Annotated in this window: 110 protein-coding genes, 1 tRNA gene and 2 pseudogenes (1 of these 113 cut by a window edge); 56 read left to right on the top strand and 57 right to left on the bottom strand. The window is 67.5% G+C overall.

Annotated elements, in window-relative coordinates; all coding sequences use genetic code 11:
* Positions 1–556, bottom strand: partial view of an RNA polymerase sigma factor RpoD gene (rpoD, locus tag HAV22_RS26110; RefSeq protein WP_166863363.1) — the start only. It extends 2,087 nt beyond the left edge of the window; only the first 556 of its 2,643 coding nucleotides appear in the window; the start codon lies at positions 554–556; its stop codon lies beyond the left edge, outside the window.
* 599 nt (positions 557–1,155) lie between these two features.
* Here rpoD and HAV22_RS26105 point away from each other — a divergent pair.
* From HAV22_RS26105 to HAV22_RS26080, 6 genes are read left to right on the top strand one after another with little or no spacing between them, the layout of a single operon-like run.
* Positions 1,156–1,689, top strand: coding sequence for a ProQ/FINO family protein (locus HAV22_RS26105; protein WP_371869743.1), 534 nt, complete (start codon positions 1,156–1,158; stop codon positions 1,687–1,689).
* 14 nt (positions 1,690–1,703) lie between these two features.
* Positions 1,704–2,393, top strand: a complete 690-nt coding sequence (locus tag HAV22_RS26100) for a 3'-5' exonuclease (RefSeq protein ID WP_166863361.1) — start codon at positions 1,704–1,706, stop codon at positions 2,391–2,393.
* Between the two features lies 1 nt (position 2,394).
* Positions 2,395–2,778: a c-type cytochrome gene (locus tag HAV22_RS26095; RefSeq protein ID WP_166863359.1), complete on the top strand. Its 384-nt coding sequence runs from the start codon at positions 2,395–2,397 to the stop codon at positions 2,776–2,778.
* A 43-nt stretch (positions 2,779–2,821) separates the two neighbouring features.
* Positions 2,822–3,544: a c-type cytochrome gene (locus HAV22_RS26090; protein ID WP_166863358.1), complete on the top strand. Its 723-nt coding sequence runs from the start codon at positions 2,822–2,824 to the stop codon at positions 3,542–3,544.
* Entirely contained in the window at positions 3,541–4,821 is a 1,281-nt protein-coding gene (locus tag HAV22_RS26085) for a cytochrome c (protein WP_166863356.1), read from the top strand. Before HAV22_RS26090 ends, HAV22_RS26085 begins: the two co-directional genes overlap by 4 nt.
* Before the next feature lie 16 nt (positions 4,822–4,837).
* Complete coding sequence (locus HAV22_RS26080; RefSeq protein ID WP_166863354.1) at positions 4,838–5,053, top strand: hypothetical protein; 216 nt, start codon at positions 4,838–4,840, stop codon at positions 5,051–5,053.
* Positions 5,054–5,057: 4 nt separating this feature from the next.
* On the opposite strand, the gene HAV22_RS26075 is transcribed toward HAV22_RS26080, so the two are convergent.
* Genes HAV22_RS26075 through HAV22_RS26065 form a run of 3 tightly spaced genes read right to left on the bottom strand, consistent with a single transcriptional unit; the run spans position 5,058 to position 6,335 of the window.
* The gene (locus HAV22_RS26075; RefSeq protein WP_166863352.1) at positions 5,058–5,606 is read right to left on the bottom strand and encodes a DUF4865 family protein; all 549 of its coding nucleotides are present in this window, start codon (positions 5,604–5,606) and stop codon (positions 5,058–5,060) included.
* A complete protein-coding gene (locus tag HAV22_RS26070; RefSeq protein ID WP_166863350.1) occupies positions 5,603–6,004 on the bottom strand; it encodes a tautomerase family protein in 402 nt (133 codons plus the stop codon). Before HAV22_RS26070 ends, HAV22_RS26075 begins: the two co-directional genes overlap by 4 nt.
* Before the next feature lie 10 nt (positions 6,005–6,014).
* On the bottom strand, positions 6,015–6,335 hold the full coding sequence (locus HAV22_RS26065) for a carboxymuconolactone decarboxylase family protein (protein WP_166863348.1): 321 nt from the start codon (positions 6,333–6,335) through the stop codon (positions 6,015–6,017).
* 102 nt (positions 6,336–6,437) lie between these two features.
* On the opposite strand from HAV22_RS26065, the gene HAV22_RS26060 reads away from it, so the two are divergent.
* The 6 genes from HAV22_RS26060 (at position 6,438) to HAV22_RS26035 (ending at position 11,782) form a co-directional block, all read left to right on the top strand.
* Complete coding sequence (locus tag HAV22_RS26060; protein ID WP_166863346.1) at positions 6,438–7,325, top strand: LysR substrate-binding domain-containing protein; 888 nt, start codon at positions 6,438–6,440, stop codon at positions 7,323–7,325.
* Between the two features lie 271 nt (positions 7,326–7,596).
* Entirely contained in the window at positions 7,597–9,759 is a 2,163-nt protein-coding gene (locus HAV22_RS26055) for a hypothetical protein (protein WP_166863344.1), read from the top strand.
* Positions 9,760–9,785: 26 nt separating this feature from the next.
* Positions 9,786–10,325, top strand: a complete 540-nt coding sequence (locus tag HAV22_RS26050; RefSeq protein WP_166863342.1) for a hypothetical protein — start codon at positions 9,786–9,788, stop codon at positions 10,323–10,325.
* A 34-nt stretch (positions 10,326–10,359) separates the two neighbouring features.
* Positions 10,360–10,701, top strand: a complete 342-nt coding sequence (locus HAV22_RS26045) for a hypothetical protein (protein WP_208296377.1) — start codon at positions 10,360–10,362, stop codon at positions 10,699–10,701.
* A gap of 77 nt (positions 10,702–10,778) precedes the next feature.
* A complete protein-coding gene (locus HAV22_RS26040; RefSeq protein WP_166863341.1) occupies positions 10,779–11,324 on the top strand; it encodes a hypothetical protein in 546 nt (181 codons plus the stop codon).
* A 53-nt stretch (positions 11,325–11,377) separates the two neighbouring features.
* Positions 11,378–11,782, top strand: a complete 405-nt coding sequence (locus HAV22_RS26035; RefSeq protein ID WP_166863339.1) for a hypothetical protein — start codon at positions 11,378–11,380, stop codon at positions 11,780–11,782.
* Between the two features lie 61 nt (positions 11,783–11,843).
* Here the strand turns inward: HAV22_RS26035 and HAV22_RS26030 are convergent, their stop codons facing one another.
* Positions 11,844–12,728, bottom strand: coding sequence for a TraB/GumN family protein (locus HAV22_RS26030; RefSeq protein WP_166863337.1), 885 nt, complete (start codon positions 12,726–12,728; stop codon positions 11,844–11,846).
* 261 nt (positions 12,729–12,989) lie between these two features.
* On the opposite strand from HAV22_RS26030, the gene HAV22_RS26025 reads away from it, so the two are divergent.
* The 3 genes from HAV22_RS26025 (at position 12,990) to HAV22_RS26015 (ending at position 15,581) form a co-directional block, all read left to right on the top strand.
* On the top strand, positions 12,990–13,970 hold the full coding sequence (locus tag HAV22_RS26025; protein ID WP_166863335.1) for a S41 family peptidase: 981 nt from the start codon (positions 12,990–12,992) through the stop codon (positions 13,968–13,970).
* Positions 13,971–13,988: 18 nt separating this feature from the next.
* Positions 13,989–14,435 (top strand): hypothetical protein, encoded by a 447-nt coding sequence (locus HAV22_RS26020; protein ID WP_166863333.1) that lies wholly within the window; start codon positions 13,989–13,991, stop codon positions 14,433–14,435.
* Positions 14,436–15,095: 660 nt separating this feature from the next.
* The gene (locus HAV22_RS26015; RefSeq protein ID WP_166863331.1) at positions 15,096–15,581 is read left to right on the top strand and encodes a hypothetical protein; all 486 of its coding nucleotides are present in this window, start codon (positions 15,096–15,098) and stop codon (positions 15,579–15,581) included.
* A gap of 36 nt (positions 15,582–15,617) precedes the next feature.
* Here HAV22_RS26015 and HAV22_RS26010 read toward each other — a convergent pair whose 3' ends face one another.
* On the bottom strand, positions 15,618–16,739 hold the full coding sequence (locus HAV22_RS26010; RefSeq protein ID WP_166863423.1) for a type IV pilus twitching motility protein PilT: 1,122 nt from the start codon (positions 16,737–16,739) through the stop codon (positions 15,618–15,620).
* A 224-nt stretch (positions 16,740–16,963) separates the two neighbouring features.
* On the opposite strand from HAV22_RS26010, the gene HAV22_RS26005 reads away from it, so the two are divergent.
* Together HAV22_RS26005 and HAV22_RS26000 are read left to right on the top strand one after the other, a co-directional pair.
* Positions 16,964–19,615: a glycoside hydrolase family 3 C-terminal domain-containing protein gene (locus tag HAV22_RS26005; RefSeq protein WP_166863329.1), complete on the top strand. Its 2,652-nt coding sequence runs from the start codon at positions 16,964–16,966 to the stop codon at positions 19,613–19,615.
* 153 nt (positions 19,616–19,768) lie between these two features.
* Positions 19,769–20,539, top strand: coding sequence for a head GIN domain-containing protein (locus HAV22_RS26000; RefSeq protein ID WP_166863327.1), 771 nt, complete (start codon positions 19,769–19,771; stop codon positions 20,537–20,539).
* A gap of 505 nt (positions 20,540–21,044) precedes the next feature.
* On the opposite strand, the gene HAV22_RS25995 is transcribed toward HAV22_RS26000, so the two are convergent.
* The 6 genes from HAV22_RS25995 to purU all read right to left on the bottom strand — a co-directional run bounded on the left by HAV22_RS25995 (position 21,045) and on the right by purU (position 26,245).
* Positions 21,045–23,342, bottom strand: coding sequence for a TonB-dependent receptor (locus HAV22_RS25995; protein WP_166863325.1), 2,298 nt, complete (start codon positions 23,340–23,342; stop codon positions 21,045–21,047).
* Between the two features lie 7 nt (positions 23,343–23,349).
* Positions 23,350–23,847 (bottom strand): YcnI family copper-binding membrane protein, encoded by a 498-nt coding sequence (locus HAV22_RS25990; RefSeq protein ID WP_166863323.1) that lies wholly within the window; start codon positions 23,845–23,847, stop codon positions 23,350–23,352.
* A gap of 11 nt (positions 23,848–23,858) precedes the next feature.
* The gene (locus HAV22_RS25985) at positions 23,859–24,305 is read right to left on the bottom strand and encodes a copper chaperone PCu(A)C (RefSeq protein ID WP_166863321.1); all 447 of its coding nucleotides are present in this window, start codon (positions 24,303–24,305) and stop codon (positions 23,859–23,861) included.
* A 50-nt stretch (positions 24,306–24,355) separates the two neighbouring features.
* A complete protein-coding gene (locus HAV22_RS25980) occupies positions 24,356–24,709 on the bottom strand; it encodes a DUF2946 domain-containing protein (RefSeq protein WP_371869746.1) in 354 nt (117 codons plus the stop codon).
* A gap of 99 nt (positions 24,710–24,808) precedes the next feature.
* Positions 24,809–25,351: a YaeQ family protein gene (locus HAV22_RS25975; RefSeq protein WP_166863318.1), complete on the bottom strand. Its 543-nt coding sequence runs from the start codon at positions 25,349–25,351 to the stop codon at positions 24,809–24,811.
* Positions 25,352–25,378: 27 nt separating this feature from the next.
* A complete protein-coding gene (gene purU, locus HAV22_RS25970) occupies positions 25,379–26,245 on the bottom strand; it encodes a formyltetrahydrofolate deformylase (protein ID WP_166863316.1) in 867 nt (288 codons plus the stop codon).
* Positions 26,246–26,342: 97 nt separating this feature from the next.
* Between purU and HAV22_RS25965 the strand changes: the two genes are divergently transcribed.
* The 7 genes from HAV22_RS25965 (at position 26,343) to HAV22_RS25935 (ending at position 34,203) form a co-directional block, all read left to right on the top strand.
* Positions 26,343–27,365 carry an NADP-dependent oxidoreductase gene (locus tag HAV22_RS25965; protein WP_166863314.1) on the top strand — a complete coding sequence of 341 codons (1,023 nt, stop codon included), beginning with the start codon at positions 26,343–26,345 and terminating at the stop codon, positions 27,363–27,365.
* A gap of 111 nt (positions 27,366–27,476) precedes the next feature.
* On the top strand, positions 27,477–27,833 hold the full coding sequence (locus HAV22_RS25960) for a KGG domain-containing protein (RefSeq protein WP_166863312.1): 357 nt from the start codon (positions 27,477–27,479) through the stop codon (positions 27,831–27,833).
* Between the two features lie 124 nt (positions 27,834–27,957).
* Positions 27,958–28,473: a M48 metallopeptidase family protein gene (locus HAV22_RS25955; protein WP_166863310.1), complete on the top strand. Its 516-nt coding sequence runs from the start codon at positions 27,958–27,960 to the stop codon at positions 28,471–28,473.
* Positions 28,474–28,660: 187 nt separating this feature from the next.
* Positions 28,661–29,923 (top strand): hypothetical protein, encoded by a 1,263-nt coding sequence (locus HAV22_RS25950; RefSeq protein WP_166863308.1) that lies wholly within the window; start codon positions 28,661–28,663, stop codon positions 29,921–29,923.
* Between the two features lies 1 nt (position 29,924).
* Positions 29,925–30,365, top strand: a complete 441-nt coding sequence (locus HAV22_RS25945; protein WP_166863306.1) for a type 2 periplasmic-binding domain-containing protein — start codon at positions 29,925–29,927, stop codon at positions 30,363–30,365.
* Entirely contained in the window at positions 30,365–33,112 is a 2,748-nt protein-coding gene (locus HAV22_RS25940) for a bifunctional diguanylate cyclase/phosphodiesterase (protein ID WP_166863304.1), read from the top strand. The genes HAV22_RS25945 and HAV22_RS25940 overlap by 1 nt, the downstream gene beginning before the upstream one ends.
* An 8-nt stretch (positions 33,113–33,120) precedes the next feature.
* Positions 33,121–34,203: a GGDEF domain-containing protein gene (locus HAV22_RS25935; RefSeq protein ID WP_166863302.1), complete on the top strand. Its 1,083-nt coding sequence runs from the start codon at positions 33,121–33,123 to the stop codon at positions 34,201–34,203.
* A gap of 4 nt (positions 34,204–34,207) precedes the next feature.
* Here the strand turns inward: HAV22_RS25935 and HAV22_RS25930 are convergent, their stop codons facing one another.
* From HAV22_RS25930 to HAV22_RS25905, 6 genes are all read right to left on the bottom strand, one after another.
* Positions 34,208–34,747, bottom strand: coding sequence for an LOG family protein (locus HAV22_RS25930; protein WP_166863300.1), 540 nt, complete (start codon positions 34,745–34,747; stop codon positions 34,208–34,210).
* Between the two features lie 27 nt (positions 34,748–34,774).
* Positions 34,775–35,455, bottom strand: a complete 681-nt coding sequence (locus HAV22_RS25925; protein WP_166863298.1) for a TetR/AcrR family transcriptional regulator — start codon at positions 35,453–35,455, stop codon at positions 34,775–34,777.
* 72 nt (positions 35,456–35,527) lie between these two features.
* Positions 35,528–36,469 (bottom strand): esterase/lipase family protein, encoded by a 942-nt coding sequence (locus HAV22_RS25920; RefSeq protein WP_166863296.1) that lies wholly within the window; start codon positions 36,467–36,469, stop codon positions 35,528–35,530.
* 4 nt (positions 36,470–36,473) lie between these two features.
* Positions 36,474–38,108: a GMC family oxidoreductase gene (locus HAV22_RS25915; RefSeq protein WP_166863294.1), complete on the bottom strand. Its 1,635-nt coding sequence runs from the start codon at positions 38,106–38,108 to the stop codon at positions 36,474–36,476.
* Positions 38,105–38,626, bottom strand: coding sequence for a twin-arginine translocation signal domain-containing protein (locus HAV22_RS25910; protein WP_166863292.1), 522 nt, complete (start codon positions 38,624–38,626; stop codon positions 38,105–38,107). Before HAV22_RS25910 ends, HAV22_RS25915 begins: the two co-directional genes overlap by 4 nt.
* A gap of 348 nt (positions 38,627–38,974) precedes the next feature.
* Positions 38,975–39,757: an RNA methyltransferase gene (locus HAV22_RS25905; protein WP_166863288.1), complete on the bottom strand. Its 783-nt coding sequence runs from the start codon at positions 39,755–39,757 to the stop codon at positions 38,975–38,977.
* Between the two features lie 167 nt (positions 39,758–39,924).
* On the opposite strand from HAV22_RS25905, the gene HAV22_RS25900 reads away from it, so the two are divergent.
* From HAV22_RS25900 to HAV22_RS25865, 8 genes are all read left to right on the top strand, one after another.
* Positions 39,925–40,704: an inositol monophosphatase family protein gene (locus tag HAV22_RS25900; RefSeq protein WP_166863421.1), complete on the top strand. Its 780-nt coding sequence runs from the start codon at positions 39,925–39,927 to the stop codon at positions 40,702–40,704.
* A 351-nt stretch (positions 40,705–41,055) separates the two neighbouring features.
* Entirely contained in the window at positions 41,056–42,504 is a 1,449-nt protein-coding gene (locus HAV22_RS25895) for a DEAD/DEAH box helicase (RefSeq protein WP_166863286.1), read from the top strand.
* Positions 42,505–42,675: 171 nt separating this feature from the next.
* Complete coding sequence (locus HAV22_RS25890; RefSeq protein ID WP_166863284.1) at positions 42,676–43,134, top strand: MarR family winged helix-turn-helix transcriptional regulator; 459 nt, start codon at positions 42,676–42,678, stop codon at positions 43,132–43,134.
* Positions 43,135–43,138: 4 nt separating this feature from the next.
* Complete coding sequence (locus HAV22_RS25885; RefSeq protein ID WP_166863420.1) at positions 43,139–44,233, top strand: MFS transporter; 1,095 nt, start codon at positions 43,139–43,141, stop codon at positions 44,231–44,233.
* Between the two features lie 34 nt (positions 44,234–44,267).
* Positions 44,268–45,038: a 2-oxo-tetronate isomerase gene (gene otnI / locus HAV22_RS25880; protein ID WP_166863281.1), complete on the top strand. Its 771-nt coding sequence runs from the start codon at positions 44,268–44,270 to the stop codon at positions 45,036–45,038.
* A gap of 80 nt (positions 45,039–45,118) precedes the next feature.
* On the top strand, positions 45,119–45,970 hold the full coding sequence (locus HAV22_RS25875; protein ID WP_166863279.1) for a hypothetical protein: 852 nt from the start codon (positions 45,119–45,121) through the stop codon (positions 45,968–45,970).
* A 17-nt stretch (positions 45,971–45,987) separates the two neighbouring features.
* The gene (locus HAV22_RS25870) at positions 45,988–46,518 is read left to right on the top strand and encodes a hypothetical protein (RefSeq protein ID WP_229421423.1); all 531 of its coding nucleotides are present in this window, start codon (positions 45,988–45,990) and stop codon (positions 46,516–46,518) included.
* 187 nt (positions 46,519–46,705) lie between these two features.
* A complete protein-coding gene (locus HAV22_RS25865) occupies positions 46,706–47,062 on the top strand; it encodes a TraR/DksA family transcriptional regulator (RefSeq protein ID WP_166863277.1) in 357 nt (118 codons plus the stop codon).
* A gap of 21 nt (positions 47,063–47,083) precedes the next feature.
* On the opposite strand, the gene phbB is transcribed toward HAV22_RS25865, so the two are convergent.
* From phbB to HAV22_RS25835, 6 genes are all read right to left on the bottom strand, one after another.
* Positions 47,084–47,830, bottom strand: a complete 747-nt coding sequence (phbB, locus tag HAV22_RS25860; protein WP_166863275.1) for an acetoacetyl-CoA reductase — start codon at positions 47,828–47,830, stop codon at positions 47,084–47,086.
* Between the two features lie 136 nt (positions 47,831–47,966).
* Positions 47,967–48,521 carry a hypothetical protein gene (locus HAV22_RS25855; RefSeq protein WP_166863273.1) on the bottom strand — a complete coding sequence of 185 codons (555 nt, stop codon included), beginning with the start codon at positions 48,519–48,521 and terminating at the stop codon, positions 47,967–47,969.
* Between the two features lie 83 nt (positions 48,522–48,604).
* Positions 48,605–49,465 carry a M90 family metallopeptidase gene (locus HAV22_RS25850; RefSeq protein WP_166863271.1) on the bottom strand — a complete coding sequence of 287 codons (861 nt, stop codon included), beginning with the start codon at positions 49,463–49,465 and terminating at the stop codon, positions 48,605–48,607.
* Between the two features lie 21 nt (positions 49,466–49,486).
* Positions 49,487–50,245 (bottom strand): glutathione peroxidase, encoded by a 759-nt coding sequence (locus HAV22_RS25845; protein WP_166863269.1) that lies wholly within the window; start codon positions 50,243–50,245, stop codon positions 49,487–49,489.
* 169 nt (positions 50,246–50,414) lie between these two features.
* Entirely contained in the window at positions 50,415–51,029 is a 615-nt protein-coding gene (locus HAV22_RS25840; protein ID WP_166863267.1) for a winged helix-turn-helix domain-containing protein, read from the bottom strand.
* A gap of 165 nt (positions 51,030–51,194) precedes the next feature.
* Positions 51,195–51,539, bottom strand: coding sequence for a hypothetical protein (locus HAV22_RS25835; RefSeq protein ID WP_166863265.1), 345 nt, complete (start codon positions 51,537–51,539; stop codon positions 51,195–51,197).
* A 108-nt stretch (positions 51,540–51,647) separates the two neighbouring features.
* Between HAV22_RS25835 and HAV22_RS25830 the strand changes: the two genes are divergently transcribed.
* Together HAV22_RS25830 and HAV22_RS25825 are read left to right on the top strand one after the other, a co-directional pair.
* Positions 51,648–52,736 (top strand): OmpA family protein, encoded by a 1,089-nt coding sequence (locus HAV22_RS25830; RefSeq protein WP_308789242.1) that lies wholly within the window; start codon positions 51,648–51,650, stop codon positions 52,734–52,736.
* A 132-nt stretch (positions 52,737–52,868) separates the two neighbouring features.
* Positions 52,869–53,789, top strand: a complete 921-nt coding sequence (locus HAV22_RS25825; RefSeq protein ID WP_166863261.1) for a YihY/virulence factor BrkB family protein — start codon at positions 52,869–52,871, stop codon at positions 53,787–53,789.
* A gap of 36 nt (positions 53,790–53,825) precedes the next feature.
* On the opposite strand, the gene HAV22_RS25820 is transcribed toward HAV22_RS25825, so the two are convergent.
* The 3 genes from HAV22_RS25820 to HAV22_RS25810 form a co-directional block, all read right to left on the bottom strand.
* Positions 53,826–55,109, bottom strand: a complete 1,284-nt coding sequence (locus HAV22_RS25820) for an AI-2E family transporter (RefSeq protein WP_166863259.1) — start codon at positions 55,107–55,109, stop codon at positions 53,826–53,828.
* A gap of 123 nt (positions 55,110–55,232) precedes the next feature.
* Positions 55,233–55,547, bottom strand: coding sequence for a BON domain-containing protein (locus HAV22_RS25815; RefSeq protein ID WP_166863257.1), 315 nt, complete (start codon positions 55,545–55,547; stop codon positions 55,233–55,235).
* Positions 55,548–55,619: 72 nt separating this feature from the next.
* On the bottom strand, positions 55,620–56,168 hold the full coding sequence (locus tag HAV22_RS25810) for a hypothetical protein (protein ID WP_166863255.1): 549 nt from the start codon (positions 56,166–56,168) through the stop codon (positions 55,620–55,622).
* A gap of 205 nt (positions 56,169–56,373) precedes the next feature.
* On the opposite strand from HAV22_RS25810, the gene HAV22_RS25805 reads away from it, so the two are divergent.
* On the top strand, positions 56,374–56,838 hold the full coding sequence (locus tag HAV22_RS25805) for an outer membrane lipoprotein (RefSeq protein WP_166863253.1): 465 nt from the start codon (positions 56,374–56,376) through the stop codon (positions 56,836–56,838).
* A 231-nt stretch (positions 56,839–57,069) separates the two neighbouring features.
* Here HAV22_RS25805 and HAV22_RS25800 read toward each other — a convergent pair whose 3' ends face one another.
* The 6 genes from HAV22_RS25800 to HAV22_RS25775 all read right to left on the bottom strand — a co-directional run bounded on the left by HAV22_RS25800 (position 57,070) and on the right by HAV22_RS25775 (position 60,199).
* Entirely contained in the window at positions 57,070–57,435 is a 366-nt protein-coding gene (locus HAV22_RS25800) for a hypothetical protein (protein WP_166863251.1), read from the bottom strand.
* 18 nt (positions 57,436–57,453) lie between these two features.
* Positions 57,454–57,840: a phage holin family protein gene (locus HAV22_RS25795; protein WP_166863249.1), complete on the bottom strand. Its 387-nt coding sequence runs from the start codon at positions 57,838–57,840 to the stop codon at positions 57,454–57,456.
* Between the two features lie 18 nt (positions 57,841–57,858).
* The gene (locus HAV22_RS25790; protein WP_166863247.1) at positions 57,859–58,200 is read right to left on the bottom strand and encodes an ElaB/YgaM/YqjD family protein; all 342 of its coding nucleotides are present in this window, start codon (positions 58,198–58,200) and stop codon (positions 57,859–57,861) included.
* 36 nt (positions 58,201–58,236) lie between these two features.
* Positions 58,237–58,773 (bottom strand): ferritin-like domain-containing protein, encoded by a 537-nt coding sequence (locus tag HAV22_RS25785; RefSeq protein ID WP_166863245.1) that lies wholly within the window; start codon positions 58,771–58,773, stop codon positions 58,237–58,239.
* Positions 58,774–58,810: 37 nt separating this feature from the next.
* Positions 58,811–59,728, bottom strand: a complete 918-nt coding sequence (locus tag HAV22_RS25780) for an OmpA family protein (RefSeq protein ID WP_371869738.1) — start codon at positions 59,726–59,728, stop codon at positions 58,811–58,813.
* Positions 59,729–59,803: 75 nt separating this feature from the next.
* On the bottom strand, positions 59,804–60,199 hold the full coding sequence (locus HAV22_RS25775; protein ID WP_229421421.1) for a DUF4398 domain-containing protein: 396 nt from the start codon (positions 60,197–60,199) through the stop codon (positions 59,804–59,806).
* A 188-nt stretch (positions 60,200–60,387) separates the two neighbouring features.
* Between HAV22_RS25775 and HAV22_RS25770 the strand changes: the two genes are divergently transcribed.
* The 3 genes from HAV22_RS25770 (at position 60,388) to HAV22_RS25760 (ending at position 63,297) form a co-directional block, all read left to right on the top strand.
* Entirely contained in the window at positions 60,388–62,448 is a 2,061-nt protein-coding gene (locus tag HAV22_RS25770) for an AsmA family protein (RefSeq protein ID WP_166863243.1), read from the top strand.
* A gap of 245 nt (positions 62,449–62,693) precedes the next feature.
* Positions 62,694–63,026: a BON domain-containing protein gene (locus tag HAV22_RS25765; RefSeq protein WP_166863241.1), complete on the top strand. Its 333-nt coding sequence runs from the start codon at positions 62,694–62,696 to the stop codon at positions 63,024–63,026.
* A 49-nt stretch (positions 63,027–63,075) separates the two neighbouring features.
* Positions 63,076–63,297, top strand: a complete 222-nt coding sequence (locus tag HAV22_RS25760) for a YMGG-like glycine zipper-containing protein (protein ID WP_166863239.1) — start codon at positions 63,076–63,078, stop codon at positions 63,295–63,297.
* Positions 63,298–63,368: 71 nt separating this feature from the next.
* Here the strand turns inward: HAV22_RS25760 and HAV22_RS25755 are convergent, their stop codons facing one another.
* The gene (locus HAV22_RS25755) at positions 63,369–64,100 is read right to left on the bottom strand and encodes a Crp/Fnr family transcriptional regulator (protein WP_166863237.1); all 732 of its coding nucleotides are present in this window, start codon (positions 64,098–64,100) and stop codon (positions 63,369–63,371) included.
* Between the two features lie 233 nt (positions 64,101–64,333).
* Between HAV22_RS25755 and HAV22_RS25750 the strand changes: the two genes are divergently transcribed.
* From HAV22_RS25750 to HAV22_RS25725, 6 genes are all read left to right on the top strand, one after another.
* Positions 64,334–65,164, top strand: a complete 831-nt coding sequence (locus HAV22_RS25750) for a glycine zipper 2TM domain-containing protein (RefSeq protein WP_166863235.1) — start codon at positions 64,334–64,336, stop codon at positions 65,162–65,164.
* A gap of 267 nt (positions 65,165–65,431) precedes the next feature.
* Positions 65,432–65,662, top strand: coding sequence for a hypothetical protein (locus HAV22_RS25745; RefSeq protein ID WP_166863233.1), 231 nt, complete (start codon positions 65,432–65,434; stop codon positions 65,660–65,662).
* A gap of 98 nt (positions 65,663–65,760) precedes the next feature.
* Positions 65,761–65,907, top strand: coding sequence for a lmo0937 family membrane protein (locus HAV22_RS25740; protein ID WP_105378160.1), 147 nt, complete (start codon positions 65,761–65,763; stop codon positions 65,905–65,907).
* A gap of 131 nt (positions 65,908–66,038) precedes the next feature.
* Entirely contained in the window at positions 66,039–66,710 is a 672-nt protein-coding gene (locus tag HAV22_RS25735) for a YiaD family glycine zipper/OmpA-like lipoprotein (protein WP_208296376.1), read from the top strand.
* A 78-nt stretch (positions 66,711–66,788) separates the two neighbouring features.
* Positions 66,789–67,385 (top strand): NUDIX hydrolase, encoded by a 597-nt coding sequence (locus HAV22_RS25730; protein WP_166863231.1) that lies wholly within the window; start codon positions 66,789–66,791, stop codon positions 67,383–67,385.
* Positions 67,382–68,026, top strand: a complete 645-nt coding sequence (locus tag HAV22_RS25725) for a DUF3617 domain-containing protein (protein ID WP_229421420.1) — start codon at positions 67,382–67,384, stop codon at positions 68,024–68,026. Before HAV22_RS25730 ends, HAV22_RS25725 begins: the two co-directional genes overlap by 4 nt.
* A gap of 264 nt (positions 68,027–68,290) precedes the next feature.
* Here the strand turns inward: HAV22_RS25725 and HAV22_RS25720 are convergent, their stop codons facing one another.
* Positions 68,291–69,127, bottom strand: coding sequence for a branched-chain amino acid aminotransferase (locus tag HAV22_RS25720; RefSeq protein ID WP_166863229.1), 837 nt, complete (start codon positions 69,125–69,127; stop codon positions 68,291–68,293).
* Between the two features lie 123 nt (positions 69,128–69,250).
* Between HAV22_RS25720 and HAV22_RS25715 the strand changes: the two genes are divergently transcribed.
* A complete protein-coding gene (locus HAV22_RS25715; protein ID WP_166863227.1) occupies positions 69,251–71,383 on the top strand; it encodes a site-specific recombinase in 2,133 nt (710 codons plus the stop codon).
* Complete coding sequence (gene cls / locus HAV22_RS25710) at positions 71,380–72,768, top strand: cardiolipin synthase (RefSeq protein ID WP_166863224.1); 1,389 nt, start codon at positions 71,380–71,382, stop codon at positions 72,766–72,768. Before HAV22_RS25715 ends, cls begins: the two co-directional genes overlap by 4 nt.
* Positions 72,769–73,099: 331 nt before the next feature.
* On the opposite strand, the gene HAV22_RS25705 is transcribed toward cls, so the two are convergent.
* From HAV22_RS25705 to HAV22_RS25695, 3 genes are read right to left on the bottom strand one after another with little or no spacing between them, the layout of a single operon-like run.
* Positions 73,100–73,951 carry a metallophosphoesterase family protein gene (locus tag HAV22_RS25705; protein ID WP_166863223.1) on the bottom strand — a complete coding sequence of 284 codons (852 nt, stop codon included), beginning with the start codon at positions 73,949–73,951 and terminating at the stop codon, positions 73,100–73,102.
* Between the two features lie 17 nt (positions 73,952–73,968).
* Positions 73,969–74,883, bottom strand: a complete 915-nt coding sequence (locus HAV22_RS25700; protein ID WP_166863221.1) for a diacylglycerol/lipid kinase family protein — start codon at positions 74,881–74,883, stop codon at positions 73,969–73,971.
* On the bottom strand, positions 74,880–75,635 hold the full coding sequence (locus tag HAV22_RS25695) for a phosphatase PAP2 family protein (protein WP_166863219.1): 756 nt from the start codon (positions 75,633–75,635) through the stop codon (positions 74,880–74,882). The genes HAV22_RS25700 and HAV22_RS25695 overlap by 4 nt, the downstream gene beginning before the upstream one ends.
* Before the next feature lie 176 nt (positions 75,636–75,811).
* Here HAV22_RS25695 and HAV22_RS25690 point away from each other — a divergent pair, with 176 nt between their 5' ends.
* A complete protein-coding gene (locus tag HAV22_RS25690; protein WP_166863217.1) occupies positions 75,812–76,024 on the top strand; it encodes a hypothetical protein in 213 nt (70 codons plus the stop codon).
* Between the two features lie 188 nt (positions 76,025–76,212).
* On the opposite strand, the gene HAV22_RS25685 is transcribed toward HAV22_RS25690, so the two are convergent.
* Together HAV22_RS25685 and HAV22_RS25680 are read right to left on the bottom strand one after the other, a co-directional pair.
* A complete protein-coding gene (locus tag HAV22_RS25685) occupies positions 76,213–77,349 on the bottom strand; it encodes an oxidoreductase (RefSeq protein WP_166863215.1) in 1,137 nt (378 codons plus the stop codon).
* The gene (locus HAV22_RS25680) at positions 77,339–77,743 is read right to left on the bottom strand and encodes a RidA family protein (protein ID WP_166863212.1); all 405 of its coding nucleotides are present in this window, start codon (positions 77,741–77,743) and stop codon (positions 77,339–77,341) included. The genes HAV22_RS25685 and HAV22_RS25680 overlap by 11 nt, the downstream gene beginning before the upstream one ends.
* Before the next feature lie 63 nt (positions 77,744–77,806).
* Here HAV22_RS25680 and HAV22_RS31715 point away from each other — a divergent pair.
* From HAV22_RS31715 to HAV22_RS25665, 4 genes and pseudogenes are all read left to right on the top strand, one after another.
* Positions 77,807–78,478: pseudogene (locus tag HAV22_RS31715) on the top strand (LysR family transcriptional regulator); the annotation flags it as partial.
* A complete protein-coding gene (locus HAV22_RS31710) occupies positions 78,360–78,791 on the top strand; it encodes a LysR substrate-binding domain-containing protein (protein WP_308789241.1) in 432 nt (143 codons plus the stop codon). The pseudogene HAV22_RS31715 and the gene HAV22_RS31710, both read left to right, overlap by 119 nt.
* Before the next feature lie 143 nt (positions 78,792–78,934).
* Positions 78,935–79,993, top strand: a complete 1,059-nt coding sequence (locus HAV22_RS25670) for an SDR family oxidoreductase (RefSeq protein WP_166863211.1) — start codon at positions 78,935–78,937, stop codon at positions 79,991–79,993.
* Between the two features lie 25 nt (positions 79,994–80,018).
* On the top strand, positions 80,019–81,056 hold the full coding sequence (locus HAV22_RS25665; RefSeq protein ID WP_166863209.1) for an SDR family oxidoreductase: 1,038 nt from the start codon (positions 80,019–80,021) through the stop codon (positions 81,054–81,056).
* A gap of 394 nt (positions 81,057–81,450) precedes the next feature.
* Here the strand turns inward: HAV22_RS25665 and HAV22_RS25660 are convergent, their stop codons facing one another.
* Both HAV22_RS25660 and HAV22_RS25655 read right to left on the bottom strand, forming a co-directional pair.
* A complete protein-coding gene (locus tag HAV22_RS25660; RefSeq protein WP_166863207.1) occupies positions 81,451–81,888 on the bottom strand; it encodes a hypothetical protein in 438 nt (145 codons plus the stop codon).
* An 84-nt stretch (positions 81,889–81,972) separates the two neighbouring features.
* Positions 81,973–83,010 (bottom strand): porin, encoded by a 1,038-nt coding sequence (locus HAV22_RS25655; protein ID WP_166863205.1) that lies wholly within the window; start codon positions 83,008–83,010, stop codon positions 81,973–81,975.
* 225 nt (positions 83,011–83,235) lie between these two features.
* Between HAV22_RS25655 and HAV22_RS25650 the strand changes: the two genes are divergently transcribed.
* Positions 83,236–84,564, top strand: a complete 1,329-nt coding sequence (locus HAV22_RS25650) for an alpha-amylase family glycosyl hydrolase (protein WP_166863203.1) — start codon at positions 83,236–83,238, stop codon at positions 84,562–84,564.
* A 22-nt stretch (positions 84,565–84,586) separates the two neighbouring features.
* On the opposite strand, the gene HAV22_RS25645 is transcribed toward HAV22_RS25650, so the two are convergent.
* The 8 genes from HAV22_RS25645 to HAV22_RS25610 all read right to left on the bottom strand — a co-directional run bounded on the left by HAV22_RS25645 (position 84,587) and on the right by HAV22_RS25610 (position 94,901).
* A complete protein-coding gene (locus tag HAV22_RS25645) occupies positions 84,587–85,318 on the bottom strand; it encodes a transcriptional regulator (protein ID WP_166863201.1) in 732 nt (243 codons plus the stop codon).
* A gap of 195 nt (positions 85,319–85,513) precedes the next feature.
* Positions 85,514–86,941, bottom strand: a complete 1,428-nt coding sequence (locus HAV22_RS25640) for a HEAT repeat domain-containing protein (RefSeq protein WP_166863199.1) — start codon at positions 86,939–86,941, stop codon at positions 85,514–85,516.
* 317 nt (positions 86,942–87,258) lie between these two features.
* Entirely contained in the window at positions 87,259–88,848 is a 1,590-nt protein-coding gene (locus HAV22_RS25635) for a hypothetical protein (protein WP_166863197.1), read from the bottom strand.
* A 580-nt stretch (positions 88,849–89,428) separates the two neighbouring features.
* A tRNA-Ser gene (locus HAV22_RS25630) sits at positions 89,429–89,518 on the bottom strand.
* A gap of 51 nt (positions 89,519–89,569) precedes the next feature.
* Entirely contained in the window at positions 89,570–91,645 is a 2,076-nt protein-coding gene (locus HAV22_RS25625; protein WP_166863409.1) for a putative bifunctional diguanylate cyclase/phosphodiesterase, read from the bottom strand.
* Between the two features lies 1 nt (position 91,646).
* Positions 91,647–92,807: an HDOD domain-containing protein gene (locus tag HAV22_RS25620; RefSeq protein WP_166863195.1), complete on the bottom strand. Its 1,161-nt coding sequence runs from the start codon at positions 92,805–92,807 to the stop codon at positions 91,647–91,649.
* A 99-nt stretch (positions 92,808–92,906) separates the two neighbouring features.
* Complete coding sequence (locus tag HAV22_RS25615) at positions 92,907–93,542, bottom strand: response regulator (protein WP_166863193.1); 636 nt, start codon at positions 93,540–93,542, stop codon at positions 92,907–92,909.
* Positions 93,543–94,901, bottom strand: a complete 1,359-nt coding sequence (locus HAV22_RS25610) for a cache domain-containing protein (protein ID WP_166863191.1) — start codon at positions 94,899–94,901, stop codon at positions 93,543–93,545. It abuts the gene before it with no gap.
* A 424-nt stretch (positions 94,902–95,325) separates the two neighbouring features.
* Between HAV22_RS25610 and HAV22_RS25605 the strand changes: the two genes are divergently transcribed.
* The 4 genes from HAV22_RS25605 to HAV22_RS25590 all read left to right on the top strand — a co-directional run bounded on the left by HAV22_RS25605 (position 95,326) and on the right by HAV22_RS25590 (position 102,857).
* Positions 95,326–97,401, top strand: coding sequence for a carbon starvation CstA family protein (locus tag HAV22_RS25605; protein ID WP_166863189.1), 2,076 nt, complete (start codon positions 95,326–95,328; stop codon positions 97,399–97,401).
* Complete coding sequence (locus tag HAV22_RS25600; protein ID WP_056127383.1) at positions 97,401–97,598, top strand: YbdD/YjiX family protein; 198 nt, start codon at positions 97,401–97,403, stop codon at positions 97,596–97,598. The genes HAV22_RS25605 and HAV22_RS25600 overlap by 1 nt, the downstream gene beginning before the upstream one ends.
* A 284-nt stretch (positions 97,599–97,882) precedes the next feature.
* Entirely contained in the window at positions 97,883–100,717 is a 2,835-nt protein-coding gene (locus HAV22_RS25595) for a hybrid sensor histidine kinase/response regulator (protein ID WP_166863187.1), read from the top strand.
* Between the two features lies 1 nt (position 100,718).
* Positions 100,719–102,857, top strand: a complete 2,139-nt coding sequence (locus HAV22_RS25590; protein ID WP_166863185.1) for a putative bifunctional diguanylate cyclase/phosphodiesterase — start codon at positions 100,719–100,721, stop codon at positions 102,855–102,857.
* Between the two features lie 893 nt (positions 102,858–103,750).
* On the opposite strand, the gene HAV22_RS25585 is transcribed toward HAV22_RS25590, so the two are convergent.
* The 7 genes and pseudogenes from HAV22_RS25585 to HAV22_RS25550 form a co-directional block, all read right to left on the bottom strand.
* The gene (locus tag HAV22_RS25585) at positions 103,751–106,153 is read right to left on the bottom strand and encodes a penicillin acylase family protein (protein ID WP_166863183.1); all 2,403 of its coding nucleotides are present in this window, start codon (positions 106,151–106,153) and stop codon (positions 103,751–103,753) included.
* 434 nt (positions 106,154–106,587) lie between these two features.
* A complete protein-coding gene (locus HAV22_RS31380; protein WP_229421419.1) occupies positions 106,588–108,045 on the bottom strand; it encodes a polysaccharide deacetylase family protein in 1,458 nt (485 codons plus the stop codon).
* A complete protein-coding gene (locus tag HAV22_RS25570; RefSeq protein WP_166863181.1) occupies positions 108,014–109,177 on the bottom strand; it encodes a glycosyltransferase in 1,164 nt (387 codons plus the stop codon). Before HAV22_RS25570 ends, HAV22_RS31380 begins: the two co-directional genes overlap by 32 nt.
* A gap of 230 nt (positions 109,178–109,407) precedes the next feature.
* Positions 109,408–109,998: a recombination mediator RecR gene (gene recR, locus HAV22_RS25565; protein ID WP_166863179.1), complete on the bottom strand. Its 591-nt coding sequence runs from the start codon at positions 109,996–109,998 to the stop codon at positions 109,408–109,410.
* A 20-nt stretch (positions 109,999–110,018) separates the two neighbouring features.
* Positions 110,019–110,309, bottom strand: coding sequence for a YciI family protein (locus tag HAV22_RS25560; protein WP_166863177.1), 291 nt, complete (start codon positions 110,307–110,309; stop codon positions 110,019–110,021).
* 9 nt (positions 110,310–110,318) lie between these two features.
* Positions 110,319–110,645 carry a YbaB/EbfC family nucleoid-associated protein gene (locus HAV22_RS25555; RefSeq protein ID WP_166863175.1) on the bottom strand — a complete coding sequence of 109 codons (327 nt, stop codon included), beginning with the start codon at positions 110,643–110,645 and terminating at the stop codon, positions 110,319–110,321.
* Between the two features lie 63 nt (positions 110,646–110,708).
* A pseudogene (locus HAV22_RS25550) lies at positions 110,709–111,586 on the bottom strand (DNA polymerase III subunit gamma/tau); the annotation flags it as partial.

Below are 111,586 nucleotides of genomic sequence, written 5' to 3'. Positions count from 1 at the left end.
CGGCGGCGTCCGTCGTCGTGCTGACGGTGCCGGCCGGCGTCGCCGTCGTCGTCGCGGCGGACGGCTCGATGCGGCGTGCCGTGCGGGCACGCACGACGCGCACGGCCGGCGCCGGCTCGACCGGCGCTTCCGCTGCGATCGCTTCCTGTTCGACGGCCGGCGCGGCGGCCGGTTCGGCGTCGGCCTTCAGCGCGGCGAGGCGCGACACGCGCTTCTTGACGATCACGGGCGGTGCGGCCGGTGCTGCCTGCGCCGCAACGGTTTCCAGCTCGGCGACGGCCGCGGCCGGCTCGGCCTGCGTCACCTCGGCGGCGACGGCCTCGGCTTCGGCGGCGCCCACGGCGACGGCCTCATCGAATTGCTCCGGCTGCTCGGGCTCGGCCTGCACGGCCTTCAGCGACGCCAGGCGCGAACGCGTCTTCACCACCGTCACCTTGGCGGCCGCTTCCGTTTCGAGGAAATACGAGGTCGCGGTCTTTGGCACCGACAGCTGTGCCGTGGTCTTGGCTGGCGCTTTCTTCGCTGTCAGTGTCAGGGTCTTGGCGGTGTTTTTCATAAACTTTCTCCAATCGAGGCGTGGCGCGTGCCTGCGAAGTCAATAACCCACCTGGTCCGCAACGCGGACCCCGGAGGGCGGGGATGATGGGAAGGCCCTAGCTAGGGGCGGATAGCCGGGATATCAAGCACTCCTGCCGCGGGCGCCGGTCGGCGGGCGGCGTCCTGGACAGCCGGGACGGGCTGCGGCACGCACGCGCAAGGGGATCGGGCGGAACGGTATGTGGTTGAAATCGGGGCTTAGCATGTCGGAACGAAAAAAAGCCCGTCAGACAACGGGCTTGAATCTATTTTCCAGGGGAGAAATAGAGGAGACAGAAGCATTATGCCTTAAGGAAATTTTTAGCGATAATTGAAATATCCGATAAGGGATATAACGGCAGCGCATATTTCCTTTTCCTCTTCACTATCCTGGCTGCGTCGGCGCAAACCGTGCGCAAGGAAAGGGGCGGATGATACACGATTTCTCGGCCGCGCGCCGCCGCACATGCACGAAAATAACGGTTGTTGAGTCAACACGACGATCCGTTACATGGCCGAGCGGCACACGCACGGCGCGACCATGCTATCCTTCCGCTTCCCGTTCTTACCATGAAGTCAATGAATACGATGAGTCCTGTCGCCGAGCTCCCCGAGGCCACCGAAACCGCCACCCACGCCACGCCCGATGCGCAGCCTGCCACCAGCGCGGCCCCGGCCCCGGAAGCCGACGCACACGCTGCCGTCCCGGCGGAAGCCGCCCAGTCGCCGCGGGCGCTGCTCAAGCACCTGCAGCAACAATTCGTGGCGTTCCGCAACTGCCTGCCGCTGGCGATCGGCATCGACAAGCAAGTGCTGGCCCGCCTCCCCGGCCTGAACCGCAAGACGATGCGTGCCGCCCTCGGCATCCACACGGGCTCGATGCGCTACCTGCGCGCCATGGAAAAAGCCACCGTCCGCTACGACCTGGACGGCAACCCCGGCGCCGAAGTGACGGACACCCACCGCCTGCACGCGAAGGAATTGCTGCAGGAACGCTTCAAGAAGGAAGCCGACCGCAAGAAAGCGGAACGCGAAGCGGCCGCGCAAGTGGAAGCCGACCGCAAGCGCCAGGAAAAGCTGCAGCAGCTGGCGTCCAAGTTCGCGAAACGCTGAGCCACACGCGCCGGATGAGCGAGGCCGAGGACGACCTCCCCCCGTACCAGGGCATCGCGCTCGCGGACGTGCGCCTCGTACGCAACCGCGCCGATGCCGATGGTGCGCTGGCCGCGCTGCTCGCATCCGACGCGATCGGCTTCGACACGGAATCCAAGCCCACGTTCCAGAAGGGCGAGCAGTCGACGGGGCCCCACCTCGTGCAGCTCGCGACGGACGAGCACGCCTATCTGTTCCAGATCGGCGCCCGGCCCGCCCGCGCGCCCGACCCGGCGGAAGGCGGCACGCCCGCGCCGGTACCGGGCATCGACGTGCTGCGTGCCGTGCTGGAATCGGCCACGATCCTGAAGGTCGGCTTCGGCCTCGGCGACGACCTGCGCCGCCTGCGCGCCAAGCTGGGCATCGAAACGTGCAACGTGCTCGACCTGTCGACCGCGCTACGCCGGGGCGAACGCAATGCGCTGGGCGCAAAGACAGCGGTCGCGCGCTTCTTCGGCCAGCGCCTGCAGAAATCGCGCAAGATCACGACGACCAACTGGGCCCTGCCGCGCCTGACCGACAAGCAGATCCTGTACGCGGCCGACGATGCCCACGTCGCCCTGCGCATCTACCGTCACTGGCGCGCGAACCCGCCGCCGCCGCTGCCGCCGAAGCCCGTCGCCGGCGGACCGATGCGCGCCGCGCAGCCCAAACCACGCACCTAGCATGCGCCGCGGCTTTCCCTGCGCGGCCGCCCTGCTGCTGGCGCTGGCCGCGTCCGGCTGTTCGCGCCGCGACGGTCCCGTCGACGGCGCTACCGTCTTCAAGCCGTGCGCGTCGTGCCACCAGATCGGTCCGAACGCGCGCGGCGGCTTCGGCCCGCAGTTGAACGCCCTGTTCGGCCGGCGCGCCGGGAGCACGGCCGATTTCGCCTACTCAAACGCCATGAAAACGTCCGGCATCGTGTGGGACGAGCCCACGTTGGCCGCGTTCCTGCGCGATCCGGACAAGGTCGTGCCGGGCACGAAGATGCGCTTCTGGGGCATCCACGACGAGCGCGACCTGGCCGCATTGATCGCCTACCTGCGCACGTACCAGGACGCGCGCTGACGGCCGCCCCCGTTCTCGTTTTTAAAAGTATGATGAGAAGGCCATGCCCGTCTTCGCCCTCCACTTCGCCCTGCTTGCCGCCGCGGCCCTGACCGCGGCGCCGGGGCACGCGCAGCCGGAGCGCGCCGTGCCGGACACGCTGGCGCAACGCGTGGCCGCGTGCGCGTCGTGCCACGGCAGCCCGTCCGCGCCGGCACCGACGACGGGCCCGAACTACTATCCGCGCATCGCCGGCAAGCCGGCCGGGTACCTGTACAACCAGCTGCAGAACTTCCGCGCGGGCCGCCGCCAGTACCCGCTGATGACCTATATGGTCGAGCACCTGTCCGACGACTACCTGCGCGAGATCGCGACGTATTTCTCGGCCCAGCACGTGCCCGCGCCCGTGCTGGCGCGCGCGAGCCTCCCGGCGGACCAGCTGGAACGGGGCCGCGCGCTCGTCACCCGGGGCGACCCGGCGTTGAAGGTGCCGGCCTGCATCGCCTGCCACGGCCAGCGCCTGACGGGCGCACTCCCCGCCATCCCCGGCCTGCTCGGCCTGCCGCGCGACTACATCAACGCCCAGTTCGGCGCGTGGCGCAACGGCACGCGCCGCGCCGCCGCGCCCGACTGCATGGCCACGATCGCGGGACGGCTGTCGCTGGCGGACGTGGCGGCCGTCTCCGCCTGGCTCGCGAGCGAACCGATCCCGGACGATGCCGCCCCGGCCGCCGACGTCGCGCACCCGATGCCGCTCGCCTGCGGCAGCGAGCCGGAGCGGCGATGAGGCGCGTCGTCCTGGGCGCCATCGTCGTTGCCGTGCTGGCCGCGCTGGCCGTCGTGGTCGCCGCCTGGCCCCGCGCGGAGTTCATCCCGGCCCGGTCGCCAGAAGCGTGGGCGCCGAGCCAGGCGAATATCGCGCGCGGCGCCTACCTCGCACGGGCCGGCGACTGCATGGCCTGCCACACGGCGCGCGGCGGCCTGCCCTACGCGGGCGGACGCGCGCTCGCGACGCCGTTCGGCACGGTCCACGCCCCCAACATCACGCCGGATGCCGCGACGGGCATCGGCACGTGGACGGCGGACGACTTCTGGCACGCGCTGCACAACGGCATCGCGCCGGGCGGCCGCCTGCTGTACCCCGCATTCCCGTACCCGAACACGACGAAGGTCACGCGCGACGACGCCGACGCGCTGTACGCCTACCTGCGCAGCCTGCCGCCGGTGCGCCAGCCCAACCGCGCGCACGCGCTGCGCTTCCCGTACGACAGCCAGGCCGTGCTGGCCGGCTGGCGCCTGCTGTACTTCAAGCCGGGTGTGTACGCGCCACAGCCGGCGCGGGGCGCCGACTGGAACCGCGGCGCCTATCTCGTCGACGGCCTGGGCCATTGCGGCGCCTGCCACAGTCCGCGCAACGGCCTGGGCGCGACGGGGTCGCGGCTGTCCGGCGGTGCGATCCCGATGGCGGGCTGGTACGCGCCGGCGCTGGACGCGGACGACGAGGCGGGCCTCGGCCAGTGGGACCGGGCCCACATCGTGCAATTGCTGCGCACGGGCGTCGCGCCGCGCGGCGCCGTGTTCGGGCCGATGGCGGAAGTCGTGGGACGGAGCCTGCAATACCTGACGGAGGCGGATGCTGGCGCGATGGCGACGTATCTGAAATCGCTGCCGCCGGAGCCAACGCCGCGCCGCGCCGGCACACCGCCGCCGGACGACGTCATGAAGGCGGGCCGCACGCTGTACGCGCACCACTGCGCCGATTGCCACGGCACGGATGGCCGCGGTACCGGCGTCGCCGGCCATCCCGCGTATCCGCCGCTGGCCGGCAACGGTGCGCTGACGATGGCGGATCCCGTCAACGCCATCCGCATCGTGTTGAATGGCGGCTTTCCACCGTCGACGTCCGGCAATCCGCGCCCGTTCGGCATGCCGCCGCACAGCCCCGTACTGGACGATGCGGAAGTGGCGGCCGTCGTGACCTATGTGCGCAACAGCTGGGGCAATGCGGCGCCGGCCGTCGCCGCGCCCGAGGTCAACCGGTGGCGCGCCGTGCCGCTCGACTGATCACAAGGAGAGTCTCATGCCGATATACCGCGTCTGGTACCGCAATAACGAAGAGCCGCTGGAGTTCGCCACGCCAGGGCGCATCAGCGAAGCGGACATCGTCGACCGCGTCCTCGCGCACGAGCGCATCGAACGGGGCGTGCCGGCGACCGTGCGGGAACTCGTCGCCGGCCACAACCTGGCTCCGGTACGCTACACGGAAGACGAAAGCGAGATGAACGCGATCTGGTAGCGGATCACGCCATGGACACGTGCCCGACCCCGTAGACGGCAACGCCCGCGTCGGCCGCCGGTTCGCGCGCCCACAACCGGAAGCGCACGAGCGTCCAGTCGCCCGGGTCGTAACCTGCCACCGCCGCGAGCGCCCGGCCGCCTTCGACCGCCTCCGCGGCAAGCGCCGTCTCGTGCCGGCGCAGCGCCGCGAGGTCGGCGCCAGGCGCGATGGGCCGCCGCTCGACCGTCGCGAAACGAGCCTGCGCGATACCGTCCGCAAGCCGTGCGTCCCACACGAGCCACGTCGCGACGGACGGCCGCCCGAACGCGTCCGACACGTCGGCGAACCCGGTGCCGTTCAGGAACGCGTGCATGCCCTCGACCGTGTTCCACACGTAGAACGGCGCATACGCATTGTCCCGGCCCGGCCCCGCCTTGCGCGCGGCGAGATAGGCCTTGAACAGCAAGCCCGGAAAGCCGTCCGTCAGGTGACTCCTGTCCGCGATGCGGCGGTCGATGATCGCCATGTCGTAATCCGCCGGCAGCGGAAAGCGATACTGCATCGCGATCATGACGACGCTCCCGGTTCCGCCTGCGGCGCCGCGATGCCGTTGCTGAACGACCAGTCGGCGTACTCCGTCGTCTGCACGATGACCATCAGGTCTTCCTGGCGCAGTCCGGGCGATTCGGCCAGCAGCTCGGCGAGCCGTCGATAGAACGCCTGCTTGGTGGCGGCGTCGCGCGGTTTGCCGCCCGTGACGCACACGAGCAGGAAGTCGTCGCTGCGCGTACCGCCCAGGTAATCGCGGTCGAAGATCAATTCCTCGGGCTCGTGTTGATGGATGGCCTGGAAACGGTCGGCCGGAGGGATGCGGAAGGCGTCGACGAGCGCCTGGTGCACGGCGTCCGACACGGCGCGCAGGTAGTCGCGCGGTTTGCCGCGCCGGAGGGAAATGCGGGCGAATGGCATGGCGGCCTCCTCAACGTGGCGTGGTCGGGACGTCGCCGAGCAGGCGGGCGGCCGTTGCGGCGGCGGGCCAGCCGGCGTAGAACGCCAGGTGCGTCACCACCTCGCCGAGTTCTGCGCGGGTGACGCCGTTGTCGAGCGCGGTCTGCAGGTGGAACGGCAGCTGGCCGTCGCGGCACAGCGCGATCAGGCAGGCGACCGTCACGAGGCTGCGGTCGCGCTTGCAGAGCGCGTCCCGCTCCCACACTTCACCGAACAGAACCCGGTCCGTGATCTCGGCCAGCGCCGGCACGGCGCCGAGGGCGCGTTGGCCCATGCCGTTCAGGGTCGTCATCGTCGTTTCTCCTGTCGTGGTTGACGTGGCCATCATAGCCACGTGAAACCATTTTGAAAATCGAATATATTTGAACCCACTGTTCAACAAAACGGGATTGTCATGCGTCGCACGAATTTCGACATGGATGCGCTGCGCAGCTTTTGCGAAGGCGTCGCGCTCGGCAGCTTCGCGAAGGCGGCCGACCGGCTCGGACGGTCGACGTCGGCCATCAGCATGCAGATGAAGAAACTGGAGGGCCAGGCCGGCACGGATCTGCTGCGCAAATCGGGACGCGGGCTGGAACTGACAGCGGCGGGCGAACTGCTGCTCGGTTACGCGCGCCGCATCCTCGACCTGAACGACGAAGCGTGCGCGGCCGTGACCGGCATGCACCTCGACGGCGCCGTCAGGCTGGGGCTGCAGGAAGACTTCGGCGAGGGCCTGCTGTCCAACGTACTGGCCCGGTTCACGCGCAGCCATCCGGACCTGCAGATCGAGGCGGTCATTGCCCGCAACGCGGACCTGATCGCGCAGCTGCAAGTGGGCAAGCTCGATCTCGCACTCGCATGGCACACGGGCGCGGGACTGCCGCACGTGGACGTGCTGGGCGACTATCCGATGCGGTGGGTGGGCGCCGCGGCGCACGCGCCCGCGCGCGAGCCCGTGCGGCTCGTCGTGTTGCAGGCGCCCTGCTTCATGCGCAAGGTGGCGACCGATGCGCTCGACCGGGCCGGCATTCCCTGGCGGATCGTGTACACGAGTCCAAGTCTGGCGGGCGTCTGGGCCGCCGTCGCGGCCGGGCTCGGCGTCACGGTGCGCACGCCCCTCGGCCTGCCCGGCGACGTGCGCCTCCTGGACGGCGCGGACGGCCTGCCGGCGCTGCCTGGCATCCGGCTCGCGCTGTTCAACGGGGCGGCGACCCCGTCGCCGGCCTGCGCGCGCATGGGCGCGCTCATCCGGGAACACGTCGTGGCCACGCCGGACGAGAGACGTGCAGGCACCATGTAAAACGGCCCGGCCAAGCGGCAAAAAAAAGCCCGCACTCGGCGGGCTGAATCTATTTTCTTGGAGGAAGATAGAGGAGACGGATTGGATTATCCGGCTGAGCTAGACATCAGTCCAATTGTCATTTCACATATCGATTATGCATCAATCGAATAACACTGATGAGTTACTGCGTCGATTGCAATAATTGGTGACAATTCAACGTATTGACCGGACCTACAATGACGGCTGCCGTGCGGCAACGCACGCGTTCGCACAATACATCGACCGGTCCATGAACAAACCTTTCGCCGCGCTTCCCTGGCGCCGTCTTGCCCGTCCCCTGTCCATCCTGTGCACGCTGGTCCCGCTGGCGCAAGCGCATGCGCGCAACGTCGCCGACCTCGTCGACAAGACCTGGATCGAAATCGACAGCCCGAATTTCAGGGTCGTCACGGAACAGCCGGAAGACGTGGCCCGCAGGATGATCGTCGACCTGGAAAACCTGCGCTACATCTCGAACCGCGTGCGCGGCGCGCAATCGCTGGACGGTCCGCCGCTGACGATCGTGGCCATGGGCGAGAGCAGCTTCTCGACGCTGGGCCTGCCCGAGGACTGGGCCGGCGTCTTCACCATATCGGCGCGCAACGGCTACGCAGCGCTGGCGCGGATCGACAATTACGCCAAGTCGGCGGACAAAAGCGACGATTCGCGCGCGACCATCCTGCACGAGTACCACCACTTCCTGCTGCATTACTCGCCCGAGACGACGTCGTATCCGACGTGGTATGACGAAGGCATGTCAGAATATTGGTCCTCGCTCGTCGTCCAGGACGGCATGGCTTGGTTCGGCCGTCCGGGGGAAGGCGGCGGGCGCGAGGCCTGGCTGTTCGACGAGACGGACCGCGCCAACTTCGACACCAAATGGCTGTTCAACTCGCCCAGGCTGACATTCGACGACACCTGGGGCAGCAGCATGGAGGTCGCGCGCTTCTACGCGCGGGCGAAATACGCCATCCATTACTTCAATTCGAGTCCGGAGCTGCGCCGTCAGCTGGCCGATTATCTGCGCCTGCACAATATGGGCTTGTCGCAGCAGCAGGCCGTCCGCATCGCGTTCAAGAAGTCATACACCGAGCTCGACAACGACCTGCGCGCCTACGTCAAGCGCCGCGTGACGGTACGCGGATTTTCCACCGGCAAGGATGGCCTGGCCCTGCCGCAAGTCTCCGTCACAGTCAGCAAGCTCGATCGTTCAGCCACCTACGCCGTCCTGGCCGACGTGCTTCCCCGTTTCGTTAGACGCGACAGCAACGTTGCGAACGAATTGATCGAAACGAATCTCAAGCTCCACCCGGACGACGTCAAGGCCAACACGATCGCCGCATGGCATCACTTGCTCGACGATCCTGACGCCCGGCTGTCCGCGCTGCAGAAAAAGTATCCGGACAATGCAGACCTGCTCGCCGTGCGCGCCGAGGGCTTGCGCGATGCGGCGTCCGTCAAATATCACACCGGCACGCCCGGCTGGGAGCCGCTGGTGCAGGAAGCGCGCGCGATGTTCCGGCGCGCGATCCGGTTGGATCCCGGCCAGCCCCTCGCCTACTACGGCCTGGGCAACCTCTACACGATGCTGCCGGAAACCGAGCCGCCCGAGGAAGGCATCGCCGGCCTGGACACGGCGGTCATCTACGAGCCGAGGCCCGCCGCGTTCCGCGCGCTGGCCCGCCTCTACCTGCGCGACAAGCGATTGCACAAGGCACTCGAGAGCATGCGCAGCGCCGTCGCCTTCGACACGCGGGGAGAGAATCCGGTCGACGCCCTGGTGATGGAAAACCTGGAAATCGTCGTCGACATGAACAGCGTGCCGACGCCGGACGCCAAGGGCTTGCGCTACGAGAGCGGTGCCGTCTACGAAGGCACGCTGGAAGACGGCAAACCGCACGGCAAGGGCAAATGGTCGCGTCCCGACGGCAGCTATTACGAGGGCGAGTTCGTCCACGGCCTGCCCGCGGGCCACGGCAAACTGGTGTGCGAACGGGGTGTCGCGTACGAGGGTGATTTCGTCGCCGGCATGGCGCACGGCCGCGGGCACATCACGTTCCCCGAGGCGAGCAAGATGGTCTCGTACGACGGCGGCGTCAAGGATGCCGTGGCCGACGGCACCGGCGTCCTCGTGACGAAGGAGGGACGCCTCGAGGCCACGTTCACGCGAGGCTATGCCAACGGCACCGGCACCTTCGTGCCCGCGCACGGCGCCGGCTCCTTCAGCGGGAAGTGGATCTACGGCGCATTCCAATGGCCGGCTGCGGACGCCGTCGTCTTCACGGGCGACATCGACGACAAAGGCCGGCGCCGCGGGCTGGGCTGGTGCCTGTCGACCGCATCGACACAGATCGAACCCTGCCGCTACAAGGGCGATCGCCAGGTCGCGATCTACCTGAACGACGACGATTGAACCGCTTACATTCGAAAGGAAACCCCATGAAGTTTGCCGTCCACGCCGTGCTGGGCCTGTGGCTTCTCGGTGCCGCCCCCGCATTCGCGACCACGCAGGTGCCGGCCACGATGACCACGGCCCCCACGCCCGCGCACGTCAAGGCCGTGCAGGACCTGCTGGGTGCGATGGAAGTCGACAAGGTGTTGCGGGGCGTTGCGTCGCGCAGCCGCTACCCGACCGAGGCGCAGCGCAAGTCCGTGTTTGCCAAGCTCGACAAGACACCACCCGCCGAGGTCTGCCAGCGCCTGGCCCCGCAACTGGCGCATTTCATCTCGGCCGACACGGCCGTCGAGATGACCCGTTTCTATCGCACGCCGTACGGCCGGCAAGTCATCCACGACAAGTACAACAGCCGCGCGCAAATCATGATGCCGGGGATGACGGCGGCCGTGCCTGCCGAAGAGATGAAGGAGCGCAAGCGGCCGGCGTACGTCCGCGCGAGCAAGGAGCTGGCGGATGCGCAGCCGATGGTCGAGCACGAGGCGTTCAAGCTGCTGCAGGTGATTGATCGGGAAAAGCGGTAACGTGAGCGCCCGGCGACCATAGGGAGACATGACAATGTTCGAAGTCTTTGCTCGCGACATCTTGGTCGGCCATTCTGCGCTGGAGCTCGGCGACCCGCCCATGGGCGTGGCGTTCGGCAAGTTCATTGCCACCGAAAGCTATCGGCTGATTCAACTCGAATGTCGGACCAACCATGCGGACCAATCAGGGCTGGCGCTGAGTGTCACGACGCCTGATGGAATCCAAATTCCCTGCGTCGGGGTCGGTGTCATAGATTTCTCCGATCAGTTCGAAGATGAAATTGAAATTACAGTATTCGGCATACCGTACCCGCTGTACGGAGAACTGTTCCCAGAACACGTCAGCGCGTACGAGAGGACGTTTCGCGGGTGCTGAAAGATAAGGATCGGGTCCACCCTTGGCATGGCACATGTGCCGATCTGCGCGGGTCAACACCAACTTAAAAAAACAAAATGATTTCAAAATATTTTTTCGCGCTGGCCGTCGGTCTGACTCTCGGCACCTCAGCCCTCGCACAACAAGCCGCCTGGATCGATGCGCATGGCCGACCGGTACCGGAAACGGAAGCGCGCCGTTCGATCAATGGGCTCGCTGGTTCCTTGCTCGTTACGCCAGATGCAAACTGGCGTGAAAAGTGGGACACGCCTGCAAATACGGTACCGCACTTCAACGAAGCAAAGACCGTTGAACGCGGCCAGCAGGTGTTTGTGCTGATCTTCTTTTCCAATCCGAAGAAAGGTGTGGATGGCCGCGCCGACCTGACGTGCGATCTGGACGCCGTACGACCGGATGGCAGCGTATCGTCGCATCAAGAAAATGCGGTTTGTTATCAGGGCGAGTTGAAGGGCGATGCATACGCCACGTATCTCGCTGCTCCCGTAATCGGGTTCACAGGTGACGCGGACGACCCCGCGGGTACATGGACCGTACGCGTCTCGCTCAAGGACAACTTAAGCAAAACCGTGCTACCGCTCAAAACATCTTTCACGCTGAAGTAAGCGATGTTACAAGCAGCAATTCGACAGCGCGCGGCTTTGGAAAGGAGATCACGATGAGTTGGGACGTGTCAGTCCAACGGTTTGGGAAGGAATACGAGTCCATTGCCGACATTCCCGACACCGAACGATGCATGGAGCTTGGAAGTCAAACCGAGATCCGTCGCGTCATAAGTCCTTTTTTTCCGGGTGTCGATTGGAGCGACTCCACTTGGGGGATATTTGACTCCGACGACGGCTCAGTCGAATTCAACATGGGTGGCGATGAACCAAGCACCGGATTCATGATGCACATTCGGGCATCCACGAAAATCGTGCCGACAATCGTCGCCATGTGCCGTTCCGAACGTTGGCAAGCACTCGATTGTAGCGGGGGTGTGTTTTTGGAACGGGCCATGGAGCCCAACAGCGGCCTCGAAGATTGGGCCACGTATCGTGATCATGTGACCGGCCGCACGTAATCCCTGCCTGCAGAGGTAAGCCGGCCGACTCGCGCATGAAAATACGCGCAGTCGCCTCCCTTCAGTACATCCGCTCGACCTTCAGTCCCTTCGCGCGCAAGCAATTCGGCACGCTGTCCTTCCCGATCAGATGCATGAGTCCGACTGCTGCCATCGTCGTCTTTTCACGCGTCAGCAGACCGTCGAGTTTGTCCGCCATCGGCCCGTTGCGCTCGGTCAGCAGGCGCCGCTGCATGATCTGCGACGACAGCCGCTGGTCGTTTTCAAATTTGAGCGCCAGCGCGTCGAGCGCGGCCTGATCGGCCCTGGCCCAGCCGTCGGTCAGGGCGCGCACGTCGTCTTTCGATTCACCCGAATCCATCGATTCGAGGGTTTCGTCCAGTATCGTCCACTGGTCGGCCGCGGACAGGTGGTCGAACACGTCGAGCTGGCTTTCGACCGTCTCCAGGCCGATGACCTTGATATTCTGCCCGTGCGCCAGCTTGGCCAAGTGCGCATCGACGCCGAGGTCCGGTCGATAACCGAGCTTGGCATATTCGACCACCGCCAGCGTCATCACCAGCATCCAGGGCTTGACCTTGGTCGGCAACGTGGCCGGCGCGCCCACCGCCTCCAGATGGCGCGTCAGGCGCGGCCCGAGCGCAGGCGGCATCGCCGCGACGATGGCGGGCGTGGTCGCCGCGACGCGCTGGACCGCCGCAGTCAGCTCCGTACTCTGCTCGGTCGGGTCGATTTCCAGCGCCAGCGTGCTGGACGCCGCCAGGGCCCGGGTGACGCTCTCGTCGAGCGGGAAAAATTCGGGCAGTCCCACGTGGATGGTGCCGAACAGGTACATCGTATGGTCGTGGCCCGTGACCTTGAACAGTGCGCCGCGCTCAACCGCCCAGGCCGGAGCGGTCAGCAGACTGAACGCAGCAAGGAGAATCACAATCATCCGACGGGCCATCAGTATTTCCTTGCATAAGAGTGAGCTATTTAAATTTTATCTGCCCGTTTGCCGCTCGGCTATTTACTTCTGACAATATTTTCTGGGATGCCCCGGTCGTGACAGAGCGTGACTTTTTACGTAGGGCAATTTGCTATGCTGAGAAGCCGCCGCGTTCAGCGTGCGATATAGCGATTGCCAGCGTACTGATCCGCCCAACTCTTCAGCTAAAGGGAACAAGGCTTGAAAAGAAACGTTTTCGTCCTGCTGGTCGTGCTGTCGTTGGCGCTGATCGGCACCGTCGTCGCGCTGCGGACGTTGTACCGGCCTGACAGCGTCGTCGACGGCCCCACGCGCGCGCAAGCGATCGACACATTGATTGCCCGGCTCGACCAACACTACGTTTTTCCTGAAACGGCAAGGCAGATAGAAACGTTGCTACGTCAGCGGCAGCACGGCGGGAAGTACGATGCGATCACGAATGGCGAGCAATTTGCCGCTCGGCTCACGGCCGACATGGCTTCCGTCGCCCACGATCTGCACATGAAGGTGAAGTTCAGCCCAACGCGCCTGCGCCCCGGACGCGAAGTGGACGCAATGCCGAATGCGACGTCGAAAGCCGTCCGGGACCGCAACCACGGCGTCGACGGCGTCGACCATCTGAGCCCCGCCATCGGCTATCTGCGGATCACGGCATTTCCACCGCGCTCCCTCGTAGCGGACCGATATGCGTCCGCGCTGGACAAGCTGTCCGATACGAGCGCCCTCGTCATCGACGTGCGCAACAACGGCGGCGGCGACCCGGAATCGGTGGCCCTGCTGATCAGCTATTTCGTCGACCGCCCCACCCGCCTGAACGACATCTGGTCACGCGATTCCGGCCAGACGACGCAGACCTGGACCGAAGGCAAACTCGATGGCAAACGCTATGGTGGCAGCAAACCTGTCGTGATCCTGGCCGGCCCGGGTACCGCGTCCGCCGGCGAAGACTTCACTTATACGATGCAGGCACTGAAACGCGCGACGGTGATCGGAGAACGGACGTGGGGTGGCGCCCATCCGATCGCGTTGTATCGCCTCGGCGACCATTTTTATGCCGCCATTCCACATAGCCGCACCATCAGCCCGATCACGCATACGAACTGGGAAGGTACCGGGGTCGCACCCGATATCGGGACGCCGCCCGCCGATGCGCTGGCGGTGGCGAAAGACAGGCTGCAGAGGCAGCTCAATGCTGGCCTGACGCTTCCTGTTGAGAAGTGAAACTCGGAACTACTCATCATGAAAACGCAAAGCTCCAACATCCCACGTGAAGCGATTCTCAGCAAAGCCTTTCAAGAAAGACGCCGTAGCGACGTTTTTAAGTGGGATGTTTATCCAATAGATGAGCAATGCGTGCTGCGTCTAGTCTTCGAAAGTTGGAAGGAAACGTGCCGGCATGGTTTACGGCTTGCAGTAGAAGGGAGCTTGATGGTGAACGGGCACGTGTCATCCAGTATCGAAATCTGGGCGGACACAGCACCGAGGGAAGTCAGGATCGCGGTCCTTGATTCGACAGGTCGTCTTAGCGTGTACAACCTTTGGGATGCCGGACAAGGAAAGCAGTCGCAATCCCACACTTCAGGCATGTTGATCGAGCCACTGCCCAAGGGACGACGATACAGGTGTAACGATATTGGATTAGTTACAAGTTTCGATGACCTGGTGTTCAGGATTGAGGTTGCTTGATCAACACGCTGCGGTTGCGTCCGCTTTGGGTCGGTTGCCGCTGTTCAGATTACTCAGCATTCGGTCAATTGCGCTCCGAAGTGATTAGATGCCCACGCAAAACGTACCGCCTAACAAATGACCGAAAGTTTCGAGATGACGAGAAGACCTGCATTTTTTCTCGCGTGCACTGCGCTATTCGCTTGGGATAGCTTCGCGGCCGATCAAGTAAAGCCCAACAAGCCGGAGCCTCCTTAAAACGACCGATGCAGGGAAACCATGTTCTGATGACAGTGAATGTCAAGGGGACTGTATTCCAGCAGAACGTGCATCTAGACTACCGGGAGTGTGTGAGGCGGTAGCAGGTGTACCCGGCGGCTGTCCAAAGCATCTCGTGCGAGGAACGATCATTTCAGAACCGTGCATTTGAGCGGCCCAGAGCTTCCCCGCTGTTCCTAAGAACTACTTCGCCCGGAAGACCGGACGCTTCCACCACGCGGAAAAAGTGTGCTGGAAGGACCCGACGCTCTGGAATGGGACACTGCAGTAACGGCCCGCCTGCGCGGCGCAACCTTTGCTTACAATCATTACATCAGCCGTCGTCCTCCCGGCGCGCCGCCCAGCCGTTATCTCCCCATGCGATGCACTGAAGCATCGCCACCAACCGAGGAGAACGACACCATGAAAACCACGATTGCATTGGCCGCAGGGCTGTTGTCCGTCATCAGCGCAAGCGCCTTCGCGCAAACCGGCGCCGTCGACCAGGTCCGGGCCGACAACGCGGCCATCCGCCACGATACGCACGAGATCCGGGCCGAGCGCAGGGACATCCACCACGACAGCGCCAGCATCGCCGTGGAAAAGCGCGACATCGCCCACGACAGGAATGTGATCGACATCGAAAAACGGGATGCACGCCACGACCAGCGCCGCGAAGACGCCCTCGTGGCCAAGGGCGACCTGAAGGATGCGCGCAAGCTGGACCGGGCACGCCGGCACGAGCTCAATGAAGCGAAGATCGCCGCGCGCGACGCGCACCACGACCGCAACGAGATCGCCATCGAACGCACCGACCGCGCCCACGACAAGGCTGCGCTGGCCGACGAGCGCGCCGAGCGCCGGGCCGACGTCGCCAAGCGCAACCACGACGCCGGGCGTATCCACTGATCCGGCGTGGCGCGGCCGCCGAGCGCGGCCGCGCCGTTACACCATCTCGGCGAAGCCGATGCGGTCGGTCGTCGCGGCGCGCGCATCGTCGACGCCGACCACGTGCGTGGCCAGCAGCGCTTCCAGCACGCTGTTCATCGTGTGGCAGCCGGGGCCGCGTCCCGCGTTCATGTGCGCGCGGATGGCGCCCAGGTCGCCCTCCTCGATCATCGCGGCGACGGCCGGGTTGATGGTCAAACATTCCGTCGCGAGATGGTAGCGGTTGCCCTGCTTCGACGGCAGCAGCGCCTGGCACAGCACGCCGCGCAGCGCGTGCGCGAGGGCCTGGCCCTGCGCTTCCGAATTGCCCAGCAGGCGCAGCATCTTCTGCAGGCCCAGCTCCGTCGAGCGCGCGTGCAAGGTGGCCAGCACGAGCGGGCCCGATTCCGCGAGCGCCAGCGCTTCCTGCGCGGTCTGCGCGTCGCGGATCTCGCCGATGACGATGACGTCCGGCCGCTCGCGCAGCGCGTCCAGCGCGCCAAGATAATAACTTTCGACGTCGCCATCCACGCCCACCTCGCGCTGCGTGATGATGCATTTGCGCTGCGGGATCAGGGTCTCGACGGGGTCTTCGATCGTGATGATGTGGCCGGAGCGCTGCTTGTTGATTTCGTCGAGCATCGACGCGATCGTCGTCGACTTGCCCTGGCAGGTGTCGCCGATGATCAGGACGAGGCCGCTCGTCAGGCGCGCGAACTCGCGTTCGTCTTCGTGCAGGCCCAGCGTGTCCAGCGCCAGCGGTTCTTTCGGGAAGCGGCGGATCACGCAGCCTAGGCGCTTCTTGCCCTGGAAGCTGAAGCAGTTCGCGCGGATGCGGGCCGTGTGCAGGTCGATCGAGCGGTCGAACGCGCGGTCGGCGATGCGCTCGGACCAGTTCGGCTCGATGACGTCGAAGAACTCTTCCAGCTCTTCCTTCGTGATCGGCGAATCCGTCACCGCGACGAGGCCTTTCGGCTGGCGCAGCATCAGCGGGCTGTTCTGGTGAATGATGATATCCGAAAACACCAGCTTCGAATTCAGCAGGTGCAGGATCTGCTCGACCAGGGTCCCGAATACCGGGTGATCTTCGTTTTCGATATACGACAGGGTGGGAATCTGCGAGGACTGGTGGTGTTCCATCATGCTTCGGCTGGCAAACGAGAGCTCGGTTGAGCGATCCTTCATTATAAAACCGGCATCCTGTCAAAATTCCAACTGGAAAGTTATTTTTTTCTAGAGCCAAGCACCCAAACGTGCCTTGGCCGCCACATCGGCCCGTCTCCCCGCAAAATGTTAGCGCAATACATTTTTGTGTTAGCATTTTTCAAAACACCGGCACCATGCCGCGATAACAGGAGACTACGATGATCGACCATCCGACCGCCGGCCGGCCGCCACGCCGCGCCCTTGCGCAACCCATCCCTTCCCGACTCGCGCCGCTGGCGCTGGCCGCAGTGCTCGCAGCGACGGCGGCGCCCGCGCTCGCGCAGCAGGCGCCGACGCCGGAAGCGCGCGCCGCCGAACTCGTCGCGCGCATGACGCTGGAAGAAAAGGCGGCCCAGCTGGGGAACGACGCGCCCGCGATCCCCCGCCTGAAGATCCCGCGCTACAACTGGTGGAACGAAGGCCTGCACGGCGTCGCGCGCGCGGGCTACGCGACCGTGTTCCCGCAGGCCGTCGGCATGGCAGCCACGTGGGACGAGGCGCTGATGCACGACGTGGGCGACGTCATCGCGACGGAATTCCGCGCCAAGTACCTGGCGACCCGGTCGCCGGACGGCGGCACGGACTGGTATCGCGGCCTCACCGTGTGGTCGCCGAACATCAACATCTTCCGCGATCCGCGCTGGGGCCGCGGCCAGGAAACCTACGGCGAAGACCCCTACCTGACGTCGCGCATCGCCGTCAACTTCATCCACGGCCTGCAGGGCGACGACGCACGATCGTTCAAGACCATCGCGACGGCCAAGCATTTCGCCGTGCACAGCGGTCCGGAATCGAACCGCCACCGCGAAGACGTGCACCCGTCCCCGCACGACCTCGAGGACACGTACCTGCCCGCGTTCCGCGCGACGGTCACGGAGGGCAAGGTGGCGTCCGTCATGTGCGCGTACAACGCCGTCGACGGCGTCCCCGCGTGCGCCAGCGACGACCTGCTGGAACGACACCTGCGCCGCGCCTGGGGTTTCAATGGCTTCGTCGTGTCCGACTGCGGCGCGGCCGCCAACATCTACCGCGACGACAGCCTGCACTACAAAAAGACACCGGAGCAGGCGGTGGCCGCCGCGTTCACGGCCGGCATGGACCTGATCTGCGGCGACTACCGCAACAACATGACGACGGAGGCGGGTCCCATCGTGAACGCGGTACGCCAGGGACAGCTGCAGGAAGCCGTCGTCGATCGCGCCCTCGTGCGCCTGTTCGCGGGCCGCATCCGGCTGGGCCTGCTGGACGACGCTCCCCCGCCCGCGTACGCCGCCATCAAGCCCGACGACAACGACACGCCCGCGCACCGCGCCGTCGCGCTGAAGGCCGCGCAAGAGGCGATGGTGCTGCTGAAGAACGACGGCCTGCTGCCATTGAAAAAAGCGCCGAAGACCATCGCCGTCATCGGCCCGAACGCGGACAGCGAGGATGCGCTGGTCGGCAACTACAACGGCCAGCCGTCGCATCCGGTGACCGTACTGACCGGCATCCGCGCCCGCTTCCCGGACGCCCAGGTGCTGTACGCGCAGGGTACGGGCCTCGTTGGACCGGCCGAGCCGCCCGTGCCGGATGCGAACCTGTGCGTGGACGCCGCCTGCCGCACGACCGGCCTCAAGGCCGAGCATTTCAATGGGCCCGACCTGGCCGGCGCCGCGCAGGAGGCCGTCGAACAGAATGCCCGCGCCGCGTGGCAGGACGGCGGCCACAACGCGTCCGCGCGCTGGACCGGCTACCTGAATGCGCCGCGTTCGGGCGACTACGGCCTGCGCTACCTGAGCAACGCGGGCTACCGCATCTGGGTCGGCGGCAAGCTCGTCGTGGACGCGTGGGACGTCACGGACTCGCCGTCGATCGCGGCGGGCAAGGCGACGTTGCAGGCGGGACGCACCTATCCGATCCGGATCGAGGCCGTGCAGCGCGGCGCGCGCGGCGACCAGAAGCTCGTGTGGAGCACGCCCGTCGATGGAGGACGCGAAGCCGTCGACCTCGCGCGCCGGGCGGACCTGGTCGTGTTCGTCGCGGGCCTGTCCGCCAACCTGGAAGGCGAGGAGTTGAAGCTGCAGGTGCCGGGCTTCCTGGGCGGCGACCGCACGAGCCTGGACCTGCCGGCGCCGCAGGAACGCCTGCTGGAGCGCGTCGTCGGGGCCGGCAAGCCGACCGTGCTCGTGCTGATGAGCGGTAGCGCGCTCGCCGTCAACTGGGCCGACAAGCACGTGCCGGCGATCGTCCAGGCGTGGTATCCGGGCGGCGAAGGCGGCCATGCCGTCGCGGGCCTGATCGCCGGCGACTACAGCCCTGCCGGCCGCCTGCCCGTCACGTTCTACCGCGGCCTGGACGGCCTGCCCCCGTTCGGCGACTACCGGATGGACGGCCGCACCTACCGCTACTTCAAGGGCCCCGTGCTGTACCCGTTCGGCCACGGCCTGTCGTACACGACGTTCCACTACGGCACGCCCGCGCTGGCCGCATCCTCGATCGCGGCAGGCCGCCCGGTCGACGTGGCCGTCGACGTGGCGAACACGGGCAAGCGCGACGGCGACGAGGTCGTCCAGCTGTACCTCGCCAAGCCGGGCGACACGGCGAACCCGACACTCGCCGCCTTCCGCCGCGTGCACCTGAAAGCCGGCGAGCGCACGCGGGTCACGCTGGCGCTGGACGCACGGTCACTCTCGCAGGTCGACGTGGCCGGGGCGCGCACGGTCGTGCCTGGTGCATACACGGTCTATGTGGGTGGTGGACAGCCCGGCCACGCGCAGGCGGTGAAAACGACGTTCGCAGTCACGGGCGCACCGTTCGCGTTGCCGAAATGAAGCCTTGACGAGGTCGGGATGCGCGCGGCTCACACCGCCTGCGTGCATTCCGCTCCGGCTTTCGTGCGGTCCGTCGCAAACGCGTACCGCGGCGGCCGTCTCCCGCTTAGGATGACCACATCGACACCATCCAGCACATCAGGGGAGACCACCATGACCGCCACCACCACCCGCCGTTTCCTGATCGCCGCCTGCGCCATCGCCTGCGTCGCTATCGCCCCGCAAGCGGAGGCCCGCGACTGGAACTGGGGCAAGAGCGAACAGGTGCAGGGCAACGGCCACGTGCAGCGCCAGGCGCGCGACGTCGCGCATTTCAGCGGCCTGGCGATGTCCCTGCCGGGCAACGTCGAGATCAGGAGCGGCAGCGCCCGCGAAGGCGTGACGGTCGAGGCGGACGACAACCTGCTGCCGCTGATCGAGACGGTCGTCGAGGACGGCACGTTGAAGATCCGCGCCAAGCGCGACGCCCACCTGCGCACCCGCAACATCAAGGTCGTCGTGCAGGCGCGCGACATCGACCGCCTGGCGCTGGGCGGCTCGGGCAATATCGAGGCCGACGTCGTGCGCGGCGGGCGCGTCAAGTTCGACGTGGGTGGCGCCGGCTCCATCAAGGTGCACCGCATCGAAGGCGAATCCGTCAACGTCGCCCTGGGCGGCAGCGGCGATCTGAAGGCGGACGACGGTTCCGCCCACAACCTGTCGGTGTCCATCGGCGGCTCGGGCACCGTCGACCTGGGGCATGTGCGCACGGGGAAGGCCACCGTCACGGTGGCCGGTTCCGGCGACGCCACGTTGTGGGTACAGGACAGCCTGGGCCTGACCGTGGCAGGTTCCGGCGACGTCAGCTACTACGGCGATCCGCAGGTGACCCGGTCGATCGTCGGGTCGGGCAGCGTGCGGCGGCTGGGCGCGTCGCCGCGTTGATTCATGCGTGGACGGTGGGCACGGGGTGCCCACCCTACGCCGATGCAATGGCGATTGATCATACGTGTCCACCCAACGCCGATGTGCGGGCGGTTGATCGTACGTGACGGGACGCGTGGACGGTGGGCACGGGGTGCCCACCCTACGTCGATGCAATGGCGATTGATCATACGTGTCCACCCAACGCCGATGTGCGGGCGGTTGATCGTACGTGACGGGACGCGTGGACGGTGGGCACGGGGTGCCCACCCTACGCCGATGCAATGGCGATTGATCATACGTGTCCACCCAATGCCGATGTGCGGGCGGTTGATCGTACGTGACGGGACGCGTGGACGGTGGGCACGGGGTGCCCACCCTACGCCGATGCAATGGCGATTGATCATACGTGTCCACCCAACGCCGATGTGCGGGCGGTTGATCGTACGTGACGGGGGTACGGGCCGTAGGGTGGGCAACCCTTGCCCACCAAACGCGTGCGTCACCGGAACGTCACCGGCCCCCGTTACAGGTCCCACCTCACCTCGGCCACCACGGTCCGCTGCGTGTACGGGTGAAACGCCCAATAGGTGCGGTCGTTGACGTTGTCGACGCCCACCGCCGCGCTCCACTGCCGGTCGAACCGATACCGCAGCCTTGCATCGAACACGAGATAGTCCGACACCCCCATGTACGCGTTGCCGTTCGGGTCGCTGTTGTCCAGCGTCGAGTACTGGCGCCCGCTGTAGCGCCCACCCAGCGCCGCGGTCCAATGGTCGGTCGCCTTCCACGTCGCCAGCATGGTCGCGCGCCAGCGCGGCACGCGCGGCTGCCATTTGCCTACGCTGGCGGGAAACCCGGCGTTCTCCGTGATGATGGAGTCGGCATACGTGAGGCTGCCTGCGAACCCGAGTCCCTTGATGCCCACGTCGTCGGCCTGCGCGGACATCTCCAGGCCGTTCGTGCGGATGCGCCCCACGTTCTGCACGGCGTTCACCGTCGTGCCGCCGGCAACGGCCAGCGGCTGCGAGTACAGCGCGTCGCGCGTCGTCTCGCGGAATGCCGTCACGCGCAGCGAACCCGCATCGCCCAGCGTCTCGGCCGACAGCTCGCTCGTCCATGACTTCTCCGCCTTCAGGTTCGGATCGCTGTTGACGATGGCGTTGTCGACGACGGTCCCCTGGAACAGCTCGGCCGCCGTCGGATTGCGCACGGCGCGGCCCGTCGACGCCTTCAACGTCCACCTGGCGTCCACGCGCCACGCCAGCGCGGCCTTCGGCGACCACCCGATCTCGCTGCGGCCCGGGAACGGCAGCGGCGCCGCGAGCACGGCATTCGACAGTTCGCCGCCGTACGCCCGCCACCGCTCGGCGCGGACGCCCAACGTGGCGCGCCACGCGTCGCCGATGCGCCAGCTGTCCTGCCCGTACAGGCTTTCCAGCCACGTGTTGCCGTTGAAGACCGAGACCTGCCGGCCGTCGCCCGCATGCAGCCAGTCCGCGGCGCTGGCGAGCACGCGGGAGCGCAGCTTCGCGTGATCCGACTGCAGCCCGATTTCGACCGTGTGCCCGGACAGCGGGCCCGCATCGGGCCGCCAGATGCCCTTCAGCGCCAGCGTGTTCCAGGCGCTGCCGTGCATGTCCGTGACCTGGCCGGCGCCGTTCGTATCCGCATCCCGCACGAGCACCGTCGGCGTGCGCACGAGGTCGCGCGCATAGTCGTACACGCTGGCGGCGATCTCCCAGTCGAACGTGTCGCGACCATGGTGCTTCAGCGACAGCCCGTGCATCGCGTGTTCCAACGTGGCGCGGCTCGGCGCGAAGTCGGAGGCCTTCACGTCGTACGCGCGGCCGTCGATGTTCACGCGGCTGGCCGTGTAGACGGGGGTGCCGGCCCCATCGCGCATATACGATTCGGATACGCGTGTCGCTTCGTTGCGCCACCACCCGAACGTGTAGCTGGCGCGCAGCTTCGGCGTGACGTCCCACGCGAGCTTGAACTTCGCGTGGTCCTGCACCGTGTGCGTCCGGTTCGTCGCGCCGATCAGCCACCAGTCCTTGTTCGACGGAGTGCGGCCGGCCACCGCGCCTGTCACCGGCACGCCCGCATCGCCCGGCACGCCGGCCGACAGCAGCTTGTTCGCGAACGCGATGGGCTGCGCTTCGCTGTCCAGCCGCGACACGTCGATCCAGTACGACCACGCGCCGCTGCGGTCGCCCAGCGATGCGCTGCCCTGCCAGCCGTCGTAGCGGCCATCGGTGCGGTACAGCTTGAAGTCCTGCGCGTAGCCGGACAGCTTGACGTGGGCCTCGCGCTTCGTCGGCATGCGCGTCTGGAAGTCGACGACGGCGCCCACCGAGTTGCCCGGGTACGCGGCCGCGAACGGGCCGTACAGCACGTCGACGCGCTCGATTTCCTCCGGCGTGACGAGGCCCCAGCGCGGCGTGTACGACGCGCCGTTGCCGAGCAGGTTCGAGAGCAGGATGCCGTCGGCGTACACGAGCGAGCGCGCGCTATTGCCCGTGCCGGACGCGCGGCTCGCGAGGACGGCGTGGTCGTAGTCGCCCGTGTAGCGCTTGCGCACGTTCAGGCTGGGCAGGTATTTCAGCGCGTCCTCGCTGTCGAACGCGTTGATCCTCTCCTCGACCTGGGCACCCGTGATGCCTTCGATCGTCGTCGGGATCTGCGCGGGCAGCGACGTGGGGCGCCCGCCCGTCACGATCACGGTGTCAAGCTGCGCGGGCCCGTCGCCGGCGCGCGCGTGCGCGGGCGCGGCCAGGCACGCCAGCGCGGCGAGCGCGAGGCGATGATGTCGATGTCGCATGCGCACCTCAATGGTGGTGCGGTGGCATCGCGGCGGGCGTCACGTCCAGCACCGGTGCGGGCGTCTTCGATTCGGGCGCGACGTCGACCCAGTCCGTACGGCCTGTTTCGCACTGCTGGCCCACCTTGAACACGTAGCGGCCCGGCGCATCCGGCAGCTTGGCCTGCACCGTGAATTCGTCGTAGTAGGCGTCCGGCAGCGGGCCGCCGCGCCACGTGATGGCGCGCACGGCGCTCGTGATCGTCTTGCCGTGCATTTGCAGCGGCGCCGCGAGCTTGCCTTCGGCGAGGTCGACGGTCCAACCCGGCTTGGGCATGGGCTTCGCCGTCACGCCGTCCGGCAGTTGCACGGTGATGCCGGTCGTCGCGCTGGCGTCGCAGCCGTGGCCGACCTTGAACACGAGGGTTTGATAGGCGCCGGCCGGCGCGCTGGCCGGGGCGACGGTGATATGGGCGTGCGCCAGCGGCGCCGCGCACAGGGCGGCGATCCAGAAAAATGCTTTCATCACGGCCTCCGTCAGTGCGCGGCGGTGTACGTCAGCGGCTTGACCGGCACCTGCACGGTGACGGCCTCGCGCTTCTTGTCGGCCCCGACGAAGGTCAGGGTCAGCGGCACCTGTTCGCCGTCCTTCAGCTGCCGCTTCAGGTCGAACAGCATGACGTGGTAGCCGCCCGCGCCGAGCTTGACGGTCTGGCCCGCGGGCAGGTCGATCCCGTCGGCCGTCTGCATGCGCATGGTCTGGCCTTCCATGGCCATCTGGTGGACTTCGGCTCGGCCCGCGACGGGGCTTTGCACGTCGACGAGGCGCGTGGCCTTCGCCGAACGCAGTTCCATGAAGGCGCCGGCCGTCTTCTGCGCGGGCACGGTGGCGCGGATCCACGGGTCGGCGACGGTTACCTGGGCGAACGCGGCGGACGTCGTAACGAGGCTGGCAACGGCCAGCATGAGCATTTTTTTATACATGACTTCACCTGAGAGAATGGACGAACGGTGCGGCGCACCGGAACAAAAAATCAGGCGAAGACAGGCGGCCCACGGGGCACGGCCGCGAGCCAGATGGCGAGCGGACGGGGCGCGTGGTGGAACAGGAACGGCCGGGGCTCGGCACCGAGTGCCGGCACGAGCAAGGAATGGACGGGCGGCGGCAGGCCGTGCGCGCCTGCGTGGGCGAGGCAGTAGCCGCAATCGCCCAGGAGGCCCATCGCGCCGTGGTCCTCCTGCATGAGCAGCGCGGCCGCGGCGGCGAACGGGGCGCCGCCGTCGACACTGCAGACGTCGACGGGAATCGCCGGCCGGCTCGCGGCCAGCGCATGCGACACCGTAGGCGCGAGCGCGTTCAGCAGCACGGCGAACAGCGCCAGCCACACGACACGCAAGCGTCTTGTCGGACGAATCAGCATCCGTCGATTATAGCCGCGTATGCACGGCGTGGCGCGCGCTGCCCCAGGACAAATTGCCCAGCCGGGTCAGCGCTCGGCCATCAGGATCTCGCGCTCGACCTGCACCGTGCGCTCGCCGTCCGTCAGCCACACCTGGCCGTCCTGGATCGTGCATTGCAGCTGCATGGAGCGCTGGGCCATCTGTTCGAGCTGGGCGCTCGTCTCGGCCGGGATGTTGATGATGGAGATCTTCCTCGTGCGTTCGAGCTTGCTGGCCAGGCCCTTGAACCAGATGTTGCTGGTGGCGCTGTAGCTGTACACGACCACGTGTTCGGCGCGGCCGGCCGCCTTCATGAGACGGCGTTCGTCGGGCTGGCCGACCTCGATCCAGAGGTCGATGGCGCCGGTCAGGTCCTTGAGCCACAGGGCGGGCTCCTCGACGTCGAACAAGTCCTTGCCGTAGGTAAGCAGGGGGTCGGCGTGCAGGGCGAAGGCGAGCAGGCGGATCATCACGCGCTCGTCCGTTTCGGAAGGATGCCGCGCGATCGTGAGCGCGTGCTCCTGGTAGTAGTTGCGGTCCATGTCCGCAATGCTCAGGTCCGCCTTGTAAATCGTAGCTTTCAGGGCCATCTATTCAATCTTTTCTGTCGGTCGGGTTCAGCTGAACACGACGGTCTTGTCGCCGTTCAGCAGGATACGGTGTTCCACGAACCACTTGACCGCGCGGGCCAGCACGACGCTCTCGACGTCGCGGCCGATGGCCGTCAGCTGGTCCACGCTCATCGCGTGGCCGACGCGCTCGACGTCCTGCTCGATGATCGGGCCTTCGTCCAGGTCGCCCGTGACGAAGTGGGCCGTCGCGCCGATCAGCTTGACACCGCGCTTGTGCGCCTGCGCATACGGACGCGCACCCTTGAAGCTGGGCAGGAACGAATGGTGGATGTTGATCGCCCTGCCCCTCAAGGCTTCGCACAGGCCCGGCGACAGGATCTGCATGTAGCGCGCCAGCACGACCAGGTCGATGTGGTGGGTGTCGAGCAGTTCGATGATGCGCGCCTCCTGGGCGAGCTTGGCCGATTCGCTGGCACCGGCCTCGAGCGGCAAGTGGTGGAATGGGATATTGTAACTGGCCGCGAGCTGGTAGAAGTCCATGTGGTTCGACACGATGGCGGGAATCTCCACCGGCAGCAGGCCGCTGCGGTAGCGGAACAGCAGGTCGTTCAGGCAATGGCCGATCTTCGACACCATGATCAGCACGCGCGGTTTCCGCTTCGCGTCGTGCAGCGCCCCCTGCGCGCCCAGGTCCTGGCACAGCGAGCCGAAGCCGGCGCGCAGCAATTCGTCGGACATGGCATCGTCTTCCAGCGCGAAGTGCACGCGCATGAAGAACAGCTTCGATTCCGGATCGCCGAACTGGGCCGAGTCGATGATGTTGCAGCCGTGTTCGGCAAGAAAGCCCGACACGCGCAGCACGATGCCGCGGTGATCCAGGCAGGACAAGGTCAGGATATATTCTGGATACATTGCTAAAGACTTCAGAATGGTTGAGGTTGACTGATCCCGGCCATTGTCGCATGGATTGCCATTCCGGCATTTTTGAACATCACAGGAGGAGACACGCATGACCATGAACCGGCAATTCCGCCTCGCCGCCCGTCCCGTCGGCCTCCCGAAGGCCACCGACTGGCAACTGACCGAGGAAACTGCCGCCCCGCCGAAGGATGGCGAGGCGCGCGTGCGCGTGCTGTACCTGTCGCTCGATCCCGCCATGCGCGGCTGGATGAACGAAGGCAAATCGTACATCCGGCCCGTCGCCATCGGCGAAGTGATGCGGGCCGGGGGCGTGGGCGTCGTCGAGGCGTCGAACTCGCCGCACGTGGCCGTCGGCGATTATCTTGCCGGCATGTTCGGCGTGCAGCAGTACTGGACGGCGCCCGTCGACGCGAAGGCGGCCGCCGCGATGAAGATCGATCCCGCGCTCGCGCCGCTGCCCGCCTGGCTGAACGTGCTGGGCATGCCGGGCATGACGGCGTACTTCGGCCTCACCGACATCGGCCAGCCGAAGGCCGGCGAGACGGTCGTCGTGTCTGCGGCCGCGGGCGCCGTCGGCATGACGGTGGGCCAGGTGGCGAAGCAGCTGGGATGCCGCGTCGTGGGCATCGCGGGCGGGCCGGACAAATGCCGCTACGTCGTCGAGGAACTCGGGTTCGACGGGTGCATCGACTACAAGGCGGGTTCCGTCGCCGCGGGTCTCAAGGAACATTGCCCCCAAGGCGTGGACGTCTATTTCGACAACGTGGGCGGCGACATCCTGGACGCCGTGCTGGCGCGCATCAACCTGAAGGCGCGCATCATCATCTGCGGCGCCATCTCGCAGTACAACAACACGGCACCCGTGCGCGGGCCCGCGAACTACCTGGCGTTGCTCGTGAACCGGGCGCGCATGGAAGGCATGGTGGTGTTCGACTACGCGGCGCGCTATCCGGAAGCCGTGCAGCGCCTGGGCGCCTGGCTGCAGGCGGGGTCGGTCAAGAGCCGCGAACACGTCGTCGACGGCTTCGAGCACTTCCCCGACGCCCTCACGATGCTGTTCGAAGGGAAGAACTTCGGGAAGCTCGTGCTGAAAGTCGCGGACGCGCCCTGAGGCCAGTTCCACGCCGCCGGAACTGCTGGAACCATTTTCCGCCCTGCGCCTCTAACCGCACGAGCGCATCCATGACGCTCGCTTCGATTGTTCAGGCACAAGGAGACCGATATGGCGACAAGCAAGGAGGGCGGCAACAAGGGCGCTGCGGACGCCGGCGGCAGCGTGCAGAAAAGCCAGCCGGCCAAGCGCGGTTTCGCTGCGATGGACCAGAACCAGCAGCGTCAAATCGCCAGCAAGGGCGGCCAGGCCGCGCACCAGAAGGGAACGGCGCACGAGTTCGATTCGGAAGAAGCGCGCCGCGCGGGCCAGAAAGGCGGGGAAGTGGTCAGCCGTAACCGGGCCCACATGGCCGACATCGGCCGCAAGGGCGGGGAAAGCCGGCAATCGGCCAACCGCGCCGCAGCGGCAGCCGCCGGAAAAACCGGCCCCCAGGCGGGCAACCGCCAGGGGGGCAAGGAGCAGTGACTTACCGGGGTCTCCCCGTCAACCGTGCGCGCAAGCGCCAGACCGCGCCGCCGCGCCGGGCGCGGTCCACCGCCCCGCATTCCTTGCTGCAACCGACATCCGGACGTGCTACAGTGCCGCCCTCATGTCTTCTTCCCACCTGAAATACCTGAGCGCCTACCCCGCGCACGTGCTGTCGCAGGTCGAGCGCCTGATCGCCGACGGCCACCTGGCCGACCACCTGCTGCGGCGCTATCCCGGCGCGCACGACGTCCGCACCGACAAGGCCTTGTACGGCTACGTGCAGGACCTGAAAGATGACTATTTGCGCAACGCCGAGCCCGTGGCCAAGGTCGCGTACGACAGCAAGATCGGCATCGTCCAGCACGCGCTGGGCCTGCACACCGCCATCTCGCGCGTGCAGGGCGGCCGCCTGAAGGCCAAGCACGAGATCCGCATCGGCACCGTGTTCCGCGACGCGCCGCCCGCGTTCCTGCGCATGATCGCCGTGCACGAGCTGGCGCACCTGAAGGAAAAGGACCACGACAAGGCGTTCTACAAGCTGTGCTGCTGGATGGAGCCGGACTATCACCAGATCGAATTCGACGTCCGCCTGTACCTCACCCAGTTGGACCTGGACGGACGGCGCTTATGGGGGTGATCCCTACGTCGTTGCCACGTCACAACAAAAATTAGAACAATGATATGAGACGGCCAAAAGCTGTCGACTTTCCATCTGGCAAGGATTAGAGTCGAGTCCTGTCCTGCCGCCCCGTCGCAGGCCGATGTGTATCCACAGCCGCCCGGCCCCGCCATCCGCGGTGCGGGCGACCCATCCGTCGACGCCAATGCAGCAACAACGCCTACCCCTCGTCCCGTTCCTGTCACTGTTCCTGTCCGTGTGCGGACTTGCCTGCGCTAGCACCGCCCGCGCGGACGCCGGCGCCGCGCGCCTGCCCGACTGGCACGTCTCCGGCTTCGGCACCATCGGTGTCGCACACGCCAGCGAACGCGAGGCGGACTACACGTCGTCCGTGATGAAGGCCAGCGGTACCGGCGCCACGCGCAGCTGGAGCACCGACGTCGATTCGCGCCTCGGCGTGCAGCTCGACACGACGTTCGCGCGACGCTGGTCGGCCGTGCTGCAGGTGGTGAGCGAGCAAGGCCTCGACAACAGCTACCGCCCGCGCGTCGAGTGGGCCAACGTCAAGTACCAGGCGACGCCCGAGCTGGCGCTGCGCGCGGGCCGCATCGCGCTGCCCGTCTTCCTGATGGCCGACTACCGCAAGGTCGGCTACGCCTACCCGTGGCTGCGGCCGCCCGTCGAAGGCTATAACGTGATGCCCGTCACGAGCAGCGACGGCATCGACGCCACCTGGCGCTGGGGCATCGGCCCCGTCCGCAACGCGTCGCAGGTGTTCTACGGCCACAGCTCGGTGCCGCTGGTCGACACATTACACCTGTACGCGCGCCACGGCGTCGGCGCGTCGAACACGACCGACTGGGGCGCACTGAGCGCGCGCGTCAACGTGCTGCGCGCCGAGATCACGAGCGACATCGGCCAGGACCTGTTCAACGCCTTCGCCGCGTTCGGCCCGGCCGGCCAGGCGCTGCGCGTGCGCTACGCGATGGACCACAAGCGCATGACGCTCGTGAACGTGGGCGCGAGCTACGACCCCGGCACATGGTTCGTGATGGCGGAAGCGAACCGCACGATCAGCCATTCGTTCCTCGGCGCCACGCGCTCCGGCTACGTCAGCGCCGGCTGGCGCTGGAACACGCTCACGCCGTACGTGACGTGGGCGCGCGTGCAGGCCGTGGGCACGACGATGGACCCGGGCCTGCCGACGGCCACCCTGCCCTCCGCGCTGGCGCCGATGGCCACCGCGCTGAACGCCGGCCTGAATGCGCTGCTCATGCGCATTCCGCAACAGACGTCGTTCTCGGCCGGCCTGCGCTGGGACCTGCGCACGAACATGGCGCTGAAGGTGCAGGTCGACCGCGTGACGCCGCACGACGGCTCCACCGGCACGTTCATCAACCCGACGCCGCGCTTCGTTTCCGAGCGCACGAGCCACGTGGCCAGCGTCGCCCTCGACTTCGTGTACTAGCATGGCGGCGCGTCGTTATCCCCGTCTGTTGGCACCGGCCCTGCTGCTCGGCGCGTTCGCCGGCGCGCCCGCGTGCGCGGCCGATCTCGTCGTGATCGTCTCGGCGCGCAACCCCGTCGCCACGTTGCGCGCCGACCAGGTGGCCGCCATCTTCCTCGGCCAGGCCGTTCGCTTCCCCGACGGCGCCGAGGCCGTGCCGTACGACCTGCGACTGGGCGCGTCGACGCGCGACGAATTCTATGCGCGCGTGACGAACAAGACGCCGGCCCTCGTGAAGGCGCACTGGTCGAAGATCGTGTTCACGGGGCGCGGCCAGCCGCCCGCCGAGCTGCCGGACAGCGTGGCCGTGCGACGCAGGGTGGCCGACGATCCGGAAGCGATCGGCTATATCGAACGGAGCGCGCTCGATGCGAGCGTGCGCCCCGTCTTCGTGGTGCAGTGATGACGTCCGCCCGCCGCCGCCGTCCCCGCTGGCTCGCGCGCGCGCTCGAGACCCATATCGCGCTGCCGCTGTTCGCGCTGCTGCCGTTCGTCGCGATCTGGGTTGCCACGTTCCACTTCGTCGAGACCGAGCGGCGCGCGGCCGTCGCGGCGGCGCACGATTCGGTGCGCGAGCAGCTCGACACGTACGAGGCCCAGGTCGCACGCAACCTGAACGCCATCGACCAGACGCTGAAGGTGATCAAGTACGCGGTGGAGCTGAACGGCGCGCACGCCGCCTTGCCTGCGCTGCGCACCCAGGGCCTGCTGCCGCCGGGCCTTGTATTCGGCATCAGCGTCGCCGACCGCGACGGCCGCATCGTCGACAGTAATCCGCAGGCGCCGGCGCAGGACGTGTCGCGCATGCCGTATTTCGCCGTGCCGGCGAACGGCAGCGGCAGCGGCAGCGGCAACACGGTATTCGTCAGCCAGACGGCCGGCGACCCGGTCCGGCCGGAGCCGCATCTGCATTTCACCCGACGCATCGACGACGCCGCGGGCGGCTTCGCCGGCGTGGCCATCGTCGAAGTGGACCCCGCCTATTTCACCAGCTCGTACGAGCGCTCGCGCGCCGGCGAACTGGGGCTGCTGGCGCTCGTCGGCAACGACGGCGTCGCGCGCGCCGTGCGCATCGGCGACAAGGTGTCGTGGGGCCAGCCGATCACGCTCGACGGCATCAAGGAAGAAGCCGTGACGCCGCAGCCGACGGCTCCCGACGGCGAGGAGCGCTATGCCGGCGCGCGCCGCCTCGCGGGCTTCCCGCTGACGGTCGTCGTCGGCCTGGCGGACAAGGAACAGATGGCGCGGTACGAGCAGCACTACGGCACGTACCTCGCCGGTGCCGGGGCCGCGAGCGCGCTGCTCATCGCCGTCGTGGCGCTGATCAGCGTGTGGTCGTGGCAAATCACCAAGGCGCGCCGGCGCGAGCGCCGCGCCCAGGAAACGTATGCCGCCGCATCGGAAGCCAGCCTGGACGCCTTCTTCGTGCTGCGCAGCGTGACGGGCGCGGACGATGCGATCACCGACTTCCTCATCGAGGAGACGAACAGCCGCGCCGAGGTGTTCACCGGATTCGCGAAGGATGCGTTGCGCGGCCGGCTGATGGGCGACGTGCTGCCGTACTACCGCATGAACGGCATGTACGAACAGCTCGTGCAGGTCGTCACGGGCCGCGCGGCCGTGGAGACGGAATGGCAGGCCGTCACCGGCCCCGCGGCCGGCCGCTGGCTGCAGCGCCAGATCGTGCCCGTCGAAGGCGGCGCCGTGGCGATGGTGCGCGACATCACGGAACGCAAGCTGGCCGAGGAACGCATCCGCCACATGGCCCACCACGACGAGCTGACCGGGCTGCCGAACCGCAGCCTGATCCGCGACCGCCTCGAGCAGGCCGTGCGCAATGCCCAGCGCAGCAGCGGCCACCTCGCCCTCGCCTACGTCGACCTGGACGGCTTCAAGCTCGTCAACGATGGCCTCGGCCACAACGCGGGCGACGAATTGCTGAAGGTCGTCGGCAGCCGCATGCAGGCGTGCCTGCGCCGCGCGGACACGCTCGGACGCGTGGGCGGCGACGAATTCGTGATCCTCCTGCCCGATGCGGGCGAGTGTCCGCTGGGCCTGACGACCCTGCTGGAAAAAATCCGCCAGGCCGTGACGGAGCCCGTGCAGATCGGCGACCAGGCCGTGCGCGTCAGCTGCAGCATGGGCGTCGTCGTGTACCCGCGCGACGGCGACGCCCCGAAGACCCTCATGATGAACGCGGACGCCGCCATGTACCGCGCCAAGGAACTGGGCAGCAACAACTTCCAGTTCTACACGCGCGAGATGAACGCCAGCGTCGAGGAAAAGCTCGCGCTGCTGGAAGGGCTGCGCCGTGCCCTCGACGCCACGCTGGCCGACGACGCTGTCGACGACCCCGACGCGGTGCCGGCCGCGTACTCGCCCGCCGGCCGTTTCCACCTGGTGTACCAGCCGAAGGTGGACCTGCGCACGGGCCGCATCTTCGGCGTGGAAGCGCTGATCCGCTGGCGCCATCCGGAACATGGCACCGTGCCGCCGATGCGCTTCATCGGGCTCGCCGAGGAATCGGGCCTCATCGTGGGCCTGGGCGAATGGGTCGTGCGCACGGCGTGCCGCCAGGCCAGCGTGTGGCGCGCGGCGGGGCTGGATGCGCTGACCGTGTCCGTGAACGTGTCGGCCCGCCAGTTCGAGGAAAAACGCCTCGTCGAGCGCATCGCCGGCGCGCTGCGCGACACGGGCCTGCCTCCGTCCTCGCTGGAACTGGAAGTGACGGAGAGCCTCCTGATGCGCGACCTGAACCAGGCCGTCGAGCGCATGCGCGAACTGAAGGAGATGGGCGTGAGCTTGTCGATCGACGATTTCGGCACCGGCTATTCGAGCCTGTCCGCGCTGAAGTCCTTCCCCATCTCCACGCTGAAGATCGACAAGTCGTTCGTGCGCGACATCGCCGTCAGCGCGGACGACCAGGCGATCGCGCTGGCCGTGATCTCGCTGGGCCACCGCCTGCAGCTGCGCGTGATCGCCGAGGGCGTGGAGACGGTCGAACAGCGCGATTTCCTGCGCGCGAACGACTGCGACGAGATGCAGGGCTATCTGTTCAGCCCACCCCTGCCGGCCGAGCGCATCACCGAGATGCTGCGCGCGCAGGCCCAGCAACGACGGCTCGGCAATGCCGAAGCCGTGCCGGGATAAGGGGATCCATGGGCTTGCGCGCGCGCGTCGTTTCCCTTGCCGTCGGCACCGATCCGAAACTGCGCCGCATGCTGAGCTACTGGGCCGCCAGCACCGCGCTGTATGCGGTGTTCGCAATACTGATCAGCGTCGAATCGGGCGTGCGCGAGCTGGGGCTCGGCCTGTATGCAGCGCTGGGTTCGTCGACGTTCTATCTCCTCGTGCGCGCGAGCGCGCGCCTGCACCTGCGGCCGCAGACACTGGCCGCGCTGCAGGGCCTGTTCGGCATCACCTGCAATATGTGGGCCTATTCGATCACGGGACCGCTGCGCGGCGCCACGCTGATGGGGCTGATGGTCGTCGTCGTGTTCTGCACGTTCGCGCTGCGCCCGCGCCAGACGCTGCTGCTCGCGCTGTGCGGCCTGCTCGGCATGGGCGTCACGATGTGGTGGCACCAGCTGCGCGATCCGCTGCACTACCCGCCCCGCGTGGAAGCCATCACGTTCGCCATGATGGCGGGCTGCTCGCTGACAGTGACGCTCCTGACGGGCGAAATGAACAAGCTGCGCGCGCGCCTGAAGGCGAAGCGGGAAACGCTGGAAGCGGCGCTGGACACGATCCGCCTGCTCGCCACGACGGACGAATTGACGGGCCTGTCGAACCGGCGCCACATGAACGAGGTGCTGGACGGCGAGGAACGGCGTGCGTCCACCAGGCCCGCGTGCGTCGCGCTGCTCGACATCGACTTCTTCAAGCAGATCAACGACCATCACGGCCACGCGGCCGGCGACGCCGTGCTGCGCGCCGTCGCCGTGCGCCTGCGTGCGAGTCTCGCGCGCGACGCGACGCTGGCGCGCTGGGGCGGCGAGGAATTCCTCGTGCTGCTGCCGGCCGTCGCGCTGGACGAGGCCCAGGCGTTGATCGAGTCGCTGCGCGCGACCATGGCCGGCCTCGTCGTGCCCGGCATCGACCCGGACTTGCGCGTGAGCTTCTCGGCCGGCGTCGCCGCGCGCCTCGGCACGGAACCGTTCAGCGCCACGATCAACCGCGCCGACAAGGCCTTGTACGGCGCGAAGGCGACCGGCCGCAACCGCGTCGAACGCGCGGCCTGACGGCTCAGGCGCCGCGCAGGCGGCGGATCAGCAGGTCCGGGTCGGCGTCGCGTACCATCAGTGCCGCGTGCGCGGGACGCACGAAGCCCGTGCCGACAAGATGGTCGACGAACGCGGCGAGGCCATCGTAGAAGCCCGCGACGTTCAGCAAGCCGATCGGCTTTGCGTGGATACCCAGCTGGGCCCACGTGACCATCTCGAATAACTCTTCCAGCGTGCCCATCCCGCCCGGCATCGCGATGAAGCCGTCGGCCAGGTCGGACATCATCGCCTTCCGTTCGTGCATGTCCTTCACGACGAACAGCCGCGTCAGGCCCGCGTGACCGACCTCGCGCTCGACGAGCTGCTTCGGGATCACGCCCGTCGCGTCGCCGCCGAGGCGCAATACCTCGTCGGCGATCACGCCCATCAGGCCCACCTTGCCGCCGCCGTAGACGAGGCCGATGTTGTGGTCGACGAGGGCGCGGGCGAGGCCGCGCGCGGCGTCCGCATAAACGGGATCGGCGCCCAGCGAGGCGCCGCAATAGACGGCGATGGATTTCATGGATTCCTTACGTTGGTTCCGGCGATCTCAGGTGGCTGCTTCAAGCGGCAGCTTGGCGAGGAAGTCGTCGGACAGGCGCTGGAACAGCGCGAGGGTGTCGCCGCGCAGGTACGGGCCGAGCATCGACAGCACCTGGTAGCAGCCGCGCGCCAGCGCGTCGGCGATGGCCTGCTGCTCGCTGTACTTGCGCGGGTTGCGCACGTATTCGTACGACAGCCAGTACGTGGCGACGACGACCATGTTGGTGGCCATCGCGCCGATCTGGGCATCGCCCGCTTCCAGCGACCCTTCGCTGCGCAAGTCTTCGCACAGCTGCCGCGCGACCTTGATCTTGTGCGCGAGGATCGCCTTGAAGTGCAGTTCCAGCTTGCGGTTGCGCGACAGCAGGTCGTTCAGGTCGCGGTAGAAGAACCGGTACTTCCAGATCAGTTCGAACATGAGGTGCAGGTACAGCCACACGTCTTCCATGTTCGAGCGACGGCCGGCCGGCACGGTCAGCATGCGCTCGATCTCCGCTTCGAACTGGACGAAGATCGAATTCACGATGTCGTCCTTGTTGCGGAAGTGATAATACAGGTTCCCCGGCGAGATGTTCATCTCGTCGGCGATCACGGTCGTCGTGATGTTCGGTTCGCCGAATTCGTTGAACAGCCGCAGCGACAACTCGAGGATGCGTTCGCGGGTTCGGCGCGGAGCTTTTTGTTGCATGGGAACAAATGTGGGTGGACTCACCTCCAAGGATATCATCGACGGGACGGCGCGGCCACCGCCACCGCCACCTCAGGCCCGCTCGGCGTGCAGTTCGCGCAAAGCGCGCAACACCTCGGCCAGCACGCGGGGGTTGCTGCCCAGCGCCACGTGGCCGACGCCGCCGAACGCGACGTTGCGCGCGCCCGGCAGTACGCACGAATCTTGCGGGGCCACGATGTTGTCGTGGTGCGTGTACAGCGAGACGATGCGCGCACGCACGTCCGGCCCTTCGGCCGCCGCGAGCTCGCGCAGCCAGGCGCTGTCGCGGCGCATTTGCACGGCGTTCGCGCCGAGGCCGAAGCGCGCCAGCGCCGTGCCGTGGTGCGGCGTGCCGAGCGTGATGAGTCGCTCCATGCGCGCGCTGCCGTAGGCCGGCTTCCCGTATGAGCGCATCCACGCGCGCGCCGCGAGGCCGCCCATGCTGTGCGCGACGATGGCGATGCGCGCGGCCCCGGTGGCCGCGCACAGCTCGCGCACACGGGCCTCGATCAGCGGCGCGTAGCCGTCGATGCTGCCGGCGACGGGTTCCAGGTCGATGCTCGCGTGGCTGATGCGTTCGCGGTCCAGCAGCGGCACCAGATGCGCCCAGTAGCCGCTGTTGCAGCCGTAGCCGTGCACGAGCAGCACGGGCACGCGGTCGCTGTCGCGGTACACCGTCATGTGCGGCCGGCCGCGCGGCACGTGCCACGACGTCACGAGCATGCTGGCGCAGAACTCCTCGGCCAGCATGCGGAGCCGTGCGCCCGGTCCGATGCGGTACGCGGGCGGCGTCGCGCTCGCCGCCCATCCGGCCATGATGAAATTGTTCATGTTGATGACGAGGCGGACGAGCGCCACGACGCCGGCACCGGCCAGCAGCGCGGCCCACGCCGAAACGCCGCGCCGCCACAGTGCCCACGCGACGAGCAGCGCGCCCACGGCCTGCACGACCAGCACGATGCGCAGCAGGGTGCGGGCGCTGGCCGGCTTCATGGCCTCAAGCCTGCGCCTGCGGCCGTGCGGCCGGCCGCCCAGTCAGCGCCTGCGCGAGGTCGCTCGCGAGGCGCGCCGTGATGCCGTAGATCGACAGCTGCGGATTGGCGCCGATCGACGTGGGGAACAGCGAGCCGTCGTGCACGGAGACGTTGTCGAGTCCGCGGTAGCGGCCGTCCGGCCCCGTCACGCCGTCGTGGCCAGCGCCTGCCATCGCGCAGCCGCCCATCACGTGCGCCGACACGACGCGCGTCAGCTGGGGCCCGAACGGCAGCGCGGCGATGCCGGCCTTCGCTTCGTCCCGGCTGGCGTAGCGCGGCGCCCGTTCATGCGCGACCTGCACGCCGCTCGCGCCGGCCGCGAACTGGATCTCGGCCATCGTCAGCAAGGCACGGCGTGCGCCGTCCCAGACCGGGTCGTTCAGCGGATAGTCGAGCACGGGCGCGCCGTCGCCCGTCAAGCCGACGGTGCCGCCCTGCGACTCGGCGTGGAAGCCGTCGCGCAGCAGCGCCAGCATGCCCTGGATGTGCGGGAACTCGCGCATCATCGCCGCGTGTTCCTGGCCGAAGCCCTGCATCGTCGTGGCCAGCAGCACGGGATGCAGCGGCGGCGCTTCCAGCTTGAAGCCGAGCGGGCCGTCGATGGGCTGCGTGTGCAGGAAGTGGTCGGAATAGACAGTCTGCGGCGCGCCCGCGTAGCCATCGACGCGTTGCGGGAACAGCGCCGCCGATACGAGGGTCGGGTGCAGGAACGTGCGCTTGCCCAGCTGGCCGCTGGAGTCCGGCGCCTTCGAGCGCAGCAGCAGGGCCGGCGTGTTGATGGCGCCGCCGGCCAGCACGACATGGCGCGCGCGGATCCGCAGCCGGCGTCCCGTCGGACGCAAGCCGGCCGCGTCCAGCAGCGTGCAGTCGATGCCGTCGGCCTTGTTCCCGTTCAGCACCAGGCGTTCCGCGCGGGCGCGCGTGACGAGCGTGGCGCCGTGGTCCAGCGCGGACGGGATCGTCGTCACGAGCATCGACTGCTTCGCGTTCGTCGGGCAGCCCATGCCGCAATAGCCGAGGTTCCAGCACCCGTTGACGTTGCGGCGGATGAGGCCTGTCGGGATGCCGAGTTTCGCGGCGCCACGGCGCAGCAGGTCGTTGTTCTCGTTCGGCGCGCCGGCCCAGTCGGCCACGTGCAGCCGCGCCTCCATCAGTTCGAACCAGGGCGCCAGATCCGCTTCGCCGTACGTCGACAGGCCGAAACGCTGTTGCCAGAACGCGAGCGTCGTGGGCGGCGTGCGGAAGCTCGACGTCCAGTTCACCGTCGTCGAGCCACCCACCGTCCGGCCCTGCAGGATGTTGATCGCCTTGTCGCGCGTCTTGCGCGCGGCCGATTCCTGGTACAACGTGGGGTAGGCCTCCGCTTCGCGCATCTTGAAATCGCGCGACGATTTCAGCGCGCCCTCTTCCACGACGATGACGGACAGGCCCGACAGCGCAAGGATCTCGGCCGTCACGCCGCCGCCCGCGCCGCTGCCGACGACGACGACGTCGGCCGACAGGTCGCGGTCGGCATCGACCTGCGCGCCGTCGATCACCTTCCAGCCCCGCGCGAGGCCGGCGCGGATCGGGTCCGGAATCACGGCTTCGTCGCTCATGCCAGCTCCTTGATCGGGCCCGGGTAGCCGATGGCGTCCCAGTGCGCAGGGTCGCTGTACCAGCCGCCGAGCACGAGGTCGTGCAGCGCGGCGTACGCGGTGCGCAGCAGCGCGAGACGATGCACGCGCCACGCTTGCAGGAACGCGGCGACGTCCGCTTCGCGCGCGCCGGCCCAGCCGTCCGGAAGGCCCGTCAGCAGGCGCCGCGCGGGGCCGATCGCGAGCAGGCCGAACAGGTCCTGCACTTCCTGCTGGGCGGACAATGGCAGCCCGAGGATCGCCTGGTGCACGCGGTCCGTCGTCGCCGCGATGGCGCGCGTGCGGTCGGCCGGTGCGTCCGGCAAGGTGCCGGCGAGAATCGCGGGGACGATGGCGTCGAGCGCGGCGCGCGCTTCGCCGTCGAGGGCGAAGCCGTGCGGCGGCGCCGGATGCGTGTGCCGATACCACCCGCCACCCGCGGCCAGCAGCGCCGCGGCCAGCAGGCCGGTCTTCAGGAATCTCCTACGGGTCGTCTCCATGCTCACCCTTTTATGTGTTTTTCAAAGTGTAAGCGAAAGAACCGGTCATGCGACCGACTCGAACTAGAGCAAGCCGTCTAGGCGGTCAGTCGTCGTGAATTCGGGGTCAGTGAATTCGGGGTCAGAGCACGCTACGGTACAAATTCGGGGTCAGAGCACCGTTTGGAACAATGTCTCGACGGCTAAGCAATCACGCGCGCGCCTGGACGCGAGCCCACCTGTCCGGTCACGCGAGTCGATCGCTCGAGCGCGGCCGTCGCGCGGGCGCCAACAGCGTGCCGCCAAGAAGTTGCAAAGAAAATGCTCTGACCCCGAATTTGGCGGGAAATGTGCTCTGACCCCGAATCGTCAGTCATGGCCCGCGTCGTCGTCGTTGGCCGGCGCGGCCTTCAGCATCTGGCGGGCGATGCCGCGCAGGATGTTGACCTCTTCCGTCTCCAGCTGCGTGCGGGCGAACAGCCGCTTCAGGCGCGGCATCAGCTTCCTCGGGTTGTCGGCGTTCAGGAAGCCGATCGCCACCAGCGCTTCTTCCAGGTGGGCATACATACCCTCGATCTGCGCCACGCTGGCCGCCTCGCCGTGGAAGCCGATGCCCTGCTGCGTGCGGTTCTCGCCCTGCGCCGCCAGCCGGCACTCGTATGCGAGCACTTGCGCGGCCTGCGACAGGTTCAGCGACGCATAGTCCGGATTGGCCGGGATGTTGATGAGCACATTGCACTGTTCGACGATCTGGTTCGGCAGGCCGAAGCGCTCGTTGCCGAGGATCAGCGCGGGACGCAGATCGTCCGTTCCAGCCGCGTGCGCGGAAAATTCGCGCGGACTCCACACGGGCGGCGAGAATTCGCGCAGCCGGGCCGACACGGCCGCCGCGAAATTGCAGCCGTCCAGCGCGTCGGCGAGGGAATCCACGATCCGTGCGCCTTCCAGCACGTCGATGGCGCCGCTGGCGAACGCGACGGCTTCGGGGTCGTGCAACGGGTCGTCGCAGCGCGGCGACACGAGCACGAGGTCGGAAAACCCCATCGTTTTCAGCGCGCGCGCGACGGAACCGACGTTGCCGGCGCGGCTCGTTTCCACCAGCACGAAGCGTAGACGTTTGAAAAGAGAAGAGACAGGTTCGGTCGGGTTCATTTAAAATAACGCCATCGCGCGGTGACGAGCGTTGAAATGCGGGCAAGAAGTTCGCGATTTTAACGGCTTCGGCACCGCTTTGCTCTTTAATTATTTCTCGTTCAGATCGTTCACGGCGCCCGCGCGCGGTGGGCGTCAGCATTTTTTACGGATAGCTTATGCACCCCATGCTCAACACGGCCATCAAGGCCGCCCGCCGCGCCGCGACCGTCATCAACCGCGCCTCGTTCGACCTCGACCGCATCACCGTCAGCGAAAAAAGCCACAACAACTTCGTCACCGACGTCGACCATGCTTCGGAACAGGCGATCGTCGAAACGCTGCTGAAAGCCTACCCCGACCACGCGATCCTTGGCGAGGAATCGGGCCCGACCGCGAACCTGAACGACGAGAGCGAATACGTCTGGATCATCGATCCGATCGACGGCACCACCAACTTCCTGCACGGCTACCCCAACTACTGCATCTCCATCGCGCTGCAACAGCGCGGCGTGATCACGCAGGGCGTCATCTACGACCCCGTCCGCAACGACCTGTTCACCGCCACCAAGGGCGCCGGCGCCTACCTGAACGACAAGCGCATCCGCGTGCGCAATCCCGACCGCATCAACAAGGCCCTGATCGGCTCCGGCCACGGCCAGGAGCCGCGCGACCTCGCCGAATACCTGCGCATGTACGAAGTGGTGGCCCCGCGCTGCCACGGCCTGCGCTCGAGCGGTTCGGCAGCGCTGGAACTGGCGAACGTCGCGGCTGGCCGCGTCGACGGCTATTTCGAAAAGAACCTGAAAATCTGGGACATCGCGGCCGGTTCGCTGCTCGTCACGGAAGCGGGCGGCATCGTCGGCGAATTCAGCGGCGAATCCGAATACCTGAACAAGGGCGACATCATCGCGGCCGGCCCGAAAGTCTTCGCCGGCATGGTCGCGCTGCTGAAACCCTTCGCCTGAGCGGCTTCCTGCCGTTTCGCGTAAAATAGGGCTGTGTAAGTCCGGGGAATGCCGCTGGCCTTGTGGCCGCACGGCTTTCCCGCCACAGGCGCCGCTGTCGGCCTGTCAAGATTGCCTCCGGCACCCACGAGGTGCCGCGCCCCGCTTTCACCGACCCCTGTCATAAACGACACAGGTCGCGCTAAAATTTCCACAGCGAAACATTTTTAACTATAATGTCGCGTGACCGTTGACGTTTGTGTCTGCGTTTGCGTCTCGGCGCCCCGGCTCCAGTACCGGGCGCCCTGTTGTGTAATCCGATCGGCTGGACTGGCGCTCGAAGAGCGACGGGCCGATCCCTACCAGAAAACTATGTCATTCAATACTCTCGGTCTGTCCGACGCCATCGTGCGTGCCGTCACTGAAGCGGGCTATACCGCCCCGACCCCCATCCAGGCCAAGGCGATTCCCGCCGTGCTCGGTGGCGGTGACCTGCTCGCGGGCGCCCAGACCGGCACCGGCAAGACCGCCGGCTTCACGCTGCCCGTGCTGCACCGCCTGTCGACCGACAAGGTGGGCGCTCTACTTCCGAACAAAACCTCGAAACGCGCGATCCGCGCGCTCGTGCTCGCCCCGACCCGCGAACTCGCGGCCCAGGTCGAGGAAAACGTGCGCATGTACGCAAAGCACACGAACCTGAACTCGGCCGTGATCTTCGGCGGCGTGGGCATCCATCCGCAGATCAAGCTGCTGGCGAACGGCGTCGACATCCTCGTCGCCACGCCGGGCCGCCTGCTCGACCACGTGGGCCAGGGCACGATCAAGCTCGACAAGATCGAAATCCTGATCCTTGACGAAGCCGACCGCATGCTCGACATGGGCTTCATCCACGACATCCGCAAGGTGCTGGCCGTGCTGCCGCCGAAGCGCCAGAACCTGCTGTTCTCGGCCACGTTCTCGGACGAGATCAAGTCCCTGGCCGACCGCCTGCTGGACAACCCGGCGATGATCGAAGTGGCGCCGCGCAACTCGACCGTCGAAGTCATCGCCCAGAAGATCCACCCGGTCGACCGCGACAAGAAACACCCGATGCTCGCGCACCTGATCAAGACGCACGGCTGGAAACAGGTGCTCGTGTTCACGCGCACGAAGCACGGCGCCAATAAACTCGTCGAGCAGCTGGGCAAGGACGGCATCGGCGCGATGGCGATCCACGGCAACAAGAGCCAGTCGGCGCGCACGAAGGCGCTGGCCGAGTTCAAGGACGGCAGCCTGACGGCGCTCGTCGCCACCGACATCGCGGCGCGCGGCATCGACATCGATCAGCTGCCGCACGTCGTGAACTACGACCTGCCGAACGTGCCGGAAGACTATGTCCACCGTATCGGCCGCACGGGCCGCGCCGGCGCGACGGGCGAAGCCGTGTCGCTCGTCTGCGTGGACGAGCACCAGATGCTGAAGGACATCGAAAAGCTGATCAAGCAGACCCTGCCCCGCCAGGTGATCGCGGGCTTCGAGCCGGATCCGACGGCGAAACCGCAGCCGATCCAGCTGCGCAGCGGCGTGGCGGGTCACCCGAACCGCGGCCGTCCGGGCGGCAACCGCGGCGCCGGCAATGGCGCAGGCGCTGCCGGCGGCGCCAAGCCGCGCACGCAAGCTGCGCCGGCGGTGGGCCAGCGCAACGGCGGTAACGGCGGCGGCAACGGCGCACGCGCCGGCCAGCCGGGCAACCGCAACGGCGGCAACGGTGGCAATGGCGGCGGTCGCGGCCAGGGCCGCGGTCCGCGTCCGGCAGCGGCACGTTCCGGCGGCGAGCGCTGAGGCAGGCGGACGCGCCCGGCCGGGCCGGAGCGTCCCCGAAGTCCGGAAGCCGGGATCGTTCCCGGCTTTTTTGTGGCCGAGCAAGATAGTTGCGCACTCAAGTACTTGCAAACTTTTGGGCGCGCGCCTATACTTGACGACTCAAGTAATCATCCAGTTTCCGGAGCCCCCATGAGCGCGACTGACATCCACGACGTCCCCGACACGTTGACCACCGAATTCTGCCTGCGCCTCGCGCGCGCCTGGGCGGCCGTCGCGCGCCGCCTCGACAGCGCGCTGGGCGGCCACCACGGCATCAGCTTCGCCGACTACCAGCTGCTGCTGCATTTGCAGCGCGCGCCGGGCGGCCGATTGCGCCGCGTCGACCTGGCCGAGAAGCTGGGCCTGACGGCGTCCGGCGTCACGCGCTCGCTGCTGCCGCTGGAAAAGATCGGCCTCGTCACGCGCCAGAGCGACCCGCGCGACGCCCGTGTCGGCTACGCCTTGATCACGCCGACGGGCAGCGAACTGGCGACGAACGCGACGACCGTCGTCGACAACATCAGCCGCGCGATGCTGGGCGGCCCCGCGCGCGCGCAGCTGCAGGCGACGTCGGACCTGCTCGCGCAGATCGCCGGCATCGGGCGCTGACGTCCTGACCGCCCTCGGCGACCAGTTCACCTTGATCGCCCTGCCCTGGCTCGTGCTGACGCTGACGGGCGATCCTGTCGCGCTGGGACTGGCCGTCGCGCTGATGGGCATCCCGCGCGCCGTACTTATCCTGTTCGGCGGCGCGCTCGTCGACCGTTATTCGCCGAAACGCGTCCTGATGCTCACGAAGCACGTGAACACCGTGCTGCTGGGCGTGCTCGACGTCCTCGTCTACAGCGGCCATGCGCACCTGCCCGCCGTGTTCGCGCTGGCGCTGGGTCTGTCGCTGGCGTCCGCGTTCAGCATTCCTGCCGGCACGTCGATGCTGCCGCACGCCGTCGCCCCGCAATACCTGCAGGCCGCCAACGGCATGATGATGGCGCTGCGCCAGGTGACGGTGCTGGCGGGCGCGTTGCTCGCTGGCCTGCTGTTCGCGCTCGCGGGCGACGGCAGCGGCGGTCCGCGCCACATGCACGGATTGGCCCTCGCATTTGGATTCGACGCCCTCAGCTTCGCCGTGTCGGCCTGGACCCTGGCCAAGGTCGAGCCCCGTCCGTTCGTTCCGGCGGCCTCGCAACCGGTGCTGCGCTCGGCGGCGGACGGACTCGCGGCCGTCTGGCGCGACAGCTTGCTGCGCAGCTGCTTCATCTACTGGGGCCTGTGCGCATGCATCATCGGCGGCGTCATGCAGGTCGCGTTGCCGCTGCTGGCCAGCAGCCGGCTGCATGGCGCGGCCGCCCTCGGCCTGCTGCTGGTGCCGCTCGGCGGCATCACGGCCGCCTGGCAAGGCGTGCTGCTCAATGTCGTCATCGGCGTGCTGGGCGGGTATGTGCAGGTTGCCGTGTTCACGTGGATCCAGCAACGCGTACCGCGCGACCTGCTGGGCCGCACGATGAGCCTGTTCATGTTCATCTTCATGGGCCTCGCGCCGTTGGCGGCCGCGCTGGCCGGCTGGATCGCGAGCCGCGTCGCGCTGGCGACGCTGTTCGGCGGCGCCGGCGTCGGGCTCGCCGGCGCCGCGCTGCTCGCGTGGCTGTGCACGCCGATGCGCACGTTGCGCGACGCGCCGCCCGCGCCGTCCGCGCGCACGATCGTTTAGCATAGCGGGTTGTCCCTGTCCGAAGGAAATCCGCATGCCCCGTTTCGCCGCCAACCTGAGCCTGATGTTCAACGAACTCGGCTTCCTGGAACGCTTCGCCGCCGCCCGTGCAGCTGGGTTCGACGGCGTCGAGTTCCTGTTTCCGTATGCCTTCGAGGCCGAGCAGATCGCCAGCCGCCTGCAGCGCTACCACCTGGAACTGGCGCTACATAATTTTCCGGCCGGCGACTGGTCCGCGGGAGAACGGGGCCTCGCCTGCGATCCGCGCCGCACGGGCGAGTTCCAGGACACGGTCGAGCTCGCGCTGGAATACGCGCTGGACCTCGGCGTGAAGCGCCTGCACTGCCTCGCGGGCAAGCTGCCGCCGAACGTCGCGCACGCGCGCGCGCACGCGACGTTCGTCGACAACCTGCGCTTCGCCGCGGCCGCACTGGCCCCGCACGGCATCGACCTGTTGATCGAGCCGATCAACGACCGCGACATCCCCGGCTATTTCCTCACGCGCAGCGCGCAAGCCGCCGCCATCATCGCGGAAGCGGCCGTGCCCAACCTGTTCCTGCAATACGACATCTACCATATGCAGCGCATGGAAGGCGACCTCGCCCACACGCTGCGCGAACGCCTGCCGCTGATCCGCCACATCCAGCTGGCCGACGTGCCGGGCCGGCACGAGCCGGGCACGGGCGAGATCAATTTCCCCTTCCTGTTCCGCACGCTGGACGAGCTCGGTTACGACGGCTGGGTCGGCTGCGAATACATCCCGCTGGGCGATACGGTGGCGGGCCTGGGCTGGCGCGACAATTGATCGTTTGCAATAACGAACCGACCGACCTTTGAAAGAATGGGGGCTTTGCCGGCCGGCCTTTTGCCGTCCAGAAAGGACCCATGGACCTGCGACGCCGCCTTTCCCTTTGCCTGCTCGCCGCCAGCCTGCTGCTGGGCGGCTGCGCCTCGACCGGCCAGGTGAGCCTGACGGAGGTGAGGCAATTCGCCGACGCCTCGGCCCGCCTTGGAGGTTACGGCGAACTGTCGCGCCGCTACCGCGACACGTACGAGCGCGAACAGCCTTACCTGTCGCCCGCCGCCGACCGCATCGCCCGCGAGAACGATGCGCGCCGGCGCGCCGTGTACGACGATTTCGTCAGCATCCAGAAGACCGTCGTGCTGTACATGCAGACCTTGAGCGTGCTGGCGGGCGACGCCCGCTACGATTTGTCCGACCGGATCGACGACCTCGGCAGCGGCCTGAAGGCCAATGCGGAATCAGGGTTGCAGCAGAAACAGATCGCGGCGTACACGGGGCTGACGCGGCTGCTGACGCGGGTGATCGCGTCCGGCTACCAGAACCGCAGCGTCGAGACGATGGTGCGCGACGGCGACGCCGACGTGCAGGTGTTGCTGGACGCGATGATCGCCCTCACCCGCTTGTATGCAAAAACCAACGACAACGAAAAGAAGACGGTACTGGGCATTTTCGACGTCGAGATCCCGTTTTCCACCAAGACATCCGACCGCATGCTCGTGACCTTGGCCAAGGTCCATTACCTGACCAAGTCGACGGAATACAAGCTCGTCGACAAACGCTATGACCTCGCGCTGCAAGGTTTGACGAAAGTCGCCCAGGGCCACCAGAAACTGCGCGAAAACATCAATAACCTGCACGGCGACGAGCTGCGCAAGCTGCTGGCCGCGTATGCGCGCGACCTGACCAGCCTGCGCGACGCCCTGTCCGATTGAGCGCACGAGGAGAGACCATGGCAAACGACGATCATCCGCAAGGGGCCGCGCCCGCCCCCGCCACCGCCGCCGCGCCGCCGAGCCCGGCGGAGGCGCTGGCGACGGCGCAGCAAGTGGAAGAGCTGGCCGACAAGCTGTCGGATTGCGCGGACAGCATCCACGCGCGCATCATGCACGACATCCGGCGCCACCAGGGACAGGACGTGCCGGACTCGGAACAGGCGGCCGCGCGCGCGCTGCTCGAGGCCGAGATGGAATTGCGCCAGCGCGCCAACCGGCTGTACGGCGACGCGGCCGCGTGCATCGTGTCGTCGCTGGGCCAGCCGCAGCAGCACCTGATCCAGCTGACACTGGACGCCGCCGACAAGATCCGGCGCATCACCCGCATCGGCGACGGCATCACGCTCGTCGCACGCCTGCTGGGCCTGGCCGCTGCCGCCAGCACGGGCCAGGTCGTACCCATCCTCGCCGCGCTGGAGCGTCTCAAGGCCCAGCTCGACGTCGTCGCCGTCGACAACGCCCCCGCCGCGCCCACCCCGTCCGCCTGACGTGCCGCGCACGGCCGCCGGGCGGCGGTATGCATCCCCGTCGTTCCGCGCTACACTGAACGCAACCAGAACGAAGGGGATAACATGATCGCCTATCTGCACGCCCGGCCCGGCGTTTGCCGTACCGGCGCCTTCCGCCACGACCTGCGCCGTTCCGGCACCGGCGCCGCTTGAACCCGGCGGCGCCATGGATCCCCTCACGCCCGAGCAGCTGGCGCAGCTCAAGACCATGCTGGAACGCCGGCTCGACGCCTTGTCCCGCGTCGAGGCGCCTCCGCAGGACACGGGCGAGCTGCCGGTGGACGAAGTCGAGACGTCCCCGCTGGACCGCGCCACCGTACGCCTGTTGAACGACTTGTCGCGCGAAGCGGCCGGCCACCACTCGGCCGAGATGCGCGAGGTGCGCCAGGCGCTGGCCCGGTTCGACGACGGCAGCTATGGATTATGCGAGGAATGCGGCCAGCCCATCGGCGCGTCACGCCTGCTGGCCCGGCCGGAGGCGCGCCTGTGCATCGATTGCCAGACGCGCGCAGAACGGCGGTAGCGGCGCCGTCGCCGCCGCAGGTCAACACATGTGCTGGCCGCCGTTGATGGCGATGTTGGTGCCCGTCATGAACGCCGCGTCTTCCGAGACGAGGTAGGCGACGAGGCCCGCGATTTCCTCCGGCTCGCCCAGCCGGCCCATCGGAATCTGCGGCAGAATCTTGCCCGTCATCACTTCGCTCGGTACGGCCTCGACCATCTTCGTGCGCAGGTAGCCGGGCGACACCGTGTTCACCGTCACGCCATGGCGCGCCATTTCCAGCGCCAGCGCCTTCGTGAAGCCATGCATGCCGGCCTTGGCGGCCGCGTAATTCGTCTGCCCGAACGCGCCCTGCTGGCCGTTGACGGACGAGATGTTGACGATGCGGCCCCAGCGCTGCGCCATCATCGGCTCGATCGCCTGCTTGCTCATGTTGAACACGCTGTCGAGGTCGGGGCGCAGGACGGCGTGCCAATCGTCCGGCGTCATCTTGCGCAGGCTGCGGTCGCGTGTGATGCCGGCGTTGTTCACCAGCACGTCGAGCCGGCCCATCTCGGCCAGCAGCTTCTGCATCATCCATTCACAATCGCCGTAGTCGGTGACGTCCACGCGATACGTCGTGAAGCGGTACCCGTCGTCGCGCTGGGCGGCGAGCCACGCGTCCGGCGTGGCATTGCTGGGCGAATACGTTGCCGCCACGCGGAACCCCTCCGCCTGCAGGCGCCGGCAGATCGCCGTGCCGAGTCCACCCATTCCTCCCGTCACCAAGGCTACTTTGTCGTCGTGCATGGTTTCACCGTCCTGTCATCAGCCTGCCGCGCCGGGTGCGCAGCACGAAACACCGAGTCTAGGTCGGCGGACAAAGACAGCCTTGAGGAAGCGCAAACGGGAAAAGCCGGCCGCGCCGCGGCCGGCGGTGCGCCCGTCAGTGCAGGAGTTCGGGGGCGCTGCAGGGGTCGAAGTCGGCCCAGTCGCCGTCGACGATATTGCCCTTGGCCCGCTCGATGTGGTGGGCGCCCAGGTCGCGCAGCAGGTCGACGGCGCGCTGTTCGAGGACCGGGTCGTCGAACGCGACAGCCACGAGCATGCCGGCCGGTCGGTTTTCCAGCGGTGAATCGCCACCGCGTTCATGCTCGCCGGCTTCTTTCATCTTGGAAAAGCTGAACAGCGAGCCCACGTGCGCCCCGACGAGGCCGCCGACAACGGGGCCCAGCGGCCCGGTGACGGGTGCCGTCAGGGCGCCCGCGATGATGCCCACTGCCGCGCCCGCACCGGCGCCCTCGGCCACGCCCAGCGGCGATTCCCGCGCGCCCGGCGAATGCTGGTGGTCGCCGCCGATCGGCGTCAAATCGTGCTGGCCCGGCTGGCTCAGGTAGAAGCCGCTGATGCGTTCGCCGGGAAAACCCGCGTCGACAAGGGCGCGGCGCGCCCGCTCGACGTCATCCTGGAGCTGGAAGTGCCCTGCAATGATCGTGGACATGGTTGGCCTCCTGCGTCGTAAGTACGTGCATCATGCATCCGGCCGGCCCTAGCCTCTGTACGCGAGCGCACGCAGCCGGACCGCTAGCGCCATTGCCCATAGACCACGTCATGATGCTCTAGCACCGGCGCCGGCAGCCACGCGCGCGGGTCCACGCGGTAGTAGGCCTCGAATTCCGCATACAGTTCCGGATGGCGTGCCGCCAGCTCGTGCGGCTGCTCGAAGAAGCTCTCCGTCGCCACGGCGAAGAACTCGGCCGGATTCGTGGCGCCGTACGGGTCCAGCACGTCGCGCTGCCCCCAGTAGGCGTCGCGCCGCAGCAGGTCGAAATCGCGCGACAGCGTTTCCGACCAGCTGCGGTAGCGCTCCGGACTGCCGAGGAACGGGGCACCGTTGTTGCTGCCCGATTCGCTGTCGAGCTGGTGCGCGAATTCGTGCAGCACGACGTTGTGCGTGCCCTCGGCGGGCAGGCCCGCGCGGCGCACGTGCTCCCACGACAGCACGACGCGGCCGTCGCCCCACGATTCGCCCAGCAGGTCCTGGCGCGTCTCCGTGACGACGCCGGCCTCGTCCTGCTGGCGGCGCGGCACGAGGAAGGCGCCCGGGTAGACGAGCACGGCGTGCAGGCCCGGATACACGCGGGTGGGCCGGTTCAGCAGCAGCAGGCACGCCTGCGCGGCGATCGTGACGCGCATCTCCTCCGTCACCTCGAGGCCCGCGCAGCCGACGAACGTCTTCTGGTGCAAGAACTGCTTCACGAGCCCCTGCAGCTGGGCGCGCAGTTCGCGCGGCATGCCCTGGTATTGCGCCACGTTGCGTTCGATGACGCCGAGTTGAAAATCGGTCAGCGGGCGCGCCAGTACGCGGTGCAGGCGCCAGCGCGGCACGAACCAGGCCAGCAGGACGGCGAGCGCGAGCGCGGCACAAACGATTGCGGCTTCCATGGCACGCTCCCGATGCCGGTGTCAGTTGCCCGCTTGCGCGCGCGGCGCGAAATGCGCGGCGACCGCGTCCGCATCGCCGATCAGCTTGCCGCCAACGAACACCTGCGGCCACGTCGAGGCGCCGGAAACGGCGCGCAGCACGCTCGTCGTGATCTTCGCGTCCTGCGGGATGTCGGTGAACACGATCCCGTTCGCCTTCAGCACGGCCTTCGCGCGGGCGCAGAACGGGCAGCCCGGCTTGGAAAACATGACGACCGGCTCGCGCGGGACGGCGTCCGGATCGAGGTAGCGGAGCATGGTGTCGGCGTCCGAGACTTCGAACGGGTCGCCCTCCTTGTCCGGCTCGATGAAGATCTTGGCGATGATGCCGTCCTTGACGAGCATCGAGTAGCGCCACGACCGCTTGCCGAAACCAAGGTCGCGCTTGTCCACGAGCAGGCCCATGCCCTCCGTGAAGTCGCCATTGCCGTCGGGGATCATCGTGATGTTGCCCGCTTCCTGGCCGGCCTGCCACGACTGCATGACGAACGCGTCGTTGACGGCGATGCAGACGATGTCGTCGACGCCGTTCTCGCGGAACACGGGTGCCAGCTCGTTGTAGCGCGGCAGGTGGGCCGACGAGCAAGTGGGCGTGAAGGCGCCCGGCAGCGCGAACACGACGACGGTCTTGCCCTTGAAGAGTTCGTCGGTCGTCACGTCGCGCCACTGGTCGTTCGGGCGCGCCTTGAACGTCACTTGCGGGACGGGTTTTCCTTCCAGGGTTTCGGCGCTCGGCAGCATGGACACTCCTTTGTCGGGTCAGCGGCCGGGGTGCCGCATCCGGCATATAGGACCGCTTGCCGCCTTTTCAATTGCAACTCTGAAAAAAACAGCGCCACCCGGCCGTTCGGCGGGGTGGCGCAGCTGACGGCGACCGCTCGCTCGCGACCGCGGGTCGACGCATGGGCGCTCAGGCGCGCTCTTTGGCAACCTGGTTCGGTGCCGGGCCGAACAGTGCGGCGACGAGAGGATCGCGGGTCACGGGGCTGCGGTTTACGCGGATCGCGTAGTGGGTGTCGTCGGCCAGGATGTGGAAGTGGCGGCCCGTGCCGGCCATGCTCTGCTCGCGCAGCCCCGGACGCTCCTTGCGCGGCGCGGCGCCTTCGCGCTTCGGCTGGCAGATGGCGCCCAGGAATGCCTTGACGCGGTCGGGATCGGGCGAAATGCGGTAGACGGCCTTGCCCAGGTAAGTGGCGGTGCCTTCGATGTAGCGGGCGAGTTCGATCACGCCGGCTTCGCGCAGGTCGCGGATGTACTTGCGTGCGCCCGACGGCGAGAACTTGAGGAACCAGGCGATTTCGTCGGCCAGCATCTCATGGGTCTGCAGCTCGCCGATCAGCTTCTGCATGTTCTCGATGCGGCGCTGCGTGGCCGACGTCGACCGCACCCGCTCGATCGGCGCGAGCGAGATCGGTGCGCGCTCGGTCGGTTGCGGCGGCACGCGTTCGATCAATGCAGAGTTGCTGGAAGTGTGCACCGCGTTGAGATCGCCTTGTACCGCATTGTGGTGAGTCGCTGCATGCATATTGATTTACTCCGTGAAAAGGACGAGTTCTGTGTATGGCCCGGGCCGCCGTGGTTCTGTATGACCTCTGGTCAACACGCCGGTTCCGCTTAACTGGATACAAGATTGCCTCCCTCATCACCTCCGGTCTGTGCGCCATCCAACATTTCTAAAAATTCCTGAAAGTTATTTGTGCCCCCAAGCAAGAAAAATCGTTACGTGGATTGATGCCACCGAGATATTTGTGGCGCGGAAGGAAAATGGCTGTGAGGCCGAGCATTGATCTGCCTCATCGGCAGTCGGGAACCATGCTGGGTGGCTGGACATCGAAGCAATATCCATCCGTTCAGCGCCGATCACCTCGATATCGGGGCCGATTTGCATGCGAAGAGCCCGTTTGATGTTGGCATACAACACATGTCGGACTTGTAATGATGCGTGACGACACTGGGAGAACGCCGATGTTGGATACAATACGTCACGATTCCAGGCAAGTTCGTAACATCCTGAAACAAACAGGAGCCATGGCATAAATAGCCACGTTGTAAAATCACTACACCAACCGGCTGTTAGGTGCGCTGGCGCACTGACCTCAAAAACAGCCGACTTGTATGCTTGGCATCAACATCCCTGCAAGGCATGCGATGTCAGGTACCTTTACAACTTATGGGAGTTACTGTGAATAATACGAAGAAGATCGCTCTGGCCGCCGCCATCCTGTGCTTTGCGGGAACGGCCATGGCTCAGGATACGACCGACGTCATCAATCCGTCGTGGTACATCGCCCCGACCATCGTCGGCATCAAGCCCGACCACGACTTCATGACGTCGAAGAAGGACTGGGGCGGCGGCTTGAAGTTCGGTAAGCCCGTATCCCAGCTGTTCGACATCCAGTTCGGCGCCACCCAGGCCCGCGTCGACGACAATGGCTTCAACTACCGTCAGACGCTGGTCGGCATCGACACCTTGCTGATGCTGTCGCGCAAGACGTTCCGTCCTTACCTGCTGATCGGCGTGGGCGCATCGCGCGACCACGAGAGCAATCCGTTCGTTAACGCTTCCGGCTGGTCGCCTTACTACGAACTCGGTCTGGGCGCCCAGGTCAGCATCAACGACCGCTGGTCCGTCCAGGCCGACCTGCGTGACGTTCGCGAACACCTGCACGACGATGGCTTCGGCTTCTCGCGCGCCAGCAACAAATACGCGACGTTCAGCCTGAACTACGCGTTCAACCCGCCGCCGCGCACGGCGCCGGCACCTGCACCGGTACCGGCCCCGGCGCCGGTCGTCGAGACCCCGCCGCCGGCACAGCCGGCTCCGCCGCCGCCGCCGCCGCCGGCACGTTTCGAGAAGGTGACCCTGTCGGCCAGCGAACTGTTCGGCTTTGACAGCTCCAAGCTGTCGATGCCGCAGCCGAAGCTGGACGACATCGCCGCCGCCCTGCAGGCCGACCCGTCGATCACCGACGTGGACATCACGGGCTACACCGACCGCCTGGGTTCGTCGAAGTACAACCAGAAGCTGTCGGAGCGTCGCGCCAATGCCGTGCGCGAGTACCTGATCAGCCATGGCATCGACGCCAAGCGCCTGAAGGCCTACGGCAAGGGCGAGAAGAACCCGGTCGTCACCGACTGCCACCAGAAGAAGCGTTCGGAGCTGATCGCGTGCCTGGCACCGAACCGCCGCGTCGAAGTGGAGCCGATCACGATCGAACGTCGCGTGCAGTAACGTGGCCACGCGGGGCGCACGCCCCGCTCGCGACCGCGGCGCCGCCCGGCGCCGTTCGCGGTGTCCGTAACGGTACTGGGCGTCGGCCCATGAACGCGCCTTCGGGCGCGTTCGTCTTTTTGGAGGTTACCGATGGCAGTACAAAACTGGATCCCCTTCTCGCGCCAGGTCGTCCACGTCATGCGCTGCGCCGTGACCGAATGGCTGGGTCACCGGGCCTCGAGCAAGGGCGCCGCCCTCGCCTTCTACACGCTGTTCTCGCTGGCCCCCATCCTCGTGCTCGTCATCGCGATCGCCGGTTTCTTCTACGGCAACGACGCGGCCCAAGGCCAGCTGCTCGACGAATTGCGCGGCCTCGTCGGCAAGCAGGGCGCGGAAACCATTCAGGCGATCCTGGCCGGGGCCCGCAACAAGGAAAGCGGCAAGCTGGCGACGCTCATCGCCACCGCGCTGCTGCTCGTCGGCGCGACGAGCGCTTTCGCCGAACTCAAGGACAGCCTCGACGAGATCTGGGGCGTCCCGCCGCCGAAGGACGCCACGTGGTGGGATACCGTGCGCACCCGCCTGCTGTCGTTCGGCCTCATCCTCACCCTGGGCCTGCTGCTGATGTTCACGCTGGTCGTGTCCGCCGCGCTGTCCGTGCTGGAAAAATACCTCGGCGGCGTGTGGCACTCGGCCACGGTCGTGCTGGGCTGGGTCGCGTGGGGCATCAGCTTCCTCGTCATCGCCGTGATGTTCGGCGCCATCTACAAGCTGCTGCCGCGCGTAAAGCTGTCGTGGCACGACGTGACCATCGGCGCCCTCGGCACCGCGATCATGTTCACCTTGGGGAAATTCGCGATCGGCCTGTACATCGGCAACAGCGGCACGGCGAGCAGCTTTGGCGCGGCCGGCTCGCTGATCGCGCTGCTGCTATGGGTGTATTACTCGGCGCAGATCTTCTTCCTCGGCGCGGAATTCGCCCGCCAGTACGCGCTGCAGATGGGCAGCCTGAAGGACAAGCACGTCCCCGGCGCGCCGCCCCCGGGCGCGCGCCCGTCGCCCGTGCACTGAATCACTGCGGTGCCATTGCCCGAGGCACTGACGCCGTCATTCGCCGAGCAATTCGGCGATGACTTCCATGCCTTCCACGCGCTCGGCCACGACCTTGATCACGACGACGACGGGCACCCCCAGCAGCAAGCCCCACATGCCCCACAGCCAGCCCCAGAACAGCAGGCTGACGAACACGGCGGCCGGGTTCATCTTCGCGATCTTGCCTGTCATCCAGGTCGTCACGACCATGCCGACGAGCGTCGCGATCGCCAGCGACGCCCCCGCCACGAGGATCGTCATCCGCAGCGATTCGAACTGGAGGAAGGCGACGAGGCCCGTGGCCGACGTGATCAGCAGGGGACCGAAGTAAGGCATGATGTGCGCGACGCCGGCAAAGATCGCCCACGCGCCCGCATTCTCCAGGCCGATGTAGCGCAACGCCACCCACATCAGCAGAGCCAGCACCACGTTCGTGACGAGCAGCATGAACATATAGTTCTGGATGCTCGTGTTGATGTCTTCGAGGATGTGCACGGTGACCTTCTTTTGCGTCAGCGACGGCCCCGTCAGCTTGACGAGCTTGCGCTTGAACGTGTCGCCGGCGAGCAGGAGGAAAAACACGAGGAACACGACCATCGTCGCTTGCGAGATGAAGCTGGCGAGGCCCACGGAGCCGGCCAGCAACCAGTCCATGACGCGAAAGTTGCTGCCGCCCGGTGTCGGCGCGGCGGGTGGCGGCGGCACGCGGCGTGGCGCCGCCCGCTTCGCATCGGCGCCCGCGTTGGCGGCGGCCCGTTCGAGCTCGGCCGCGGCGGCCTGCACTTGCTGGATCGTCGACGGCCCGTCCGAGCCGTCCGTGAGGAGGCGCGTGACCTTGTGGGTCAAGGTCGGCAGCTCGTCGACGATGTTGAGGAATTCGCCCTGCACGCGTTGCGCCGTCAGCGCCATGCCGACGAGGATCAGCCCCGTGATGACGGTGGCGCCGATGGAACGCTTGATGTGCCAGCGTTCCAGCCAGCGCACGACGGGACTCAGCGTATAGGCGATGAAGATGCCGAGCAGCAGCGGCACGAAGAAATTCTTGGCCCATTGGAGGCCGAAGATGAAGGCGACGGTGGCGATCACGCCCAGCGTGAGGCCGCGCGCGTTGACGTGCACGGGAAGGCGCAGGTCGCCGTGGACAGCGCCGAGTTCTTCGCCCGTCGGCGCGCCGGCACCATCGACGAGGTCCGCGCCGTGCGCCGCCTGCTCCGTGTCCGGGACCGGCACGGGCACCTGCGCCGGAATGATCGAGTCGGCTGCCCCGGACGGAGCGGGGCCGGATTGGGCGAGCTGCATGATATTTGCCTAAAAAAAGCCGGTCCCGGACATCCGCCGGCCGGCTTCCCGTCCGGCGGATGCCGCATGACGCGGCGATCGCGACACCCCGGGACGGCCGTCACGCAAGCCGCCCCGGCGGGTTTATTTTACGCGGATGTCGTTCTTGACCGATGCCACACCCTTGACACCACGGGCCACGTCGGCGGCCTTCTGTGCATCCTGCGGCTGGGCCACGAAGCCCGACAGCTGCACGTCGCCCTTGTAGGTCTCGACGTTGATTTCGGTGGACTTCAGGGCCGGCTCATTGAAGATCGCGGCCTTGACCTTCGCCGTGATGGCGGCGTCGTCGATGTACTCGCCCGTGCTTTCCTTGGTCGGGCTCGACGAGCAGCCGACGACGGTGAAGGCGACGGTGGCGGTGAAGATGGCGGTGGCGATGCGTTTGGTCACGTTCATGATGAACTCCTTGTTAGTAGTGGTGGTACTGGTTGTGCCCGTTCACGAGCGTACTGCGGTTGAATCCGTGCTTCACTTGCCGAAGTCGGCCTTCGCGGCCGAGATGCATTGATCCTTGGCGGCGCCCGCGAAGGCGTCGCATTTTTCCTTGGCCACGCGGTACGCGGCGTCTTCCTTGTCGGCGCGGGCATCGTCGCGGGCCTGGATCGTCTTCTGGTCGGCGCGCGCGTCGGCCTGCGCGGCGACGAGGCGGGCTTTCGCCTCTTCCTTGCAGACGTCCTTGTCGTTGCCCGTCAGCCCCGCGCAACGCGCCTTGTCGAGGTCGTAGTTCGCGGACGCGATGCGCATGCGCGCCCGGGTATAGGCCTTCAACGTGTCTTCGTACCTGGCCTGCGCTTCCTCGTCGGCGCGCACGCGCGCGGCCTTGGCCTCGAGCACGCAGACGTCCTTCGGATTACCGGTGATGGCGTCGCAACGGGCGCGCGCCGCCTTGTACGTGGCGGCCGCCGCGTCGCGAGCTTGCTGGTAAGCCAGTTTGGCTTCCGGCGTCGCCGCATGAACATGTCCCGCGGCCCACAACAAGGCCGCGCCCAGCAGCAGGATGACGTGTGGTATTCGCATTTCTTGTTCTCCTTCGTTGCCACGTTTTCCAACGCACTGGTGATGTTTTACTCGGCTGTAACGACGATTTCTGTTCGGTGACGAACACAGGAACGGAGATGGTGGAAAGCGGACGCCTACGGTCGAGAGGTGGGTGCGTCATCGCACAGACCCATTACACATGACTGCGTAATCTGGTCCTACATTTTTGCCAGGAGAACAAGTCATGAAAGCTACTCGTACCCTCGCCGCCGTCGTGGCGGCCAGTGCGCTTCTCGGGGGCTGCGCCAGCCAGTCGTCCCAGCCCTCCTACGCCAACGATGGCTACCGCAGCGGCTACGACAACACCGCGGCCACGGGCTACGGCACGATCGAATCGATCCAGGTCACGACGGCCGACGGCCGCACGAGCGGCGCCGGCGCGATCGTCGGCGGCCTCGTCGGCGCGCTCGCCGGCAACCAGGTCGGTAGCGGTGGCGGACGTACCGCGGCGACCGTCGCCGGCGGCGTGGCCGGCGCGGCGATCGGCAACCGCGTGGAAGCGAACCGCAGTGGAGAAGGCCAGCAGGCGTATGCCGTCAACGTCCGCCTCGACAATGGCGAGTACCGCACCATCGTCCAGGACAACGTGTACGACCTGCGCGTGGGCAACCGCGTGCGCATTGTCGATGGCCGTGTGTATCGCTATTGAGCGGCATGTTGCACGTAGTTTTCAAGCCGGCTCTGCCGGCTTTTTTTCTGCCGCAACCGCATTAAAACGCATCGTTCCGCGTGGGCGGAGGCCGCCCACCCTACGTTGCCACCACGCCTACGCGGGACACATCGACACAAAAAAAGACGGCGTCCAATCGAAGATTGCGACGCCGCTCAAGCCCCACCATATTCGTGCCAGGCGCCGGCGGTGCGGGCCGGCGCGTTGTCCCTAGTATGCCACTTGCTGCGCGCGTTTGCGCTGCAAGTACCAACCGAGCGCGCCCAGGATGACGGCCGCACCCAGCGCCGGCTTGCCGAGCTTGCGCTTGCGGATGAAGCCCAGCACCGTCAGCGCATACGGCGCGATCACGGAGATGCTCGTGCCGGTGGGCTTCAGCAATGCGTCAGCGCGCGTGCGCAGGGCCCAGGTGGCGTGGTCGATGACGGAGTGCAGCATCACTTCGGGCCGGGCCGCGTGCTTGATCTGCGCGCGCGCATGGGCGACGCCCGTGCGATAAAACTCGCCGTCACGCAACAGCGCCCGCTTGCGCTCCTCGTGGGAGCCCTGCGTGTGGTGGCCGATCGTCTTTTCCATGGTCGAGATCCTTTCTGCTCACATGAGCATGTCGCGGTCGTTGCGCAATTCCTTCATGGTCTCCGGGAACGCCAGCTTGCCCTGCTTGAGCATGGCCAGGCCCTTCATCACGAGGATCAGGGTGATCACGGCGAACACGACGAACATGACCAGCAGGATCTTCCACCCCATTTCTTCCCACGCCAGCGCCACGATCGTGGCGGTGCCGTAGGCCAGGGCGAACCAGGTGGCCAGGGCAGCCATCGCGAAGATGGCCACGAGTTCGATCACGTGGTTGCGCACTTCCGTCAGCTCGAGCGCCGCGAGTTCCAGTCGCGACACGACGAGGCCGAACAGGTTCTTCGCCAGGCCCGTGATCCCACCCAAGAGGCCGGGGCTATGCACGACGGTTTCGTTGTTATCCATGGCTGCCCCCGACCGGATTTATTTGCGGCCCAGAATGACACCCAGCAGCAGGCCGACGCCGGCCGCCACGGCCACGGTGCGCCACGGGTTGTCCTTCACATAGACATCGGTCGCGCGTGCCAGTTCCTTGCCCTTGACCATGGCTTGATCCTGGTATTTGCCGGCCTTGCCCAGCGCCTGGTCGAGCAGCTCCATGCCGCGCTCGCGCAGCTCGTCCGCCTTGTTGCCGGTGAGGTTGGCGGCCGCGCTCAGCAGCGACTGGGCGTCCTTGACGAGCGCCTTCATGTCACCGGACGTGTCTTTCGCTGCACCGTTGACGGCCGATGTGTTGCCGTTGGCGCGGCTGATGTTTTCTAGCATGATGTTCTCCTCGTTATTGGTGGGTAGGTAAATGGTTCAGGCCAGCAGGTCGCGCATGTCGTCCGCGTGCTCTTCCTCGGTGGCCAGGATCTCGATCAGCATGTTCTTCGTCGTCGGGTCCTTGTCGCCGATGGCCTGGATCATCTGGCGGTACGACTCGATCGCGACGCGCTCGGCGATCAGGTCGGCGCGGATCATCGCCTGCACGTCGTCCGAATCGTCGTACTCCGCATGGCTGCGCTGGGTGAGCGTAGCCGGGTTGAAGTTCGGCGAGCCGTTCAGCTGCACGATGCGTTCGGCGATGCGGTCGGCGTGGTCCTGCTCCTGCTGCGCGTGCTCGAGAAACTCGGCCTTGATGTGGCCCGTGTTCGGGCCGCTGACCGTGAAGTAGTGGCGCTTGTAGCGCAGCACGCACAGCAGCTCCGTCGCGAGCGCCGCGTTGAGCATGGCGACGACGGCTTCGCGGTCGGCCGCGTAGCCTTCGGTCACGGCGCCGTCTTCGAGATTGGCGGCCGCGCGACGGATTTCCGCGATGTCGAAGCCGTGCGCCAGGTTGGATGCGTTCTGTTCCATGAAACTTTCCTCTTTCAGTGGGGGTTCAAACTGTCTGTCAGCGCTGCGCCGCGCGCGGCGGGATCGTCGCGCCCGCGTTCGACAGGACGATTTCCACGCGGCGGTTCAGCTGGCGGTTGGACGCCGTGTTGTTGGGCGCGACAGGGAAGGCTTCGCCGTAGCCGCGCATGCCGATGCGTTCGCGCGGCACGCCGAGGCCGACCAGGGCCTGGGCCACGGACGCCGCGCGGCGCTCGGACAGGTCCTTGTTGTGGGACGCACTGCCCGTGCTGTCGGTAAAGCCTTCGACCATCACCGTGCGGTCGGGGTTCTGCGTCATGATCTCGGCCAGCTTGCGCACGGTCGCCATGCCGTTCGCGTTCAGTTCGGCGCGGTCGGTGGCGAACAGCACGTCGCCGATCGTCACGACCATGCCACGCTCCGTCTTCTGCGCATGCAGTTCGACGAGCAGGGCTTCCAGGCGTGCCGCGCGGTCGGCCTGCTGGGCGGCCTGCTGCTGGGCTGCGGCGGCCTGGGCCTGAGCATCCTGGGCCTGGGCCTGGGCGGCCGCGGCCTGCGCCTGGGCGGCGGCGGCGTCGCGCTTGGCGCGGTCGGCCTCGGCCGTGCGCGCCTCCAGCTGCACGCGGTCGCGCTCGCGGCTCGCGTTGGCGACCTCGGTCTCGGCGGCCTTCGACTTCGCGACTTCCTGCGCGGTGGCGATGCGCTGCTTGGCGACGTACGCCAGGCGGTCGATGGTGTCGAGGCTCTCGCGCTTGGCGGCGGCCTGGTTGGCGCGGTCGAGCGCTTCGCTGGCCTGCTTGAATTCGAGCGGCGCATAGGTCGCGACCTGCGGATTGTTGTTGGCCGCGACGAAGTCGGCGCGCGCCTCGTCCAGTGTGGGCGTCGTGGTCGGGACGGTGCTGCACGCGGCCAGCATCAGTGCGCCGGCAAATGCGAGTGCCTTCATCAGGTTCATGATCCTTCCTTTCTGCGGTGTGGCGCGCCTTGGCGGCGCGGTTCTTGTTGTCGGGTGGCGCGGTGCCACCCTGCCTTACTGCTGCCGGTCGGAATTGGCCCGGTCGACTTCCTGGCGCAGCACGCGCAGGTCCTCGTTGAGGGCGTCGGCCGCGGCCGTGGCCTTGGCGGAATTGGCCTTGCTCTGCGCCAGCTTGGCGTCGGCCTGGGCCTGGATCGCGAGGTCGCGCGCCGTCTTGTAATCCTTGGCTGCGAGGGCCTGGTTGGCGCGCATCATCTTGTCGCGCGCGGACGTGATCTCGGCCGGGGCCAGCTCGGGCGCGCCCGCCGACACGGCGTTCTCGACGGCGTTGTTCGACACCGCGACGGCAGCCGTGGCCGGCGTCTTCTCCGGGCTGGCGCAGGCGGCCAGCGAAAGAACCGCAGCGGCTGCGCCGACCCGCACCAGCAGGTCCATCGATTTTGTATTCATCTTGCGACTCCTGTCGTTGACTGAATGTGTTGGTAACGTTATAACCCTCAAGCCCGCCGAGATCGGTTCGCTGCCGCACATACGCAGGACCTCGGGACGGCCGCGGCCGAGCACGGTGCGGCACCGCACATTGACGGGCAACCCTTTACGCTAATCTGCGATCAATCCATCCCACCAGAAGGAAGGCCATGACAACCCAACCAGCCCAACAGCCCAGACAGGGCGCGCATCTGTCGCGCCCGGTGAAAATCACGCTCGGCATCGTCGGCGTGCTGGTGGCGATACCCGTCATCGCCATCGTCATCCTCCTCACGTTCGACTGGAACCGCGTCAAGCCGTGGCTCGACGAGAAGGTCGGCGATGCGATCGAGCGCCCGTTCGTCATCCGCGGCGACCTCGCGGTGCATTGGGAGCAGCCTTCCAAAAGCATACCCAAAGGCCAGCGAACGTGGCGCGACTACATTCCGTGGCCGCACCTGTACGCCAACGACGTCCACGTGGGCAACCCCGCCGGCCTCCCCCAGCGCGACATGGCGAGCGTGCGCCAGTTCTCGTTCTCGCTCGATCCGTTCGCCCTGCTGACCCACACGATCCACGTGCCCGTGCTGCGCTTCGACGGACCGCAGGCAGAACTGCTGCGCACGGACGCCACGCACTACAACTGGGTCTACAAGCCGGAACAGAAGAAATCGAAGTGGACGCTCGACCTCGAACGGGTCGTGCTGAACAAGGGCACGATCCACGTGATCGACGCCGTCACGAAGGCCGACGTCACCGCCGACATCGACACCATCGCGAACGACCCGACCTACGGCATCGCGTTCCAGTTGCGCGGCGAGTACAACGGCGCGCCCGTCGGCGGCGGCGGCAAGGCGGGCAAGGTGCTGTCGCTGCGCAACCAGGACGAACCGTTCCCGATCCAGGCCGACGTGCACTCGGCCAACATGCGTGTCGCCGTCGAGGGCACCGTCACGCGCCCCGCCCACCTCGCGGGCGTGGACCTGAAACTGACGTTGGCGGCGCCGTCGATGGCGCGGCTGTATCCGTTCACGGGCGTGCTGCTGCCGGAGACGCCTGCGTTCTCGACGGACGGCCACCTGACGGGTACGCTGGACAAGGACAAGACCCGCTGGGTGTACGACAAGTTCAAGGGCAAGGTCGGCCAGTCCGACATCGCGGGCCACCTCGAATTCGCGACGGGCAAGCCGCGCAACAAGCTGACGGGCACCGTCGTGTCGCACCAGCTGCGCTTCGCCGACCTTGGCCCGCTGATCGGCGCCGATTCCAACGCGAGCAAGCGCGCGCGCGGCGTCGAGGCGGTGCAGCCGGAAGGGAAGGCGTTACCGGTCGAAAAATTCCACACCGAGCGCTGGAAGGCGCTCGATGCCGACGTGCGCTTCACGGCCGACCGCATCGTCAAGGACAAGGACCTGCCGCTCAGCAAGCTGCAAAGCCATGTCGTGATGAACGACGGCGTGCTCACCTTGCAGCCCCTCGACTTCGCCATGGCGGGCGGCAACGTCAACTCGAACATCAAGCTGGACGGCAGCAATCCCAACAATCCCATCAAGGCGACTGCCGACGTGAAGGCACGCGACATCCAGATCAAGCAATTGTTCCCGCAGATCGAAAAGATGCAGGCGACAGTTGGCTCGATCTATGGCGAGGCGAAGCTCACGGCGACCGGCGATTCCGTCGGCGCCATGCTGGCCGACGCGAACGGCGAAGTGAAGGGCCTGGTCAGCCAGGGCGTCGTCAGCAAACTGCTGCTCGAGGAGGCGGGGCTGAACGTGGGCAACGTCATCATCACGAAGCTGTTCGGCGACAAGGAGGTCAAGCTGAACTGCCTCGCCGCCGACCTCGGCGTAAAGGACGGCGTGGCGCGCACGCGCACGTTCGTGCTCGACACGGAAGACGCGATCGTCGACATCAATGGCTGGGTCAACATGTCGACCGAGCAGCTCGACCTGCGCATCAAGCCGGAGACGAAGGCGCTGCGCATCTTCACGTTGCGCACGCCGTTCTTCGTGCGCGGCACGTTCAAGCATCCCGACCTGTCGCTCGACAAGAAAGTGCTCGCGCTGAAGGGCGGCGCGGCGGCCGCGCTGGCCATCGTCGCGGCACCGGCCGCTGCCCTGCTGCCGTTGATCAACATGGGACCGGGCAAGGACAGCCCGTGCAGCGCGCTGCTGGCGCAGGCCGGGGCCAAGCCTGTTGCCCCGCCGCCGGGCAAGAGCGCCAAGCGTTGAGCGCGATCAGGATGAGCACCTCGCAAAACCGTAGCGAGCGGCAGCAATGTGGTCGGAGAAGCGCAGCTGTACGCGAGTACAGCGAGCATCGCAGGGCCACAGTGCAACGCGCAGTAGGTTTGGCGACGTGCTCAGTGTTATTTGTCGTACAGACCGCTATGCTGTGGAGATTTATTCTGAACGCATGGTAAGGCCGGCGCCGTTCCCGAACGCCAGGCAAGCATCGCGAGGAAAGCAGGACGGTAATGACACGATTCGGCAAAGGCAAGACCCCGGCGGCGGTTTGTGCATCGGCGCTGCTGGCGGCCCTGGTCCTGTGCGGGATCGCGGGATGCGCGACGGACCGCCCGACGGCGGCCGTCCAGCGGACCGACGACGCCGGCATCACGGCCGGCGTGAAGGCCGCCCTCCTCGGCGATGCCAGCCTGAAGGCGAACGAGATCGACGTCGACACGGACCAGGGGGTCGTCCGGCTGAGCGGATTCGTGGGCTCGGCGGACGACGTGGCGGCGGCCGCCGCGGCCGCGCGCACCGTGAGGGGCGTCAGATCGGTCAGGAATGAGCTGCGCCTGAAGTGAGTTTTGGCACCGTGTAGAAGCGTAAGCAACCCACCTTAAGGAGATCATCATGAAAACCATCAAGACCATCATCGTGACCGCATCGCTGGCAACCGCAGCCATGGGCCTGACCGGCTGCGCCGGCATGTCGAAGCAGGACCGCAACACCGCGATCGGCGCGGGCGCAGGTGCCGTCGTCGGCGGCGCGCTGACGGGCGGCAGTGCAGCCGGCACCATCGGTGGCGCAGCCGTGGGCGGCGTGATCGGCAACCAGGTCAAGACGACGCACTGATCGCATTTCGTAGCGCAGTAACGACAACGCCCCGCATGCCGGGGCGTTGTTTTTGGGATCGGCGCCGCAGGTCAGACGAGAACCGGCGCCCCCACACCCGCACCTGCCTCGCGCACGATCTCGTAGCACGTGCACGCGGCCGCCGCGAGGCGTTCCGGGTCGAGGATCTCGATATTGCCCCGGCTGTAGTTGATCAGGCCCTGCTGCTGCAGCGCGCTGGCGGCCTTCGTGACGCCCACGCGGCGCACGCCCAGCGCGTGCGCGAGGAATTCGTGCGTGAGGTGGAACTTGTCGGATTGCAGCCGGTCGCGCGTGACGAGCAGCGAACGCGCGAGCCGCGCTTCCAGCACGTGGTAGCGGCTGCAGACGGCAATCTGGATGGCCTGCGCGAGCAGCACGTCCGTGTAGCGGTACAGCACGCGCTGCAGGACGGGGTTGCGGGCGAATTCGGTGCGCAGGCGCTCGGCATCGATGCGGCTCGCGCTGCCCGCGCGCTGCACGACGGCACGCACCTGCGTCGTGTCGTGGCCGAGGGCGACGGTGGCGCCCAGCATGCCTTCGCGGCCCACGAGGCCCACTTCGAGCGTCATGCGGCCTTCTGCAACGGCCATCAGCGAGATCAGGCAGTCGTGCGGAAAATAGACGTGGCGGATCACGTCTCCCGGCTCGCACAGGGTGGCGCCCAGCTCCACCTTGACCTGGTCGAGGGCCGGCAGCATCCGGGCCAGCTCCTGCGGTGGCAGCGCGGCCAGCAGCAGGTTGGCATTGTGCTCGGCGACCAGGGGTGGAGCGGCTGAGTTCATCGGACCCTCGCGGTTGGACTTCATCGGTTCACAGGGTGGCTGAGGTTCGACATCAGGTAATTACAGCGGCCGGAAACATTTGCAAACAACTTTCAGTCAGCGTACCGGCCGTGCCAGGGCAAGTATGTACGGTGACGCACGGAACGGTGTGTTGTTGCCAGGGACAATGGAAACGTACCGGACCCAGGGGTGCGACCTCCCCTGCGTCCTTCTCGATATCGGAAAGGAAAGCCATGGACACGCATCCCCACACGCCCGCCCGGGCCAGGCAACATCCACTGCTGATCGCCGCTGCGATCGCCGTCATCCTGTTCTGCGCCCTCGGCACGGCCGCGATCATGGGCTGGCTGCCGTCGTCGACGGGCGGCAACCGCAGCCACCTGAGCGACGCCGACCGCGCCGCCCTGTCGGCCGGCCTGCAGCAGCCGGGCCAGCCTGGTTACGCGGCGCCCGCGGCGCTGCCGCCCGGCGCCACGCCCGCCGCGCAACCACAGCCCGCCTATCCGGCCACGCCGGCACCATCCACGTATCCGGCCCCTGCCGGTGCCCAGTCGTATGCGGCGCCGAACACCGCATACGGCTATGGCGGCAGCCAGGGCGCGACGTCGTCCGGCAGCGACTATCCCGCCGCGGTGCCTGCGCCGCGTTATGCGCCGGCGGAACCGGCGCCGGCACCGCGCGCCGCGCACAAGTCGACCCGCGTGGCCGAGGCCGACACGAGCAGCAACTGGTGCGGCAACTGCGGCAACGTGGAATCGATCCGCGTGATCAAGACGCGCGCCCAGGGCAGCGGCGTGGGCGCGGCCGGCGGCGCCCTCCTCGGCGGCTTGCTCGGCAACCAGGTGGGCAGCGGGCACGGCCGGCAGCTGGCCACGGTGGCCGGTGCCGTCGGCGGTGCCGTCGTGGGCAACCAGGTCGAAGGCAATATGAAGGCCGATACGAGCTACGAGATCCGCGTCCGCCTCGACGACGGTACCCTGCGCACGTTCCACCAGCACAGCGCGCCGCCGTGGCGCACGGGCGACCGCGTCCGCATTGTCAAGGGCACGCTGCGGTCCGCCTGAAGACGTATTAACGCAACAACACCGGGGCCGCGGCCCCGGTTTTGTTTTATGCGGCCGCGTGCTATGTTGATATCGGGTGCCGTCCCACGCCGCCGTCATGCATCCGGCATCGGCGCCATGCCGCGCGCATGGGTTTGCACCTTGTACGATCGCTCACTAAGTTTTCTTTTTCGCAATGTGCGGCAGCGCACGGAGCAGTTTGCCTGCCCACATAAGAATCGACCTCAGCTTCATACGGCAGAGTTAACTCAAGCGAAAGGACGCGACATGAACAGCGTGGCATGGATCGGCATCATTCTCTGGGGAGTTCTGCTGACGGCCTTCGGCCTCGTCAGCACCGGCCCCGTCCCGCAGGCGGCGCCGGGCGACATGGCGGCGCAAGACGTCTTCTTCCTCATCACGGGCGGCCTGCTGACCTGCCTGATCGGCGTCCTCGGCCTCATGGGCTTCATGGGCTGGATCCCGGGCTTGCAAAAGGAACAAAAAAGCGCGACGTAATGTACGGCATCGTACGGATCGCCTGACCGGTTGGATCGATACTGGAAACACGGCCGCAGTGCCGTCACCCCATCGCCGTCAACCATGAGGACATCATCATGCTTTACACTATTGCCGTCATTCTCATCATTCTGTGGCTGCTCGGTCTGGTAACCTCCTACACCGTCGGCGGTTTCATCCATATTCTGCTGGTCGTTGCCGTCATCATGATCCTGGTGCGCCTGATCAGTGGCCGAGGCATATAGAGCATAATTACGTAGGCACGTAAGTTCCCGTGCCGAACCGCAGCCCCCTGCGGACTGACCGATCCGTTTCGCGGTCGTGCCCTGCCCAGGGTGCGCCTACGAAACGGATATTTTTTATCAAGGAGTCCACCATGAAAACCACCCTGATCCGTTCAACCCTGTGCGCCACCGCCTTCGCCGTCGCGGCCTCCGGTTGCGCCGACATGAACCAAACACAGCGCGGCACCGCCACCGGCGCGGGCATCGGCGCCGGCCTCGGCGCGATCCTCGGCGCCTCGACGGGCGGCGGCGGATCCGGCCGGGCCACGCGCGGCGCGATCCTGGGCGCGGCGGCCGGCGCCGTCGCCGGCAACGTCTGGTCGCGCCACATGGAACAGCAGCGCCAGGCGATGGAACAGGCCACGCGCGGCACGGGCGTGCAGGTCTCGCAAACGTCCGACAACCGCCTGAAGCTCGACATCCCGAGCGACGTCTCGTTCGACACGAACCGCTCCGACATCAAGCCGAATTTCCGTCCGATCCTCGACCGCTTCGCCCAGACGCTGAACGAGAACCCGGCCACGAACGTCACGATCATCGGCCACACGGACAACACGGGCGGCGACCAGATCAACCAGCCGCTGTCGCTCGACCGCGCCGCCCACACGCGCGACTACCTGACCGCGCGCGGCGTGAATCCGGCCCGCGTCACGGTCGAAGGCCGCGCCGCGCGCGAGCCGGTCGCGTCGAACGACGACCCGGCCGGCCGCGCACGCAACCGCCGCGTCGAGATCTACGTGAGCGAACCCGCGCAGCAGGGCTGACGAGCCCGGGGCGGCGCGCGCCCCGCCCGCCCCGCGCACGGTGTATCCTCTTGCCATGTCAACCATAATGGAGAGGCCATGTCAGACGACACCGTGCGCATCGTCCGCGAGGAAATCCTCTCGGACCATTTTCTGCCGCTGAAAAACGTCACCTACATGCAGCGCCGCCGCGATGGCGAGCTGCAGGTGCAATCGCGCGAAATCTACGACAACGCCGACGGCGCCGCCGTGCTGCTGTACAACCGCGCACACCGGTCCGTCGTGCTGACGCGCCAGTTCCGCGTCGGTGCGCGCCTGGGTGGCCACGACGGCTTCCTGCTCGAGGCGGCGGCCGGCATGCTGGACGGCGCCGCCCCCGCCGCGCGCGCGCTCGCGGAGGCGCGCGAGGAGACGGGCTATGCGATCGACGCGGTGCAGCCCGCGCTGCAGCTGTACGTCAGCCCCGCATCGACGACGGAACGCCTGCACCTGTTCGTCGCCGAATACGAGCGCGACCGGAAATGCGGCGACGGCGGCGGCAACCGCGAGGAAGGCGAGGACATCGACGTCGTGGAACTGGATTTCGACGACGCGCTCGCGATGATCGCCACGGGTGACATCGTCGACGTCAAGACCGTCCTGTTGCTGCTGCACCTGGAACGCACGGTACTGGGCCGCCACGGCGAAGCGTCATGATGCCCCCACGCATGGTGCTGGTCGGTCATGCGGCCCGCCGCGACAATATCCAAAAGGAGACGATCACGATGAACCCATCCATGACCCGCGCCGTCCTGTCGGCCTGCGCCTGCCTCGCGCTCGGCGCCGCGCTCCCGGCCGGCGCCCAGACCATGAAGCCCGGCCTGTGGTCGATGTCGAACAAGATGACGTCGAGCGACCCGGAACTGCAGCAGGCGATGTCCGCGATGCAGCAGCACATGGCGAACATGCCCCCCGAACAGCGCGAGCAGATGCAGAAGATGATGCAGCAGCACGGCGTGCAGGTGGACGTGGGCGCCGGCGGCGCGCTGCAGACGAAGGTGTGCATGACGCGCGAGATGGTGGAGCGCAAGGAATTCCCCGTCCAGCAAGGCGATTGCAAGCAGACGTTCACGCAGCAGTCGCCCAGCCGCGGCCACATCGCGTTCACGTGCACGAAGCCGCGCGTGAGCGGCGAAGGCGACATGACGACGGACGGCGACAAGAGCTACCGCGCCCACATGAAGATGCACAGCGAGGAGCAAGGCCGTCCGCAGGACATGGACATGGACGTCACCGGCAAATGGCTGTCGGCCGACTGCGGCAACATCCGTCCCCTCGCCGTCCCGCGCGCGAAGTAGCGGCACCTGGCCCCAATTCGGGGTCAGAGCACATTTCCCGCCGAATTCGGGGTCAGAGCACATTTCGGATCAATATCCGGTGATCCAGTATTCGCCGCTGGCACGCCGTGTCCGCGAGCCGAATTCGCGACATCACCGTGAGTCCCCAAAGGGTGGCGACCGAGGCCCGGAAGCGATGTTGCTTCCGGGACCGTGCCACAAAAAGTGCTCCGACCCCGAATGTCGCGAACAGCGTGCTCTGACCCCGAATTCAGGTCGCTGGGTTCACGTCGTTTCGGTATAAGCGAGATAGCGCTCGCGGGCTTGCCGCGCGACCGGCCCCGCGGGCAGCTCGCGCGTCTCGTAGCGGGTGCACGGTGTGACCTTGCCGTAGTTGCCAGTGCTGAAGATTTCGCGGGCCGTGTCCAGCTCTTCCGCCTTGACCGTGCGCTCCACCACGTTGACGCCGGCCTCGCCCAGCAACGCGATCACGCGGGCGCGCGTGATGCCGGCCAGGAACGTGCCGTTCAGCGCCGGCGTGACGACCTCGCCGTCGTGCGTGACGAGGAACAGGTTCGACGTCGCAAACTCCGCCACGTTCCCCGCCGCGTCCAGCAGGACGGCGTTGTCGAAGCCGCGCGCCTTCGCGTCGCGCAGCGCGCGCGCCGTGTTGGCGTACAACGCGGAGGCCTTGGCATCCGTTGGGGCCATCGTCGGCTCCGGGCGACGCAGCGGCGACAGGCACGCGGAAAAGCCGGCAAACGGCGGCAGCGGCGCGTCGAACAGCGTGAGCGCGAAGGCGGCCGCTTCCGCCGTCGGGATCAGGAAACCTTCCGATGCGAACACGAGCGGGCGGATATACAGTTCCGCATCCGCCGGAAAGCGCGCGACGCCTTCGCGCACCAGCGCTTCCATCTCGTCCACGCTCAACGGGCACGTCAGGCCCAGCTTCTCGGCCGACGTCACGACGCGCTCCAGGTGCGGACGCAGGTCCGGCAAGTGGCCGCGCAGCGCGCGGGCGCCATCGAAGACGGACGAACCGAGCCACACGCTGTGGTCCATCGCGCCGAACAGCGGTGTATTTCCTTCGGCCCATTGCCCGTTGTAGTAAGTCAGGTACATATGCTCTCCACGGATGACGTCAAGCATCAAGTGTAACGCACGCCCGTCCGCTCGGTTCGTCAGCGTACAGTGACCAGGGGTGTCCGCGCGTACACTGACATTTCCATGCCGCGAATGTTTTCCATGCTCCCGATTCTCGAACGCCTCGATCCAGACAGCGACCGCGTCGATCTCCTCGTCGACCTCGTCGACCGTCTGCGCCCGCGCCGCGCGCGCGACCACGACTACGCGATCGCCCAGGTGCGCACGTTGACCCAGCTCCTGCGAGGCCATCCGGGCCAGGCGTGGGCGCTGCGTCGCCATGTGACGCGGCTGCTGGAAACACGCCGCCACACGAGCCTCTATTCCGACGTCGGCATCCTGTCGAACGACGGTTTTTTCACGGAGCTGAAAAAGCGCATCGCGTACCGCATCCTGCCGCCCGCGCTCGACGAGCTGTACCTGTCCGACACGCTCGACCGCGTGCTGTGCCGCGACGACGACTACGAGTGGATCCGCGCCGTGCCGAACGCCGACTGGCTCGAGCTGTTCGACGTCGTCGCGAACGCAGCGCCGCCGGACGGCACAGACGTCGACGCGGACGAGCCCGCGCGCGCGAAAACAGCCGTGCTGGCGGGCCTGCTGGACGCCATCCGCACGTTGTCGTGCCGCGTGTGCGCGCTCGGCCTGGAGCCACGGCTGATCCACGCGCACCGCGAAATCGAGGAAGTGGATTCTCCGTTCCTCATGCAAAACATCGAGGCGAACAAATACCTCGACGACTACGGCCGCCTGACCGCGGGCGAGACCGACACGATGGAAGATGCGCGCCACCTGCTCGTCATGCTCGACCAGTGCGAAGCCGTCGTGCAGAAGATCCGCCGCGGCGCCCTCGCCTGCGGCACGAGCGTCGCGCTGACGTACCTGCTCGTCGCGCTCACGCAAAGCATCGACCGCTTGCGCAAGCTGCTGTTCCTCGTCGACACGAGCGGTGAGCTGCCGTCCGCGCCCACCGTCGACGTGGAAGCGCTCGCGAACGAGGCGACGCCGCCGGCGGAGCCGCCGACGAGCCTGCGGCGCGCGGCGGCCGTCGACCTCGCGCAGGAACTGGCCGAGGCGCACAACACGAAGTACGAGATCCGCGGCCTGCTGCGCGACAACGTCGACCTGCTGGCCCGCAACGTCACGGAAAACGCGAGCCGCACGGGCGAGCACTACATCGCCGAGCGGCGCGCCGACCTGGGCGGCATGTTCGCATCGTCGGCCGGCGCCGGCATCGTCATCGGCTTCATGGCGCTGATCAAGATCCTGATCTCGTACCAGCACCGTGCGCCGCTGATCGAGGCGCTGTTCTACAGCCTCAACTACGCGGCCGGCTTCATGCTCGTGCACGTCCTCCACTTCACTATCGCCACCAAGCAGCCGGCGATGACGGCGGCGCGCATCGCCGCCGCCCTGCACGAAACGACGCAACGCGGCGGCGGCCGCGGCGGTGGCCGGCGCCAGGTCGACGTCGACAGCATGGCGGCGCTCGTCAATAAAGTGTTCCGGACGCAGATCGTCGCCGTGCTGGGCAACCTCGCGACCGTGATCCCCGTCGCGTGGGCCCTCGCCCTCGCCTGGTACTGGATCTTCGGCACGCACCTCGTGACCCCGGCGAAAGCGGCGCACTTGATCGCGGACAGCCACCCATGGCATTCGCTCGCGCTGCTGCATGCGGCGATCGCGGGCGTGTGGCTGTTCGTGTCCGGGCTCGTGTCCGGCTATTACGACAACAAGGCCATGTACACGCGGATGGGCCAGCGCGTGCAGCAGCTGCGCTGGCTGCGCCGCCTGCTGGGCGAGGAGCGGCGCGCGCGCTTCGCCCGCTACGTCGAGGACAATCTCGGCGGCCTGATGGGCAACTTCGTGTTCGGCGTGCTGATGGGCACGACGGCCACCGTCGGTTTCCTCCTCGGCCTGCCGCTGGACGTTCGTCACGTGACGTTTTCGTCCGCCAATTTCGCCATCGGCTATGTCGGGCTCGGCCAGCGGGTCGACGCGGAGACGGTCGCCGTTTCGGTCCTCGGCATCGCGCTGATCGGCATGGTCAACCTGATGGTGAGCTTCGGGCTCGCGCTGTGGGTGGCCCTGCGGGCGCGCAAGGTGCGCTTCCACAACGGCCTGCGGCTGCTGCAGGCGCTGGGCCGCCGGCTGCGCGCGGCGCCGCTCGACTTTTTCATCGGACCGCGCGACCTCGACGACGCGGCACCGGCCACTCCGCGAGGTGTCAAATGACTTCCCTGCTGCGCCGCCTTCCTTCGTTCGCCCGGCTGCTGGTCCTGTGCCTCTGCTGCGGCGTCGTCGCGTGCAAGTCGCTGCCGGACGTCGCCCCGGACGCGCCCGTGAAAGCCACGCCCACGATCGAAACGGCCAAGGGTGCCCTGCCGCCCAAGAAGGCATCGGCCCTCGCCGCAAAGCGCTGGGCCAACGCGAGCGGCGACCTGAAGGCGCTGGCCGCGCTGGAAGAACAAGCGACCGGCGTGCCCCTCATCGCGGGCAACAAGGTGACCCTGCTGTTCGACGGCCCCGCCACGATGCGCGAGATGATGGCCGCGGCGCGCGTCGCCACCAGTTCCATCAACCTGGAAACCTATATCTTCGATCAGGACCAGATCGGCAACGAGTTCGCCGACCTGCTGATCGAGAAGCGGCGCCAGGGCGTCGCGGTCAACGTGATGGTCGACGCCGTGGGTGGCCTCGCCACGCCGGCCGCGTTCTTCGACCGCATGCGCCAGGCCGGCATCCAGGTGCTGATCTTCAACCCCGTGAACCCCGCGAAGGCGCGCGGCAAGTGGGAGCTGAACAACCGCAACCACCGCAAGCTGATGGTCGTCGATGGCAAGGTCGCGTTCACGGGCGGCATCAACATCAGCAGCACGTATGCGAACAGCTCGCTGTTCCGCTCGCGCCACAAGCCGGACGACGGCGACAAGGTCGGCTGGCGCGACACGCACGTCAAGATCGAAGGCCCGGCCGTCGCGCCGCTGCAATGGTCGTTCATCGACCTGTGGGTGCAGCAGGAAGGCGGCGAATTGCCGCAGGCCGAGTATTTTCCGAAGCTCGCACCCGCCGGCGACAAGATCGTGCGCGTGCTCGCATCCGATCCGGACCACGAATCGGACATCTATAAAGCGCTCGTCGTCGCGATCAGCGAAGCGAAGATATCGATCCACGTCACGTCGGCGTATTTCGTGCCCGACCAGCAGATCGTCGACGCGCTGATCGCCGCCGCGAAACGGGGCGTGGACGTGCGGCTCGTGCTGCCGGGCGTGTCGGACCACGGCCTGATCCGCTACGCGGGCCAGGCGTTCTACGACCAGCTGCTCGCGGGCGGCGTGCGCATCTTCGAGCTGCAGATCGCCGTGCTGCACGCCAAGACGGCCGTCATCGACGGCGGCTGGTCGACCATCGGGTCGGCCAACATCGACCGCCGCAGTTTCATCCACAACTACGAGCTGAACGTCGTCGTCATCGACCCGGCATTCGGTACCGCGATGGAGAGCGCGTTCGACGAAGACCTGCGCGACTCGAAGGAGGTCACATTGGAGCGGTGGCGGCACAGGCCCTGGTCGGACCGGATCAAGGAGTGGATGTCGCGCCTGGGCGAGTATTGGATCTAAGTCGTCATGCGCGATTTATCGTGCATTGGGTGCCGACGCCTCTCATCAAGGATTGAATATCGTCGAGCAAACCTGCACCGTTCGGGACAACGACGTGGCGCCGGTAATGCTTCCACAAGATGTCAATCCGATCGAGCGCCGGGCTGTAGGGAGGCTGCAGACTGCTCCGCAGCGCCCTCGCAAGCAGCGACCTCGACATTCCACGCCCACCACGGTCCAGGCAGCTATCAATCGAGAGCTCCCGCCTGGCCCACATGCCGACAGCAGTCAGCACTACCATCAGCAACACCAGAAAGCCTCCGAAGAATGGCCGCTTTTTCCACATAACGGGTTAGAGTCCCGCAGCCATCATGCCGTCCGGCACCTCGGCCCATACGTTCCCGCTGCGCATGAATTTTTCCGTGGCGAGCAGCTGGAACCGGTTGTGCACGCTGTCCCAGCCGTAGCGGTCGACCTCGATGCGCACGGGTTCGACGCGGAGCACGTTGAACGAATTCACTTCGCCGCGCCCGCGCGTGGACGTGGCCGTGCCGGCCTGCACGACGAGCGCCGCGTACTCGCTGATCTTGTAGCGCGCCTGCGTATTGCCCGCGTGGCTCATGTGCAGGTGCCCGGCCATCAACAGGTCGACGCCGAGTTCCGCGAACACGTCCATCGCCATGTGTGCGCGGTCGACGAGGTCGTCCTCTTCCGCGCCCTGCTTGTCCGCGTCCTTCGGCAAGTCGAACGGGTGGTGCGTCACGACGACGCGCGTGACCTCGGGCGCCAGGTCCGACAACGTGGCGCGGATCTTCTCCACCTGCTCCTTGTTGACGCGGCCGTCCTTGAACGTGAGCGAGCGTGCCGTGTTCACCCCCAGCACGGCGATCTCGTCGTCGATGTAGACGGGGTCGAGGTCGTCCGTGATGTAGCGCTTGTAGCGGTCCAGCGGCGCCAGGAAGCGGCGGAACACGTTGTACAGCGAGATATCGTGGTTGCCCGGCACGATGATCTGCGGGCCCGGCAACGTGTCGAGCCAGGCCCTCGCCTCCTCGAACTGCTCGCTCTTGGCGCGCTGCGTGAGGTCGCCGGAGACGACGACGACGTTCGGCGCCAGCTCGTGGACCAGCTCGCGCAGCGGGTCGAGCAGCTGCGGGTCGACGCGGCCGAAATGCAGGTCGGACAGGTGGACGAGTGTACGCATGGGATTCCCCTTTTCCGTTAGCGTGGATTGGCACCATTGTCCGCCGGCGGGACGAGCACCGTCAGTGCGCCAGGCCGCATCCGGTAGCGCAACGGCGGACTCATCTCCGTCACTTCGCCGTCCGTCGCCACGAGCAGGTGCCGGCGGTGCGTGTCGATGTCGAACCCGGGCGACGTCAGCACGTCGAAGTCGCGCTCCTGGCCAAGGCGGCCGAGCAGCGCATCGAACGCGAAGCGCAGCAGACCCAGGCGCGTCGGACGCTGCGCGACGTACAGGCTCAGGATGCCCTCGTCCAGGCGCGCCCGCTCGCCGATCGACAAGCCTTCCATCGTGTACGCGTTGTTGCCGATGAAGACGAACGGCGTGCGGCGCGCGAGCCGTTCCCCGTTGACGTCGAGCCGCATCGACAGGAACGGATAGCGGCGCAGCGCGGCGAGTGCGGCCCAGACGGCCGCGGGCCACTTGCCGCGGCCGAGGCGGCGCTGCTGCTTCTCGCGGTCGCGCACGATGTCCGGGTACATGCCCAGGCTCGAATTGTTGAGGAAGATGCGCCCGTTCACCTCGCCCACGTCGACCTTCACCGGCGTGCCCGTCGCGAGGTTGCGCACGGCCGCCTCGACGTCGAGCGGGATGCCGAGGTCCTTCGCGAAATGGTTCAGCGTGCCGAGCGGCAGCACGCCAAACGGCACGCCGCTGTCGACCATCACGGACGCCACGGCGTTGATCGTACCGTCACCGCCGCCCGCCGCCACCAGGCGCGCGCCGTCGTGCAGCGCCTGCTTCGCCGCGGCGGTCATCTCCGCGCCGCCGTCCGCCCGCACGAGGTCCGCATCGAGACCCGCGCCCGCGAGTTGCGCCTGCAAGGTGGCGCAGGCCGACTCGTCGTGCCCGGCGCCGGCGCCGGCGTTGACGATCACGGTGACGGGCTTCATCGCAGGTCCTCCGCGGCATGGGCGCGTTCGCTCCACGAGGGTGCTCCTCGCGCCAGGCGGCGCCGGTGCAACGTGGAGACGGCCGTGATGCAGATCGCCAGCCACGCCGCCCCTTCCGCCGCGGCGGCCAGCACGTCCGACAGGTAGTGCACGCCGAGGTACATGCGCGACAGCGCGACGAGCATCACCATCGCGACGGCGCCGCCGGCGGCCAGCACGCGCGCGGGCCACGCGTGCGCGCGGCGCACGAGGTAGCACGCGAGCAGGCCGTAGAACACGGTGGCCGCGGCCGTATGGCCGCTGGGGAAGCTGTACGTGACGAGGCTCAGCAGCGGATCGTCGAAGGTCGGGCGCGCGCGCCGGAACGCGTGCTTCAGCGCGGCGTTCAGCAGCATGCCGCCCGGCACGGCGACGAAGCAGACGATCAGCCAGTAGTACGCACGGCGGCGCCATAACCACAGCGCCACCAACGCACCCATGACGCAGTTGCCCGCGATGCCGTTCCAGTGCGTGACGAACAGCATGGCGCGCGTGAAGCCGGGCGTGGCGCGGTCATGAAACCAGTGCGCGAGGCGGACGTCGACGAGGGTGATCGTCGCGCCCGTGACGACGTCCTCGGCGATGGCACCGAAGACCCACGCGGCCACGAGCAGCAGCGCGACTCCGATGGTGAGGTGCAGGCCCATGGCACCCTCGGGCGACAGGCGGGCGTCGATGAAGCGGCGCAGCGGTGAAGAAGCGGGATTCAGCATGCCGCTCCAGATGGGGCGTATTGGCGAAAAAACCACACAAATATGCAATGACTGGTTTTTTGTACAGTAACTGTGGATTTATACAGTAGTTGTGCTATTCTGTACCTACTCGAGCAAGACAACTTGCCTACAACAGCACAACTTGATTCGTAACCACACTCGATTAAGGGATCGTCATGACTACTCTGAACAGCTCCTTCGGCCTCGAATACGCCCCGACGCCTTTCCTGCTGCGCTTCGGTCGCCGCGAGGTTCTGGTGACGCGCGATTTCCGCAAGCGCTTCTACCCGGTCAACCCGATCATCGAGTGCGATACCGGCGTCGAGCCGGGCCACGTGGAAGTGCTGCTGCTGCGCCGCTGGCTGCTGATCCTGTCCAAGGCACATTGAACGCATAAGGTTGTTCGTTTTCGGTTCTTCGTTTTCTTCAATCAAAAGGTCGCGTCGACGTTCGCGACAACGTGCGTGGCGCGCGCTGCGCCAGGCGGGTCTTCCCCGCACAGGCGCCTGCCCTCGCGTACGTGGTCGATGCTATCAGTGAACGCGGCCTTTATCGCGCACGACTGGCGACCGTGAAGCTATACCGTGCAGCCGCCGCGCGCGGCGGAAGTGGTGGCGCGCCGGCGCTCGGCATTCTCTAGGTCCGCGAGCGGGCACAGGATGCCGGGATCGAACGCCGCCAGCGGTGTGCCGTTCCGGACGCGCGTGGGCCAGTCCGCCTGCGCCAGCGCTCCCCGGCCGAGCGACACGGCATCCGCGTCGCCCCGTTCGATCATGCCCACGGCCTGCAGCGGATCGTGCAGCCCACCGTTGGCGATGACGGGCTTGGCGCCGTGGCGTTTCGCCAGCGCGGCCAGGCTCGGTCCCGTATCGAACGCGGGCCGCCATGCTTCGTGCTCGGTGACGTGCAGATAATCGACCGCCAGCCCGCCCAGCGTGCGGAAGATCACGGCCGCCTCGTCTTCGCCACGCCAGCGATGCGTGAAGTCATTGACCTTTGCCTGCGACAGGCGCACGCCGACGATACACGCCGGGCCCACCGCGGCCCGCACGGCATCGACGACGTCCACGATCAGGCGCAGCCTGCCGTCGATGCCGCCGCCGTAGCGGTCGTCGCGCAGGTTGATGTCTTCGGACAGGAACTGGTCCAGCAAATAGCCGTTCGCGCCATGGATCTCGACGCCGTCGAATCCCGCCTCGCGCGCACGCGCCGCCGCCTGCGCGAAGCCGGAGACGGCCTCGTCGATGTCGCGCGTCGTCATCGCGGCGGGCACCGGGTAGTCGCCGGCGCCGCGGTAGGCCGTCATCTGCTTTCCCTTCGGCCGCACGGCTGACGGACCGACGGTGCCCGCCCGGTGCGAATTGCCCTGCGCCAGCGCGCCCGCATGCATCAGTTGCGCCACGATGTGCGCGCCCTGCGCCCGCACGCCCGCGACGACGGGTCGCCACGCATCGCGCTGGGCCGCGTTCGCGAGGCCCGGCTGGCAGCGATAGCCCTGCGCATACGCCAGGTCCGTGTACACGCCTTCCGTGATCACGAGGCCGAAACCGCCCCGCGCGAACTGCGCGTAGTACTCGGCCATGCGCGCCGTGGGCACACCATTTTCCGTCGCGCTCACGCGCGTCATCGGCGCCACAACCAGGCGGTTGGGCAACGTCGTCGCACCGATGGCGAGCGGTGCGAACAGGCTCGCCTCGTGTCCGTCAGCGCGCATCGCCGGCTCCCGCCTGGCGCACGGCCGCGATCGCCTCGATCTCGATCAGCGCGCGCGGGTCGTAGAGCGCCCTCACCTCGGCGATCGTATCGGCGGGATAAGGCGGCGAAAAAAATGTCCTGCGCAAGTCGACGACGTCCTGGAAATGCCCCATGTCGGTGACGAAGATCGTGACCTTGATGACGTCGCGCAGGCTCGCGCCGCCCGCTTCCAGCGCCCGCCGCAAATTGCGGAACGCCCGCTCGCCCTGGGCGACGAATCCGCCTTCGACGATACGGCCATCGTCGCCGGCGCCGGCCTGGCCGGAGATGAACAGCAAGTCGCCGAAACGGATGCGTTGCGACAGCAGATAGGGTGCGTACGGGTCGGGCCGGGTGATGATACGTTCAAGCATGTCTGACTCCTGAAGTCGCTGTGGGTTAAGGGACGAGATGAGTACGATTCACGCATCTCGTCCATGTCTGGAATAATCGCCGCAAGAAATTTCCCCGACAAACGACGGTTTTTCAGGCATCAGATGACTTCAATTCACCTATCCGGCACCCGGGCGATGCGCCGCCTGCCGCCGCTGTCCGCACTGCGCGCCTTCGAGGCGGCGGCGCGGCACGGCAGCTTCAAGCGCGCCGCCGAGGAACTGGCCGTGACGCCGACGGCCATCAGCCACCGCATCCGCGTGCTCGAAGACCACACGGGGTTGCGGCTGTTCGTGCGCGCGGCCAGGCAGGTCACGCTGACCGAGGCCGGCACGCAGCTGTATCCCGTGCTGCGCGACGGATTCGACGCCATGGAAGCCGTGCTGGCGCGCCTCGCGGAGACCCGCCGGCGCGACCGCGTCACCGTCTCGGCCACGCATGCGTTCACGGCGAAATGGCTCGTCCCGCGGGTCGCCCGCTTCCACGCGCTGCATCCGGACATCGACCTGCAGCTGCACGCCTCCGACGAGACCGTGGACCTCCACGCGCACGCCGTCGACATCGCCGTGCGCTACGGCAGCGGACCCTACCCCGGCCTTGCCGCCGACGTCATGTTCGCGGACGCGTACGCGCCCGTGGCCAATCCGATACTGGGCGTCACGTCGGTGGACGCATTGCAATCGGTGCCGCTCATCCATTTCGACTGGAAACGATCGGCGCCCGCGAATCCGACGTGGGAACACTGGTTCGCGCAGGCCGGCATCGCGTGGCCGCCGGCCCGGGGCCAGCTGCGTTATTCGGACGAGGGTCACGCTCCAGGCAGCCGTCGCGGGCCAGGGCATCGCCCTGCTGAGCCTGGCCCTCGTGGCCGACGACCTCGCCGCGGGCCACCTCGTGCGGCCATTCGGCCCCGCCATCGCCGGCCGTACGTACCACCTCGTCATGCGAACCGATCCGCAGCCGGGCGCCGCCGCGCGCGCCGTCGCCGACTGGCTGCGGGAGGAATCGGGCATGGCGGCCCGCCCTTGAACGTCCCGGTAACGCCACCACCTTGTAAAAAATGACTTGAAATCCGCCGCGCGGCCACGATTCTCGTACTCACCGAGCGCGCCGTCCGGACACGCTTGCCGCGTAACGCGACGGCCGCTTCCAACCCGAGCGAAGGAGCATTCATGTCAGTGCAATTACGCAAGATTAACGAGCAGGTGATGGTCATCACCGGCGCGACGAGCGGCATCGGCCTCACGACGGCGCGCATGGCCGCCGAGCAATGCGCGAAGCTGGTCCTCGCCGCGCGCAGCGCCGACGCGCTCGACCAGCTGGCGAGCGAGCTGCGTCATACCGGTACGCAGGTCGCGACCGTCGTCGCGGACGTTGGCGATCCGGCCGACGTGGCGCGCATCGGGCAGGCCGCGATGGAACGCTTCGGGCGCATCGACACCTGGGTCAACAACGCCGGCATCTCGATCTTCGGCCGCAACGAAGACGTGTCCCTCGAGGACATGCAGCGCCTGTTCGACACCAATTACTGGGGTGTCGTGCACGGCTCGCTGGAAGCTGTCAGGCACATGAAGACGCGCGGCGGCGGCGCCATCATCAACCTCGGCAGCGAGCTGTCCGACCACTCGATCCCCCTGCAAGGCATCTACGCCGCGTCGAAGCACGCGGTGAAGGCGTTCACGGATTCGCTGCGCGTGGAACTCGAGAAGGACCAGGCGCCGATTTCCATCACCCTCGTCAAGCCGGCCGCCGTCGACACGATGTTCGTCGCCCACGCGAAGAACTACATGGACAAGGAACCGCGCCTGCCGCCCCCGGTCTATGCACCGGAACTCGTCGCGAAGACGATCCTGTACGCGGCCCAGCATCCGAAGCGCGACGTGTTCGTCGGCGGCGCCGCGAAGGCGCTGTCGGCCGGCAGCTTCGCCCTGCCCGGCGCCCTCGATCGCTATCTGCGCGCCACCATGTTCCGGCAACAGCAGGCGGACGTGCCGCGCGCGCCGAACCGCCGCGACGCGCTGCACGCGCCGAACCCGCGGCACGAGTTGCGCGAGCGCCAGGGCATCTCCGCGCACGTGGTCGAGACCTGCCCGTACACGGCGCTGTCGCTCCGCAAGGGCAAGGTGATGGGGGTGCTGCTGGGTGCCGGCGCGCTGTTCGCCGCGTGGAAGCTGGCGGGTCGTCCGACCGCGCGCACGGGGTCCGCGAACCGCCTGCGCCAGGCACTGTGACCGATCGCATCGACAAGGAGACACCATGTCCCTCAAGCTCAAGAAACTGAATGAACAAGTGATGGTGATCACGGGCGCGACGAGCGGCATCGGCCTGGCCACGGCCCGCATGGCGGCCGAAGGCGGCGCGCACCTCGTGCTGGCGGCGCGCGATGCGGATGCGCTCGACACGCTCGCGCACGAGATGCGCCAGCGCGGCCTCGACGTCGCGTCCGTGACGGCCGACGTGGGCAACCCGGCCGACGTGGCACGTATCGGCGACACGGCCATGGAACGCTTCGGCCGCATCGACACGTGGGTCAACAACGCCGGCATCAGCGTGTACGGCCGCAACGAGGACGTCGCGCTGGACGATATGCGCAGGGTGATGCAGACGAATTTCTGGGGCGTCGTGCACGGCTCGCTGGAAGCCGTCAAGCGCATGAAGGGCCGCGGCGGCGGCGCGATCGTCAACCTGGGCAGCGAAGTGTCGGACCGCGCCGTGCCGCTGCAGGGCACGTATGCGGCATCGAAGCACGCAGTCAAGGCCTTCACGGAATCGCTGCGGATGGAGCTGGACAAGGAGGATGCGGGCATCTCGCTCACGGTGATCAAGCCGTCCGCGATCGCGACGCCTTTCCCGGACCATGCGCGCAGCTATATGGAGCACGAGCCCGCGCTGCCGTCGCCGAACTACGCGCCGGAACTGGTGGCGCAGGCGATCGTGCACGCGGCCCAGGTGCCCGAGCGCGACGTGTACGTGGGCGGGCATTCGAAGGTGACGTCGGTGGCGGGCTACCTGATGCCGCGCGCCGTCGACCGCTTCATGCGCCGCACGATGTTCAGCCAGCAGCAATCGGACCGCCCGAACTCGAGCGCGCGCCGCGACGCCCTGTATGCGCCCGACGCCGACCGCGAGCTCCGCCAGCGCAACGACCGCGAGCACCACGTCGTCGAACGGAGCCCGTACATGTCGTTCGAGATGCGCTCGGCGCCGACGAAGACCGTGCTGCTGGGCGGCGCACTGCTGGCCGCGTGGGCGCTGACGCGCAAGCCGTGGCAGCGCAACGCGTGGCATGCGTAGGGTGGACGGCTGCACCGACGGCATCCGATCCGCCAACGGCGCGCGAGCCGTCCACGCGGTGAGACGCGACGGCCGAGGCACCGCGCCCGCGCGCGGCGGGACGATCCTTCTTCGTCGGCCTGTCTTTGCGCCACGTATCGCCGGGTGGACTCACCACGTAGGGTGGGCACCCCGTGCCCACGCGGACGCCAGCGACATGTTGGCTCCACGCGGACGCCAGCGACATGTTGGCTCCACGCGGACGCCAGCGGCATGTTGGCTCCATGCGGACGCCAGCGGTATGTCGACGCTACGCGTGGGCACGTTTCATTTGAGGCCCCCGGCCTCAAATGCCCACCCTACAAAAAAGGCCGGGTGGTGGATACCATCCGGCCCCGTTCGTAGCACGCCGCGCTTATCGTCCCGGCGCCGGCCCCCGCGGCGGCTGGCTGCCGAGGAAATCGACGTCCTCGTCCGTGAGCGGCACGTTCGGGATCGACTCGATGCGGTCCGTATCGATGTCGTTGCCGTCCTTCGCAATCAGGTCGCGCCCCGCGGCCGCCCGTTCGCCCGTGCCGCCGGAATCGCTGTCGCTTTCGAAGTTCGGGTCGCCCAGGTCGGCGCCGGCGCTGTCGTGCGCATAGCTTGCTTCGTTGTCCGACGTCGTGCCCGTGTCCAGGTCGAGCTTCTGGTCGTCGTCCAGGTTGGCCGCGAAACCGGGGCCGCCGACGACGTCGCTGCCCGTGTCCGAAATATCGCTCGGGCCCAGCGCATCGACGCCATGGCCCTTGCCGAGGCTGCGGTCGGGTGCTTCGGGAAAGTTATCTGGGTCAAGTGTGCTCGTACCAGTCATGTTGCCTCCAAAAAATCATGCAGAAATCATGAGGACAGGCTACCCCCATTTGCCGCGCGACGGCGCAGCGCAGGTAGCCGTCCGCTAGAACGCGTGGCGCATGCCGACGTTCACGGCCGAGCTGCCGCTGCGGCGCGCCGCGTCGCTGATCGGGATGCCGGCGCCGCTCGTGTTCACGGTGCGCGAGAGCGCGGTGTAGAAATCGGTATTGCGCGACACGACGTAGCTGGCGCCAAGCGCGAACTGGTTCGCATCGCGGTTGGCGGGGTCGCGGTCGTTCTTGTGAATGTACGACGCGAGGAAGGTCGTCGAGCGCGTCATCGGCACGGCGACGCCGAACAGCGTGTCGCGGCTGTCCGTCGACGACGTGCTCGCCACGCCGGCGCCATACGGGTTATCGGGGTTGTACAGCGGCGAGCTGCCCCAGCCGCGGTTGGCTGCATACGCGGCATACGCGGTGCCCCAGCGCATGCGGAAGTTCGCCGCGATCAGCGAGTTCTTCGCATCCATATTGTTGCCCGCCAGGTCGTACAAGTGCACCTGCGCGACGTGACGGTTTTGATGCGCGGCGCGCAGCGACAGTGCGCCGTAGTCGACGCCGACCGTCATGCCCCAGGCGCGGTCCGCCAGCGGGTCGCCGCCGAGCGTGTCGACGGTCCAGGATGCGCCCGTGCTCAGGTGCTTGGAGCGTCTGCTGAAATAGCGCACGCCGCCCTCGACGGGCATGCCGCTCTGCGTGACGAGATTGCTGGCCCGGCCGGCCGTGCCCGAGTGGAACGGGTCGCCCACGTCGGGGTGGGCCAGGAATTCGAAGTTGTACTGGTGGCCTAGCGTAAAGCCGGCCGAGCCCGTGCGGGCGCCGATCTCGTCGAGGCGGCCGTACGTGCGGCGCGGGGGCGTGGTCCAGGTGGCGGGGCTGTCACGCCGGGTCGGCAGGTTCGTGTAGATGCCGATGCGATGACCGCCGCGCGCATCGCCGACGTCATCCTGGCCCGTGCGTGCGCGCGCGGACTTCGCGCACTCCTTGCAGGCGCTCTTGCGTGCAGTACTGCCGGTGTCCTGCGCGCAGGCCAGCGACGCACATCCGCACAGCACTGCGCACGTAACGAAACCCTTGTTCATGGCGTGTCCTCTCTACGCCTCAACACTATCCGCTTGACCGCAGTTCTCTCTGTCCAATATCGCACAAATCTACTCTCATCTTATCTCGACATGTTGTCGGCATAATCTGACGTATGTACTTACAGGAAAGAAAAATAGTCATCGTTTCCGGCTGGTCACCGTGAGCATTCCGATTTAGAATCGCACCAGGCCATTTTGTAATTAAACTACAGGATAACGAGAATCATGAGACATCTGCGCCGTACCCTGACTACAATTTCCCTGGCGCTCTACGCCGCCCTGCCCGCGCTCGCGGCGACGACGGAGGCGGCAAGTGTCGCGCCAATGCCTCATGTAAGCTGGTCGCGCAACGCCAACATCTACGAAGTGAACATCAGGCAATACACGCCGGAGGGGACGTTCAAGGCGTTCGCCCAGCACTTGCCGCGCCTGAAGAAGATGGGCGTGGACATCCTGTGGCTGATGCCCATCCAGCCGATCGGAGAGAAGAACCGCAAGGGCACGCTGGGCAGCTATTACGCCGTGCGCGACTACACGGCAGTCAATCCGGAATACGGCACGTTGGCCGACCTGAAAGCGCTCGTGCAGCAAGCGCACGGCCTCGGCATGCACGTGATCATCGACTGGGTCGCGAACCACACGGCGTTCGACAATCCATGGACGACCGAACACAGCGACTGGTACCTCAAGAATGACAAGGGCGAGATCTACCCCGTCACGTACACGGACGGCGCCGAGCCCGAGTATTGGACGGATGTGACGGGGCTCGACTACAGCAAACCCGGCCTGTGGAAAGGCATGACGGACGCGATGCTCTACTGGGTGCGCGAAGCGGACGTCGACGGCTTCCGCTGCGACGTCGCCGGCAAGGTGCCGACGCCGTTCTGGAACCAGGCACGCGCCGAGCTCGACCGTGTCAAGCCCGTGTTCATGCTGGCCGAGGCCGACAAGCCGGACCTGCACGAGCACGCGTTCGACATGACGTACGGCTGGGACACGAAGGATTTGTTCAAGGCCGTCGCCAAGGGCAAGGCGGACGCGCGCACGCTCGCCGACTTCCTCGAGCATCCGCCGAAGGCCTTCCCGCCGGGCGCGTACCGCATGCGCTTCACGAGCAACCACGACGAGAACTCCTGGGCCGGCAGCGACGTCGAACTGTACGGTCCCGCGTTCAAGGCGATGGCCGTGCTGGCCGCCACCCTGCCCGGCATGCCGCTGATCTATGGCGGGCAGGAATCCGGCCTCGACAAGCGAATCGAGTTCTTCGAAAAGGACCCGATCCAGTGGAAGGATTACGCCTACGTCCCCTTCTACACGCGGCTGCTCGCGCTGAAGCACGCGAATCGCGCGCTGTGGAACGGCCAGTACGGCGGCCCTGCGCAGGTACTCGCTACGGGCAACGACAAGGTGTTCGCGTTCCGCCGTACGCTGGCTGGCAACAGCGTGCAGGTGACGGTCAACGTGTCGAACGATGCGCAGCGCTACACCCTGCCGAACGGCAAGGCGCAGACGCTCGCCGCGTGGGATTACCGGATCGACGCGCGCGGCAAGTGATCGACGCCGGCGCCGCGCGTGGTCAGCGCCGCAGCGCCGTAAACCCGGCCGGCTCCCACTCGCGCAGCGCCAGCAGGAGGCCGCTGCCGCGCCGCTTCGGCAACGGCGCCGCGAGACTCTCTTCGTGCAATTCGGCGAAGCGGGCGCGCAACCGGCGCAGCTCCACCTGCATGGCCGCGAGCGCGCTCTCCGTCAGCATGCCGTGCGTGAACGCGAGCGTCTCGTCGGGACGGTCGAAGGTGCCGTCGAGGAAATCCGCGAGCCCCTGCGTGCGGAAGTAGCTCCGGATCGGGCCGTCGGGCAGCCAGTCGAAATCGCGGGCCACGTTCAGGCGGATGCGGTTGCCGGGCATCAGCGCGATCAGGTGCAGCCGGTCGAGGTGCAGCAGCTTTTGCACGCACTCGGCCTCCGTCAGGCGGTACACGGCGAGGATGTCGGCGACGGTCCAGTGGTTCAGCGCGCAGACGGCGACGAGCAGCAGCTTCGCGTCGGACACCAGCTCCTTTTCCTGCGCCTCGCTCAGCGTGTGCAGCCGCGTGCCCGTCAGCGCGGCCTCCTGCGCGAGCTCGGCCAAGGTGAAGCCGAGCAGGTTGCTGATCTCGACGAGACGGTCGACGCCGAACGAGTCCGACGTCAACAGCCGCTTCACGCTCGCCTCCGACAGGCCGAGCGCGCCGGCCACGTCGCGGTACGTCTTTCCCTGCACCTTGAGCTGGCGCTTGATTGTCGTGAGCAGTTGCGTGACTTCAGACATGGTCGCGGATTCCGATACGATGGTCTAGAGGATGGCCCCGGATTCCTGCGATCGTAGCATGTCCAGTCTTGCGGCAACAATTCCTTCGTGACAAGATGGTCGGCTGGCCGCCAACGACGAAGGAAACCCATGGACCATGCCGATTACCTCGCCCACGACGCGACGGCGCTGGCCGCGCGCGTGGCGCGGGCGACGTCACGCCGGGCAAGCTGCTCGACCTCGCGCTCGCGCAGCTGTCGAACCTGACGGGGACGCCATCGATGAGCGTGCCGCTGCCTGGGCGCCCGGCTCGGCGAACAACGCGCGTTGCGCCGGCGTCGGGGGCGTGGACGATCTGCGGGCGCTGTCGATCCATCCGATCAGTTGCTCGCGCAGATGAGCGCGGAGGCCGGCGTCCGCATGCGAGGCCGGCTCCAGTTCGAGAATCAGTTGCAGCCAGCGCCACGGCTCGTGCTCGGCATAGCGCAACATGAGCTCGACATCGCCGTGTTCGCGCAGCACGGCCAACGCGTCATCGACAGGCACGAAGGCGCCATGCGTCCGGTGCGTCGACATCACGAGATTACGCACACGGCGCGCGCCGTCGGCCAGGACGCGGCGCGCAATGTCGTCCCTCTCCTCGGGCGCCAGATGCAGCCACGCGGCAAAGGCGTTGACGCGCACGCGGGCGGATGCGTGCGTCGTCATCCGCCGGATCAGGTCGAGGTGCGTGCGCTTCCCCGTCTCGGCCAGTCCCATCAGGCACGCCCGCAGCACCGTATTCGAACTGCCGGGTGCCGTCAGTCGTGCCGCGTACAGCGAGGCGCTATCGATGCCGCGCCGTTCGAGGAACGTGCTTGCCACAAGCCTGACCCAGCCATGCGGATCGGCCAGCATGTCGATGGCCAGCGCTTCGGCACCCTCGACCTCGTCGGCCAACAGGCGGCGCAATGCGATCGCACGGACGATACCGAAGTGCGACCGCAGCGCAAGGCGGCCCATCGCTGCGCGCTCGTGACCATCCAGCAGGACGAGCGCCTCGGCCGCCTTGCGCACGAGGACGATGTCCGTGCCGTGCGCGAGTCCGACACGGACGCGCGTCGCCGGATCGGCCAGCCCATGCTCCTCGAGCAGGCGGAAGCACGTCCGGGCGACGGCAATGTCCGGATTCGCCACACCCTCGACGATACGGCTCGCACCGACACACGTGACGACGATCCGCTCGACCTTGCCGAGCCACGACACATGGTCGGATCGGCGGGCGTCACGCAAATTCTGGACGGCGCCGAGGAGGCGCAGCGCGGTATCGGCGTCCAGCGCCGGCAGCCAGTCCAGCACAAGGGCCTGTGCACGCACGCGCACCTCGGGCACCCAGTCGTTCAGACGATCGACGATGGCCGGCAGGAGCGCCGGCGCGCGCAATGCATGCGCGCGTTCCAGTGCGGCTTCGCGGACGTAGCCGCTGTAGTGGCCCATGTCGGTGGCGAGCGCATTGGCGTCGTTCTGTTGGCGCACTTCCGCGATGATATCGGCGATGGATCCCGAGTGGCGCAGCGACGCTGGTGCGGCCAACTCGGCGGGATCGGCGTCCGGTTCGGATCGCAACGGCGCAAGCCAGGATTGGATTTTCTCGAAGATCGACATGGGGGAGCCAGCCTTGATACGGCGCGAGCGCGGCATTCAATCGGCCGAAAAACGGGCCGACGTGCGATCGCTGTCCGGACTCGAAGCACGCGACCCGTTGCGTGAAGCTCTGCTCGCTGCCGCGTCGAGCGCCGGCATGCCCTGGTGCGCGTGGCCACACGCGATGCAAAAGAATTCGAATGTCATGCGTTGCTCTCCTCGCTTCGTAAAGCGTAACGGCTGGGAGAGCAATGGTAGAGCAGCCGCACCATGAAGCGCAACGTTCGTCCGTTCACGCCCGCGTGACTGCGCGGGCGTGAACGGCGGGACGTCACGAATTACTGGCAGCCCGCAATCTTGAAGGACGCGATGCGCGTGCTCCAGTTGAACGTGCCATTGGACGGCAGGTACTCGTTCGTGTACCAGAACGTGCAATCGTCGACGGGGTCGAGAGCCATCGTCGAATAATCGCCCCACCGGCTCAGGTTCTGCAACTGCGAGCCGTTCCCTTGCAACAGCGTGGTCTCGTTCGACAGCGTGTTCAGCGCATCGGTCGTCAGGCGCGTCGCGAAGCGGATGCCCGGGTGCAGGGTCGAGCTGGACGTGCTGTAGCCGAGCGCAATGTTGCCCATCTTGTCCATCGCGATGCTGCCCAGCCAGCGGAACGTCGAGTCCGGCGCATACGTCGATTGCTGATAAACGGTCGGCGTGGCCGCCGTCAGGTTGCGCAGCTCGTACCAGCGCACCGCCGCATACGTGTTCTTGCGCGTCGTGCCGACGGCCACCGCGTGATTGACCACGAGCGATTCGTAGCTGCCGAAATTGCGGTACGCGAGGCGGTACATCAGGCGGTCGGCCAGCGAGTCGAGCTTCTGCGCCGTGCCGGCCTGCGGGATGCACGTGCCGCCGCTGCAGGCCGCGTTGAATGCCGCGACGGGCAGGGAGACGGCCGCGCTCAGCGTCGTGTTCGCCGGGTTCGCCCAGTCCACGTGCATCTTCCAGAAGTTCAGCGCAGACGAGCCCTTGCTCAGCATATAGTTCGGCGCGCCCGCCGGCGGCAGCGTAGCGCCGTCCAGATCTGCCGGGAGCACGCTGCCGTAGCTCGTCGACAGCTGGAAGCATTGCTGCGTCGCCGCCGCGCCGGACAGCATGCTGTTGCGGTCGTACGCGCACAGGCGCGGACCCGCGAAGGAGTTCCCGCTGAACATGTTGAACGTCACGTAATACGCGTCCGGCCACACGCCGGCCTTCGGATAATCGGGGAAGTTCGTGTACTGGAATGCGTAGCGATACCAGCCGCCCGTGGCATCCGACGTCTGCGACACGGCGACGCACTGGTAGTACGGTCCGCCGCTCGGCACCGCGAACTGCATCATGACCCAGCGGTTGGCGATGCGATCGTATTTGACGATCGGGTCGCCGTCGTTCTGGGTCTCGCACGGCCCGCCGAAGCCGGACCACAACGTGTTGCCGGCCACCGGGCCGTAGACGGCTTGGCCCGTCGTCTTGTCGAATACGGCGAACGAAGAATTTACCCATTGCACGTATTGCGTCGCACCGACGGCGCCGGTCGTGTCCGGCGGCGCCGCGTTGACCGTGAACTTGCCCTGCGGCCCGGTGAAGCCATTGCCCACGCCATCGAACCCCATGCCCGCGATCGTCGAGGCGGCGCCCGTCACGTGTGTACCCTGCGTGGCCGCATCCTGCACGAACCGTCCGGAATCGACGTGCGGGATCTTCTTCCACTCCTTCTCGTGCTTGGTGCCGTCGTAATCGTCCGGCTTGGGCATCGTGCCCCGCAGGCTCGGTAGATGGTCATGGGTCATGGCCGGGGTGACTTCGACGCCATCCGCCGCTTGTGCGGCCAGGGGCAACAGCGATGCGGCACAAGCCGCGAGGAACAGAACTCGGTCAGTTGCGAAACGCATGAATTCCTCCAATGGGTGTGGGAGTCGGACCGGGCACGGGATCGCGCAAACGTCTTGTGCGACCGCAGCCGGTCGCCGCCATGAATGGCGCAGATCAGTATATGTATAAAAATGTATTTAGCGCATTACAATTTTCTACGAATACGTGACCTGCGTTGACATTTCACGACATCGAATGTATCCACCGCTCAACATTGCTGGGCAACATCCGACGTGAGGCGATGGGTTCCGTTTCCGCCGGTCGTTGAGCGGGAATACAGCGTGCGCCGTACGCATGGCTGTGCTGGCGGGCGGCGGCCCCGGCGTGCTGCCCGACTTCACGGTGGCCGACGACGCCCGACTGCAACCTGCCCAGCGGCGGCACGGGCGGCATGTGCGCGACCAGTTCGTCGATGACCAATTTCGCATGGAGTCACGGCTGAGGCAAAGCCGTTTTCTGATCAGCGTAAATGGTATGCGCCTCCGGCGCGCTGTCCGCTGCGCGGACAGCAAACGGGCGATTCGAAGAGGGCGTGCACGCGCCCTCTTCGCTTCCGCCAGGAAATAAAAAAGCCGCCCAATGGGCGGCCATTTTATTTCCTGGCGGAAGCGGTGAGATTCGAACTCACGAACGGGTTCCCCCGTCGGCAGTTTTCAAGACTGCTGCCTTCAACCACTCGGCCACGCTTCCCCTGGGGAACCGGCATTATACATAAATCATTGCCCCCAGGGCAGCCAGCGCCTACTTGAGCGACCAGATCATCGCCCGCATCGCCGCCTCGGCCTCGCCCGTGTCCATCAGCATCCAGTTCTCGCGCAGGCTCTTCTCGAATTCGTACGCGGGCAGCGGCTTCCCGTACAGATAGCCCTGCACCTCGTCGCAGCCGGCCTGGCGCAGGAATTCCAGCTGTTCCAAGGTTTCCACGCCTTCCGCGATCACGCGGTGGCCCAGCTTGCGGCCCATGCCGATGATCGTGCTCGCGATCGCGCAGTCGCTCGGGTCCTGCGGGATGCCGGTCGTGAACGAGCGGTCGATCTTCAGCGTGTCGATCGGGAAGCGCTTCAGGTAAGACAAGCTCGAATATCCGGTGCCGAAATCGTCCAGCGACAGCGCCACCCCCAGCGCGCTGATGCGGTCCATGATGGCGATCACGTGCTCGATGTCGTGCATCAGCGTGCTTTCCGTGATCTCCAGTTCCAGCCAGTGCGCGTCCAGGCGGTAGCGGCGCAGCGTCTCCGCCACGCGGCCCGGCAGCGATGCCGTGAACTCGCGTGCCGACACGTTCACGGCGAGGCGGAACGGCGGCAGGCCCGCGCGCTGCCAGATCGCGGCCTGCGCGCACGCCTGCTCCAGCACCCACTCGCCCACCTGCACGATCAGGCCCGTGCTCTCGGCCAGCGGGATGAATTCGATCGGCGGGATCATGCCGCGCACCGGATGCTTCCAGCGCACGAGGGCTTCGGCGCCCACCAGGCGACTCGAGCCGATCTCGAATTTCGGCTGGTAGTGCAGGATCAACTCGCCGTTGCCGAGCGCATGGCGCAGGCCCGACTCGATCTGCATCCGCTGCTGCATGCCCTCGTTCATGTCGAGGCGGTAGAAGGCGACGCTGCGGTCCGGGTTTTCCGCGTGTTCCTTGGCGCGCTCCATCGCGATGTCGGCCATGCGCAGCAACGTCTCCGCGTCCGGGCCGTCCTGCGGGTAGACGGAAATGCCGATGCTCGCGCCCACGCGCAGGTCGTGGCCCTGCACGAGGAACGGTATTTCCAGCGCGCCCTGCAGCTTTTGCGCGACGGTCGTCGCCTCGAAGTGCTGGCGGATGTCGAACAGGCCCACCGCGAATTCGTCGCCCGACAAGTGCGCCACCACGTCCTCGTCGCGCAGCGCATTGCGCAGGCGCTCGGCCACCTGGCGCAGCAGGTCGTCGCCGACCTTGCGTCCCAGGGTGCCGTTGATCAGCTTGAAGCGGTTCAGGTCCACGTACAGCACGCACGCGGTGGCGTCGTTGCGCTGGGCGACCATCAGCGCCTGGTCGACGAGGCGGCCGAACAGCGTGCGGTTCGGCAGGCCGGTCAGCTCGTGGTAGTACGCGAGATGGTGCAGGCGCTCCTCGGCCAGCTTGCGTTCCGTGATGTCGGTCAGGTACACGATCATGCCGGTCGGGCGGTCTTCCAGGTCGCACAGCGGCGACAGCGACAGGCTGGCCCAGAACACCTCGCCCGATTTCTTCCGGCGCCGCACTTCCATCATGCGGCCACCCTGCTCGGCGAAGGCGTCCTGCACGTCCACCTCCTCGTCCGCGTACAGGAACAGGATGTGGCGACCGATGGCTTCCAGCGCCGTGTAGCCGAACAGGCGCTCGGCGCCCTTGTTCCAGCTCGTGATGTAGCCCAGGCGGTCGAGCGTGAGGACGGATTCGTGGATCTGGTCCAGGATCTGCGACTGGTGCGCCAGCTGGGCCTCGACCTGGGCATAGGCGTGCGTCGTGCGCTGCGCCAGCGAATGCACCTGCATCAAGGAACCCGTCAGGCCCGCGAGGCCTTCCAGCAGGCGCCAGTCGTCGAGGCTGTAGGCGCGGCCGGCCACTTCGTAGCGGCCGAAGCACTGGCCGTCGGCGCGCACTTCCTGCAGCAGCGCGCCCTCCAGCGTGGTCGCGGGCGCGGCGCCGGCGGGGATGAATGCGCCGTGCGGGCTCGCGAGCACCGCGCCGGCAATGCGGCCCAGTGCCGCGTGCAACTCATCGCCGCGCAGCGCCATGACGGCGTCGCACAGGGCAGCGCTGCCGCCCACGAAATCCATCGTCGTGGCGGCAAGCATCCTAGACATTGCGGGCTACCTGGATGGCCCAGTGATAGGCGTGCAACAGGCTCTGCCACCAATCCGGCCCCTCGACACCCGCCGCTTCCAACGTGGCGGGGTCGGGCCGGCCCGATTCGACGAGCCGCAGCCGCTGCCCCAGCTGCCCGTCGCGCCGCAACAGCGCGGCTTCGACGTGCTCCGGCAGGTTCAAGTCCTGCACGACCTCCGCCATCGGCATGCGGAACAGCCGGTCCAGCAGCGAGAATACGCCGGCCATGAAGGCGAGGTCCTGCTCGTCGCGGTCGCCGCCCTCGTTCCTGCACGCCGCCTCCAGCGCCGCGCCGCGCAACGCGGCCAGCGGCAGCATCAGGTTCGGCGGACCGTCGGGATGCTGGCGCGCATACAGCAGCAGTTGCAGCCAGCGCTGCAGCTGGCGGCGGCCGAGGCGGCTGATCGCCTGGCTGAAGCTCGTGACCTGGGCGCCGACGGAGAACGCGGCCGAATTCACCAGCTTCAGCAAGTGATACGACAGGATCGCGTCCTGCTTCAGCTGCGCTTCCAGCTCGTGCGAATCGGCGTCGCGCGCCAGCAGCGCAAGCATCGTCAGCATCCTGCGGCGCGACGTGCCGTCGTCGCCGTCCGGCACGCTGCCCTCCAGCGCGTAGTCGCCGCTGAACCAGGAAAAGCCGGCGTTCTCGCACGCGCCGTAGCGCGCCATGTCGTCGACGTGGTACGCAAGGTGCGGCCCGAACAGCGCGGGCAGCGCGGCTGCGCGCGGCAGTTCAAGGCGCGCGTCGCGCGCGACGGTGCGCAGCCCGACCGGTGCCGCCACGCCTTCCGGCAGCGGACCGTCGATCAGCACGCGGTAGCCGGCCAGTTGCAGTTCCGCGAGGCGGCGCGCCGTGCCGTCCGTCGCGAGCGCGTCGGCACGCACGGCCAGCAGCACGCGGTTGGCCGGCAGGACGTTCAGGACGGGAGGCGTGAAGACGGTGGCATCGTCGACGTGGACGATGCAGTCGAGCGGCGCGATGGCGGCCAGCAGGTCCGGCGTGCCGAACAGGTCCTGCAGCGCAGGATCGTCGAGCCCCGCGCCGGGCATGCCAAGCAGAAGCGCGACCCACTCGTTCTGTGCGTTGGCGACGGAGCGTATTTCAACCACCGGGAGCGGGGCGCTGGGCATTAGCGATTATGCATTGATAGTAACCAGCTAATAGTAGAACACCCATTTTCGGAAAGCAACTGTTTCTGTTTCCTCTAGGACACGGTCGTACAGATATATTTACGCGCCACTGCCGCCGAAGCGCCCGTGCTGCACGGCGAACTTGATCAGCTCGGCCTGCCCTTCGATGCCGAGCTTGCGCTTGATGTTCAGGCGGTGGGTCTCGACGGTGCGCACGGACAGGTCCAGCGCCCGCGCGATCTGCTTGTTCGATTCGCCGTTGGCGATGTGGCGCAGCACTTCCTGTTCGCGCGACGTGAGCTGGTTGTCCTGCGTCGCGGGCCGCGCGAGCTGGCGCGCGACGGCGGCGCTGTAATAAATGCCGCCGGCCACGACGGTGTCGATGGCGAGCACGATGTCCTTGCCCGGCGCATCCTTCAGCACGTAGCCGCGCGCGCCCGCCTGCATGGCTTGCGTCACGTATTCGAGCTTGTCGTGCATCGACAGGATCAGCACGGCGATGTCGGGGAAATTCGCGTAAAGGCGCGCCGTGGCCTCGATGCCGCTGCCGTCGCGCATGGTGATGTCCATCAGCACGAGGTCGATGCGGGTGCTGCCCGCCAGCGCCAGCGCCTCGGCGCCGGAATCCGCTTCCGCCACGACGCAGAAATGCGGCACGGCCTCCAGCCGCGCGCGCAGGCCGTCGCGCACGAGCGGGTGGTCGTCGACCAGCATGATGTGGACCATCTTCGTCATTCAAACCTCCAGTTCGACGCTGGCGCACACCGTCGTGCCGGCCGCCGACGACGCGATGTCGAGGCGGCCGCCGATGGCGTCCAGGCGTTCCATCATGTTGCGCAGGCCGATGCCGCGCTGTGGGTGCGTCGCGACGCCCTCGGCGTCGAAGCCGGCGCCGTCGTCGGCGATCGTGAGCAGCACGCGGCCGGCGCCCGTCTGCAGCGACAGGTCGATGTGGTGCGCGCCCGCATGCCGCTCGATGTTCGTCAGCGCCTCCTGCGCGATGCGGAACAGCACGGTGCCGACGGCCTGGGGCAAGTGTTCGACGTCGCCCGCCGCCGTGAACGTCACCGGCGTGCCGCTGTGCTGCGAGAATTCCTCGGCCAGGTGGTCGAGCGCGGCCGCGAGTCCGAGGTCGTCCAGCAACGTGGGCCGCAAGTCGTGCGAGATGCGGCGCACTTCGCCCAGCACCTTGTTGAGCTCTTCCGCCGTGCGTTCGAAACTGGCATGGGCTTGCAACTGCTGGTCCGGCGTGCCCTTCATGCGGATGATGCCCGCCTCGATCTGCAGCTTGATCGACACGAGCCACTGGCTGATGCCATCGTGCAGGTCGCGCGACAGGCGCGCCCGCTCCTGCTCCTGCGAATCGACGACGCGCTGCGCGAGGGCTTTCAATTTCGTGTCCGCCACGCGCGATTCGCTGATGTTCAGCGCGAGGCCCGCGCCGCCGATCACGAGCGTGGCGAGGATGGCGACGCCGGCGATCCACCACATGGTCGTCTCGATGTTGCGCGACTGCTGGGCATCGACCTGGTCGAGGGCGGACTGCACGTCGTCCAGGTACAGGCCGCTGCCCATTACCCAGCCCCATTGCGGGATCGGGACGACGTAGCCGAGCTTCGGGCCAGCCTTGTTCGTCGACGGCTTGACCCAGTTGTAGCGCACGAGCCCCCCGCCCTGCTTCGCGACGGCGACGATGTTCTGGATGGTGGGTGCGCCGAACTGGTCGTGCAGGTTCCACAGGTCGCGGCCGACCAGTTCCGGCTGGCGCGGATGCATGAGGTTGCGGCCTTGCATGTCGTAGACGAAGAAATAGCCGTCGTCGCCGAAGCTGAGCGATTGCAGGATGCGCTTGGCCTCCGCCAGGGTGGCCGGGTCGCTGCGGCCGGACGCCGTCAGGTGCGCGATCGAGTGCGATGCGAGGTCGACGTAGTGCCTGAGCTCGGCCTGCTTGCTGGCCAGATAGGCTTGCTGGATCGTCGCGTGCTGCTCGTGCGCGAGCGCGATGGCCTGCTGGCGCACGAACAGCGCGATCGCGCACAGCGCCACGATCAGGGGGGCGACCGCGAGAAAAATGACCTTTTGCCGTAATTGCATGCCGTGCGCGTCGAATTCGTCGTAACATGAAATTGTACGACCGATCTGAGGCGCATGCTCATCCTTGCACGCCGGCGTAACGCAAACGTTCGCGTGGGCACAGGGTGCCCACCCTGCGCGTAACACCGACATGACGCGAATGTTATACCGTAGGGTGGGCTCCCCGAGCCCACGTGCAACGTTCGCGTGATACATGACGCGAATGTTATACCGTAGGGTGGGCTCCCCGAGCCCACGCGCAACGTTCGCGTTATGCCAGCGTTCGCGTGGGCACAGGGTGCCCACCCTACGTAGTATCACGTAGAGCGCTGCGTAATCATGCGCTTGCCGGCCGCCGACCCGTGCAAGATACTGACAGGCACGCTGCAATCCAAGCAAGCCGGCATCGACCGGTCCGGCAGCGCATCCAATCGGAGGAGTCAACATGAAACGTGTCACAAGCCAGCTCGGCTGGGCTGCGCTATCGCTCGCGGGCGCCGCCTCGCTCGCCTACGTCGCCCTGAAGCGCGGCGAATCCATCAACGCGGTCTGGGTCGTCGTCGCGGCCGTCTGCGTCTATCTCATCGCGTACCGCTTCTACAGCCGGTTCATCGCCGACAAGGTGATGGGCCTGGACGCCCGCCGCCAGACCCCGGCCTACAAATACAACGACGGCCTCGACTTCGTGCCGACGAACCGCTACGTGCTGTTCGGCCACCACTTCGCCGCCATCGCCGGCGCCGGCCCCCTCGTCGGGCCCGTGCTCGCCGCGCAGATGGGCTATCTGCCGGGCATGCTGTGGATCCTGGCCGGCGTCGTGTTCGCCGGCGCCGTGCAGGACTTCATGGTGCTGTTCATCTCGATGCGCCGCGACGGCCGCTCGCTGGGCGACCTGATCAAGTCCGAGATGGGCGAGATCCCCGGCGTGATCGCCCTGTTCGGCACCTTCATGATCATGGTGATCATCCTCGCCGTGCTGGCGCTGATCGTCGTGAAGGCGCTGACGGCATCGCCGTGGGGCGCATTCACCGTGATGGCGACGATCCCCATCGCCCTGTTCATGGGCATCTACTCGCGCTACATCCGCGTGGGCCGCATCGGCGAAGTGTCGCTGATCGGCTTCGTGCTGCTGATCGCCGCCATCGCCGGCGGCCAGTACGTGCACGACTCGGCCACGTGGGGCGCGATGTTCAACTTCACCGGCACCCAACTGACGTGGATGCTGATCGGCTACGGCTTCGTGGCGTCCGTGATCCCCGTGTGGCTGCTGCTGGCGCCGCGCGACTACCTGTCCACGTTCCTCAAGATCGGCACCATCGTCGGCCTCGCGCTGGGCATCGTGTTCGTCGCCCCGATGATGCAGATGCCGTCGATCACGCGCTTCATCGACGGCACGGGCCCGGCCTGGTCCGGCTCGCTGTTCCCGTTCCTGTTCATCACCATCGCGTGCGGCGCCGTGTCCGGCTTCCACGCACTGATCTCGTCGGGCACGACGCCGAAGATGATCGAGAACGAGCAGCACGCCCGCTTTATCGGCTACGGCGGCATGCTGATGGAATCGTTCGTCGCCATCATGGCCCTCGTCGCCGCGTCGACGATCGACCCGGGCGTCTACTTCGCGATGAACAGCCCAGCCGCCGTCATCGGCACCACCGCGCAGACCGCGGCCGCCGCCGTGTCGAACTGGGGCTTCGTGATCACGCCCGACCAGCTGACGCAGATCGCGAAAGACGTCGGCGAAAACACCATCATCTCGCGCGCCGGCGGCGCCCCGACGCTGGCCGTCGGCATGGCCCACATCCTGTCGAACGTCATCGGCGGCAAGGTCATGATGGCGTTCTGGTACCACTTCGCGATTTTGTTCGAAGCGCTGTTCATCCTGACCGCCGTCGACGCGGGCACCCGCGCCGGCCGCTTCATGCTGCAAGACCTGCTGGGCGCGTTCGTGCCGTCGTTCAAGCGCACGGAATCGCTCCCGGCGAACCTGATCGCCACGGGCCTGTGCGTCAGCGCCTGGGGCTACTTCCTGTACCAGGGCGTCGTCGATCCGCTGGGCGGCATCAACACGCTGTGGCCGCTGTTCGGCATCGCCAACCAGATGCTGGCCGGTATCGCGCTCACCTTGGGTACCGTCGTGCTGTTCAAGATGAAGCGCGGCCAGTACGCGTGGGTATCGATCGTGCCAACGATCTGGCTGCTGATCTGCACGCTGTCGGCGGGCTGGCTCAAGATCTTCGATCCGAACGTCAAGGTCGGCTTCATGGCGCACGCCCACAAGTTCCAGGCCGCGCTCGACCAGGGCCAGGTGCTGGCACCCGCGAAGTCGCTCGACCAGATGGGCCGCATCATCTTCAACGACTACGTCGACGCCACCCTGTGCGGCTTCTTCATGGTCGTCGTCCTCGCGGTGCTGCTGTACGGCATCCGCACGGTGATCGCCGCGCGCAAGATCGACCGTCCGAGCGCCCAGGAAACGCCGTACGTGCCGGCACCCACCGCGTCGATGGCCGAGGTGCAGTGATGCTCGGCGCGCTGGCCCAGGCAGGCCGCTATCTCGGGCAAAGCATGCGCCTGATGGTCGGCCTGCCGGAATACGACACCTATGTGGCGCACATGGAAAAGACGCATCCGGATCAACCGGTCATGAGCTACGAGGAGTTCTTCCGCGAGCGCCAGCAGGCGCGCTACGGCAACGGCAAGCGCGGCGGTTGCTGCTGAGTAGGGTGGGCACTCCGTGCCCACCATGCGTTACCGAGACGCATGCGCCTGGTGGGCTCGGGGAGCCCACCCTACGTTCCTGACGACAAGACTCGTTTCCTGAGCGGCGCACTTCGTCGCTCTCTCCCGCTTCCCGCCCTTGCCTTCCCCGCCACTTTGCGCCAGCACAAACGGCGCGCCATGGCCCTCCCCTATAGTCAGTTCCTGCAAGTATTTGCTTTCTTGCATGGTGAGCCTGTGCCCACGGGTTCGTTCGCAGCGCCGATCGCAGTCTTCGTCTACCCATGCTGAATCTCGAGCGCTCAAGCCTCAACCGCAAACTGACGTCGATGTGCCTGCAGGCCGCGGCCAGCGCGCTGCTCGTCGTCTACGTCGCCTTCGCCGTCGCGACCGTGACCGGCCAGCGCCGCGCGGAGCGGCAGGAACTGGACGCGCTCGCGGCCGTGGTGGCACAAGGCGCGCTCGACGCCGTGCAGTTCAACGACCGCCGCCTGGGCACGCAGCTGCTGGCGGCGCTGGCGGCGCGTCCCGGCATCGCCTGCGCCGTCCTGTACGACGCGCAGGGCCGTCCGTTCGCCGCCTGGCATGCCGACGGCCGCGCCGTGGGCCAGGACGAGGCGCTGGACGGCCTCGCCCCCGCCACCCTCGACGCCGCCGCGCGCACGGGCAGCCTGCCGTGGCTGCCGCTGCTGCGCGTCTACCGCATGCTGGGCACGCCGGCGGATGCGGACGGCCACGCGCTGCCGCCCGTGGGCGCCGTGATGATCGAGAGCGACCTCGTGCCCGTGTGGCTGGACATCGCGCGCGCGCTGGGCGTGATGGCGGCCGCACTGGGCGCCGCGCTGGCGACGGCGTTCGTGCTGGCGCGACGGCTGCGGCGCAGCATCGGCGATCCGATCGGCAAGCTGATCAACGCGGCGCAGAAGGTATCGGCCAGCCAGAACTACACTCTGCGCATCGCCCACAACCGCAGCGACGAACTGGGCGTGCTGATCGACAGCTTCAACAACATGCTGGCGCAGGTCGAAGGCCGCGGCGCCGCGCTCACCCACCACCGCGACGAACTGGAACGGCAAGTCAGCGTGCGCACGGAGCAGCTGGAAAAGGCGAAGAACGCGGCCGAGGCGGCCAGCCGCGCGAAAAGCGCGTTCCTCGCCACGATGAGCCACGAGATCCGCACCCCGATGAACGGCGTGCTCGGCATGACGGAGATGCTGCTGGGGACGGAACTCACCGAGACCCAGCGCAACTACACGCGCCTGGTAAAACAGTCGGGCGAGCACCTGCTGGTGATCATCAACGACATCCTCGACTTTTCCAAGATCGAGGCCGGCAAGCTCACCGTCGAGTACATCAATTTCAACCTGTGGGACCTGCTGGACGACATCCACACGGTCTACACGCCGCAGGCCGAGGCGAAGAACATCCTGCTGCACTTCGACATCGCGAACGACATTCCCGTCGCCATCTGCGGCGACCCGAACCGCCTGCGCCAGATCATGGCGAACCTGCTCGGCAACGCCCTCAAGTTCACGGACCACGGCCGCATCCTCGCCAGGGTGCGCGTCGCGAGCGAGGACAACCAGGCCGTCATGCTGCGCTTCGAAGTGCACGACACGGGCATCGGCATCTCGCGGGAAGCCCGCAGCCGCATCTTCGAAGCGTTCTCGCAGGCCGACGATTCGACGACGCGGAAGTACGGCGGCACGGGCCTGGGGCTCGCGATCTCGAAACAACTCGTGGAACTGATGGGCGGCGCGATCGGCGTGGAGAATGCGCCCACGCAGGGCTCCGTATTCTGGTTCACGGTGGCCTTCGACAAGCGCCGCGTCGACCCCGACGCGCCGGGCGACCACCAGCACACGATCGACGGCCTGCGCGTGCTCCTCGTCGACGAAAGCGAAACGAGCCGCGTGGGCCTCGAACGCCACCTGGCCACGTGGCGCATCGCGTGCGACGCGGCGGACAGCGCGGACGAAGCGCTGGCCCGCCTGGACGAGGCGGCGCGCGCCGGTGAACCGTACGACGCCGCGATCCTCGACATGGAACTGGCGCACACGAGCGGCCTGCTGCTGGCCGCGCAGATCAAGTCCGGCGCCGCCACGCGCGCGACGCGGCTTGTCCTGCTGAGCCCCGAACGCCTGGCCGCCGATCCCGTGCAGCGGCGCGAGGCGGGCGTCGCGTACCAGCTGATCAAACCGGCGCGCGCGGCCGACCTGTTCGCCTGCCTCGCGACGCCGCCGCGCGGCAAGGTGGCGCCGGCGCCGCGCTTCCTGCCGCCGCGGCCCCTGCAGCTGGACGCCCACCGCCCGCGCACGCGGCGCGTTCTGCTGGCCGAGGACAATCCCGTCAACATCGAAGTGGCGCGCGCCATGCTGGAAAGCCTCGACCTGCAAGTCGATTGCGCCCGCAACGGACAGGATGCGCTGCAGGCGGTCCGGAACACCACGTACGACGCCGTGCTGATGGATTGCCAGATGCCCGTGATGGACGGCTTCGCCGCGACGGCCGCGATCCGGCGCGACGAACGCGAGGCGGGCCGCGGCCGCGTGCTGCCGATCATCGCCATCACGGCGAACGCGCTGCAGGGCGACCGCGAAGCGTGCCTCGCGGCCGGCATGGACGACTACCTGTCGAAGCCGTTCAGCCAGCAGGAGCTGGCGGCCGTGATCGGGCGCTGGATGGCGCTGCCGCTCGCCGCGACCGTGCACCACGACGACGCGCCGCCGCGGCTGCCGCGCGAATCCGTCGACGTGATCCAGCGCGACGTGATCAACCGCGCGGCGCTGGACAAGATCCGTGCACTGTCGCGCGAGCGCGGCGACGCCCTCGTGCAAAAGGTCATCGCCGCCTACGTCGACGACGCGCCGCAGCAGCTGCGCCAGCTCCAGGACGCCATCGACGGCCTCGACACGGGCAACGTACGGCGCATCGCGCACACGCTGAAATCGGCCAGCGCGAACGTGGGCGCCGAGGCCCTCGCCGCCATGTGCAAGGCGCTGGAACACCTGGGCCGAGCCGACACCACCGAAGGCGCCGATGCGATCCTGACCGACATGGAGCACGAATTCCAGGCCGTCCGGCATTCGCTCTCCGCCCTCCTCGAAAAGGAAACCTGACATGCCAGCCCACTCCACCCGCCAGCGCGGCACTGTGTTGGTCGCGGACGACGACCCGGTGATGCGCCTGTTGATGCTCGAGATGCTGGACAGCGTCGGCCTCGATGGCATCGAAGCCGCGGACGGCGCGCAAGCCGTGGCCCTCGCGCACGCGCGCACGCCCGACCTGATCCTGCTGGACATCGAGATGCCGAAGATGGACGGCTTTGCCGCCTGCCGCGCGATCCGCGACCTGCCGAACGGCGCGACGGTACCCATCGTGATGGTCACGGGCGGCGACGACCTGGAAGCCGTCACGAACGCGTACGAGGCCGGCGCCACCGACTTCGTGTCGAAGCCGATCAACTGGCCCATCCTCGGGCACCGCGTGCTGTACGTGCTGCGCGCGTCCGACGCCATCGTGCGCCTGCGCATCGCCGACGCCCAGAACCGCGCCGTGCTCGCGGCCATTCCCGACACGTTCTTCCGCATGTCGCGCGACGGCGTCTACCTCGATTACGAACCGGGGTGCGAAGGCCTCGGACGGGGCGCGCGCGACGCGGCGGGCGAAGAGACCCTCATCGGCCGCCACGTGGCGGACGTGCTGCCGCGCGACATCGCCGAGCGCCTGCTCGAACAGGTGGCGACGGCGCTCAGCGTGCGCCAGGTGCGCTCGATCGAATACGAATTGATCCGCTTCGGCGAACCGCAGCACGTCGAAGCGCGCCTCGTCGCCACCGGGCCGGACGAAGTGCTGGGCCTCGTGCGCGACATCAGCGAGCGAAAACGCGCGGAAGAACAGATCCGGCGCCTCGCGTACTGCGACAGCCTGACGGGCATCCCGAATCGCCAGGCGTTCCTGGAGACCCTGGAGCGCGAGCTGCAGCGCTCGAAGATCGGCAACAAGAAGTTCGCCGTGCTGTTCATGGACCTCGACGCGTTCAAGCGGATCAACGACACGCTGGGCCACGACGTGGGCGACCAGTTGCTGAAGCAGGTCTCGGACCGCCTGCGCGAGACGATCCGCCCGAACGATTTACTATCGCGCGGCGACCTGCTCCCGCGCGCGGACGCGGACACGAACCTCGCGCGCCTGGGCGGTGACGAATTCACGATCCTGATTCCCGACCTCGAACGCGTCGAACACGCGCTCAACGTGGCGCACCGCGTGAAGGACGCCATGCGCCGTCCCTTTCTCATCGAGGGCAACGAGATCTTCGTCACCGCGAGCATCGGCATCTCGCTGTTCCCCGAGGACGGCGACGACTGCACGTCGCTGCTGAAATTCGCCGACACCGCGATGTACCACGCGAAGACCTGCGGCAAGAACAACGCGAAGCTCTATTCGTCGTCGCTGACGATGCAGATCATGAGCCACGTGAAGCTGGAAGTGGGTCTGCGCCGCGCGCTGCAGAACAACGAGCTGTACCTGCTGTACCAGCCGCAGCTCGACGTGCGCTCGTCCGAGATCGTCGGCGTGGAGGCGCTCGTGCGCTGGCGCCACGCGGAGCGCGGCATCGTCTCGCCGAACGAATTCATCCCATTGGCCGAGGAGACGGGCCTGATCGTGCCGATCGGCGAATGGGTGCTGCGCACGGCGTGCACGCAGGCGCGCCACTGGCAGAAGCTGACGCGGCGGCCCGTGCGCATGGCCGTGAACCTGTCGGCCAAGCAGTTCAAGGACGAGAACCTGTCGCAGATCGTACTGTCCGCGCTGCACGACACGGGCCTCGACCCGCGCCTGCTGGAACTGGAGCTGACGGAAGGCACGCTGATGGACGACGCGAAGGCCACGCTGGCCACGCTGGAACAGCTGCGCGGCATCGGCGTGTATTTGTCGATCGACGATTTCGGCACCGGCTATTCGTCGATGAACTACCTGAAGCGCTTCGACGTGCGCGCACTGAAGATCGACCGCAGCTTCATCAGCGGCCTGCCGCAGGATTCCGAGAACGCCGCGATCACGCGCGCCATCATCGCGATGGCGCACGGCCTCAAGATGATCGTGGTCGCGGAAGGCGTCGAGACGGGCGAGCAGCTCGGGCTGCTGGAGGAATACGGCTGCGACCTCGTGCAGGGCTTTTATCTCGGACGTCCCGCGCCGGCCGAGGCGGTCACCGCGATGCTGCAGCGGCTGTGGGTGCCGGCCCCCGCGCGCTGAACCTGTCGGCGTGCGCGGATGGCGAACGTCCGCGTGGGCGGGGGCCGCCCACCCTACCGGGATCGCGGGCACCGCGTGCCCACGCGTGACGTGTGCGCTGGCGAACGTCCGCGCGGGCGGGGGCCGCCCACCCTACCAGGATCGCGGGCACCGCGTGCCCACGCGTGACGTGTGCGATGGCGAACGTCCGCGCGGGCGGGGGCCGCCCACCCTACCGGGATCGCGGGCACCGCGTGCCCACGCGTGACGTGTGCGCTGGCGAACGTCCGCGCGGGCGGGGGCGCCCATCCTACCGGGATCGCGGGCACCGCGTGCCCACGCGTGACGTGTGCGCTGGCGAACGTCCGCGCGGGCGGGGGCCGCCCACCCTACCGGGATCGTGGGCACCGCGTGCCGCGCGTGACGTGTGCGCTGGCGAACGTCCGCGCGGGCGGGGGCCGCCCACCCTACCGGGATCGCGGGCACCGCGTGCCCACGCGTGACGTGTGCGCTGGCGAACGTCCGCGCGGGCGGGGGCCGCCCACCCTACCGGGATCGCGGGCACCGCGTGCCCACGCGTGACGTGTGCGCTGGCGAACGTCCGCGTGGGCGGGGGCCGCCCACCCTATCGGGATCGCGGGCACCGCGTGCCTACGCGTGACGTGTGCGCTGGCGAACGTCCGCGCGGGCGGGGGCCGCCCACCCTACCGGGATCGCGGGCACCGCGTGCCGCGCGTGACGTGTGCGCTGGCGAACGTCCGCGCGGGCGGGGGCCGCCCACCCTACCGGGATCGCGGGCACCGCGTGCCGCGCGGACGTTCGCCGTAGGTACGTAGGGTGGGCACCCCGTGCCCACGCGAACGCCAACATGACACGAGCGTCACGCGTGGGCACGGGGGTGCCCTCTACGACCGTCAGCGCGTGAACGTCAGCATGTGCACCGGCGCCCCCGGCAGCAGCGGCGTCGGCTTGCCGCGTACCCAGTCGTCGTGCCCCTTCAGGAAGTACGGCGACAGCGGATGCCCGCTCTGCCCGCCCGGCATGTCGAACAAGCCCTCTTCCTCGCGGCCCGGCGTCACCGTCAGGCGTTCCGACTGGCCGAACTTCGGACCCGTAACGCGCGGCATGTTGCCGTCGCCCGGCAACTGGTCCGGCGGGGCGCTGAGCCAGCGGCGCAGCGCCGGCACGGCGATCGTGAACGGATGCGCGATGGCGGCCGTGTTGCGCTGGCCCCAGGTCGCCTGCGCGAGCGGCGTACCGTCCGCCGTCAGGTCGGCGATGGCGCGGTCGACGGCGGCCAGCTGCAGATCCTGCCAACTGGCGTAGCCGGTCGGCAGCCACGCGGCCGGCCGCGCGTCCAGCAGGCGTGCGATGACCTCCGGCCAGCGCGCCGTCGCGACGACGATGCCGGCTTTCGGATCCAGCGTCGCGAGTTCCGCATCGACGCCGCCGAACAGCATGTCGTGCAACGACCACATGAACTGGCGCGCCAGGCGGTAACCGACGGACGTTGTGCTGGCATGTCCGTCCCAGCTGCGCTCGAGCAGGCGGCGGAACTCGGCCCGCTGCGGATGGTTGGCGAGCGCGCCGGCATCCAGCGCCGCCAGCGCGCGCTCGCGCCACTGCGCGATGAACAGCGCGCGGTCGTCGAGCGAGGCCTGGAATGCGGCCGGCACGTCGGTCTTGTCGCCCAGTCCGCGCACGTTGCCGCTCAGCTGGTTGACGCGCGCGCCCAGGTCGAAGCCGCCGTCGCCGATCGTTTGCGCCGCATCGCCCGCCAGCTGGCGGCTGTTCGCCGTCACCAGCTGGCCGCCGGGCGGGTTCACGACGCGCGGATGCTGTTCCGGCGCCAGCAGGCTGTCCCACGTGGACACGGCGCCGTCGGCGGCGAGGGGGAACGAGACGGCCAGGCCGCCCTGCACCCGGCGCGGCAGCGCGCCGGACAGGGTCCAGGCGATGCCGCCGCGGTCGTCGCCGAGGACGACGTTCTGCGCGGGGATGCCGTCGCTCGCCGCGGCGGCCAGCGCCTCGTCGAGGTTCGTCGACGCTTCCAGCTTCAGGTGGTTCAGGTTCAGCGACTCGGGCGAGTGCGCCACCCAGTGCACGGCGTACATCGTGCCCTCGACCGTGCGGATGGGCCCGAGGCTCGTCTCCAGCACGGTCAGCGACTGCGCCGGCTCGCCTTTCACGAGCACCGACTCCGTGTGCGCCACCGGCGTTTCCCAGCCGGACGGCAAGCGCACCTGGCCGGGGTGATCGGGCGCGGTGCCCAGGCGGACGAGGTCGAGCGTGTCCGCATAGCTGTTCGTGAAGGCCCATGCCACGTGGCCGTTGCTGCCGACGATCACCGCGGGCGGCGTCCCCGGCAACGTCACGCCGACGACGCGGCGCGGCTGGCCGTGCGCATCCACGAATTGCAGCGCGACGCGGTACCACGTGTTCGGCAGTTGCAGGCCAAGGTGCATGTCGTCCGAGACGATGGCCCCGCCGTGCGCCGTGCGCGTGCCGGCGATGGCGTAGTTGTTGCTGCCGACGGCGTCCGTGAACGCGACACCCGCCACCTGCCGTGCCGGCACGCCGTCCTTGCGGCCCCACCACGCGGGCGCGGTGGACGGGATCGGCGCCACCGCCAGCGCGACGGCGGGCGCGTCCAGCGGCGTGTCCCAGCGCGACGCTTCCGGCAGCAGGAACGCCAGCTGGGCCGGGTCGGTGTGCGCGGCCAGCCAGCCGCGCGCCAGTTCACGCGGTTCCTGGTTGCCCTGCAGGTCGAAATACATGGCCCACATCGCGAGCAGCGAATCGGCGGGCGTCCACGGACGGGGCGTGCTGCGGCTCAGCAGGTACTCGAACGGCCGCGCATGCAGGGCGTTCACGCCGTCGTTGATGCCGGCCGCGTAGCGGTCCAGCAGGGTGCGCTCGGCCGGGGTCATGCGCTGCAGGACCTGTTCCGCGCGGGCGCGGAAGCGGTGCACCCGATGCGCGCGGTCGAGCGGCAGCGCCTTCGCGCCGAACAGCTCGGCCAGTTCGCCTGCGGCGCTGCGGCGCAGCAGGTCCATCTGGAAGAAGCGGTCCTGGCCGTGCACGAAACCCGTGGCGTACGCGACGTCGAGCCGGCTGGTGCCCGTGATCGTCGGCACGCCGTTCGCGTCGCGCGCCACGGTCACGGACGTCGACAGCAGCGGCGACCGGCGCTGGCCATCGAGCTCGGGCAGGCTGGCACGCAGCACGGCCCAGGCACCGCCCGCGACGAGCAGAAGCAGCACGACGATCCCGGCCGCCACCCGCAGCCCCCACTTGCGCCATCCACGTCGTACCATGCCGCTCATCCTTGGAAAAAAAGCGCATCTTGCCAGAAATCCCCGCGTGGGGCGAGTACGTGACCGTCGTTACCCGCGTTGGTTCCCTGCCCACCATTGACCGGGTTCGATAGCGCGTGCGGGCCATCCTCTAGGCTGTCCACAGGCGCGCAGGACGCGCGCATTGGAAACGGGAGGGCCGATGGTTTGCAAGCTCACCGGGATGGTCGCCCGGTCGGTGGCGCAGGCAGCGTCGCGGCGGGGCTTGGCAGCGGCCTCGGCGGGCGCGCTGGCAGTAGCGCTGGCGCTGGCGCTGAGTGGTTGCACCACGCCGCAGGACCGCGCGGCACAGACACAGGCCGACGTCGACCGGATGATGATGATCTATGGCCCCGCCTGCGCCCGCCTCGGCTATGCGGCACAGTCGGACGCGTGGCGCAGCTGCGTGATCGGTCTCAGCACGAAGTACGACCTTCAGCACTACGGGCCGCCGCCGGGCTACTACGGCTGGGGTCCTGGCTATTGGCGGGGCGGCTGGTGGGGTCCGGATTGATGAAGCCGCGCGCGAGGCGGCGCGCAAACTCGGCCTTCGTCACGGCCTCGCGCCGTTCCAGCAGGCGCTCCAGCACATGCTGGATGTGCCGCACCAGCTCCGGGTAGCGGGCGTCGGGCGGATGCAGGCTGAAGCGCACGAGCGGCGACTGCGCCAGCATGGCCGCCGTGGCGTCGGCCACGCGTCGCGACAGGATGCGCCCGCTGCGGTTGCGCGCCGCGTACACGAGCGACGGCGACAGAATCGCGTGCGTGCCGCGGCGGTTGTTCTGCGTGAAGGGGCGGCGCGCTTCGTCGAGTGCTTGCGTGCCTTGCGGGTCGAGCAGCACCGACGGTTGCTGCGCCTGTTGCGGTTGCTGCTGCGCCTGCTGCTGCGGCTGCTGCGCCTGCTGCGGTTGCTGCTGCGCCTGCTGCTGCGGCTGCTGCGGTTCCCGCGGCGTCATCAGGTCGTGGCGCCCGGGCGCAGCGTCGCGGCTGCGCGCGTCATGCCGGCTGCCGCCGTGCCGATCGATATTTGTCCCATCGATCTCTGTCCGATCGATGTCCGTCCGATCGATGGCGCGTCGATCGAATTCATGCCAGCCGGCGCTTTCCGGCCCGCCGAGCTCTGCCGTCCCCGTCCAATTGCCTGCATCAAACTGCCTGTTCGCACCGCCCTGCCCGGAGTAATTTCCCCCGCCATATTGCATGCTCCCGCCCCTGGACTGGACGCTCGCGCCCTGGCCGCCGCGATGGTCTCGCGTATCGCCGGCACCGTGGCGCGCCTGCGTGCGTGCGGATCGATCGGCCGGCCGCAGCGCAGGCGTCGCGTCCGCGCGCGCATCGTACGCGCGCGGCAGGCAGTGGAAATGGCTGAACGTCGTCGTGTAGTCGAACGGCGCAGCGCGCAGCGCGCGCCAGGCGCCCTCGCCCAGCAGCCAGGCCGGCGGCACGAACCCGGTCGGCGTCCAGCCGCGTGCAGCGAACCAGTCGAGGCCGAGTTCCAGCCGGCGCCGCGCTTCCGCCTCCGTCAGCGCAGCAAATTCCCCCTCGCGCCGCGTGTACACATTGCGCAGGAAACGGGAGCGCAGGCCGCCGCCGGCCGCTTCCGTGTCGAGATGGCTGTAGCCGTGCAGCGCCAGCTCGTCGCCGCGTTCCAGCGCCACGCTCAGGCACGCTTCCATGCCCGGCGACCGTTCCGGGCGGAAGTGATAGTGCGGCACGACGAGCCACGTCAGCGGTACGTCGGCCACGGCGCGCACGGCCTCCACGAGGCGCAGGCAATCCGTCCACGTGGCGGGGGCCACGTCGTGGATCGAGATGCACAGCATCTGCGGGGCGGCCGGGTGGTCAGTCTGCGACACGGAAGCGCTCTCTTTCATGCATCACCTCATCGATGACATCCTGCTCCACATACGGATGACCGCCCACCAAGGCCTCGTAGCGGCCCACAACCTGCGGCAGGATTTCGTTCCAGTCGTAGCGCTCGACCGCCCTGCGCCGGGCCGCCAGGCCCATGCGCGCCAGGTCGCGCTGGTAGATCGCCTCGATCGCACCGGCCAGGCTGGCGACGTCGTTCGGCTCGGCCAGGATGCCCGTCTCCGCGTCGACCAGCTCGGCCACGCCACCCTTGTTCGTGGCGACGACGGGCAGGCCGCATGCCATCGCCTCGAGCACGATCAGCCCGAACGTCTCGCGGTCGCCGGGGTGGACGAGCACGTCGCAGCTGGCCAGCAGGCGGGCCAGCTGGCGCTGGTCGTGCTGGAACGGGATGTGCGTCACGCGGTCGCAGAACGGCAGCGCATCGCCACCGCCCACGAGGACCAGGTGGTAGGGGGCGCCCAGCAGGCGCACGGCGTCGATGAGCACGTGCAGCTTCTTTTCCGGCGTGAAGCGGCCCGCGTACACGAGCAGGCGCGTTTCCGGCGCGAGGCCCAGGTGTCCGCGCAAGGTCGCGTCGCGGCGCTGCGGCCGGAACACGCTGCTGTCGATGCCGAGCGGCTGGTGCACGGCGCCGGGCACGCCGATCGCGTCCAGATGGTCGACCATGATGCGGCTGGGCGCCAGCACGAGGTCGAACTGGCGGTACAGGTTCGCAAGGTAGCGGCACGTGCCGCGCGCGATCCAGCGGCCGAAGCGCGGCCGCACGAGGCCCGGCAGGTCGGAGTGATAGAAGGCGACGGCGGGGATGTCGTAGCGCTTGCGCATGCGCAGCGCCGCCCACGCGCAATGCCCGGCGTCGCCCGCCTCGACGACGTCGGGCCGGACGGCTTTCAACAGCCGCGCCGGACCTTCGACGGACAGCGGCATGCGAAAGCCGTGGAAGCCCGGCACGACGGCCGACGGGATCTTGACGAGCGCGGGGACGGCGTTGCCGCACGTCTCCACGTTGGAGCTCAAGATCGTGTGCTGCACGCGACTGCGCCGCGCCAGCCAGTGCGCCTTGGCGTTCAGATAGGTGCTGACGCCGCCTCCTTCGGCCGCGTAAAACATCGTGATGTCGACGAGGTGCATGCTTGGGATCCGGTCAAAGTATCCCCACGATAGCAGCGCGGCCGGTGCGCCAGGTTTGCGCACTGTCAAGCGGACAGCGCCCGCTGCCGGGAGCCGGTGCCGCGACGCATGCGCGGCGGAACGTCCGGCCGGTCCACCGCGGCCGCGCAGGCGCGGACCGGAGGCTCAGCGCCGGTAACGTTCAGTCATTGCCGGGCGACGAGGGCCGTGCTCCCTTTTGGGGAGGCCCATTATGCACTTCGCCTGTCGAGCATGGCGCGCGCGATGGTGCCCGCGTCCACATACTCGAGTTCGCCCCCGACGGGGACGCCGCGCGCGAGGCGGCTGACCTTCAGCCCGCGCGCCTTCAGCATCTCGCTGATGTAGTGGGCGGTCGCTTCGCCCTCGTTGGTGAAATTGGTGGCGAGCACCACTTCCTTGACGTTGCCGTCGGCCGCGCGGCCGACCAGCTTTTCCAGGTGCAGGTCCTTCGGGCCGATGCCGTCCAGCGGCGACAGCCGGCCCATCAGCACGAAGTACAAGCCCTTGTACGTCAGGGTCTGCTCGATCATCATCTGGTCGGCCGGCGTCTCGACGACGCACAGCAGCGTGCGGTCGCGTTCCTCGTCCGCGCACAGGTCGCACACTTCCGTTTCCGAGAACGTGTTGCACATCGCGCAGTGATGCACGGCGTCGACGGCCTGGTACAGCGCGCGCGACAGCATGGCCGCGCCTTCGCGGTCGTGCTGCAGCAGGTGGAAGGCCATGCGCTGCGCCGACTTCGGTCCGACACCCGGCAGGCGGCGCAAGGCCTCGGTGAGAAAGTCGAGCGATTTGGACATGGGATCTCCGCCGGACTGGCTTACTGTGCGCGCCAGGCCGACAGCGCCTCGGCGGTCATGGTGGGCACGAATTCCGTCACCGCATAGGTGGCGAGGCCGGCCTGCGCGAACGGGTCGTCGCGCAGCGCGGCGTCGAGCTCGGCGCGGTTCGCGGCGTGCGCGATGAGGATGCCGCCGTCGCGCGGCTCCTTGCGCCCGGACATCAGCATGAGCCCGCGCGCATATTGCTCTTCCAGCCAGGCGCGATGCGCCGGCAGGTAGGCATCGATGCGCTCGAGCGGCGCCGTGTAGGTCAACGTAACGATAAACATGAACCGGGGTCAGAACGGCATCTTGAAACCCGGCGGCAGCGGCAGGCCGGCCGTCAGTCCGCTCATCTTTTCGGCGGCGGTGGCCTCGGCCTTGCGCACGGCGTCGTTGAACGCGGCGGCCACGAGGTCTTCCAGCATGTCGCGGTCGTCACCGAGCAGCGACGGGTCGATCGACACGCGCTTGACGTCGTTCTTGCACGTCATGACGACCTTCACGAGGCCCGCGCCCGACTGGCCTTCGACCTCGATCTGGGCCAGCTGGTCCTGCGCTTTCTTCATATTGTCCTGCATGGCTTGCGCCTGCTTCATCAGGCCTGCGAGCTGGTTTTTCATCATGATGTGTTCTCCAATGAGTCGGATGAGTAAATCGTTTATACGGTTTGACGGTGCGATTCGGGATCAGGTCGCGATCGGACGGACGGACCCGGGCACGACGAACGCGTCGAACGTGCGCGCCATGTCCTGCACGAACGGATCGGCATCGACGGCCGCCTCGGCCTCGCGCTGCAGCCGCTCGCGCCTTGCCCGCGCTTCGGCGTTGGCCGTGTACCAGGTCGGCGCGATTTCCGTCTCGACGTTTACGCGCACGGCCGGGAAGCGTTCCTGCAGCGCGGCACACAGTTTTTCGCTGTTACCGCTGGCGCGCAAGGTGTCCACGGGGACGCGCAGGCGGAACGTCGCCGCGGCGCCGTCGGCCACGCACTCGACCAGTTCGGTCTGGAACGCCAGTTGCTGGGCCACGCCGCGCAGCGGCAGCGACGCCGCCAATGCGGGCCAGTTGCCGTCCCAGTCGATCGCCGGGACGGGCGTGATGACGTACGCATACGCCGGCGCGGACGGGGCGGCCACGCGCGCAGGTGCGGACGGCGCCGCGACGGCGGGCGCATCCATCGCGACGGCCGTGTCGTCGGAAAATTCGGTGACCCAGGCCGGCGGGCCGTCGTCGGCCGCGGCCTCGTCATGGGCCGGCTGGCCCTGCACGGCCTGCGGCGCGGGAGACTGGCGCGCCATCGCCGGCTGCGGCTGGGCCGTGGCCTGCGACGGGGCGCCCCACGGCGCCGTGGGCGCAGGGGCGGCGGTCACGCCTGCAGGCGAACCTCCGGCCGGCGCGACGGACGCGGATGGTGCCGCGGCGGCCGGCGAACCGGCGGCCGGCGAACCGGCGGCCGGCGAACCTGCGGCAGGCGAACCTGCGGCAGGCGACCGGGCGGCAGGCGCATCGCCCGACGGCGCCGGACGGCGCGGCACGCCACCCATGCGGGAACCGGCGCGCGCCG

Source organism: Telluria antibiotica (assembly GCF_011682055.1).
GTDB lineage: Bacteria > Pseudomonadota > Gammaproteobacteria > Burkholderiales > Burkholderiaceae_D > Telluria > Telluria antibiotica.
The sequence above is the reverse complement of the archived record's forward strand: the minus strand, read 5'-3'. Positions and strand labels throughout refer to the sequence as shown.

Bases quoted from the DNA above. Each gene is read 5' to 3' on its own strand.
- HAV22_RS26105 (WP_371869743.1), top strand. From the start codon at position 1,156: ATGAATACGATGAGTCCTGTCGCCGAGCTCCCCGAGGCCACCGAAACC.
- HAV22_RS26100 (WP_166863361.1), top strand. From the start codon at position 1,704: ATGAGCGAGGCCGAGGACGACCTCCCCCCGTACCAGGGCATCGCGCTC.
- HAV22_RS26095 (WP_166863359.1), top strand. From the start codon at position 2,395: ATGCGCCGCGGCTTTCCCTGCGCGGCCGCCCTGCTGCTGGCGCTGGCC.
- HAV22_RS26090 (WP_166863358.1), top strand. From the start codon at position 2,822: ATGCCCGTCTTCGCCCTCCACTTCGCCCTGCTTGCCGCCGCGGCCCTG.
- HAV22_RS26085 (WP_166863356.1), top strand. From the start codon at position 3,541: ATGAGGCGCGTCGTCCTGGGCGCCATCGTCGTTGCCGTGCTGGCCGCG.
- HAV22_RS26080 (WP_166863354.1), top strand. From the start codon at position 4,838: ATGCCGATATACCGCGTCTGGTACCGCAATAACGAAGAGCCGCTGGAG.
- HAV22_RS26075 (WP_166863352.1), bottom strand. From the start codon at position 5,606: ATGATCGCGATGCAGTATCGCTTTCCGCTGCCGGCGGATTACGACATG.
- HAV22_RS26070 (WP_166863350.1), bottom strand. From the start codon at position 6,004: ATGCCATTCGCCCGCATTTCCCTCCGGCGCGGCAAACCGCGCGACTAC.
- HAV22_RS26065 (WP_166863348.1), bottom strand. From the start codon at position 6,335: ATGACGACCCTGAACGGCATGGGCCAACGCGCCCTCGGCGCCGTGCCG.
- HAV22_RS26060 (WP_166863346.1), top strand. From the start codon at position 6,438: ATGCGTCGCACGAATTTCGACATGGATGCGCTGCGCAGCTTTTGCGAA.
- HAV22_RS26055 (WP_166863344.1), top strand. From the start codon at position 7,597: ATGAACAAACCTTTCGCCGCGCTTCCCTGGCGCCGTCTTGCCCGTCCC.
- HAV22_RS26050 (WP_166863342.1), top strand. From the start codon at position 9,786: ATGAAGTTTGCCGTCCACGCCGTGCTGGGCCTGTGGCTTCTCGGTGCC.
- HAV22_RS26045 (WP_208296377.1), top strand. From the start codon at position 10,360: ATGTTCGAAGTCTTTGCTCGCGACATCTTGGTCGGCCATTCTGCGCTG.
- HAV22_RS26040 (WP_166863341.1), top strand. From the start codon at position 10,779: ATGATTTCAAAATATTTTTTCGCGCTGGCCGTCGGTCTGACTCTCGGC.
- HAV22_RS26035 (WP_166863339.1), top strand. From the start codon at position 11,378: ATGAGTTGGGACGTGTCAGTCCAACGGTTTGGGAAGGAATACGAGTCC.
- HAV22_RS26030 (WP_166863337.1), bottom strand. From the start codon at position 12,728: ATGGCCCGTCGGATGATTGTGATTCTCCTTGCTGCGTTCAGTCTGCTG.
- HAV22_RS26020 (WP_166863333.1), top strand. From the start codon at position 13,989: ATGAAAACGCAAAGCTCCAACATCCCACGTGAAGCGATTCTCAGCAAA.
- HAV22_RS26015 (WP_166863331.1), top strand. From the start codon at position 15,096: ATGAAAACCACGATTGCATTGGCCGCAGGGCTGTTGTCCGTCATCAGC.
- HAV22_RS26010 (WP_166863423.1), bottom strand. From the start codon at position 16,739: ATGGAACACCACCAGTCCTCGCAGATTCCCACCCTGTCGTATATCGAA.
- HAV22_RS26005 (WP_166863329.1), top strand. From the start codon at position 16,964: ATGATCGACCATCCGACCGCCGGCCGGCCGCCACGCCGCGCCCTTGCG.
- HAV22_RS26000 (WP_166863327.1), top strand. From the start codon at position 19,769: ATGACCGCCACCACCACCCGCCGTTTCCTGATCGCCGCCTGCGCCATC.
- HAV22_RS25995 (WP_166863325.1), bottom strand. From the start codon at position 23,342: ATGCGACATCGACATCATCGCCTCGCGCTCGCCGCGCTGGCGTGCCTG.
- HAV22_RS25990 (WP_166863323.1), bottom strand. From the start codon at position 23,847: ATGAAAGCATTTTTCTGGATCGCCGCCCTGTGCGCGGCGCCGCTGGCG.
- HAV22_RS25985 (WP_166863321.1), bottom strand. From the start codon at position 24,305: ATGTATAAAAAAATGCTCATGCTGGCCGTTGCCAGCCTCGTTACGACG.
- HAV22_RS25975 (WP_166863318.1), bottom strand. From the start codon at position 25,351: ATGGCCCTGAAAGCTACGATTTACAAGGCGGACCTGAGCATTGCGGAC.
- purU (WP_166863316.1), bottom strand. From the start codon at position 26,245: ATGTATCCAGAATATATCCTGACCTTGTCCTGCCTGGATCACCGCGGC.
- HAV22_RS25965 (WP_166863314.1), top strand. From the start codon at position 26,343: ATGACCATGAACCGGCAATTCCGCCTCGCCGCCCGTCCCGTCGGCCTC.
- HAV22_RS25960 (WP_166863312.1), top strand. From the start codon at position 27,477: ATGGCGACAAGCAAGGAGGGCGGCAACAAGGGCGCTGCGGACGCCGGC.
- HAV22_RS25955 (WP_166863310.1), top strand. From the start codon at position 27,958: ATGTCTTCTTCCCACCTGAAATACCTGAGCGCCTACCCCGCGCACGTG.
- HAV22_RS25950 (WP_166863308.1), top strand. From the start codon at position 28,661: ATGCAGCAACAACGCCTACCCCTCGTCCCGTTCCTGTCACTGTTCCTG.
- HAV22_RS25945 (WP_166863306.1), top strand. From the start codon at position 29,925: ATGGCGGCGCGTCGTTATCCCCGTCTGTTGGCACCGGCCCTGCTGCTC.
- HAV22_RS25940 (WP_166863304.1), top strand. From the start codon at position 30,365: ATGACGTCCGCCCGCCGCCGCCGTCCCCGCTGGCTCGCGCGCGCGCTC.
- HAV22_RS25935 (WP_166863302.1), top strand. From the start codon at position 33,121: ATGGGCTTGCGCGCGCGCGTCGTTTCCCTTGCCGTCGGCACCGATCCG.
- HAV22_RS25930 (WP_166863300.1), bottom strand. From the start codon at position 34,747: ATGAAATCCATCGCCGTCTATTGCGGCGCCTCGCTGGGCGCCGATCCC.
- HAV22_RS25925 (WP_166863298.1), bottom strand. From the start codon at position 35,455: ATGCAACAAAAAGCTCCGCGCCGAACCCGCGAACGCATCCTCGAGTTG.
- HAV22_RS25920 (WP_166863296.1), bottom strand. From the start codon at position 36,469: ATGAAGCCGGCCAGCGCCCGCACCCTGCTGCGCATCGTGCTGGTCGTG.
- HAV22_RS25915 (WP_166863294.1), bottom strand. From the start codon at position 38,108: ATGAGCGACGAAGCCGTGATTCCGGACCCGATCCGCGCCGGCCTCGCG.
- HAV22_RS25910 (WP_166863292.1), bottom strand. From the start codon at position 38,626: ATGGAGACGACCCGTAGGAGATTCCTGAAGACCGGCCTGCTGGCCGCG.
- HAV22_RS25905 (WP_166863288.1), bottom strand. From the start codon at position 39,757: ATGAACCCGACCGAACCTGTCTCTTCTCTTTTCAAACGTCTACGCTTC.
- HAV22_RS25900 (WP_166863421.1), top strand. From the start codon at position 39,925: ATGCTCAACACGGCCATCAAGGCCGCCCGCCGCGCCGCGACCGTCATC.
- HAV22_RS25895 (WP_166863286.1), top strand. From the start codon at position 41,056: ATGTCATTCAATACTCTCGGTCTGTCCGACGCCATCGTGCGTGCCGTC.
- HAV22_RS25890 (WP_166863284.1), top strand. From the start codon at position 42,676: ATGAGCGCGACTGACATCCACGACGTCCCCGACACGTTGACCACCGAA.
- otnI (WP_166863281.1), top strand. From the start codon at position 44,268: ATGCCCCGTTTCGCCGCCAACCTGAGCCTGATGTTCAACGAACTCGGC.
- HAV22_RS25875 (WP_166863279.1), top strand. From the start codon at position 45,119: ATGGACCTGCGACGCCGCCTTTCCCTTTGCCTGCTCGCCGCCAGCCTG.
- HAV22_RS25870 (WP_229421423.1), top strand. From the start codon at position 45,988: ATGGCAAACGACGATCATCCGCAAGGGGCCGCGCCCGCCCCCGCCACC.
- HAV22_RS25865 (WP_166863277.1), top strand. From the start codon at position 46,706: ATGGATCCCCTCACGCCCGAGCAGCTGGCGCAGCTCAAGACCATGCTG.
- phbB (WP_166863275.1), bottom strand. From the start codon at position 47,830: ATGCACGACGACAAAGTAGCCTTGGTGACGGGAGGAATGGGTGGACTC.
- HAV22_RS25855 (WP_166863273.1), bottom strand. From the start codon at position 48,521: ATGTCCACGATCATTGCAGGGCACTTCCAGCTCCAGGATGACGTCGAG.
- HAV22_RS25850 (WP_166863271.1), bottom strand. From the start codon at position 49,465: ATGGAAGCCGCAATCGTTTGTGCCGCGCTCGCGCTCGCCGTCCTGCTG.
- HAV22_RS25845 (WP_166863269.1), bottom strand. From the start codon at position 50,245: ATGCTGCCGAGCGCCGAAACCCTGGAAGGAAAACCCGTCCCGCAAGTG.
- HAV22_RS25840 (WP_166863267.1), bottom strand. From the start codon at position 51,029: ATGCATGCAGCGACTCACCACAATGCGGTACAAGGCGATCTCAACGCG.
- HAV22_RS25835 (WP_166863265.1), bottom strand. From the start codon at position 51,539: ATGCCATGGCTCCTGTTTGTTTCAGGATGTTACGAACTTGCCTGGAAT.
- HAV22_RS25830 (WP_308789242.1), top strand. From the start codon at position 51,648: ATGCGATGTCAGGTACCTTTACAACTTATGGGAGTTACTGTGAATAAT.
- HAV22_RS25825 (WP_166863261.1), top strand. From the start codon at position 52,869: ATGGCAGTACAAAACTGGATCCCCTTCTCGCGCCAGGTCGTCCACGTC.
- HAV22_RS25820 (WP_166863259.1), bottom strand. From the start codon at position 55,109: ATGCAGCTCGCCCAATCCGGCCCCGCTCCGTCCGGGGCAGCCGACTCG.
- HAV22_RS25815 (WP_166863257.1), bottom strand. From the start codon at position 55,547: ATGAACGTGACCAAACGCATCGCCACCGCCATCTTCACCGCCACCGTC.
- HAV22_RS25810 (WP_166863255.1), bottom strand. From the start codon at position 56,168: ATGCGAATACCACACGTCATCCTGCTGCTGGGCGCGGCCTTGTTGTGG.
- HAV22_RS25805 (WP_166863253.1), top strand. From the start codon at position 56,374: ATGAAAGCTACTCGTACCCTCGCCGCCGTCGTGGCGGCCAGTGCGCTT.
- HAV22_RS25800 (WP_166863251.1), bottom strand. From the start codon at position 57,435: ATGGAAAAGACGATCGGCCACCACACGCAGGGCTCCCACGAGGAGCGC.
- HAV22_RS25795 (WP_166863249.1), bottom strand. From the start codon at position 57,840: ATGGATAACAACGAAACCGTCGTGCATAGCCCCGGCCTCTTGGGTGGG.
- HAV22_RS25790 (WP_166863247.1), bottom strand. From the start codon at position 58,200: ATGCTAGAAAACATCAGCCGCGCCAACGGCAACACATCGGCCGTCAAC.
- HAV22_RS25785 (WP_166863245.1), bottom strand. From the start codon at position 58,773: ATGGAACAGAACGCATCCAACCTGGCGCACGGCTTCGACATCGCGGAA.
- HAV22_RS25780 (WP_371869738.1), bottom strand. From the start codon at position 59,728: ATGAACCTGATGAAGGCACTCGCATTTGCCGGCGCACTGATGCTGGCC.
- HAV22_RS25775 (WP_229421421.1), bottom strand. From the start codon at position 60,199: ATGAATACAAAATCGATGGACCTGCTGGTGCGGGTCGGCGCAGCCGCT.
- HAV22_RS25770 (WP_166863243.1), top strand. From the start codon at position 60,388: ATGACAACCCAACCAGCCCAACAGCCCAGACAGGGCGCGCATCTGTCG.
- HAV22_RS25765 (WP_166863241.1), top strand. From the start codon at position 62,694: ATGACACGATTCGGCAAAGGCAAGACCCCGGCGGCGGTTTGTGCATCG.
- HAV22_RS25760 (WP_166863239.1), top strand. From the start codon at position 63,076: ATGAAAACCATCAAGACCATCATCGTGACCGCATCGCTGGCAACCGCA.
- HAV22_RS25755 (WP_166863237.1), bottom strand. From the start codon at position 64,100: ATGAACTCAGCCGCTCCACCCCTGGTCGCCGAGCACAATGCCAACCTG.
- HAV22_RS25750 (WP_166863235.1), top strand. From the start codon at position 64,334: ATGGACACGCATCCCCACACGCCCGCCCGGGCCAGGCAACATCCACTG.
- HAV22_RS25745 (WP_166863233.1), top strand. From the start codon at position 65,432: ATGAACAGCGTGGCATGGATCGGCATCATTCTCTGGGGAGTTCTGCTG.
- HAV22_RS25740 (WP_105378160.1), top strand. From the start codon at position 65,761: ATGCTTTACACTATTGCCGTCATTCTCATCATTCTGTGGCTGCTCGGT.
- HAV22_RS25735 (WP_208296376.1), top strand. From the start codon at position 66,039: ATGAAAACCACCCTGATCCGTTCAACCCTGTGCGCCACCGCCTTCGCC.
- HAV22_RS25730 (WP_166863231.1), top strand. From the start codon at position 66,789: ATGTCAGACGACACCGTGCGCATCGTCCGCGAGGAAATCCTCTCGGAC.
- HAV22_RS25725 (WP_229421420.1), top strand. From the start codon at position 67,382: ATGATGCCCCCACGCATGGTGCTGGTCGGTCATGCGGCCCGCCGCGAC.
- HAV22_RS25720 (WP_166863229.1), bottom strand. From the start codon at position 69,127: ATGTACCTGACTTACTACAACGGGCAATGGGCCGAAGGAAATACACCG.
- HAV22_RS25715 (WP_166863227.1), top strand. From the start codon at position 69,251: ATGCTCCCGATTCTCGAACGCCTCGATCCAGACAGCGACCGCGTCGAT.
- cls (WP_166863224.1), top strand. From the start codon at position 71,380: ATGACTTCCCTGCTGCGCCGCCTTCCTTCGTTCGCCCGGCTGCTGGTC.
- HAV22_RS25705 (WP_166863223.1), bottom strand. From the start codon at position 73,951: ATGCGTACACTCGTCCACCTGTCCGACCTGCATTTCGGCCGCGTCGAC.
- HAV22_RS25700 (WP_166863221.1), bottom strand. From the start codon at position 74,883: ATGAAGCCCGTCACCGTGATCGTCAACGCCGGCGCCGGCGCCGGGCAC.
- HAV22_RS25695 (WP_166863219.1), bottom strand. From the start codon at position 75,635: ATGCTGAATCCCGCTTCTTCACCGCTGCGCCGCTTCATCGACGCCCGC.
- HAV22_RS25690 (WP_166863217.1), top strand. From the start codon at position 75,812: ATGACTACTCTGAACAGCTCCTTCGGCCTCGAATACGCCCCGACGCCT.
- HAV22_RS25685 (WP_166863215.1), bottom strand. From the start codon at position 77,349: ATGCGCGCTGACGGACACGAGGCGAGCCTGTTCGCACCGCTCGCCATC.
- HAV22_RS25680 (WP_166863212.1), bottom strand. From the start codon at position 77,743: ATGCTTGAACGTATCATCACCCGGCCCGACCCGTACGCACCCTATCTG.
- HAV22_RS25670 (WP_166863211.1), top strand. From the start codon at position 78,935: ATGTCAGTGCAATTACGCAAGATTAACGAGCAGGTGATGGTCATCACC.
- HAV22_RS25665 (WP_166863209.1), top strand. From the start codon at position 80,019: ATGTCCCTCAAGCTCAAGAAACTGAATGAACAAGTGATGGTGATCACG.
- HAV22_RS25660 (WP_166863207.1), bottom strand. From the start codon at position 81,888: ATGACTGGTACGAGCACACTTGACCCAGATAACTTTCCCGAAGCACCC.
- HAV22_RS25655 (WP_166863205.1), bottom strand. From the start codon at position 83,010: ATGAACAAGGGTTTCGTTACGTGCGCAGTGCTGTGCGGATGTGCGTCG.
- HAV22_RS25650 (WP_166863203.1), top strand. From the start codon at position 83,236: ATGAGACATCTGCGCCGTACCCTGACTACAATTTCCCTGGCGCTCTAC.
- HAV22_RS25645 (WP_166863201.1), bottom strand. From the start codon at position 85,318: ATGTCTGAAGTCACGCAACTGCTCACGACAATCAAGCGCCAGCTCAAG.
- HAV22_RS25640 (WP_166863199.1), bottom strand. From the start codon at position 86,941: ATGTCGATCTTCGAGAAAATCCAATCCTGGCTTGCGCCGTTGCGATCC.
- HAV22_RS25635 (WP_166863197.1), bottom strand. From the start codon at position 88,848: ATGCGTTTCGCAACTGACCGAGTTCTGTTCCTCGCGGCTTGTGCCGCA.
- HAV22_RS25625 (WP_166863409.1), bottom strand. From the start codon at position 91,645: ATGCTTGCCGCCACGACGATGGATTTCGTGGGCGGCAGCGCTGCCCTG.
- HAV22_RS25620 (WP_166863195.1), bottom strand. From the start codon at position 92,807: ATGCCCAGCGCCCCGCTCCCGGTGGTTGAAATACGCTCCGTCGCCAAC.
- HAV22_RS25615 (WP_166863193.1), bottom strand. From the start codon at position 93,542: ATGACGAAGATGGTCCACATCATGCTGGTCGACGACCACCCGCTCGTG.
- HAV22_RS25610 (WP_166863191.1), bottom strand. From the start codon at position 94,901: ATGCAATTACGGCAAAAGGTCATTTTTCTCGCGGTCGCCCCCCTGATC.
- HAV22_RS25605 (WP_166863189.1), top strand. From the start codon at position 95,326: ATGAAACGTGTCACAAGCCAGCTCGGCTGGGCTGCGCTATCGCTCGCG.
- HAV22_RS25600 (WP_056127383.1), top strand. From the start codon at position 97,401: ATGCTCGGCGCGCTGGCCCAGGCAGGCCGCTATCTCGGGCAAAGCATG.
- HAV22_RS25595 (WP_166863187.1), top strand. From the start codon at position 97,883: ATGCTGAATCTCGAGCGCTCAAGCCTCAACCGCAAACTGACGTCGATG.
- HAV22_RS25590 (WP_166863185.1), top strand. From the start codon at position 100,719: ATGCCAGCCCACTCCACCCGCCAGCGCGGCACTGTGTTGGTCGCGGAC.
- HAV22_RS25585 (WP_166863183.1), bottom strand. From the start codon at position 106,153: ATGGTACGACGTGGATGGCGCAAGTGGGGGCTGCGGGTGGCGGCCGGG.
- HAV22_RS31380 (WP_229421419.1), bottom strand. From the start codon at position 108,045: ATGAAAGAGAGCGCTTCCGTGTCGCAGACTGACCACCCGGCCGCCCCG.
- HAV22_RS25570 (WP_166863181.1), bottom strand. From the start codon at position 109,177: ATGCACCTCGTCGACATCACGATGTTTTACGCGGCCGAAGGAGGCGGC.
- recR (WP_166863179.1), bottom strand. From the start codon at position 109,998: ATGTCCAAATCGCTCGACTTTCTCACCGAGGCCTTGCGCCGCCTGCCG.
- HAV22_RS25560 (WP_166863177.1), bottom strand. From the start codon at position 110,309: ATGTTTATCGTTACGTTGACCTACACGGCGCCGCTCGAGCGCATCGAT.
- HAV22_RS25555 (WP_166863175.1), bottom strand. From the start codon at position 110,645: ATGATGAAAAACCAGCTCGCAGGCCTGATGAAGCAGGCGCAAGCCATG.